Origin of the sequence: Pseudomonas putida (assembly GCF_028682635.1) — a bacterium.
GTDB lineage: Bacteria > Pseudomonadota > Gammaproteobacteria > Pseudomonadales > Pseudomonadaceae > Aquipseudomonas > Aquipseudomonas putida_AE.
Window position 1 is genome coordinate 1 of sequence record NZ_JANHLK010000018.1, and the last position, 114,615, is coordinate 114,615.

The 114,615-nt window shown below is 59.6% G+C and carries 103 protein-coding genes and 8 pseudogenes (1 of these 111 only partly in view); 38 read left to right on the forward strand and 73 right to left on the reverse strand.

All coding sequences use genetic code 11. The features are described from left to right. Positions 1–70 precede the first annotated feature (70 nt). On the forward strand, positions 71–1,519 hold the full coding sequence (locus tag NPS56_RS20830) for an MFS transporter (RefSeq protein WP_274076362.1): 1,449 nt from the start codon (positions 71–73) through the stop codon (positions 1,517–1,519). Between the two features lie 6 nt (positions 1,520–1,525). Here the strand turns inward: NPS56_RS20830 and NPS56_RS20835 are convergent, their stop codons facing one another. The 3 genes from NPS56_RS20835 to NPS56_RS20845 form a co-directional block, all read right to left on the reverse strand. Then, complete coding sequence (locus NPS56_RS20835) at positions 1,526–2,452, reverse strand: transporter (RefSeq protein WP_274076363.1); 927 nt, start codon at positions 2,450–2,452, stop codon at positions 1,526–1,528. A 130-nt stretch (positions 2,453–2,582) separates the two neighbouring features. Beyond that, positions 2,583–3,935 carry a glucarate dehydratase gene (gene gudD, locus NPS56_RS20840; protein ID WP_274076364.1) on the reverse strand — a complete coding sequence of 451 codons (1,353 nt, stop codon included), beginning with the start codon at positions 3,933–3,935 and terminating at the stop codon, positions 2,583–2,585. A 42-nt stretch (positions 3,936–3,977) separates the two neighbouring features. Further along, entirely contained in the window at positions 3,978–5,345 is a 1,368-nt protein-coding gene (locus tag NPS56_RS20845; protein WP_274076365.1) for an MFS transporter, read from the reverse strand. Between the two features lie 399 nt (positions 5,346–5,744). Between NPS56_RS20845 and NPS56_RS20850 the strand changes: the two genes are divergently transcribed. After that, positions 5,745–6,455, forward strand: coding sequence for a FadR/GntR family transcriptional regulator (locus tag NPS56_RS20850; protein WP_274076466.1), 711 nt, complete (start codon positions 5,745–5,747; stop codon positions 6,453–6,455). Positions 6,456–6,629: 174 nt separating this feature from the next. On the opposite strand, the gene NPS56_RS20855 is transcribed toward NPS56_RS20850, so the two are convergent. From NPS56_RS20855 to NPS56_RS20865, 3 genes are all read right to left on the reverse strand, one after another. Then, on the reverse strand, positions 6,630–7,925 hold the full coding sequence (locus tag NPS56_RS20855) for an OprD family porin (protein WP_274076366.1): 1,296 nt from the start codon (positions 7,923–7,925) through the stop codon (positions 6,630–6,632). Between the two features lie 129 nt (positions 7,926–8,054). After that, positions 8,055–8,510, reverse strand: a complete 456-nt coding sequence (locus tag NPS56_RS20860; protein WP_274076367.1) for a type II 3-dehydroquinate dehydratase — start codon at positions 8,508–8,510, stop codon at positions 8,055–8,057. Positions 8,511–8,525: 15 nt separating this feature from the next. After that, positions 8,526–9,881 carry an MFS transporter gene (locus NPS56_RS20865; protein ID WP_274076368.1) on the reverse strand — a complete coding sequence of 452 codons (1,356 nt, stop codon included), beginning with the start codon at positions 9,879–9,881 and terminating at the stop codon, positions 8,526–8,528. A 158-nt stretch (positions 9,882–10,039) separates the two neighbouring features. On the opposite strand from NPS56_RS20865, the gene NPS56_RS20870 reads away from it, so the two are divergent. Further along, on the forward strand, positions 10,040–10,924 hold the full coding sequence (locus NPS56_RS20870) for a LysR family transcriptional regulator (RefSeq protein WP_274076369.1): 885 nt from the start codon (positions 10,040–10,042) through the stop codon (positions 10,922–10,924). 36 nt (positions 10,925–10,960) lie between these two features. Here the strand turns inward: NPS56_RS20870 and pcaG are convergent, their stop codons facing one another. The 3 genes from pcaG to pcaQ all read right to left on the reverse strand — a co-directional run bounded on the left by pcaG (position 10,961) and on the right by pcaQ (position 13,346). Then, positions 10,961–11,563: a protocatechuate 3,4-dioxygenase subunit alpha gene (gene pcaG / locus NPS56_RS20875; protein WP_274076370.1), complete on the reverse strand. Its 603-nt coding sequence runs from the start codon at positions 11,561–11,563 to the stop codon at positions 10,961–10,963. Positions 11,564–11,575: 12 nt separating this feature from the next. Beyond that, positions 11,576–12,295, reverse strand: a complete 720-nt coding sequence (gene pcaH, locus NPS56_RS20880) for a protocatechuate 3,4-dioxygenase subunit beta (protein ID WP_274076371.1) — start codon at positions 12,293–12,295, stop codon at positions 11,576–11,578. Between the two features lie 121 nt (positions 12,296–12,416). Then, positions 12,417–13,346: a pca operon transcription factor PcaQ gene (gene pcaQ / locus NPS56_RS20885; protein WP_274076372.1), complete on the reverse strand. Its 930-nt coding sequence runs from the start codon at positions 13,344–13,346 to the stop codon at positions 12,417–12,419. Positions 13,347–13,546: 200 nt separating this feature from the next. Between pcaQ and NPS56_RS20890 the strand changes: the two genes are divergently transcribed. Beyond that, the gene (locus NPS56_RS20890) at positions 13,547–14,449 is read left to right on the forward strand and encodes a universal stress protein (RefSeq protein ID WP_274076373.1); all 903 of its coding nucleotides are present in this window, start codon (positions 13,547–13,549) and stop codon (positions 14,447–14,449) included. 85 nt (positions 14,450–14,534) lie between these two features. Here NPS56_RS20890 and NPS56_RS20895 read toward each other — a convergent pair. The 5 genes and pseudogenes from NPS56_RS20895 to NPS56_RS20915 form a co-directional block, all read right to left on the reverse strand. Then, a pseudogene (locus tag NPS56_RS20895) lies at positions 14,535–14,630 on the reverse strand (adenosine-specific kinase); the annotation flags it as partial. 92 nt (positions 14,631–14,722) lie between these two features. Continuing rightward, a complete protein-coding gene (locus tag NPS56_RS20900; protein WP_274076374.1) occupies positions 14,723–16,507 on the reverse strand; it encodes an amidase in 1,785 nt (594 codons plus the stop codon). A gap of 174 nt (positions 16,508–16,681) precedes the next feature. After that, entirely contained in the window at positions 16,682–18,145 is a 1,464-nt protein-coding gene (locus tag NPS56_RS20905) for an N-acyl-D-amino-acid deacylase family protein (RefSeq protein ID WP_274076375.1), read from the reverse strand. Then, positions 18,138–19,376, reverse strand: coding sequence for an MFS transporter (locus NPS56_RS20910; RefSeq protein WP_274076376.1), 1,239 nt, complete (start codon positions 19,374–19,376; stop codon positions 18,138–18,140). The genes NPS56_RS20905 and NPS56_RS20910 overlap by 8 nt, the downstream gene beginning before the upstream one ends. A gap of 93 nt (positions 19,377–19,469) precedes the next feature. Continuing rightward, complete coding sequence (locus NPS56_RS20915) at positions 19,470–20,684, reverse strand: D-amino acid dehydrogenase (RefSeq protein ID WP_274076377.1); 1,215 nt, start codon at positions 20,682–20,684, stop codon at positions 19,470–19,472. A 104-nt stretch (positions 20,685–20,788) separates the two neighbouring features. Between NPS56_RS20915 and NPS56_RS20920 the strand changes: the two genes are divergently transcribed. Then, positions 20,789–21,697 carry a LysR family transcriptional regulator gene (locus tag NPS56_RS20920; RefSeq protein WP_274076378.1) on the forward strand — a complete coding sequence of 303 codons (909 nt, stop codon included), beginning with the start codon at positions 20,789–20,791 and terminating at the stop codon, positions 21,695–21,697. On the opposite strand, the gene NPS56_RS20925 is transcribed toward NPS56_RS20920, so the two are convergent. The 4 genes from NPS56_RS20925 to NPS56_RS20940 are packed head-to-tail and all read right to left on the reverse strand — an operon-like array spanning position 21,683 to position 25,288. After that, positions 21,683–23,050 carry an amidase gene (locus tag NPS56_RS20925; protein WP_274076379.1) on the reverse strand — a complete coding sequence of 456 codons (1,368 nt, stop codon included), beginning with the start codon at positions 23,048–23,050 and terminating at the stop codon, positions 21,683–21,685. The two genes, NPS56_RS20920 and NPS56_RS20925, sit on opposite strands and share 15 nt — an antisense overlap. Before the next feature lie 3 nt (positions 23,051–23,053). After that, positions 23,054–24,046, reverse strand: a complete 993-nt coding sequence (locus NPS56_RS20930) for an alpha/beta hydrolase (protein WP_274076380.1) — start codon at positions 24,044–24,046, stop codon at positions 23,054–23,056. Further along, positions 24,043–24,387, reverse strand: coding sequence for a RidA family protein (locus NPS56_RS20935; RefSeq protein ID WP_274076381.1), 345 nt, complete (start codon positions 24,385–24,387; stop codon positions 24,043–24,045). Before NPS56_RS20935 ends, NPS56_RS20930 begins: the two co-directional genes overlap by 4 nt. Positions 24,388–24,409: 22 nt before the next feature. Beyond that, positions 24,410–25,288 carry an MBL fold metallo-hydrolase gene (locus NPS56_RS20940; RefSeq protein ID WP_274076382.1) on the reverse strand — a complete coding sequence of 293 codons (879 nt, stop codon included), beginning with the start codon at positions 25,286–25,288 and terminating at the stop codon, positions 24,410–24,412. A gap of 68 nt (positions 25,289–25,356) precedes the next feature. Between NPS56_RS20940 and NPS56_RS20945 the strand changes: the two genes are divergently transcribed. Next, complete coding sequence (locus NPS56_RS20945; RefSeq protein ID WP_274076383.1) at positions 25,357–25,926, forward strand: TetR/AcrR family transcriptional regulator; 570 nt, start codon at positions 25,357–25,359, stop codon at positions 25,924–25,926. Between the two features lie 9 nt (positions 25,927–25,935). Here the strand turns inward: NPS56_RS20945 and NPS56_RS20950 are convergent, their stop codons facing one another. The 6 genes from NPS56_RS20950 to NPS56_RS20975 all read right to left on the reverse strand — a co-directional run bounded on the left by NPS56_RS20950 (position 25,936) and on the right by NPS56_RS20975 (position 32,849). Then, positions 25,936–27,315 (reverse strand): OprD family porin, encoded by a 1,380-nt coding sequence (locus tag NPS56_RS20950; protein WP_274076384.1) that lies wholly within the window; start codon positions 27,313–27,315, stop codon positions 25,936–25,938. A gap of 138 nt (positions 27,316–27,453) precedes the next feature. Then, positions 27,454–27,804, reverse strand: coding sequence for a RidA family protein (locus NPS56_RS20955; RefSeq protein WP_274076385.1), 351 nt, complete (start codon positions 27,802–27,804; stop codon positions 27,454–27,456). A gap of 38 nt (positions 27,805–27,842) precedes the next feature. Further along, the gene (locus NPS56_RS20960; RefSeq protein WP_274076386.1) at positions 27,843–29,177 is read right to left on the reverse strand and encodes an MFS transporter; all 1,335 of its coding nucleotides are present in this window, start codon (positions 29,175–29,177) and stop codon (positions 27,843–27,845) included. A gap of 34 nt (positions 29,178–29,211) precedes the next feature. Continuing rightward, the gene (locus NPS56_RS20965; protein ID WP_274076387.1) at positions 29,212–30,219 is read right to left on the reverse strand and encodes a succinylglutamate desuccinylase/aspartoacylase family protein; all 1,008 of its coding nucleotides are present in this window, start codon (positions 30,217–30,219) and stop codon (positions 29,212–29,214) included. A gap of 150 nt (positions 30,220–30,369) precedes the next feature. Further along, positions 30,370–31,260: a LysR family transcriptional regulator gene (locus NPS56_RS20970; protein ID WP_274076388.1), complete on the reverse strand. Its 891-nt coding sequence runs from the start codon at positions 31,258–31,260 to the stop codon at positions 30,370–30,372. 251 nt (positions 31,261–31,511) lie between these two features. Beyond that, a complete protein-coding gene (locus NPS56_RS20975; protein ID WP_274076389.1) occupies positions 31,512–32,849 on the reverse strand; it encodes an MFS transporter in 1,338 nt (445 codons plus the stop codon). Between the two features lie 245 nt (positions 32,850–33,094). Here NPS56_RS20975 and NPS56_RS20980 point away from each other — a divergent pair, with 245 nt between their 5' ends. Continuing rightward, positions 33,095–34,153 (forward strand): aromatic ring-hydroxylating oxygenase subunit alpha, encoded by a 1,059-nt coding sequence (locus NPS56_RS20980; RefSeq protein WP_274076390.1) that lies wholly within the window; start codon positions 33,095–33,097, stop codon positions 34,151–34,153. A 74-nt stretch (positions 34,154–34,227) separates the two neighbouring features. After that, the gene (locus NPS56_RS20985) at positions 34,228–35,178 is read left to right on the forward strand and encodes a PDR/VanB family oxidoreductase (RefSeq protein WP_274076391.1); all 951 of its coding nucleotides are present in this window, start codon (positions 34,228–34,230) and stop codon (positions 35,176–35,178) included. Positions 35,179–35,187: 9 nt separating this feature from the next. Here NPS56_RS20985 and NPS56_RS20990 read toward each other — a convergent pair whose 3' ends face one another. The 3 genes from NPS56_RS20990 to NPS56_RS21000 all read right to left on the reverse strand — a co-directional run bounded on the left by NPS56_RS20990 (position 35,188) and on the right by NPS56_RS21000 (position 38,637). Next, a complete protein-coding gene (locus NPS56_RS20990; RefSeq protein WP_274076467.1) occupies positions 35,188–35,901 on the reverse strand; it encodes a GntR family transcriptional regulator in 714 nt (237 codons plus the stop codon). A gap of 84 nt (positions 35,902–35,985) precedes the next feature. Continuing rightward, positions 35,986–37,176, reverse strand: coding sequence for an OprD family porin (locus NPS56_RS20995; protein ID WP_274076468.1), 1,191 nt, complete (start codon positions 37,174–37,176; stop codon positions 35,986–35,988). A gap of 126 nt (positions 37,177–37,302) precedes the next feature. Continuing rightward, complete coding sequence (locus NPS56_RS21000) at positions 37,303–38,637, reverse strand: MFS transporter (protein WP_274076392.1); 1,335 nt, start codon at positions 38,635–38,637, stop codon at positions 37,303–37,305. Between the two features lie 358 nt (positions 38,638–38,995). Here NPS56_RS21000 and NPS56_RS21005 point away from each other — a divergent pair. Next, a pseudogene (locus NPS56_RS21005) lies at positions 38,996–39,160 on the forward strand (MFS transporter); the annotation flags it as partial. Between the two features lie 22 nt (positions 39,161–39,182). Here the strand turns inward: NPS56_RS21005 and NPS56_RS21010 are convergent. Genes NPS56_RS21010 through NPS56_RS21020 form a run of 3 tightly spaced genes read right to left on the reverse strand, consistent with a single transcriptional unit; the run spans position 39,183 to position 40,226 of the window. Next, positions 39,183–39,365, reverse strand: a complete 183-nt coding sequence (locus tag NPS56_RS21010; protein ID WP_274076393.1) for a DUF1289 domain-containing protein — start codon at positions 39,363–39,365, stop codon at positions 39,183–39,185. A 2-nt stretch (positions 39,366–39,367) separates the two neighbouring features. Further along, complete coding sequence (locus NPS56_RS21015) at positions 39,368–39,739, reverse strand: hypothetical protein (protein WP_274076394.1); 372 nt, start codon at positions 39,737–39,739, stop codon at positions 39,368–39,370. 40 nt (positions 39,740–39,779) lie between these two features. Next, entirely contained in the window at positions 39,780–40,226 is a 447-nt protein-coding gene (locus NPS56_RS21020) for an NUDIX hydrolase (protein WP_274076395.1), read from the reverse strand. Positions 40,227–40,380: 154 nt separating this feature from the next. On the opposite strand from NPS56_RS21020, the gene NPS56_RS21025 reads away from it, so the two are divergent. Further along, positions 40,381–40,833: a bleomycin resistance protein gene (locus NPS56_RS21025; RefSeq protein ID WP_274076396.1), complete on the forward strand. Its 453-nt coding sequence runs from the start codon at positions 40,381–40,383 to the stop codon at positions 40,831–40,833. Between the two features lie 56 nt (positions 40,834–40,889). Here NPS56_RS21025 and NPS56_RS21030 read toward each other — a convergent pair whose 3' ends face one another. Then, positions 40,890–41,600, reverse strand: a complete 711-nt coding sequence (locus NPS56_RS21030; RefSeq protein ID WP_274076397.1) for an ArsR/SmtB family transcription factor — start codon at positions 41,598–41,600, stop codon at positions 40,890–40,892. A gap of 73 nt (positions 41,601–41,673) precedes the next feature. Between NPS56_RS21030 and NPS56_RS21035 the strand changes: the two genes are divergently transcribed. From NPS56_RS21035 to NPS56_RS21045, 3 genes are all read left to right on the forward strand, one after another. After that, positions 41,674–42,834: a cytochrome P450 gene (locus NPS56_RS21035; protein ID WP_274076398.1), complete on the forward strand. Its 1,161-nt coding sequence runs from the start codon at positions 41,674–41,676 to the stop codon at positions 42,832–42,834. Continuing rightward, positions 42,831–43,184, forward strand: a complete 354-nt coding sequence (locus tag NPS56_RS21040; RefSeq protein WP_274076399.1) for an antibiotic biosynthesis monooxygenase family protein — start codon at positions 42,831–42,833, stop codon at positions 43,182–43,184. The genes NPS56_RS21035 and NPS56_RS21040 overlap by 4 nt, the downstream gene beginning before the upstream one ends. A gap of 458 nt (positions 43,185–43,642) precedes the next feature. After that, on the forward strand, positions 43,643–45,562 hold the full coding sequence (locus tag NPS56_RS21045) for a tyrosine-protein phosphatase (protein ID WP_274076400.1): 1,920 nt from the start codon (positions 43,643–43,645) through the stop codon (positions 45,560–45,562). Positions 45,563–45,608: 46 nt separating this feature from the next. Here NPS56_RS21045 and NPS56_RS21050 read toward each other — a convergent pair whose 3' ends face one another. After that, positions 45,609–46,550, reverse strand: a complete 942-nt coding sequence (locus NPS56_RS21050) for a helix-turn-helix transcriptional regulator (RefSeq protein ID WP_406591142.1) — start codon at positions 46,548–46,550, stop codon at positions 45,609–45,611. A 258-nt stretch (positions 46,551–46,808) separates the two neighbouring features. On the opposite strand from NPS56_RS21050, the gene NPS56_RS21055 reads away from it, so the two are divergent. Next, positions 46,809–48,023 (forward strand): aldose 1-epimerase family protein, encoded by a 1,215-nt coding sequence (locus NPS56_RS21055; RefSeq protein WP_274076401.1) that lies wholly within the window; start codon positions 46,809–46,811, stop codon positions 48,021–48,023. A gap of 4 nt (positions 48,024–48,027) precedes the next feature. Here NPS56_RS21055 and NPS56_RS21060 read toward each other — a convergent pair. Beyond that, a pseudogene (locus NPS56_RS21060) lies at positions 48,028–48,138 on the reverse strand (hypothetical protein); the annotation flags it as partial. 252 nt (positions 48,139–48,390) lie between these two features. Between NPS56_RS21060 and NPS56_RS21065 the strand changes: the two are divergent. The 7 genes from NPS56_RS21065 to hydA all read left to right on the forward strand — a co-directional run bounded on the left by NPS56_RS21065 (position 48,391) and on the right by hydA (position 55,247). After that, a complete protein-coding gene (locus NPS56_RS21065) occupies positions 48,391–49,167 on the forward strand; it encodes a transporter substrate-binding domain-containing protein (RefSeq protein ID WP_274076402.1) in 777 nt (258 codons plus the stop codon). 64 nt (positions 49,168–49,231) lie between these two features. Continuing rightward, positions 49,232–49,909, forward strand: a complete 678-nt coding sequence (locus NPS56_RS21070) for an amino acid ABC transporter permease (RefSeq protein ID WP_027923846.1) — start codon at positions 49,232–49,234, stop codon at positions 49,907–49,909. Next, positions 49,906–50,640, forward strand: coding sequence for an amino acid ABC transporter ATP-binding protein (locus tag NPS56_RS21075; RefSeq protein WP_274076403.1), 735 nt, complete (start codon positions 49,906–49,908; stop codon positions 50,638–50,640). The genes NPS56_RS21070 and NPS56_RS21075 overlap by 4 nt, the downstream gene beginning before the upstream one ends. A gap of 20 nt (positions 50,641–50,660) precedes the next feature. Then, a complete protein-coding gene (locus NPS56_RS21080; RefSeq protein ID WP_274076404.1) occupies positions 50,661–51,896 on the forward strand; it encodes a cysteine desulfurase-like protein in 1,236 nt (411 codons plus the stop codon). Between the two features lie 36 nt (positions 51,897–51,932). After that, positions 51,933–52,802 carry a MurR/RpiR family transcriptional regulator gene (locus NPS56_RS21085; protein ID WP_274076405.1) on the forward strand — a complete coding sequence of 290 codons (870 nt, stop codon included), beginning with the start codon at positions 51,933–51,935 and terminating at the stop codon, positions 52,800–52,802. A gap of 54 nt (positions 52,803–52,856) precedes the next feature. Then, complete coding sequence (locus tag NPS56_RS21090; protein WP_274076406.1) at positions 52,857–53,753, forward strand: allantoinase PuuE; 897 nt, start codon at positions 52,857–52,859, stop codon at positions 53,751–53,753. A gap of 57 nt (positions 53,754–53,810) precedes the next feature. Then, entirely contained in the window at positions 53,811–55,247 is a 1,437-nt protein-coding gene (hydA, locus tag NPS56_RS21095) for a dihydropyrimidinase (RefSeq protein ID WP_274076407.1), read from the forward strand. 50 nt (positions 55,248–55,297) lie between these two features. Here hydA and NPS56_RS21100 read toward each other — a convergent pair whose 3' ends face one another. The 4 genes and pseudogenes from NPS56_RS21100 to NPS56_RS21110 all read right to left on the reverse strand — a co-directional run bounded on the left by NPS56_RS21100 (position 55,298) and on the right by NPS56_RS21110 (position 57,311). Then, on the reverse strand, positions 55,298–55,675 hold the full coding sequence (locus NPS56_RS21100; RefSeq protein WP_274076408.1) for a c-type cytochrome: 378 nt from the start codon (positions 55,673–55,675) through the stop codon (positions 55,298–55,300). 181 nt (positions 55,676–55,856) lie between these two features. After that, positions 55,857–55,964 (reverse strand): annotated as a pseudogene (locus tag NPS56_RS31375) (DUF6632 domain-containing protein); the annotation flags it as partial. Between the two features lie 63 nt (positions 55,965–56,027). Then, on the reverse strand, positions 56,028–56,414 hold the full coding sequence (locus tag NPS56_RS21105) for a cupin domain-containing protein (RefSeq protein WP_274076409.1): 387 nt from the start codon (positions 56,412–56,414) through the stop codon (positions 56,028–56,030). A 72-nt stretch (positions 56,415–56,486) separates the two neighbouring features. Beyond that, complete coding sequence (locus NPS56_RS21110; RefSeq protein ID WP_274076410.1) at positions 56,487–57,311, reverse strand: AraC family transcriptional regulator; 825 nt, start codon at positions 57,309–57,311, stop codon at positions 56,487–56,489. Positions 57,312–57,569: 258 nt separating this feature from the next. Between NPS56_RS21110 and NPS56_RS21115 the strand changes: the two genes are divergently transcribed. After that, positions 57,570–59,075 carry a sensor domain-containing diguanylate cyclase gene (locus NPS56_RS21115; protein ID WP_274076411.1) on the forward strand — a complete coding sequence of 502 codons (1,506 nt, stop codon included), beginning with the start codon at positions 57,570–57,572 and terminating at the stop codon, positions 59,073–59,075. A gap of 364 nt (positions 59,076–59,439) precedes the next feature. Here NPS56_RS21115 and NPS56_RS21120 read toward each other — a convergent pair whose 3' ends face one another. The 3 genes and pseudogenes from NPS56_RS21120 to NPS56_RS21130 form a co-directional block, all read right to left on the reverse strand. Continuing rightward, complete coding sequence (locus NPS56_RS21120; RefSeq protein WP_425313642.1) at positions 59,440–61,560, reverse strand: TonB-dependent siderophore receptor; 2,121 nt, start codon at positions 61,558–61,560, stop codon at positions 59,440–59,442. 500 nt (positions 61,561–62,060) lie between these two features. Beyond that, positions 62,061–62,462 (reverse strand): DUF4440 domain-containing protein, encoded by a 402-nt coding sequence (locus tag NPS56_RS21125; RefSeq protein ID WP_274076413.1) that lies wholly within the window; start codon positions 62,460–62,462, stop codon positions 62,061–62,063. Continuing rightward, positions 62,443–63,811: pseudogene (locus NPS56_RS21130) on the reverse strand (MFS transporter). Before NPS56_RS21130 ends, NPS56_RS21125 begins: the two are co-directional and overlap by 20 nt. 106 nt (positions 63,812–63,917) lie before the next feature. Here NPS56_RS21130 and NPS56_RS21135 point away from each other — a divergent pair. Beyond that, positions 63,918–64,805, forward strand: a complete 888-nt coding sequence (locus tag NPS56_RS21135) for a LysR family transcriptional regulator (RefSeq protein ID WP_274076415.1) — start codon at positions 63,918–63,920, stop codon at positions 64,803–64,805. 561 nt (positions 64,806–65,366) lie between these two features. On the opposite strand, the gene NPS56_RS21140 is transcribed toward NPS56_RS21135, so the two are convergent. The 24 genes from NPS56_RS21140 to NPS56_RS21255 form a co-directional block, all read right to left on the reverse strand. Next, the gene (locus NPS56_RS21140; protein WP_274076416.1) at positions 65,367–66,596 is read right to left on the reverse strand and encodes a hypothetical protein; all 1,230 of its coding nucleotides are present in this window, start codon (positions 66,594–66,596) and stop codon (positions 65,367–65,369) included. A gap of 390 nt (positions 66,597–66,986) precedes the next feature. After that, positions 66,987–67,946 (reverse strand): PDR/VanB family oxidoreductase, encoded by a 960-nt coding sequence (locus NPS56_RS21145; protein WP_274076417.1) that lies wholly within the window; start codon positions 67,944–67,946, stop codon positions 66,987–66,989. A 68-nt stretch (positions 67,947–68,014) separates the two neighbouring features. After that, on the reverse strand, positions 68,015–69,049 hold the full coding sequence (locus NPS56_RS21150) for an aromatic ring-hydroxylating dioxygenase subunit alpha (protein ID WP_323607705.1): 1,035 nt from the start codon (positions 69,047–69,049) through the stop codon (positions 68,015–68,017). Positions 69,050–69,070: 21 nt separating this feature from the next. Continuing rightward, entirely contained in the window at positions 69,071–69,298 is a 228-nt protein-coding gene (locus tag NPS56_RS21155; protein WP_274076418.1) for a recombinase-like helix-turn-helix domain-containing protein, read from the reverse strand. Between the two features lie 101 nt (positions 69,299–69,399). After that, entirely contained in the window at positions 69,400–70,542 is a 1,143-nt protein-coding gene (locus NPS56_RS21160; RefSeq protein WP_274076419.1) for an FAD-dependent monooxygenase, read from the reverse strand. Between the two features lie 13 nt (positions 70,543–70,555). After that, complete coding sequence (locus NPS56_RS21165; protein ID WP_274076420.1) at positions 70,556–71,521, reverse strand: VOC family protein; 966 nt, start codon at positions 71,519–71,521, stop codon at positions 70,556–70,558. After that, complete coding sequence (locus NPS56_RS21170; protein ID WP_274076421.1) at positions 71,518–73,014, reverse strand: aldehyde dehydrogenase; 1,497 nt, start codon at positions 73,012–73,014, stop codon at positions 71,518–71,520. The genes NPS56_RS21165 and NPS56_RS21170 overlap by 4 nt, the downstream gene beginning before the upstream one ends. Before the next feature lie 110 nt (positions 73,015–73,124). Next, the gene (locus NPS56_RS21175) at positions 73,125–73,928 is read right to left on the reverse strand and encodes an aspartate dehydrogenase (protein WP_274076422.1); all 804 of its coding nucleotides are present in this window, start codon (positions 73,926–73,928) and stop codon (positions 73,125–73,127) included. Between the two features lie 10 nt (positions 73,929–73,938). Then, positions 73,939–75,621, reverse strand: coding sequence for a thiamine pyrophosphate-binding protein (locus tag NPS56_RS21180; RefSeq protein WP_274076423.1), 1,683 nt, complete (start codon positions 75,619–75,621; stop codon positions 73,939–73,941). Beyond that, the gene (locus NPS56_RS21185; RefSeq protein WP_274076424.1) at positions 75,614–76,411 is read right to left on the reverse strand and encodes an SDR family oxidoreductase; all 798 of its coding nucleotides are present in this window, start codon (positions 76,409–76,411) and stop codon (positions 75,614–75,616) included. The genes NPS56_RS21180 and NPS56_RS21185 overlap by 8 nt, the downstream gene beginning before the upstream one ends. Before the next feature lies 1 nt (position 76,412). Beyond that, a complete protein-coding gene (locus tag NPS56_RS21190) occupies positions 76,413–77,249 on the reverse strand; it encodes an IclR family transcriptional regulator (protein ID WP_008054905.1) in 837 nt (278 codons plus the stop codon). After that, on the reverse strand, positions 77,246–78,130 hold the full coding sequence (locus NPS56_RS21195) for an alpha/beta fold hydrolase (RefSeq protein ID WP_274076425.1): 885 nt from the start codon (positions 78,128–78,130) through the stop codon (positions 77,246–77,248). The genes NPS56_RS21190 and NPS56_RS21195 overlap by 4 nt, the downstream gene beginning before the upstream one ends. Positions 78,131–78,134: 4 nt before the next feature. After that, on the reverse strand, positions 78,135–78,674 hold the full coding sequence (locus NPS56_RS21200) for a cupin domain-containing protein (RefSeq protein ID WP_274076426.1): 540 nt from the start codon (positions 78,672–78,674) through the stop codon (positions 78,135–78,137). An 18-nt stretch (positions 78,675–78,692) separates the two neighbouring features. Then, positions 78,693–79,460 carry an SDR family oxidoreductase gene (locus tag NPS56_RS21205; RefSeq protein ID WP_274076427.1) on the reverse strand — a complete coding sequence of 256 codons (768 nt, stop codon included), beginning with the start codon at positions 79,458–79,460 and terminating at the stop codon, positions 78,693–78,695. Beyond that, positions 79,457–80,233, reverse strand: a complete 777-nt coding sequence (locus NPS56_RS21210) for an ABC transporter permease (protein ID WP_274076428.1) — start codon at positions 80,231–80,233, stop codon at positions 79,457–79,459. Before NPS56_RS21210 ends, NPS56_RS21205 begins: the two co-directional genes overlap by 4 nt. A 28-nt stretch (positions 80,234–80,261) precedes the next feature. Next, complete coding sequence (locus NPS56_RS21215; RefSeq protein WP_274076429.1) at positions 80,262–81,263, reverse strand: ABC transporter substrate-binding protein; 1,002 nt, start codon at positions 81,261–81,263, stop codon at positions 80,262–80,264. Between the two features lie 36 nt (positions 81,264–81,299). Next, positions 81,300–82,136 (reverse strand): ABC transporter ATP-binding protein, encoded by an 837-nt coding sequence (locus tag NPS56_RS21220; protein ID WP_274076471.1) that lies wholly within the window; start codon positions 82,134–82,136, stop codon positions 81,300–81,302. A gap of 360 nt (positions 82,137–82,496) precedes the next feature. Then, entirely contained in the window at positions 82,497–84,653 is a 2,157-nt protein-coding gene (locus NPS56_RS21225) for an amylo-alpha-1,6-glucosidase (protein WP_274076430.1), read from the reverse strand. A 27-nt stretch (positions 84,654–84,680) separates the two neighbouring features. Next, positions 84,681–85,709 carry a glycosyltransferase family 4 protein gene (locus NPS56_RS21230; RefSeq protein ID WP_274076431.1) on the reverse strand — a complete coding sequence of 343 codons (1,029 nt, stop codon included), beginning with the start codon at positions 85,707–85,709 and terminating at the stop codon, positions 84,681–84,683. A 117-nt stretch (positions 85,710–85,826) separates the two neighbouring features. Further along, positions 85,827–86,198, reverse strand: coding sequence for a hypothetical protein (locus NPS56_RS21235; RefSeq protein ID WP_274076432.1), 372 nt, complete (start codon positions 86,196–86,198; stop codon positions 85,827–85,829). Positions 86,199–86,430: 232 nt separating this feature from the next. Next, positions 86,431–87,453 carry a transketolase family protein gene (locus tag NPS56_RS21240; protein WP_274076433.1) on the reverse strand — a complete coding sequence of 341 codons (1,023 nt, stop codon included), beginning with the start codon at positions 87,451–87,453 and terminating at the stop codon, positions 86,431–86,433. Further along, complete coding sequence (locus NPS56_RS21245; protein WP_274076434.1) at positions 87,450–88,298, reverse strand: transketolase; 849 nt, start codon at positions 88,296–88,298, stop codon at positions 87,450–87,452. The genes NPS56_RS21240 and NPS56_RS21245 overlap by 4 nt, the downstream gene beginning before the upstream one ends. Positions 88,299–88,316: 18 nt before the next feature. Further along, entirely contained in the window at positions 88,317–89,615 is a 1,299-nt protein-coding gene (locus NPS56_RS21250; RefSeq protein WP_274076435.1) for an MFS transporter, read from the reverse strand. Between the two features lie 98 nt (positions 89,616–89,713). Beyond that, positions 89,714–90,463, reverse strand: coding sequence for an SDR family NAD(P)-dependent oxidoreductase (locus tag NPS56_RS21255; RefSeq protein ID WP_274076436.1), 750 nt, complete (start codon positions 90,461–90,463; stop codon positions 89,714–89,716). Between the two features lie 198 nt (positions 90,464–90,661). Between NPS56_RS21255 and NPS56_RS21260 the strand changes: the two genes are divergently transcribed. Continuing rightward, positions 90,662–91,576, forward strand: a complete 915-nt coding sequence (locus NPS56_RS21260; protein WP_274076437.1) for a LysR substrate-binding domain-containing protein — start codon at positions 90,662–90,664, stop codon at positions 91,574–91,576. A 185-nt stretch (positions 91,577–91,761) separates the two neighbouring features. Here NPS56_RS21260 and NPS56_RS21265 read toward each other — a convergent pair whose 3' ends face one another. Both NPS56_RS21265 and NPS56_RS21270 read right to left on the reverse strand, forming a co-directional pair. After that, entirely contained in the window at positions 91,762–92,310 is a 549-nt protein-coding gene (locus NPS56_RS21265) for a cytochrome b (RefSeq protein WP_274076438.1), read from the reverse strand. A gap of 214 nt (positions 92,311–92,524) precedes the next feature. Next, positions 92,525–93,604, reverse strand: a complete 1,080-nt coding sequence (locus NPS56_RS21270) for an SDR family oxidoreductase (protein WP_274076439.1) — start codon at positions 93,602–93,604, stop codon at positions 92,525–92,527. A gap of 74 nt (positions 93,605–93,678) precedes the next feature. On the opposite strand from NPS56_RS21270, the gene NPS56_RS21275 reads away from it, so the two are divergent. After that, positions 93,679–94,068: a MerR family transcriptional regulator gene (locus tag NPS56_RS21275; RefSeq protein WP_274076440.1), complete on the forward strand. Its 390-nt coding sequence runs from the start codon at positions 93,679–93,681 to the stop codon at positions 94,066–94,068. A 381-nt stretch (positions 94,069–94,449) separates the two neighbouring features. Here NPS56_RS21275 and NPS56_RS21280 read toward each other — a convergent pair whose 3' ends face one another. Continuing rightward, positions 94,450–95,331 (reverse strand): LysR family transcriptional regulator, encoded by an 882-nt coding sequence (locus NPS56_RS21280; RefSeq protein ID WP_274076441.1) that lies wholly within the window; start codon positions 95,329–95,331, stop codon positions 94,450–94,452. 109 nt (positions 95,332–95,440) lie between these two features. On the opposite strand from NPS56_RS21280, the gene NPS56_RS21285 reads away from it, so the two are divergent. Continuing rightward, on the forward strand, positions 95,441–96,442 hold the full coding sequence (locus tag NPS56_RS21285) for a zinc-dependent alcohol dehydrogenase family protein (RefSeq protein ID WP_274076442.1): 1,002 nt from the start codon (positions 95,441–95,443) through the stop codon (positions 96,440–96,442). A gap of 202 nt (positions 96,443–96,644) precedes the next feature. Here NPS56_RS21285 and NPS56_RS21290 read toward each other — a convergent pair. After that, a pseudogene (locus NPS56_RS21290) lies at positions 96,645–98,074 on the reverse strand (IS1182 family transposase). Positions 98,075–98,533: 459 nt separating this feature from the next. Between NPS56_RS21290 and NPS56_RS21295 the strand changes: the two are divergent. The 11 genes and pseudogenes from NPS56_RS21295 (at position 98,534) to NPS56_RS21345 (ending at position 108,860) form a co-directional block, all read left to right on the forward strand. Beyond that, the gene (locus tag NPS56_RS21295; protein WP_274076443.1) at positions 98,534–99,823 is read left to right on the forward strand and encodes an LssY C-terminal domain-containing protein; all 1,290 of its coding nucleotides are present in this window, start codon (positions 98,534–98,536) and stop codon (positions 99,821–99,823) included. A gap of 68 nt (positions 99,824–99,891) precedes the next feature. Then, on the forward strand, positions 99,892–101,088 hold the full coding sequence (locus tag NPS56_RS21300) for an LssY C-terminal domain-containing protein (protein WP_274076444.1): 1,197 nt from the start codon (positions 99,892–99,894) through the stop codon (positions 101,086–101,088). Next, positions 101,075–102,238, forward strand: a complete 1,164-nt coding sequence (locus NPS56_RS21305; RefSeq protein WP_274076445.1) for a hypothetical protein — start codon at positions 101,075–101,077, stop codon at positions 102,236–102,238. Before NPS56_RS21300 ends, NPS56_RS21305 begins: the two co-directional genes overlap by 14 nt. Positions 102,239–102,411: 173 nt before the next feature. Beyond that, positions 102,412–103,878 carry a DUF6861 domain-containing protein gene (locus NPS56_RS21310; protein ID WP_274076446.1) on the forward strand — a complete coding sequence of 489 codons (1,467 nt, stop codon included), beginning with the start codon at positions 102,412–102,414 and terminating at the stop codon, positions 103,876–103,878. An 8-nt stretch (positions 103,879–103,886) separates the two neighbouring features. Continuing rightward, the gene (locus tag NPS56_RS21315) at positions 103,887–104,201 is read left to right on the forward strand and encodes a hypothetical protein (RefSeq protein ID WP_274076447.1); all 315 of its coding nucleotides are present in this window, start codon (positions 103,887–103,889) and stop codon (positions 104,199–104,201) included. A gap of 234 nt (positions 104,202–104,435) precedes the next feature. Next, on the forward strand, positions 104,436–105,251 hold the full coding sequence (locus tag NPS56_RS21320) for an AraC family transcriptional regulator (RefSeq protein ID WP_274076448.1): 816 nt from the start codon (positions 104,436–104,438) through the stop codon (positions 105,249–105,251). Between the two features lie 112 nt (positions 105,252–105,363). Next, on the forward strand, positions 105,364–106,434 hold the full coding sequence (locus NPS56_RS21325; RefSeq protein WP_274076449.1) for a threonine aldolase family protein: 1,071 nt from the start codon (positions 105,364–105,366) through the stop codon (positions 106,432–106,434). 303 nt (positions 106,435–106,737) lie between these two features. Next, a complete protein-coding gene (locus NPS56_RS21330) occupies positions 106,738–107,622 on the forward strand; it encodes a manganese catalase family protein (RefSeq protein ID WP_274076450.1) in 885 nt (294 codons plus the stop codon). A gap of 87 nt (positions 107,623–107,709) precedes the next feature. After that, a pseudogene (locus NPS56_RS21335) lies at positions 107,710–107,942 on the forward strand (ZIP family metal transporter); the annotation flags it as partial. 50 nt (positions 107,943–107,992) lie between these two features. Beyond that, positions 107,993–108,424 (forward strand): DNA methylase, encoded by a 432-nt coding sequence (locus NPS56_RS21340; protein WP_274076451.1) that lies wholly within the window; start codon positions 107,993–107,995, stop codon positions 108,422–108,424. A 202-nt stretch (positions 108,425–108,626) separates the two neighbouring features. Further along, the gene (locus tag NPS56_RS21345; RefSeq protein ID WP_274076452.1) at positions 108,627–108,860 is read left to right on the forward strand and encodes a hypothetical protein; all 234 of its coding nucleotides are present in this window, start codon (positions 108,627–108,629) and stop codon (positions 108,858–108,860) included. Positions 108,861–109,254: 394 nt separating this feature from the next. On the opposite strand, the gene NPS56_RS21350 is transcribed toward NPS56_RS21345, so the two are convergent. From NPS56_RS21350 to NPS56_RS21370, 5 genes and pseudogenes are all read right to left on the reverse strand, one after another. Beyond that, positions 109,255–109,995, reverse strand: coding sequence for a Mut7-C RNAse domain-containing protein (locus tag NPS56_RS21350; RefSeq protein WP_274076453.1), 741 nt, complete (start codon positions 109,993–109,995; stop codon positions 109,255–109,257). 48 nt (positions 109,996–110,043) lie between these two features. After that, positions 110,044–111,720, reverse strand: a complete 1,677-nt coding sequence (gene phaC, locus NPS56_RS21355; RefSeq protein WP_274076454.1) for a class II poly(R)-hydroxyalkanoic acid synthase — start codon at positions 111,718–111,720, stop codon at positions 110,044–110,046. Positions 111,721–111,881: 161 nt separating this feature from the next. Further along, positions 111,882–112,106: pseudogene (locus NPS56_RS21360) on the reverse strand (FAD-dependent oxidoreductase); the annotation flags it as partial. Between the two features lie 118 nt (positions 112,107–112,224). Beyond that, complete coding sequence (locus NPS56_RS21365) at positions 112,225–112,680, reverse strand: GNAT family N-acetyltransferase (RefSeq protein ID WP_274076455.1); 456 nt, start codon at positions 112,678–112,680, stop codon at positions 112,225–112,227. A gap of 275 nt (positions 112,681–112,955) precedes the next feature. Beyond that, entirely contained in the window at positions 112,956–113,849 is an 894-nt protein-coding gene (locus tag NPS56_RS21370) for a LysR family transcriptional regulator (RefSeq protein ID WP_274076456.1), read from the reverse strand. A gap of 94 nt (positions 113,850–113,943) precedes the next feature. Here NPS56_RS21370 and NPS56_RS21375 point away from each other — a divergent pair, with 94 nt between their 5' ends. After that, positions 113,944–114,615: the 5' portion of an MFS transporter gene (locus NPS56_RS21375; RefSeq protein ID WP_274076457.1), read on the forward strand. Its footprint extends 495 nt past the window's final position; only the first 672 of its 1,167 coding nucleotides appear in the window; its start codon is at positions 113,944–113,946; its stop codon lies beyond the right edge, outside the window.

Here is a 114,615-nt window from a genome sequence, read left to right on the forward strand (position 1 = left end):
GAATGTTGAACTCCCGATCCTGGGGCTGACTCCTAATTCACAACACACTGCACATGACCCAGTTGTGGCGATGACCCACCAACAAGCCGGCGCGATATTCCAAACCGATCTTCCAGCCCGCCTGGACCGCTTGCCGTGGGGCCGCTTTCACACCCTGCTGGTGGTCGCGCTGGGCATCACCTGGTTGCTCGACGGCCTGGAAGTGACCCTGGCCGGCTCGGTGTCCGGCGCGCTGAAAAACAGCCCCGACCTGCGCATGAGCAACTTCGATATTGGCCTGGCCGGTGGCATCTATATCGCCGGCGCCGTGGTCGGTGCCTTGCTGTTCGGCTGGCTGACCGATCGCCTCGGGCGGCGCAAGCTGTTCTTCATGACGTTATGGCTGTATGTCGGCGCCACGGCGGCCACGGCGTTTTCCTTCAATCTGGAAAGCTTCCTGCTGTTGCGCTTCCTCACCGGCATGGGGATTGGCGGCGAATACACGGCAATCAATTCGACCATCCAGGAATTCACCCCGGCACGCTATCGCGGCTGGGTCGACCTGATCATCAACGGCACCTTCTGGTTAGGCGCAGCCCTGGGCGCCGGCGGGGCCATTGTCCTGCTCGACCCGCAGGTGGTCGGCGGCGACCTGGGCTGGCGCCTGTGCTTCGGCATCGGTGCCGCGCTGGGCCTGGTGATCCTGGTGATGCGCCTGTGGCTGCCGGAAAGCCCGCGCTGGCTGCTGATCCATGGTCGGCACGATGAGGCGCGACAGATCGTCGAAGGCATCGAAGCGCGTCTGCGCGAAGAAGGCCATGAACTGCCGGCCGTGACCGCTCAACCCCTGCGCCTGCACGCGCGGGACCATACGCCGCTGGCGGAGATCTTCCATACCCTGTTCGTCAGCTTCAGGCGCAGGGCGCTGGTGGGGATGACCCTGATGGCTGCGCAGGCGTTCTTCTACAACGCGATCTTCTTCACCTATGCGCTGGTGCTGACCGATTTTTACCAGGTGCCCGCCGAGCAGGTTGGTTGGTACGTATTGCCCCTGGCACTGGGCAATTTCTGCGGGCCGCTGCTGTTGGGGCGACTGTTCGACGTGATCGGCCGACGGGTGATGATCAGCTTCACCTACGCGACGTCCGGGATCCTGCTGGCGCTCAGTGGTTATGCCTTCGAGCAGGGCTGGCTGGATGTCACCCAGCAAGCCGCGGCATGGATGGTGATCTTCTTTTTCGCCTCGGCAGCGGCCAGTTCGGCCTACCTGACCGTGGCAGAAACCTTCCCCCTGGAAATCCGCGCCTTGGCCATCGCTGTGTTCTACGCGTTTGGCACTGGCCTGGGCGGCATCATCGGGCCGATGCTGTTTGGCCAACTGATCCAGACCCAGCAACGCGGCAGTCTGTTGATCGGTTATCTGATCGGCGCGGCGTTGATGTGTGTGGCGGCGCTGGTGCAAGGGGTTTGGGGCGTGGCGGCGGAGCGGCGGGCGTTGGAGCAGGTGGCCCGGCCGTTGTCCCAGGCTGCGGACCCATGAACAGATTCAAAGCCCACCGCCGAAGCGATACTGCCAGATCATGCCAACAGCATCGAATTCGCTGCCGGTGCGGGTATATCCGCCATTACTGGCATTGAGCTTGATCGAATGGTTGCGGTTCAACGGCAGCGTGAGGGTGCACCCGTAGCGGGAGTTTTCCTGATAATCGTGGTTACTGACCCCATCAACCGAGCTTTTACCACCTTCGAACCAGGTCGCATCCAGCGAAGCCCAGACACCGTTGTCAAATGCATAGATAAGATGCCCCTGTACCTGGTAAATCGGGTCCTGGGACAGTACGCGGTCGCCGAGTAATTGGTCATTGTCGGTGAAAAACGTGCCCGCGCCCGACAGTTCCAGGGTCACTTGCCCCACACGCTTGGAAACCCCGAGTTCAGGCTTGAACGACCAGCGATTGTTGCCCAGGTTAATCAGCCTGCTGTCGTCGTATTGGCCCAGTGGCGCCGTGACCGCCAGGCTGGCGCCGATGATCACATCCTGCTGGTAGCTGGGGAACTCGGCCAGGGACATCGCCGGGGCGCCATACAGGTTGACCGAGAAGCGAAACCTGGGGTCGATCAACCCGGTGACATCACGCTTCCTGGGCTCGCCGGCAAGCAGCGCAGAGCCGGTCAATTTCGCCTCGGGCACGACGACATCGAACTTCCCCGAACGACCCCAGACGTCCAGGGACCGGGCAAAGGCGAACACGACCGTCTCGATCTTGAGCTTGGCATCTTCGAGCGGAATCGAGGGATTGGCCGTCACGTTGCCATGCAGATCGCTGTAGCCGAGGAGCAAAAAATTGATACCGACCGGCGTATTGGCATAGGACCTGGGCTCGAGATCCTCTGCCACTGCACCGGTGGCGAGCATGACGAGCGAAGCGGATGCGAACCGAATCAACCTGACGACGCAGAGAGTGTGTTTCATCCACATTCGCTCGCTTGCTGTGAGGACCTCCGGGGTTCTATGAGTTGTAGCGCATCTGCATTTGTTTGGCACTGAGCAAGCGGTTAATGATGCGATGCGGGGAAGGGGCACTGTTGGTGCCCCTCGTGAATCAGCGCACCAGGCAAGGCTGCTTGTTGTTGAAGCTCCACCCAGGCATCAGGAACTGCATGGCGACGCTGTCGTCCCGGGCGCCGAGGCCCATGCCTTTGTAGAGTTCGTGCGCCTTGGCCACGGCGTCCATGTCGATGTCCACGCCCAGGCCATGCCGGGTCGGAACCTTGACGTAGCCACCTTCGATTTTCAGCGGCTCCCGGGTCAGGCGCTGGCCGTCCTGCCAGATCCAGTGCGTGTCGATCGCGGTGATCTCTCCCGGTGCGGCGGCGGCAACTTGAGTGAACATGGCCAGGGAGATATCGAAGTGGTTGTTGGAATGAGAACCCCAGGTCAGACCCCAGTCGTGACACATCTGGGCGACACGGACCGAGCCCTGCATCGTCCAGAAATGCGGATCGGCAAGCGGGATATCGACCGATTGCAGTTGAATGGCATGGCCCATTTCGCGCCAGTCGGTGGCGATCATGTTGGTGGCGGTCTTCAGGCCCGTGGCACGGCGGAATTCGGCCATGACCTCGCGGCCCGAGTAGCCGTTTTCCGCACCGCACGGGTCTTCGGCATAGGCGAGGACGTGGTGCTGGTCCCGGCACAGGCGGATGGCTTCCTTGAGCGACCAGGCGCCATTGGGGTCCAGGGTGATGCGGGCGTCAGGAAAACGTTCGGCCAGCGCGGTGACCGCTTCGATTTCTTCATCGCCGCGCAGCACACCGCCCTTGAGCTTGAAGTCGTTGAAGCCGTATCGGGCCTTTGCGGCTTCGGCAAGGCGCACGACCGCTTCGGCGGTCAGGGCTTTCTCATGGCGTAGCCGGAACCACTCGTCTTCAGCGTCGGACTCGTTGCGGTAGGCCAGGTCCGTGACAGTGCGGTCGCCGATGTAGAACAGGTAGCCGAGCATTTTCACTGCATCGCGTTGCTGCCCTTCGCCCAGCAATGCAGCCACCGGAACCTCGAGGAACTGACCCAGCAGGTCGAGCAGCGCGGCTTCCATCGCGGTCACCGCATGAATGGTGATGCGCAGGTCGAAGGTCTGCAGGCCGCGACCCGCCGCATCACGGGAAGCAAAGGTGCTGCGCATCTGATTGAGGATGCGTTGGTACTGGCCGATGGGCTGGCCGATCACCAGGCTGCGAGCGTCTTCCAGGGTTTCGCGGATGCGTTCGCCGCCCGGTACTTCGCCCACGCCAGTGTGACCGGCACTGTCCTTGAGAATGACAATGTTGCGGGTGAAGAACGGCCCGTGGGCACCGCTCAGGTTGAGCAACATGCTGTCGTGGCCCGCGACGGGTACGACCTGAAAACTGGTGACGACAGGGGACTGGGTGGTGTTGGCAGTCTGTTCAGCGTTCATGGCAAATTCCTGCGTAATAAGGTCGGTCAGCGATCAATGGGTTCAGTGAGCTTTGCTCAGGGTCGCACCCGTTGCAGCGGCGTTTGGCGGCGTCAGCAGGGACGATGCTTTCGGCGAAGTCCTGGCGAAGAACACCAGGATCGCGGCGAGTACCGAAGTGCCGGCCAGCCCATAGAGGCCGCCCTGGATCGATCCGGTTGTCTGTTCCAGGAAACCGAAGGTCGTGGGGGCGACGAAACCACCCAGGTTGCCAATCGAGTTGATCAGCGCGATGACGGCGGCGGCGATGCGGGCATCCAGGTAGCCCTGGGGGATTGGCCAGAACAGCGAAGACGCTGACTTGAAGCCGATGGCCGCGAAACAGATGGCAACGAAAGCGAAGATCGGCCCGCCGGTGGTGGACAGGAACATGCCAGCCGCTGCAATCAGCAGGGCAGTGGCGACCCAGGCTTGCTGGAACTTGAACTTGCTCGACAGGGCGGCAAACGAGTACATGGCGATGATCGAGATCAACCAGGGAATCGAGTTGAAAAACCCGACCTGCACATCGCTCAGGTCGCCCATCTTCTTGATGATGCTGGGCAGCCAGAAGGTCGCTGCGTAGATCGTCAATTGAATGCAGAAGTACAAGGCGCAAAACAGCAGGATCTGACGATCCTTGAGGAGCTTGCCAATGGTCGGTTTCACGGTGGTCAGCGCTTCACGCTCGCGTTGCTCCTGATCGATGGCACCGACCAGTGCGTCTTGCTCTTCACGGGTCATCCACTTGGCATCATGAGGTTTGGAGTCAAGCCAGAACCAGACGAAAAAGCCCAGGAATACCGAGGCCAGGCCTTCGATGGCGAACATCCATTGCCAGCCGTGAAAACCGAAACCTTCGATCTGCAGCAGGGCACCTGACAGCGGACCTGAAATCAGCGAGGCAACGGCCGAGCCACTGAGGAAGATGGCGATGGCCTTGCCGCGCTCGACGCCTGGCAACCAGCGGGTGAAGTAATAGATCACGCCAGGGAAGAAGCCTGCTTCGGCGACGCCCAGCAGAAAACGCAGGATGTAGAAGTGGGTTTCGTTCTGGATGAAGGCCATCAGCGTGGCCACGATGCCCCAGGTGAACATGATGCGGGTCAGCCAGATACGGGCACCGACTTTTTGCAGCAGCATGTTGGAAGGTACTTCGAACAGCGCATAGCCAATGAAGAACAGGCCTGCCCCCAGGCCGTAGGCGGCAGCGCCTATACCGAGGTCATGTTCCATGTGGGTGCGCACGAAACCGATATTGACCCGGTCGATGTAGTTGAGGATGAACATGATCACGAACAGCGGGAGTACATGCCTCTTCACTTTGCTCACGGCGCGCGCGAGAACCGAATCACTTTCTGGAACCACAGATGCATTGCTTGAATTGTTCACAATTCAAATCTCCCACTGATTATTTTTATGCGGGTTTGAGCGTCACACCGGCGGCTTGTTGGGATCTTTGATGCGCCTCGTGTTGATAGACATCATACAAGTGGTTTTTCCAGTTCGCAATGCGAGGGTCTGCGTTTTTGTCGTCGTGCTGCGCGATGAGAAATAGATTAGTGTGAATTTCGCCCAGTATTATCTGGTGTTTATGCCCCTGAATTGAAGTTGTGCGGTGAGGTTTTTCACATCGGTAAGAGGAGAGGCTATCACTCGGTTTTCGATTGATTAGGTGTGTTGTCATACAAGCTAGGGCCGTGTTGGCCCAACGAAGTACGTGCACAGTTCGCCAGGGAGTCACGGGTGGGTGTTAAGCTCTCAAGAGCGAAATTCTGTGGACTCAAATCTATGCAAATTGAAAGCGGAACCCCTGTCCGTAGACGATCCGCCAACCTGGCCCAGGGTGTGGTCGAAGCACTGACCCAGCGTATTTTGCTCGGACAATTGAAACCGGGCGAAAAGCTGCCCTCCGAATCCACCATCGTTCTCGAGCATGGCGTAAGCCGCACCGTTGTCCGGGAGGCGATCTCCAAGCTGCAAGCTTCGGGGTTGGTCGAGACACGACACGGCATCGGCACGTTTGTGCTGGAGCAGCAATCGCAGCCAGGGCTACGCCTGCATGTGGATACGGTCGCCAGTGTCAGGAGCATGCTGGAGCTGAGGCTGGGCCTGGAAGTGCAGGCTGTTGCGCTGGCGGCTGTTCGTCGAACTGACGATCAGCTCGCTCGCATGCGCCAGGCCTTGACTGATTACCAGGCTTCGCTGGCTAACAACGACAGTTGCGTCGAGGAGGACAAGCGCTTTCACCAGATCATTGCCGAAGCCACCGGCAATACTTTTTTCACGGAAATCATGCAGCACCTGGGCAACGCCATGATTCCTCGTAACCAGGTGAAGGTCGACGAGCGTGGAAGCGCTGACTTTTCACAATTGGGGCATCTGGCGAGTCTGGAGCACGAAGCGATTTTCAACGCGATCAAGCGCCAGGATCCCGATGCAGCTCGGGCTGCGATGGTGCTGCACTTGACCAATAGTCGGGATCGGTTTTCGGGAAACTGAAAAATTGTTGCGCCAGATGGCGAAATTCAGCACGGCGTTCAGGCCCGTGCCAGCGGCTGAATGACGGCTTCCCGGCAAAAGGTGGGATTCTGACCGCAAAGGTGAAATGGGATCAGACAGCTGCGTGCGGTCCATAGCGTTTCGGATGCACGCAGCTTGCTCAACTCGACAGCACTACAGCAACGAAATCGGGTAGCTGATAAACAGTCGGTTTTCGTCAAACTCATTGGTGCTGAACGTTTTGCGAATGCTGGAGTTTCGCCATTTCACGGTCAGGTTTTTCAAGGCGCCCGACTGCACGACGTAAGCCAGTTCCGATTCCCGGCCCCATTCCTTGCCATCGGTAATAGCGCCCGAGTGCACGTTGTCGCCACTCAAGTAACGATTCATCAGGGTCAGGCCAGGGACGCCGACCGTGACGAAGTTGAAATCGTGACGGACCTGCCAGGAGCGCTCCTGGGCGTTATCGAAACTGGAGTTGTAGCTGTCGTTGGCCAAGGTACCGCCGCTGGCACCGTTGACCCGCATCCACGCGGTATCGCCGGTGAGCTTTTGCAGGCCGACGTAAAACGTATTGCCGCCCAGTTTTGCCGAGAACAGGCCGAAGGCGGTCTTGTTGTCCATGTCGCCAGCCAGATGGGCACCGTCTTCCTTGCCGGTGAAAAAGCCCATGTTGGCGCCGAGCGTCCAGTCGCCCACGGGTTGGCTGTGGCTCAGGCTGAAGTACTGTTGCTGATAGATGTCCTTGAGTTCGTCGTACCAGAGCCCAACGGTCGTGCGCTTGTCGTTGAAGGTGTATTCACCGCCACCGAAGTTGAATCGATCGGAGGTGAACGCCGCTTTGCCGTTCATGGACATGTCTTCCATGCTCGCATCATTGCGCGGGCTGTTCTGTCTGATCTGACCGCCATACAACGTCAGCCCGCCGATTTCCTGGGAGGTGACCTGCGCGCCACGAAAGGTCTGCGGCAACGAACGACCATCATCGGAACGCAGGATCGGCAGGGTGCTGACCCATTCGCCGACTTTTACCACCGTTTTTGAAACCTTGGCCTTGGCGGCAACCCCCAGCCGTCCGAAGTTGTCAGCGGGGCGCCCATCATCATGAACCGGCAAAAGCTGAGTGCCGGCGGTGCCTTTGCCGCCGTCGAGCTTCTGCGAATAAAGCCCCAGCACATCAACGCCGAACCCTACCGGCCCAGGGGTGTAGCCGGAGCGTGCATCGAGGATAAAGTTTTGCGTCCATTCCTCCGCCTTGTTCTGCGGTGCGGCACTGTTCGGGAAGGCGGGATTGACGAAGTTGCGATTGATGTAGGCATTGCGCAGATTGAGCGTGGCAGTCGAGCCTTCGATGAATCCGCTGTTTTCATCGGCGTGAGCGACAGTCGCCGAGCCGGCACTGAGTGCCAGGGCCAGGCCGATCAAAGAGTAAGGTGCGGGCACGTTGCGGCTGAAACGGGTGTGGCGCATGGGGGATGTCTCGCGGTGAATTATTATTTTTTTCAGGGTTTTTTGCAGTTGGCGACTGAATTTCAGGCGCAAGCGGCCCTGGCAACAATCTGCCAAGGGACCGCCGTGTGAGCGTCTGGCGAAGGGGTGTCAGTGGTTGGCAACCTGACGACGCAGCAAGTCGTCAATGGCCCGGATGGCGAGGGGATATCCATCGGCGCCCATGCCGCAGATCACCGCATTGACCACACCCGACATGATCGAGTGGCGATGCAGTTCGTCCCGTGCATGGATGTTCGACAGGTGCAGCTCAATCAGTGGTGCGTCGAGCAACTTCAGCGCATCCAGGACCGGAATCGAGTGAAACGAAAGGCCGGCCGGGTTGATGATCACGGCAGCGCCTTGCTCGAAGGCCTCTTGAATCCAGTCGACCATTACGCCTTCGTGGTTGGTCTGGCGAAAGTCGATGACCAGATCAAGCTCTTCGGCCAGCCTCTTACTTCGTTGGCGGATTTGTTCGAGTGTGGTGTGGCCGTAGATGTGCGGCTCACGACGACCCAGCAGGTTGAGGTTTGGGCCGTTGAGGATGAAGACGGTGCGGTTCATGGTCGTCCTGCTGCGTTATTTGGAAAGAATGGCGGTAGCGCGAGTGTCGATCTCGTCGTCTTTGGCGACAGCGTTCAGGTCGATGCCGCGGGTTTCCGGGCCGATGACGATCATGGCCAGCGAGATCAGGTTAATCACCGCACACAGCGTCACCAGAGGCCATGGCGAGTTGTTCGACTGGCTCATCAGATAGACCGCGATCATTGGCATAGGGCCGCCGATCACCAGGTTGGCGCCGGTGTAGGCCAGAGCCGAGCCGGAGTAGCGCACCTGGGTCGGGAAGGCTTCGGCGAAGGCCACCGGCTGGATGCCGCTCTGGAACTGGGTGAAGCCCAGGAACAGCCCCATGATTGCCATGATGGCGGGAACGTTCAGTGTGTTGAGGATCGGGAAGTACACGAACAGGATCAGCAAGGTCATGCACGAACCAAATGCCAACGCCTTTTTACGGCCCCAGCGATCGGACAGATAACCACCGGCCAGCGCACCGAAAATCGCACACATGTTAGCCACCATCAGCGACATGAAGCCTGTCGACTGGCTGAAGCCCAGGTGCTTGGTCAGGTAGCTGAGGGAGAAAATCACGATCAGGTAGAACAGTGCAGCGGGCGAGCAGAAGAAAAACATCAGGCGCAGGATGGTTTTGTAATGGCTGCCCAGTGCGGATTTGAGCGGGCTCTTTTCCTGTTTGACCGGGGTCTTTTTCAACGCGACGAAGGCCGGGGTTTCATCGACTTTCAGGCGGATGAAGATCGCGACCACCACCAGTACGAAGCTCATGAGGAAGGGGATTCGCCAGCCAAAGCTTTCGAACTGCTCGCTTGAAAGCGTCGCCGCCAGGCCCATCAACACGCCGTTGGCCAATATCTGACTGAGCGGTGAGCACAGGCCGAGCATGCCGGAATAGCGGCCGCGGCGATCGGGGGTGGCGTGTTCCAGCGCCATCAGTTGCGCACCGGTGGACTCCCCACCCAGCGCGAAGCCCTGGATAATCCGCAGCAACACCAGCAGGATCGGCGCCCAGATGCCAACCTGACCGTAGGTGGGCAACAGGCCCATCAATACCGACGCCAGGCCCATCATGCTCACGGTGGCCAACATCAGGTTGCGCCGGCCCAGTTTGTCACCGAGGTAGCCGCAGGTAATGGCGCCCAATGGCCGAGCGGCCAGGCCGACACCGAAGGTTGCCAGCGACGCGAGCAGGCCGGCTGTCGGCTCCATGGCCGGGAAAAACAGCTTGGGCAGGATCGTCGCCGACACCGCGCCGTATAGCGTGAAGTCAAACCATTCCAGGGCGGTGCCGATCGTTGCGGCGGTCACCGCTTTGCGAGGCATGCGCGAATCATGAGTCTCTTGATGGGGTGTGCTCATAAAGGTGCTCGTCATTGTTTTTATGGTGTCGGGATACCCATACGATTTCGATGCGGCTGCAAGGAATCGTCGAAGTGAGTAGACGTTAGCGCATCCCGCTTGCAAAATAATTATCGAAATCACGATAAATAGATAAGTCAGCCTTATGGGTAGCGATTATGGAACTGCGTCACCTGAAAGCCTTTGTGATCGCCGCCGACCTGCAGCACTTCAGCCGCGCGGCTGAACAACTGGGTATCGCGCAACCGGCCCTGAGCCAATTGATGCGCACGCTTGAGGCGGAGTTGGGGTTGGCATTGTTCCGGCGGGAAAACCGCGGCGTGGCGTTGACCGCTGCCGGCGAGGCGTTCCTGCCCCATGCCCGGCAGTCCATCGAGGCCAGCGAGCTGGCAATTGCCGCCGCCCGGCGTGCCCGGCGCGGTGAAGTCGGCGAAATCAATATCGGTTATCACTCGGCCCTGTTCGAGGCCAATTTGCCGCAATTGCTGCGCCATTACTTCAGCACGTTTCCCGAAGTCAAAGTGTCCCTGGTGGACGCCGGTATTCGCGCGCAGTTCGACATGTTGCTCGACCACAAGCTTGACCTGGCCTTTGCCAGGGTGTTCAAGGATCACCTGCCGGACCGGCTGCGCACCCATCACTTCAGCCAATCCAGGCTCGTCCTGCTGATCCCGGACAACCATGAACTGGCGGACAGTTTTACCGGTGAACTGGCGACACTGCGGCATGAGAAGTTCGTGTTCTTGCAGGACAGCGCCGGCATTGGCCTGACCTCCCACACGCTCCAGGCCTGCCGGCAAAACCAGCTGCACCCCGAGAACATCATGCATGTGCCATCGCTGATGAGCATTCCCGGGCTGGTGGCCGCGGGTATCGGCCTGAGCATCGTGCCCGAAACGATGACCCGGCTGACCATGCCCGGCATACGGATCGTGCCCCTGGCGCAACCGGAAATGGTCAGTGAACTGTCGCTGATTTCACGGATTGATGAACGATCGAGCGCGGTTTTGCATTTTATCGAAGAGGCCCATGGGTGGGGGTGACCTTTCCCATGGGGCGGTGTTCACTGTCATGCGTCGTCAGAAGTCGAAGAACACGGTTTCCGCTTCGCCTTGGACATGGATATCGAAGCGGTACGCCAGCTGGCCATCGACCGTGCAGCGCCGGGCGATCAGGGATTCGCGCCGATGGGGTTGTTCGATCAGGTTCAGCACGGGATCCACGGCATTCGCCTCGGGTTCGTCGTCGAAGTACAGTCGGGTCTGCAAGTGAATGTTGATGCCCCGGGCAAACAGCGCCACGTTGACATGCGCAGCCATGGCCACGCCCGAGGCGTTTTTCACCACGCCAGGCTTCACGGTCTTGATCGTCCATTCACCGACATCGGTCGTTGCGGTGCGGCCAAAACAATTGAAGGGTTTTTCCAGGTCGAAAGCGCTGTCGTAGACGCCTTCGTGATTGGCCTGCCAGCACTCCAGGAAGGCGTCGCGAATCAGGTGGCCATTGCCGTCATACACGTGGCCCAGCAATAAAATGTGCTCACCTGGCGCGCCGGGTCTGGCCATTTCATTCCAGATTTCCTGCTCACGCGGCGCGTTGCCGGCAGCTTCCAGCGCCAGGCCGATATGGACATAGGGGCCGGCGGTTTGCGACGGGGTTTCAGGCAGCAGTTGAACGGGCATGTGCAGGCCTCCTCAGCAGTTTTCGAAGTGGGTCTTGCGCTGACCGCGCAGGACGATATCAAAACGATAAGCCAGGCAATCCATGGGATTGGCCATGCCCATGTCCAGCCGGGCGATCAGACTCTGCACCGCGTCCTGATTGGCGATCGACTTGACGATCGGGCACATGGGGATCAGCGGATCACCTTCGAAATACAGCTGGGTAATCAGGCGCGTGGCAATCGACGGGCCACTGATGGAGACATGGATATGCGCAGGGCGCCAGTCGTTGGGGCCGTTGCGCCATGGGTAGGGGCCGGGTTTGACGGTGCGGAAGCTGTAGTTGCCATCGCGGTCGGTCAACGCTCGGCCAACGCCGCCGAAGTTCGGGTCAAGCGGGGCCAGGTAGCTGTCTTTCTTGTGCCGGTAACGACCACCGGCATTGGCCTGCCACATCTCTACCAGGGTGTGGGGAATCGGCTTGCCGTACTGATCGCAAACCCGGCCCGCCAGGATGATGCGTTCGCCGATGGGCAGGCCGCCATGATTGAAATTCAACAGCAGATCGTTATCGTGCCGGCCCATTTGCAGATGGGAAAAATCCGGGCCGCTGGTTTCGGATAAGGATTGCGGGATGCTCACCAGTGCCTGGCGGGGAGAGCGCAGGATCGAAGTCTTGTAGTCAGGCGTCAGGGCCTTGGGATGCCAATTACGGTCACGAATGACGAAGCGGCTGTCGTGCGCATCAGACATGTCGTTTTTTCCTGTTGTTATGGGTGGACAGAAGCCGGTACTGCGTTGGCAGCGTTCCCAGTTTCCGCTTGTACAACCCATCGCAAAATTGAAAAAATCGACCTTATGCATATCCAGATGGTTATGGATATTTGCCCTCACGATAGTCCTGCCCGACCTCGCGCAGTGCCTCCACACACCACTGCGCCGCTGGCGCCAGTGCCAATGCGGGATTGGTGCAGAACCCCACGGAACCACCAGGCTCACGCATCCCCAGGTCCAGCTCCACCAGCTCGCCTTGCCTCAAGTCCTGCCTGACAGCGTCCAAAGGCGCGACCCAGATGGCCTGGCTGCTTTGTACGTAGCGCCGACTCAGGGCCACCGACAGGGTTTCCAGGCGTTGGCGTGATGGGGTTATCCCGTGTTGCACAAACAGGCTGTCGGCGAATTTGCGGATCGTCGTTCCCGCCGACGGCAGTACCAACGGATAGTCCTCGAGATTTTTCTGCCCCGGCAGATCGGTGAGCACCGGATGGCCGCTACGCACCACCAAGGTCATGGATTCGCTGTAGAGGTGCTCGAACGCCAGCCCGAGAATCAGTGGGCTATCGGTCATCCTGCCCACTACAAGGTCCAGCTCACCGACACGCAACCGCGACAGCAGGTAGGCACTTGGGCCGGTCACGACACTGACCACCAACGCCGGGTGGCGCTCGTGCAGACGGCACACCACTTCAGGCACCAACAGGCTTTCGACGGTGGACAGCACACCAAGCTGCACGCTGATGGGCTCATGCACACCAGAGCGCAAACTGTTGACCCCGTCACGCAACGATTGCACGCTCGGCCCTGCGTAGCGCAAAAAGGCCACACCGGCCTCGGTCAACGTCGAGCCCTTTTTACCCCGTTCAAACAGCGTGGCATCCAACAGGTTTTCAAGCTCCTTCAGGGTCTTGGAAAGCGCCGGCTGGCTGATTGCCAACTTGTCGCAGGCACGCGCCAGGCTGCCCTGGCGCGCCACCTCGAGAAAACACAGCAGATGACGGAATTTGATACGGGTATCGATGTTCAATCGGTTCTCTGCCTTTGTGGTTTGGCCTCTATTATTGTTGGATTAGCAGCGTTTGTGTGGGTTGTCACCCGACCCATTACGCAATTCAGGCGTATATTGGTGGTGTCGACCCAGACATTCGAGACGATAGTCAATCGTCGGTGGTGTGACACGCGATCGCGCAGGGGGGCCAGATTTCCCGGAGCGTTTGGAGGTGTTACGTGAGCCAGTATCAACGACTCTTACTGATAGCCGGTCCAGCCATGCGCCACACCCCGGCGTTGGAGCGAGCTGTCGCCATTGCCGAAGCCACAGGCGCGGCCCTGCATATCACGGTGTTTATCGAAGACTCCAACCTCCTGGGCTTGAGGAGCGCGGGTGCACGTTTTCGTGAAGCCTGCCAGCAAGAGAACGAAATATGGTTGAAGGATGAGGCCGATCTATTCCGCGAGCGCGGGGTCAAGGTGAGTACCGAAGTGCTTGTTACGCGAACCGCGCTGCAAGAAATACTTCTGCACGTGGCAGAAATGCAGCCGGATCTGCTTATCAAGGACGTGCAGCACGAGTCAGCGCTCAAGCGCGTTTTCATTACGCCTCTGGATTGGCACCTGTTGCGTGAATGTCCGGTGGCTGTGCATCTGGTCAGCGAAGTCAGGTGTCCACTTCCGCGGGTGGTAGTGGCGGCGGTCGATCCATCACAACCCGAGACTCAGATCACTGGCATCAACGAACGCATCATCCAGGCGGCAAACGGATTGGCGATGCAATGCAGTGCGCAACTGCATCTTTTGCATGCCTACGATCCATCGTCGACCCATATATCCGACGCAGGCGCCGGTGCCGTGACGATGCCCGGTTTCAGCAGCGAAGTGCGCAAGTCACTGCAAAAGAAATTTATCGCATTGGCCGACCACTACGGTGTGCCCACTGAGCGGCAACACTTCGTTGAAGGTCCACCAGGCAAGGCGCTGGCCGACTTTGCAGCGCATCACCGGGCCGATGTGATCGTCATGGGAAATGCCCACCGCAAGGGGCTGGGTAAATGGGTGGGCAGTACGACGGAGCATGTGCTGTATCAAGTGCCCTGTAACATTTTCGCCGTTACCGGGTCTGCGGATGAGTGAATGGATTCGCTATGAAATGACTCGCAAAGAGCGCCTCAGCGACTGGGGCGGGATTTTTCGTGGGCTATTCTGCTCGCTGTGCAATTCACAGCTTGTAGCCTATCTGCCGCAACAGGTTCTTGCGCCACAGGATGTCTTCGTCGCCCTCAATGTCAGTGGCACAGAAACCATCCACCACGCCAGGTCACCGTCAAAAAACAAGGACCTCGGTTCCAACCCAAGTCCTTGGTATTCATTTTGCGCGCGAATCACTGAAATCCAGATTCATCTCGACTATTTCTGCGATACCTGCAATTCGCGCACCGCCATTGCCCCCGTCCCAAGGGGTGAGTCCAGGGTATAAAGCTGCACACGCAGGCGTCCTGCCAACAACTCTTCGCGATCACTTGCCTTGAGAGTCAAGCTGTCGCTCGCCTGGGTCATATGCGGTTTGAGCAAGTTCCATATGATCGGCCCCGGCTTTTCGTCGAGGCTGCGCGCAAGCGTTACACCAATGACCTGATCGTGGGGAACGTCGCGGGTATGAGCGGTGTAAGCGAGTTTGCCGGTGAGCTTGTCATAATCGAAGTTCACCACGACAGAGGCACCCCGGCGGGTGAGGGGCGTGGCCCTGAACTTCAACGGCGAAGGGGCCTTTCCCGCTTCCAGCGGCGGGGTGGTGAAGGGCGGGTGACGTGGCTGGGTGTTGCGCTCCCAACCATAGGCCAGGTTCAGCAGTTCGGATTCGGCAAATTCGCTCCCCAGCAACTCCAGTCCCACCGGCACCTGATCGGCTGTCCAGCCCGCTGGCAGCGCGATAGCGGGTAGACCGGTGCTGGCGCTTAGCTGGCAGTTCGTGGCGCCGAACTGCGGTTCTCCGATCAGCGCAGGCTTGCGTTGAATGGTCGGGTAGGCCAGGGCACTCAAGTGCTGGTTACGCAATTGCAGGGTTATCAGGGCCCTTAGTGCCGCGCGTTTCTGCAGAACCTTGTTCAATGCTTCCCGGTCGCTGGCTTTTTCCAGGTCGACAGCGTCGCGAACCCGCAGGCCAGGATCGAGCAACAGATGATCCATGCCCTGGGCAAGTATCTGGCGCAGGCTGTCGACGGGAGCGCCGGGATGCTTGGCGAGATAAGCGGCCAGGTCGTACTTGAATTCGTAGGGGATGATGCTGCTGTCACGCAGCAATTCGTCCAGCTCCGGGATCGAGACTTCAACCACGGTGGCGCCTTGGGTCTTGAGCTGCTCCAGCGCCTTGTCAATGACCTGAACCACCTCCATGTCCTCGGGGGCGTTTCCAAATAGCTCGCGAATCACGCCTATTCTCGCGCCTTTCAAGCTATCGGCCTTGAGTGAGGTGAGATAGGAGGGGGGAATATGCCGATTGGCATCAGCAGTCGAAGGATCGCTGGCATCGCTGCCGACAGTGGCATCGAGCATGACTGCCAGGTCCGCAACACTGCGTGCCATGGGACCTGCTACGTCCTGGGTCGAGGACAGCGGCATCACTCCGCTACGGCTGGCAAGACCTCTGGTAGTGCGCAGTCCCACCAGATTCTGATAGGCCGCTGGAATTCGTATTGAGCCGCAGGTATCGCTGCCCATACCGGCGGCGGCGAAACTGGCGGCCACTGCTACGGCGGTGCCTCCGCTGGAGCCGCCCGGTGCGCGAGTCGGGTCGTAGGCGTTGCGGGTATAACCCGTCAAGGAAGAGACCGTGGTGACGCCGGCAGCCAGCTCGTGCATCGTCGTCTTACCAATGATGACCGCCCCCGCCGCGCGTAATCGCTGCACCTGGTAGGCATCGGCGGTGGGCTTTAGATTGGCGAGTGCGAGGGTGCCGCCAGACGTTGGCATGTCAGTGGTGTCGTAGTTGTCCTTGACCACGACGGGAATGCCGTGGAGCGGGCCGCGCGGCCCTCGCGTACGGCGTTCTTCGTCGAGGCGCTTGGCATCCTGCAGCGCGTTGGGATTGAGACTGACGATGGCATTGAGCGCCGGCCCCTGCTGATCGTATGCCTTGATCCTTGCCAGGTATTGTTCCACCAGTTCGTGCGAGCTGATCGTGCCTGCGCTCATTGCCGCCTGCAACTCGCTGATCGAGGCCTCATATACAGAAGGTGCCGGACTCGCTGATGCCGCCTGGGTATTGGCTGCCAGGCCGAGGCAGGCAATAGCGCAGAGTGAACCCGATATTCGGCGTGGAAGTGAGAGTGCGTTTGTCATGTGAAGTGTTTTCATGAGACTCAGCCCTTACGCCGTGACGTCGCAATTGCGCCGGGTGATCACCTGTCCGGCCCGTGCGCCCTGGTGCCGGCCTTCTCGCCAGGTGACCTGACCGTTGACGATGACGACCTCGATACCTTCGGCAGGTGCGGTGGGGTGGTCATAGTCGGCGACGTCGCGCACGGTCAGCGGGTCGAACACGACGATGTCGGCGTGGTTGCCCACGGCGAGAACGCCGCGTTTGTCGAGTTTGAAATTGCGCGCGGTCAGCCCGGTCATCTTCCAGACCGCGGTTTCCAGCTCAAACAGGCCGAGTTCACGGCTGTAGTGCCCGAGGATCCGGGGGAAGGTGCCCCAAAGGCGCGGGTGTGGCTTCTCGCCCGTCGGGATGCCGTCGGAGCCGATCATGGTTTCATCGAAGGCGAGAATGTTCTGCACATCTTCTTCATCCATGCCGAAGTAGATCGCACTGGCTGGCTGCAGGCGCGCGGCCGCCTCGACCTTGCTGACACCCCACTCGGTGGCGATGTCGTCGAGGTCGCGTCCGGTGTGTTCGGGATGCGGCTCGCTGGAGGCAATCAACACGCGCCCCTGCAAGCGATTCGGGTCGGTATGCAGCATGGTCGAACTGGCGTTGTAGGGGTAGCAGTCCAGGGAAATGCATTGGCACTTCATTGCCTCGCGAATGATCGGCAAGGTGATTGCCGATTTGCCGAAGTTCTGCCGACGTTGCAGCTTGTGGTGGGAGATCACCACCGGGCTGTCCAGTTCTCGACCGATATGAAAACTCTCCTCCAGTGACGCCAGGGTGTTGTCCGCCTCATCGCGCATGTGTGTCACGTAAAGCGCGCCACTGCCGGTTAGCGGTCTGCAAACGTCGATGATTTCCTGGGTCGGGGCGTGCGCTGCCGGAGGGTAATAGGTCCCGGTGGAAATGCCGATTGCGCCCGCTGCCAGGGCCTCGTCGAGCAGCGCCTGCATGGCGCCGATCTCTGTAAGGTCCGCGGCGCGTTCAAGCGAGTCCATGGTCATGACGCGCAAAGTGGAATGCCCGACCATGGCCGCGACGTTGACCGCCGAGGGAGACTGTCGCAGCGCGTCGAGATAGCCCTTGAAAGTGGAAAAGCGAGTGCTGTCGGTGTCATCCAGCAGGTTGAGCGGCGAGGGCAGGTCACTGTCCTGGCGCAATGGCGCAATGCTGATGCCGCAGTTGCCGGTGACCACGGTGGTGACCCCCTGGGACACCTTGAAGGTCATGTCGGGTTGGGACAGCACAGCCTGGTCATCATGGGTGTGGGAGTCGATGAAGCCCGGTGCGACCACCTTGCCCGTGGCATCGATACGCTGGTTGGCCTGGCAGGCCGACAGGTCACCGAGGGCGCTGATACGCCCATCGATAATGCCCAGGTCTGCGCGGTAGCGAGGTGCTTTGCTACCGTCGATGAGCGTGCCGCCTTCAATGATGAGGTCGAACGGATGATCGTTACGCATGTGCTTGTCCTGCTTGTTGTTGGAGGATGGGTGCGGGATTGCGCCAGGTCAGGGCGATGACAAAGGCCGCCATGGCGGCGGCGACCAGGAACCAGAACGCCGCCATGTAGGAACCGTCGAAGGCTACGATCAGGCTGCCCATGATGATTGGGGCGACGGAGCCGGCCATCTGTCCGCCGAAATTCATCAGCCCGGTGGCGCTGCCAATCAGGTGCGAGGAAAAGCGTTTGAGCGGAACGGAAAATACCGTGGCATAGATGAAGTTGAACGACAGCAGGCAGAGGGTCCAGTACACCACCAGCAACGTGATCGAGGTGGTGCTGATCATCAGTGAGAGGAAGATGGCGCAGCACAACGAGCCGCCCATCATGAAGTGCCGCTCACGGTCTTGGCCGACCTTGTCGAGCAACCAGCCCACCGCGTTGGTGCCCAGGAACGCGATCAAGTAGGGAATCGCGGAAGCCAGGCCGATATGCAGCAGGTCGATCTGGTACTGCTTCATGAGGTAGGACGGCATCCAGGAGATCATGCCGATGTAGAGAATGCTGGTGCAGAACCAGATCGCCGTGAGCTTGAGTGCCGCCGGGTTGCGTATCAGTTCGCGCAACGGGTTGCCCGTCTGGACGCCTTTGGCTTTCTGTTGCTGGGCGATGCCGCCCCTGAGTGCCAGCCACAGGACCACTGACACCAGCAAACCCACGCCCGCCAGTAACTGGAATGCTTCACGCCAGCCCCAATAGACGACGACCAGCGCCACCAGCCCTGAGCCGACCGCATTGCCCAGAAACACCGTGGAAATCAGAAAGGACTTGGCCCGAGCGCGCTCCTGCTTGGGGAACACCTCGGCCACGGTCACCGAACTTGCCGGTGAAAAGCAGCCCTCGCCCATACCGAAGAGAAAGCGGATCAACAGCAGCGACGCGAAGGACCACGCCACGCTGGTCAGGCCGGTGAACACCGACCATGCGATCACGCAGCCCACCACCACGAGGCGTGAACCATAGCGGTCCGACATCCAGCCACCCACCAGTTGCATGAGTGCGTAACTGACATAAAACGCACTCAGCACCATGCCCGCTTGCCGCGCATCCAGTGCGAATTCCTGGCCGATGGGAATGATCGCCGTGCTCATCACGATCCGGTCGGCATAGCCGACTGCCCACGCCAGGAACAGGGCGCTGAGGCAAATCAGTTTCTGCGTTTTGCTGCTTGTTTCACTGAGACTCTTCATACGTTTTCGCTCTACCTGGATGTTGTTTTAATAGGCAGTGAAGGTTGAAACGCTTGCTCTACAGCTGTTGTTTTTTGGAAGGAAGGTGCTGCATCACACCTGGGTGTCTTCGCGGCCGGCGATCATCTCGCTCAAGCGCTGGGCGCTGGCACAGGCAAGGGTGAAGCCCAAAGCGCCGTGGCCCAGGTTCAGCCATAAATTGCGGTACGGCGTGGCGCCCACCATGGGCACCCCGCTGGGTGTTGCCGGGCGCATGCCGGCCCATTCCAGTGCTTGCGGGTAATCGCCGCCGCGGGGAAAGAGTGCTGAAGCGGCCTGGCGAATGCTGTCGATTCGTCGGCGGTCGATGCAGGGATCGAAACCGACGATGTCGACCATGGCGGCGACGCGCAGCTGCTGGCCGAGCCGTGCGTAAACGACTTTGCGGTCATAGTCGGTGACGCTCACCTCGGGCGCTTGATGCTCAGGCAGAATGGGGACGCTCAGGCTGTATCCCTTCAGCGGATAAACCGGAATCCGCATGCCTGGCAGCGCCAGTGCCGCGCTGCGATAACCGGCGCTCAATACCAGCTGTTGCACCGGCAGCACCTGATCGCCCAGTTCCACCGCCTGCACCTTGCCCCCGACCTCGCGGATGCGCGTAACCGCCTGGCCGAGGATAAAGTTGCACAGCCCTGATGCCCGCAACCGCTCTGCCAGCAACAGGCAGAACTGATGGCAATCGCCGACTTCTTCATCCGGGGTAAAAATGCCGCCCACAAACGGCGCGTTTGCCAGTGTCGGCTCGAGATCGAACAGTGCGTTTGGTTCCAGAACCTGCTGGCTCTGAGGTTCGCAAAGCCGCGTGCGGGCATGTTTAAAACTGCTCCGGGAGCGGTACGTCACCAGCTTGCCGTTGCGTCGCCAAGCGAACTCCCCCAGCGCATCCTCTTCGCGCCAGGTGTTCAGCACCTGCTGGCTTTGCAGCGCCAGGCGGTAAAGCTGTTCTGCGTTGCGACGGTTGACCGAACCCCGGCAGGCGCCGAGGAAAGCCATCATCCAGCGCCACTGGCGCAGATCTAGGCGCGGGCGCAGCTTGAGCGGTGAGTCACCTTGCAGCATCCAGCCCAGGGCCTGCAGCGGCACACCGCTATCGGCCAATGGCGCCACGTAGCGATAGGACAGTTGCCCGCCGTTGGCAAAGCTGGCCTGGCGGGCGAGGTCCGGTTGCGCATCGATCAGGTCGACCTGCAGTCCTTGACGCACCAGGGCGTAAGCCGTCGTCAGGCCAATCACGCCACCACCGATGATGCACACACGCTGAGTCATGACCCGTTCCTTTTCTGCAAGCAGGCTTCACAGTAATGGGCATGACAGCGGGCCGATAATGAATAAAGATAGGCCGGGTATAGATAAAGGTTATGGGTTAAAACATGCGACTCAGACATATCGAGGTGTTCCAGGCGATTCGCCAGGCGGGGTCCATCAGCGGGGCGGCGCAACTGCTGCATATCAGCCAGCCAGCGGTGACCAAAACCCTGCAGCACGCCGAATCGCAGCTGGGCTTCGCTTTGTTTTTGCGGGTCAAGGGCAAGCTTCTGGTGACGCCCGAAGCGCTGGAGCTGGAGCGCGAAGTGAACAAGGTGACGGCCAGTGTCGACGGTGTGCGGCGGCTGGCCCAGAACCTGCGCCACCAACCGGGACAGACCTTGCGCATCGGGGCCACACCGGCGCTGGCGTTTTCGTTGTTGCCGACCTTGATAGGCGAATGGACCCGGCGCTACCCCGGCACCTCGTGCGAGCTGGCCAGCCTGCACAGCCAGGAGCTGGTGCAGAACCTGTTCATGCGTGAAATCGATATCGGCCTGACACTGCGCTACCCCGATCATCCGGGCCTGAATGTGCAGCCCCTGGCCCAGAGCTTCCTGGTGGCATTGGCGCCACGGGACTATTGGACGCCGCAGCAGCAAACATTGCCGTTGCCGGTCGAGGAACTCAGTGATGCTCCGCTGATTGGGTTGTCCCATGCCGATCCCCTGTTTGCCCAGTTGGGTCTGTACCTGAACACCATCGACCCGCCACCGCGGACGGCCATTCGCGTGCAGACCTACTCGTTGGCGAGCGCGCTGGTGGCGTCCGGTACGGGGCTGGCGGTCGTAGACCCGTTCACCGCCCTCAGCGCGCCGACCGAGCGCACGGCGATACGCACCCTGACGCCTTCATGGCCAGTGACGCTGTTCGCCATGACCCGGGCCAATGAACCGCACCCTCATATCCTCGACAGCCTGATCGCGCTGTTGGGTGAACAGGCCCGTCACCTTCTGGCGTCAATCCGCCAGTGAGGCGCGATCTTGCTGGTTGAGCAAGCGCTCCACCCGACGGGCATGGTGCAACAAGGCCTGATCATCGTTATTGCGGCCGGCCAGCATGAAACCAGTCGGCGCATGGCCGGGGCGGTGCATGGGGAGGGAAATCGAGCTTCCGTCGAACAGGTTGACCACCCCGGGATTGCGCAGCATCAGGCGATTGAACCGGGTATATGCCGGTTCATCTGCCAAGGCGCTGATGGCTGGCGCCACGATCGGGGTCGTGGGCATTGCCAGCAGGTCGAAGCCGGTCAGTGACTGGGCGATGTCGGCAATAAACTGGCGGCGCAGACGGTGCAGTTCCTGGTATTGCCCTGGTGTGATGTGGCGGCCCAAATCAATGCGCGATCGCACGCGTGGGTCGTATCGAGACAGCTCCAATCCTTGACGTTGGGCGTGCCAGTGCCAGGACTCATACGCGCTGAAGCTGCCATTGGCATGCAATGCCGGCACGCTATCCAGGGCGGCGAGCGCTCCTCGCTCGATGTGCACGCCGTTGGCCTGCAAGCGCATCAGCGCCCGTTCGAAGTCGTCCGCGACGGCTTGATCAGTGTCCAGTGAGGCCAGAGATTGCGGCACGAACAAACGCAGCGGACGCGTTTCATCGGTTGACCGCGGTTCGATCGTCCGGCCAGACATGATCGAATAAAGAATCTCGCAACAGTCGACACTCATCGCCAACGGGCCGACGCTGTCCAGGGTCGTGGACAACGGCAGGACGCCCTGCCTGCTGATATGCGCGGCGCTGGGCTTGTAGCCCACCACGCCACACAGCGCTGCAGGGATACGGCAGGAGCCGCCCGTGTCGGTACCGATCGCCGCCGCAGCCATGCGGTCGCTGACGGCGACCGCTGCCCCTGAAGATGAGCCCCCCGGGATCAGGCCGATCTCCCGCTTGAACGGGTTGGCCGCCGTGCCGTGATGAGGGTTGAGCCCCACCCCTGAATAAGCGAATTCGCTCATGTGGGTTTGCCCCAGCACAATGAACCCGGCGGCTTTCAAGCGAGTAATCAGCGGCGCATCGGCTTTGGCGGGTGGGGCGTCGTTCAACACCACCGAGCCTGCCCGTGTGGGGTGGCCGAGCAGGTCCATGTTGTCCTTCACGCAAATCGCAATGCCGGCATAGGGTGATGGGCACAGGCCCTGTCGGCGCAGTGCGTCCTGGTGACTGGCCTCGGCCAGCGCGGCCTCGGCCTGCACCCGTCGAAAGACCCTGGAACCTTCGCCCTGAGGGTTTGCGATACGCGCCAGGTATTGCTCCACGAGCGTTCGACTGGTTGTCTGGCCGTTGGCCAGTTGTTGCGCCAGGCTCTTCAGCGTCTGTCGCATGGATCAGCCCTCATGAGGTCCGAATCCATGATCGATGCCGGCGTGGAACGCGGCGTCCAGCGCACAGGCGATTTCCCCGATCAACACGGTGGTTTCAGGGATCAAGCGACCCATGGTGATAAAGCCATGGATCTGACCCGGGAAATGCCGCTCGATGACCCTTATACCCGCCTCACGCAAGCGCTCACCATAGGCGCGCCCCTCGTCTTCCAGTGGATCGCAGCCGCAAGTGACCAGGTAGGTCGGTGCCAGGCTACTCAAGTCTGCCGCCAGCAACGGTGATGCGCGCCAGTCCAGTCGATCCGCCTCGGTGCGTAGATACTGGGCTTGGGTCCAGGCCAACGTAGCAGCGGTGAGCGGAGGTTCCAGCGCCAATTGTTGCTGCGAGGCATGGTGGCCGTGAAAGTCGGTGGCGGGATAAATCAGCGCCTGCAGCGCCAGGGGTGGATGGTCGGCATCCCTGGCCATCAAAGCGACGACGGCCGCCAGGTTACCCCCGGCGCTGTCTCCGCCAACCGCCAGCCTGCTTGCATCAATGCCCAGGTGCGGGGCTTGTGCACGGACAAAATTCAAGGCCGCGAAGGCGTCGTCAGCCGCGGCGGGAAACTTGTGTTCCGGCGCCAGTCGGTAGTCCACGGCAATCACGATGCAGCGGGCCAGCAGGGCGAGCTGGCGGCAGACCACGTCATGGGTTTCCAGGTCACCGACGACCCATCCTCCCGAATGAAAGAACAGCAGCGCCGGCAGGGCGCTGCCGGCTTGTGCCTCTATGCCGCGATAGAGCCTGAGTGGGATGTCGCCCTCTGGCCCGGGTGCTACGAGATCCTCAACCGCGGCGATCTCCGGTGCTTGCGCAGCCAGCGCCAGGCGGCTGTTGCGAAACGCCGCTCGGGCCTGTTCCGCGCTTGGCTCGCCAGTGATAGCAGGTGCCTGGCGCATCAATGCCACCACCCGCGCTGCGCCAGGATCCAGCTGTCTGCGCGTAACGCTACTCATGTCCGCACCTGAGCGATAGCTTCGATTTCGACCCGTGCGTTGTCGGCTGCCAGGCCTGCGATCACCGTTGAACGAGTGGGTTTGTGCGCGCCGAATGCCTGGGCGTAGGCTTCGTTGAACGCTGCGAAGTCTTCGCTGCGGGTGATGAATACCGTGGTCTTGACGATGTCTTCGAGACCCAGGCCATGGGGTTCCAGAATGCCTTTCAGGCGTGCAATAACGGTCAAGGTTTGCGCGGTAATATCACCTTCGATCACACCTTGTTGATTAAATGCCAGTTGCCCGGACGTGAACACCAGATGAGGGGTTTGCAGAGTCGGGGAGAGGTGCGGGGTCGTCATGGGAGTGTCCTTGGGTCGGGAATTATTCGAAGTGCCAGGCAAAGCCATTGCCCAGACGTTGCACGCGGCCGGCCGAGGTGCCGGCGAAGTGCGAGCTGAAATACAAGGCGTCGTGGTCGGCGAGATAGTGCAGCAGCCACTGGCGTGAGCGATTCGCCGCGTCAGGCAGGTCACAGAAGCACGATGCCCAGAGCGGTTGTGCCACCTGTATGGGGTGGTGCATGACATCACCGCCGAACATGGCCGTTTCACCGCCCGAATGCAGGCTGATGGACATGTGGCCGACGCTGTGGCCCTGGGTCGGGTGGAAGTGAAAATCATCGAGAAACGGCCCGCCGTCGACGCCGATCATCACCGCCTGACCGGCGTTGACGACCGGTAGCACGCTGTCGACGAAGGCGGCATAACCGATGCTTTGGCGACCGGCGTCGCTGAGAAAGTGTTCGTACTCCGCTTGCGGAAACACATATTTGGCATTGGGGAAGGTCGGCACCCACTGGCCGTCGACCAGTCGGGTGTTCCAGCCGATATGGTCGATATGCAGGTGCGTCAGTAATACGAAATCGACCTCTTCGGGCGCTACACCTGCGGCCGCCAGGCGCTCCAGCCAGGGCTCGTCGAGCTGGTGAAATATAGGCAGTTCCGGACGCGACTTGGCGTTGCCCACTCCGGTGTCGACCAGCACCGTATACTGCGGCGTCTTGATCACCCAGGTATGCACGCTGATGATGAGCTTCTGGCCTGCGGCATCGAGATTGTCGGGCACCAACCAGGGCCGGTGTGTTTCTACGGTCTCGTTGTTCCAGAGTGGAAGGAGGGCATTGGGCGAGAAGTCGTCGAACAGTTTTTCGGAAACCCGTGTGATGCTCGTCGTTCCCAGTGTGTAGTAGCGGTCAGTCATGTTAGAGTCTCGATGATACTGGTCGGTATCATATTGATACCGATCGGTATCATCGTCAAGAGGAACCTATGCCAACAGATCTTCCCAAGTTGCCGCCACGCGAGCGAATCCTGGCCGCCGCGGATGAGCTTTTTTATCGCGACGGTATCCGCGGTGTCGGTGTTGAAGCCATTGCTGCGCATGCAGGCACCACCAAAATGGGCATTTATCGACACTTTGCGAACAAGGATGCGTTGGTCGCGGAGTGGCTACGGCTTGAGTCGCAGGCCTACTCGGATGTGCTGGACCGCCTCAAGGCGCAGTACCCAGAGGACCCCAAGGCGCAATTGCTGGGGTGGGCGCAGTTCATTGCCAGCCGATTGGCGGTCGAGGCAGACCGCGGTTGCTGTTTCGCCAATTCGGTGGCTGAGCTGCCGGACCGGGCTCACCCGGCCTGGTCGGTGATCGAGGCGCATTCCCGTGACCTGAGCGAGCGCTTGATTGACCTGTGTACGCAGGCCGGGCTGGCTGAGCCCGAGAACGTCGCCAACGAAATCATCTTTGTTCTCGATGGTGCTCAGCTGGCGGCCCAGAGCCGCGGTGATGCGCAAAAAGTCGGTGAGCGCCTGGTAAGTATCGTCAGGCGCCTGGTGCAATAGGTGTTCCTTCTATAGCGATATCGAGTAGCTCAGGATCAAGCGGTTCTGATCCACGCCGCTGACGACTTCGCTGCGATAGGCGGCGTTCTTCCAGGTCACGCCCAACCCCTTCAACGGCCCGCTCTGGGTGACATAGCTCAGGGCGAAGTCGCGCTCCCACTCACTCAGCTCGCCATTGGCGGACTGCACATCGGTTCCTTTCAAATATGCCAGGCTTGCCGTCAGCCCTGGCACGCCAATACTGACGAAGTCATAGTCATACTGCGCCAGCCAGGTCCGTTCGCCGGCGCGGCTGAAGTTGGCCAGTTGGCGGTCGGTGATCAGGTAGGTCAGTGCACCGCTGGAGCCTGGGTGTACGTCGCCCTGGTTGATGAACGGGAAGTTACTGTTGCCCTCGACCGCCTGGTAACCCAGGCCCAGTGAATGCCCGCCGAGGCTGTAGGTGAAAAGCGCGCTCCAGGTCCGGTTGTCCACTTCACCGCGCGTCAGCGCCGCGCCTGCAGAGTTTTCTCCGTAATAACCGGCGGCCAGGTAACCCTCGTCACGGCCTTGGGCACTGGCATTCTTGCCATCGGCATCGCTGTACCAGTAACGCAAATCGGACTTGAGACTGCCTGAGCCCAGAATCAACTTGTGAGTCAGGCCCAGGAAGTGCTGCTGGTAGAAGTCTTCGAGGTTGCCAAAGTAATACTGGGCCAGCAGGTCTTTGCTCAATTGATAGTCAAGACCTGCGAAGTTGAAGGCTTGAGTGTCCGCATTTTTCTGCGCGCCGCCCATGCTCAGTGCGGTCTTGTCGCTGGACGCCCGGCCTTTGGCGCGGTTCAACTGGCCCGCGGTCAGCGACAGGTTGTCGAACTCTTTCGAGGTGACCTGAGCGCCCTCGAAGGTTTGAGGCAGTAACCGGCCATCGTTGTACATCACCACGGGCAGCCGTGGCTGCAAGGTGCCCAGCCGCGCCTCGGTCTTCGAAACACGCAGCTTGGCGGTCAGGCCAAGACTGCTGAACTGGTCCACGGCGGCGTTATCGCTGTCCACCGGAAACATATTGCCCTGGCCTGCGCGGGCACTCGGGTTGCGAGTCACGCTGCTGGCATTGTCGCCGGCCCGTCCACCGCCATCCAGGCGCACACCCAGCAACGCGAGGGCATCGATACCAAACCCGACGGTACCGGTCGTGAATCCGGACTGCAGGTTCAGGTTAAAGCCCTGGCCCCATTCTTCCTGGCGCGGGGCTGAACCACTGCCGCGGTTGTCGCTGTTGTAGTAGAGGTTGCGCAGGGACAGTCTGGCCTGGGCGTCTTCGACAAAACCTTCGGCATGTGCCTGGGCTACTGCCCCGAGGCTCAACGCGATGGCGCAACTGGTCAGGGGCCGTGGGGGTATGTTCATGGTTGGATGCTCCCGTATTGTTATTGGCTCGGCCACGGTCCAACCGCCGGGCGCATGCCGGCGGTCAACCGTGACTGGATTCAAGGGCAGTCAAAAAGGCTTCAAGTGCAGGGCTGTCGTTAGGTGAGGCTCAAGCCTTCAGATCGCCAGGGCGGCGATGACCTGAATCTCGACCCGGTAGGCCGGGTTGGGAAAGCTGGCTTGCACACAGGCTCGGGCCGGTGGCTCGAAACCTTCCACCCAGGTGTCCCAGACGCAGTTCATGGCGGCAAAATCCTCTACGTCCGCCAGCCAGATCTGTACTGACAACAGCTGTTGCCGAGCCGAGCCGACAGCCTCGAGCAATGCATCGATCTTGCCGAGAATGTCGCGAGTCTGGGCTTCGATGCCTTCCTTGAGTTGTGAGGTTTGCCCCGAGAGATAGACAGTGTTCTGGTGCACCACGGCTTGGGTCAGGCGCGCGCCGATGCCCACTCGTTGAATGTTCATGCTTGGGATTTCCGTTTGTTGCGACAGTGAAAGGAACGTCAGGCCTGGGCCCGGCGGGCGGCCACGAAGTAGAGCAGGGTGCTGAGTAGGGCGGCCGTCACACCGACACCGCTGAGGGCGATCCCCAGGCTGTTTTCGACACCGGGCATGGACTGCGTGAGATAGCCCACGGCGAAGGGGCCGATGCCTCCACCGACGATATTGGTCAGGAACACCAACAGTGCGATGGACCGGCCGCGCATTCGATTGGGGATGGCGACCTGCACCGGGATCGGCGCCAGCGCCATGACGATACTTGCCGAGAAGGCGCAGAGTGCGTAGGCGGCAATGTTCCAGCCAAACGTGGGGAGCAAGGGGGCGAACAGCGCCAGGGGGATCAGCGCGCAGGAGGCGAGGGCAGACGTCTTGAGGGCTTTGGGCACCGTTTGCTGGTCACTCATCCGGCTGCCCAGATAACGCGCGAACATCACACCGCAAATCCCGCCGAGCATGTACAAGGGCCCTGCGAGTTTGCCCACTTGACTGGCTTCCATCGCATACTTGCGAATCAGCAGGGTGGCGAACCAGGCCGTGTGGGAATAGAACAGCGTGATCAGGCTCATGTAGGCCAGGAAATACGGCGTACAAAAGCGATTGCGCACAAACAGCTCCTTGAGTACGGCCTTCATCGGCGGCGCCTGTTCGGCCACCTCGCCGCTCGCCAGGGCCATGGATTCGGTACGCGCCGGCTCGCGCACGCTGAACGCCACCAGGAACGCCAGCGGCAGGCCCGCAAGGCCCACGGTCAGAAAGATGAACTGCCAGGGATGCAAGGCGATGCCCAGCACATCCACAAGACCCTCGGTATGGGACAGCCAGCCCAACAGCAAGCCACCGCCTGCCAAGGCCACGCCGCTGCCGATATAGGGGCCGAGCATGAAGATGCTGGTGGGGCGCGAGACTTTGCGCGGCGAGTACAGGTCGGCGAAAATCGACAGCACCGCCGGGCTCAAGCCCGCTTCGGCAATCGCGGTACCGGCGCGCCAGAACAGCAGTTCGCTGAAACTGTCTGCGGTCGCGCACAGGGCCGTGCACAGGGCCCAGATGGCCACGCAAACGGCGATCAGTCGAACTCGATGTGTGCGATCAACCAGTCGGGCCACCACGACACCGGCGGTGGCGTAGCACAACGTGAAGGCGAAGCCCTGCAACAGGCCGATCTGGGTATCGCTCAAGGCCAGCGTGGCTTTGATCGGCTGCACCAGGATGCTGACGATCTGCCGGTCGATATAGGAAAACACGAAACACAGGAAGAACAGGCCGACGGTGTAGCCATTGCGCAGGGCGCTGGCTGAACGTGCGTTGTCGACGTCGAGCGTTTGGGTAATGGACATGGTCATGCTCCAGGCTCAAGGACAGTCGGCAGGCTCAGTGCCATTGCGACGGGGCGGCGAGGACGGCAATGCAATCGCCGTGTTCGACCTTGGCGAAAGTGCGTGTGCACACCACCTGGCCCGCCTTGGTGAAGTGCAACTGCAGCGGTGCTTCCCAGGGTGCGTGAGGGTCGAACAGGCGCCCGGCCAATTGACCGCTCTGCACCTGCTCGCCCAGTTTAAAGCAAGGCTCGAACACCCCGGCGCGGGTGGCGAACAGGTAATGCTCAGGGCCTTCGACCTTGATCAGGCGTGTGGGCGAAGGCGCTGGCGCAGGTTCATCGATTACGCCGAGACTGCGCAGTACCCGCTGCAAGCCGTCCTCGACAATTCGCAGCCCCTCGGGATCGCAACTGCCGCCACCGCCGAATTCACCGCACAAAAACAGCTTGCCCTGGCGCTCGGCGGCTGCACCGTAAGTCCGGTCTTCGCCCAGCAGGTTCATGATCATTATGGTGGGCGCGGCAAACGCGTTCACCAGGCGCAGGTATTGATCATGCTGGGCGGGATCTTGCGGCAAGGCCGCGAGCAGTGTCGGGTAATGCTGGAACGACGCGCCCCCTGCGTGCAAGTCGAGGATCACATCGGCGCGGGGGAAGAGTTCGGTATCGACGTAGTGGGCGATCATTTCCGTGATGCTGCCATTGCGCTGGCCGGGAAACATCCGGTTCAGGTTGCCATTGTCGATGGGCGAGGTGCGCGAGGCGTTGAGAAAGGCCGGAAAATTCAGCCCCGGCACCACGATCAGTCGACCCTGGATCTGCATCGTCGGCAAGCGCTGCAGCAGTTTCATCAGGGCTACCGGCCCTTCGTATTCATCGCCATGGTTGCCACCGGTCAACAGCACCGTGGGGCCGGTGCCCTGCTTGAGTACGGCAATGGGAATAAGGATGCGGCCATAGGCTGAGCGGTCATGGGAGTAAGGGACTTTCAGGCTGCCGGTTTGAAAGCCCTCCTGCTCGAAGTCGATATCGGTGCTGATCAGTGATCGAGGAATGTTCATGAGTGGGCTCACCTGCTTTTTATTCTGGGCGGTTTGGGCGCTGTCGGCGCGCCTTCGGGACCATCATTGCGCAAGTGTCGATGTAGCGATAATGCCGATGGCTTGCACGACCGATGCTTTTGAGGCATCGCTCTGCAGGTCAGTCGATGGCTAGGGTTGCTTGATCATCTGCTGCAATTTTTCCAGGAAGTGCTGCAGCAGCGGGTTCTGATTGCTGGCCTGCCACGCAAACGACAAGGGCATCGAGATGGAAAAATTCTTCAACCGGATAAACCGCACCAGAGCAGGCGGCCGACCGGCGTTAGCCGAATTGACGATAGCTGCGCCCACGCCGGAAGACACCAACGCCAGGATCGCCGATTCGGTCTGTTCCTGCTGAACGATGCGCAGGCTTACGCCCGCCTGGTGGCAGGCACTGAGCAGGCAATCGTGGTAAGCGGGGTAGACGTGACGGGGAAAGGTCACGAAGGGCAGGTGTGCGACCTGTTTGAGCTCGAGGATGTCACCAGGAAGTTGCCAACTGCTGGGGACCGCCAGCATCACATCGTGATTGACCAGCGTCAGTACCTGGCAAGGTGTCATCAGTGGGGCAAAGGCATAGATAAAGCCGCCGTCCAGCGTGCCCTGTTCGATGGCTTGCAACTGCAGCGGGCTATTGATCGGCATCAGCTCGATGCTGGCTTCGGGCAGTTCGTCCTGGAACGCGCGCAAGGCGCTTGGCATGAAACCATCCCAGCCAGCATTTTCGACAAAACCCAGGCGCAAATGCCCCAGCCTGCCGCCCGCCACGCGCTTGGCGCTCAGCACGGCGTTGTCCAGGTCGTCGAGGATTTTTTGCACCGAGGCGTGAAAGTACTCACCCGCCTTGGTCAGTTTCAACCCCTTGGGCAAGCGTTCGAAAAGGCTGAAACCCAGCTCTTGCTCAAGGTCCAGCAGCTGTCTGGAAATGGCGGGCTGAGTGATGAAGATGCGATCGGCTGCCAGGCGAATGCTCTTGTATTCGGCAGCTGCCATGAAGTAACGCAGGTGGCGCAGTTCCATAACGGCTCTCACAGACACGGACGTTCGAGCCTGCGACTTTGCACGTGGATCGAGATGGCGTCGAGTGGCCCGCGGCAGGTTCAAGCAGCAAAGAGGGAAATTTGCGGGTAGCAACGTGACCGTTACACCATCCATTCCACGCATTTCCCCCTCCGTTCGGTCTCACGCAGATCGCATTGCAAAGCGGTCAAACCGTGCTGCTCGGTGAAAGCAGGACAATGCCGAACTCACCGTTTCGTCTGGTTGGTGTTTCAGGCCGCAGCTCTCACACCTGCGCCTTTGCCCTCTACCGGAATGTCATGCAGGGAAATCCGTGATGTCTCAGGCAATGCCAGTCCGCCCGCCAGCGCCAGCAAGGCAATCGCGATCAGGTAGAACGCCGGCGACAGGTTGCTGCCGGTGGTGCTGATCAGCCACGTGGCCACCAACGGCGCGGTGCCGCCGAAAATCGTGTAGGCCATGTTGTAGGTGATTGCCGAGGCGGTGTAGCGAGTGCGGGTCGGGAAGGTTTCCGAAAGCAGGGCTGCGGTGACCACGCCACACAACACCGCGCCGACCGCCAGCAGCATCACGCCGGCGACGGATGCTGCGAATGAGCCGGAGCTGGCCATCAGGAACGCCGGGTACACGGCCACGATCAGCAGCGCGCACGCGGTCATCACCGTCATTCGCCGCCCGACCCGGTCCGAATACAGCCCGGCCAGCGGGCAGATCGCTGCGGCGAACAGCAAGGCGATCAGTGACACCAGCAAGGCTGTTGCGCGACTCAGGCCACCCGCGACCTGCAGGTAGGTCGCGAAGTAGGTGGTGAACATGTAGAACGACAGCGCTGTGAGCGACACGAAGGCGCCCAGGCAACAGATGGCCGCGCCATGGTTGCGCAAGGTTTCCTTGAGTGGGGAGTGGGCGACGGCGTGTTCCTCGGTCACCGCCTGGAAGGCCGGTGTCTCATCGAGCTTCCAGCGCAGGTACAAACCCACCAGGCCCAGCGGCGCGGCAATCAGGAACGGCAGGCGCCAGCCCCAGCTGCCCATCGCTTCGGCGGATAAAGACGCCTCGAGTGCGTAGGCCACCACGGCTGCCGCGGCGAAGGCGGAGAACGTCGATACCGGGATGAAGCTGCCGTACCAGGCGCGTTTATCGCTCGGTGCATGTTCCATCAGGTAGGCACAGGCACCGGCGTATTCACCGCCGGCGGAGAAGCCCTGGGCGCAACGGATCAGCGACAGAAGAATCGGCGCCGTGACCCCGATCGCGGCATAAGTGGGCAGCAGGCCGATCAAGGTCGTCGCACCGGCCATCAGCAGAATCGTCATCGCCAGGGTGCGCTTGCGGCCGATCCGGTCGCCCAGCATGCCGAAGAAAATCCCGCCGAGGGGTCGAAACGCAAACGCCACGGCAAACACCGCAAAGGTCTTGAGCAGCGCGGCGCTGGCATCGCCGCTGGGGAAAAACTGCTGGGCGATGGTCGTGGCCAGGAAGCCGTAGACGGCGAAATCGAACCACTCGACGAAATTGCCGATGCCGGCCGCCACGATCACTCTTCTCAGGGTGTTCGGGCTGACTTGTTCCGTAGTTGTGCTCGTCATGCTTGACCTCGACAGTTCGTCAGTAAGCTAACGATTATCGAGGCAGGCGCTGCAGCGGTTGGCTTCAAAAGTGTCATCCACGTAGTCAGGACCGACTTCGCCGACATCAAGTGTGCGAAAGGTTGAAATCACTGTTTTGGCTTTAATGGATCCATTAATAGTCAAGAATCAGCAAAAAGCTTGACGCATGTCAGGATTATCCGCTCAAATGGATCCATAAAAACAAGCCTGTCCGGAGAATCCCTATGTATCCGAAAAACACCTGGTATGTCGCCTGCACCCCTGAAGAGATCGCTTCCAAGCCCCTGGGGCGGCAGATATGCGGTGAGAAAATCGTTTTCTATCGTGGGCAGGAAGGGCGGGTGGCCGCCGTCGAGGATTTTTGCCCACACCGCGGCGCCCCCCTTTCGCTGGGGTATGTCGAGAACGGCAACCTGGTCTGTGGCTACCACGGGCTGGTCATGGGCTGTGATGGTAAGACCGTCGAAATGCCGGGGCAGCGCGTACGGGGTTTTCCGTGCAACAAGACTTACGCCGTTGAAGAGCGATACGGTTTCATCTGGGTCTGGCCGGGTGAGCAGGACAAGGCTGACCCTGCGCTGATCCATCATCTGGAATGGGCGGTCAGCGATGAATGGGCCTACGGCGGCGGGCTGTTCCACATCAATTGCGACTATCGACTGATGATCGATAACCTGATGGACCTCACCCACGAAACCTACGTGCACGCCTCGAGCATCGGCCAGAAAGAGATCGATGAAGTGGCGCCGGTCACCACCGTCGAGGGTGACGAGGTGGTTACCGCCCGGCACATGGAAAACATCATGGCGCCGCCGTTCTGGCGCATGGCCCTGCGGGGCAACAACCTGGCCGACGATGTGCCGGTGGACCGCTGGCAGATCTGCCGCTTCAGTCCACCCAGCCACGTGTTGATCGAGGTGGGCGTGGCTCACGCCGGTAAAGGCGGTTACGACGCCGAGCCGCAACACAAGGCCGCGAGCATCGTGGTCGATTTCATTACCCCGGAAACCGAGACGTCGATCTGGTACTTCTGGGGCATGGCGCGCAATTTCAATCCGCACGACGAAGAACTGACCGCGACCATCCGCGAGGGCCAGGGCAAGATCTTCAGCGAAGACCTCGACATGCTCGAACAGCAGCAGAAGAACCTGCTGGCCAATCCCGAGCGCAACCTGCTCAAGCTCAATATCGATGCCGGTGGCGTGCAGTCCCGTCGCGTGCTGGAGCGAATCATCGCCCGCGAGCGCGCGCCGGCAGTCGAGCTGATTGCCACGGCCAACTAGCTCGAGCGCTACGCCAGTCCACTCCCATTGATCCTGTTCACGGCCACTGCGGTGGCCGGACTTGAAGGTGCGCCATGATTGAAGTCGTCGTGACATCCCGCAACAACGAAGCCCTGGATATCTGCAGCTACGAGTTGGCCTGTGCACAAGGCGGGCAATTGCCTGGTTTCAGTGCCGGGGCCCATATCGACGTGCACTTGCCCGGCGGGCTGATCCGCCAGTACTCGCTGTGCAATCACCCGCAAGAGCGCCATCGCTACCTGATCGGCGTGCTCAAGGACACCGCCTCGCGCGGCGGTTCCCAGAGCCTGCACGAGCAGATCAACAGCGGTGACCGCCTGTTCATCAGCGAGCCTCGCAACCTGTTCCCGCTGGTGGCCGAGGGGCAGCGCAGCCTGTTATTCGCCGGTGGCATCGGCATCACCCCGATCCTGTGCATGGCCGAGCAACTGGCCCACAGCGGCGCCGATTTCGAGCTGCATTACTGTGCGCGCTCCAGCGAACGTGCGGCGTTTGTCGAGCGACTCAAAGGCGCCTCCTTTGCCGATCGCGTGCACCTGCATTTCGACGAAGAGGCCGATTCGCGCCTGGATGCCGCCAAGGTCCTGGCCAATCCGCGGCCTGACCTGCACCTGTATGTCTGCGGGCCTTCAGGGTTCATGCAGCATGTGCTCGACAGCGCCAAGGCCCAGGGCTGGAGCGACGAGCAGTTGCACCGTGAATACTTCGCCGCGGCGCCGGTGGATACCAGTGCCGATGGGGCGTTCCAGGTCAAGCTGGCCAACAGCGGGCAGGTGTTCGACATTCCGGCCGACAAGACGGTGGTCCAGGTGCTGGAAAGTCACGGTGTCGAGATTGCGCTTTCCTGTGAGCAGGGCATCTGCGGCACCTGCCTGACGCGTGTGCTGGATGGGGTGCCGGAGCACCGTGACCTGTTCCTCACTGAAGAAGAGCAAGCAGCCAATGATCAGTTCACGCCTTGCTGTTCGAGGTCCAAGTCCAAGCTGTTGGTGCTGGACCTCTGATCCCGCCGATCACTCGCCGCGGGCGATCACTTTCATCCGGTCGCTGTTGCTGATCGCCCCGAAGACCTCGGCGTAACGCAGTGTCGCATTGGCGTGTTCGCGCATGATGGCTTCTGCGCGTGCGCCCTGGCGGCTGACCAGCGCGTCGAACACCGAGTGGTGTTGCATGTGGGCGAAGTTGAAGCGCCGGTATTCGCGCGCCAGGTCCTGGCGATCGATCGCCAGCGCCGACACAGAAGCGAAGGGGCGATGGTCGTTGCGCGCCAGGGCTTCGGCAATCGCCGGGTTGGCGCTGCTGTCGACGATCACCTGGTGAAAGCGCATGTTGAGGTCATGGAACGCCTCGAGGTCTTCTTCCGTCACGTAGCCCTTGTCGAACAGCGCATCGCCTTGCACCAGGCATTCGCGCAGCGCCGCCTGTGCTTCTTCACTCAAGCCGCGTTCGGCGCTCTGTCGCGCCGCCAGACCTTCCAGTACCCCACGCACCTCCACGGCGCCGGCGATATCGTCGGCACTCACCGAACGCACCTGATAACCCCGGCCACCATGGCGCACCAGCAAGCCTTCCTGTTCCAGGGTCAGGAACGCCATGCGCACCGGCATGCGCGAGACGCCGAAGCGTTCCGCCGTCGGGATCTCCATCAGCCGTTCGCCGGCCGCCAGCTCGCCTGAGGCAATCATTTTGCGCAGTGCGACCAGCACCATTTGACCCGGTTTGCTCATGCAGGCGACTTCCAGAAGTTGGTTCGCCATAGTAACGCAAGGAGGGGAGAGATACAGGGGCGACGAGCGCCCCTGGCGGGAGGATCAGAGGGAGAGGGGGTAACTGACGATGACGCGGGTCTGATCGAAGTCGCTGTTGAAGCTGCGCCGGTTGGTGGCGTTGTTGACCCGCACGCTGAGGTTTTTCAGCGGGCCGCTTTGCAGGGTGTAGCTGACCTCGGTGTCGCGCTCCCATTCCTTGCCATTGCTGCCGGCCTTGGTGGTGGCGTTGTCGCCGTGACCGTAGCGGGTCATCAGCAGCAGGCCGGGGAGGCCGACGGCGACGAAGTTGTAATCATAACGCGCTTGCCAGGAACGCTCGTCGGCGTTGCTGAAGTTGCCGTTGAACATGTCGTTGCCCAAGGTGCGCCCGCTGCTGCCATACACGGACATCCAGCCGGTATCGCCGCTGACCTTCTGCAGCCCCAGGTACAGGGTATGGCCACCCAGGTTGGCCGAGAACAGCCCGTAGGCGGTATGGCTTTGCACATTGCCGATCAGGGCGCTGCCGTCATCCTTGTCGATGAAGTAGCCCAGGTTCGCACCGAGGGTCCAGTCACCGACTTTCTGTTTATGCAGCAGGTTCAGATAGCTTTGCTGATAGATGTCTTCGAGCTGCGAATACCAGGCGCCGATCTGGGTCTGTTGTTCGTTGAAGCGGTATTCGGCGCCCGCATAGTTGAAGGCGTCCGACATGACGGTGGGCGCAGCCCAGGCCGAGAGGTCTTGCATGTTCGAGGAGTTGCGCAGGCTCACCGAGGTGTATTGACCGCCCTGCAGGCTCAGGCCGGGAAGCTCCCGGGACACCAGCATGGCGCCCTGGAAGGTCTGCGGCAGCAGGCGTCCGTCGTCGTAGCGCAGCAGGGGAATGTCCGGCATGAGCTCGCCAAGCATCAGCTCGGTGTCGGAAATACGCATTTTTGCCGCCAGGCCCGCGCGCCCGTAGTCGTCGGCGGCGCGACCATCGTCGTGCACCGGCAGCAGCTCCGAACCACTGCGTTGCGGGCCGCTGTCGAGCTTGACGCCCAGCATCGCGATACCGTCGAGGCCAAAGCCGACAACCCCCGGGGTATAACCGGAACTGAACTTGAGGATCGCGCCCTGGGCCCATTCTTCGATCTTGCTCTTGTTGGCGCCGGGATCGTTAAAGTCGCGATTGAAATAGTAGTTTCGCAGCGTCAGGCTGGTCTTGGAATCTTCGAAAAAACCGCTGCTTTCAGCGTGCGCCGAAGGCATCAGGGCAAGCGCTATTGCACCGCCGAGCAGGGCCCGGGGAGGGAGAGGGAAGCAAGTCATTATTGTTGTTTTCCTGGAGGATGGAGTCAGTAGCGAGGGCAGGGCCTCGCTACTGCTTTGTAATGGTCAGGCCTGGCTGGGTTGGGCGGCCGGTTGCGCCGGTGCCTTGGGCCGCAGTTGCAGCAACACGGCAGCGGCAATCACGAAGACCACGGCAAACACCCCATACAGGTGCAGTGGCTGCCAACCGCTGTCCAGGAGCAGGCCGGCGACGGTGGGCGACAGGATCGCGCCGATGCGCCCGATACCGATGCCCCAACCGACCCCCGTGGTGCGCACGGAAGCGTCGTAGACAATCGGCGACAGCGCGTACAAGCCCGCCACGCAACCGTTGGCGAACAGTCCGATCAGCAGGCCCAGGCCCAGTGCCATGGATACCGATGAAGCGGAGCCGACAAACAGCACCAGCAGGCCCGCGGTAATCAGCATGAACAGCGACAGCACCCGGGTCAGCCGCCAGCGCGAGGCCAGGCCGCCGATCAACGCGGCGCCGAAGATACCGCCGACGCTCAGCAGCACGCCGCCGCTGATGCCTTGCTGTGCCGACAGCCCTGCCGAGACCAGCAGCTTCGGCGTCCAGCTCATCACGAAGTAGAAGCCGAACATCACCAGGAAGAACAACAGCCAGATCAATAGGGTGGTGCGCCGTGAATCCGGCGAGAGCAACTGCGCCAGGCGGCCACGGCCTGAAGTCGGTGCCGAGAGGGCCACGGGCAGTTCGCGCAATGCGGGCTGGCCGAGGCGGGCGGCCAGGCGATTGATGCGGACCAGGGCATTTGCGGGGCGACGGGCGATCAGGAAGTCCAGGGATTCAGGCAAATACAGCAGCACCAAAGGAATCACCGCCAGGGTCACGGCGCCCCCGAAGATGAACACCGAACGCCAGCCAAAGTGCGTCAGCAACCACACCGACAACAGCCCGCCCAGGGTGGCACCCAAGGCATAACCGGTGGATTGCAGGCTCACCGCCAGCCCGCGCCAGCGCTTGTTGGCATATTCGCTGGCAATCACGTTGCTGCTGGCCAGGATTCCGCCGATCCCCAGCCCGGTCAACCCGCGCAGCAGCGCCAGTTGCAGCGGCGTCTGGCTGAGGGCCGACAACAGCATGCCGGCACCGGAAAGCAGCAGGCAAAACAGGATCAATGGCCGACGTCCATAACGATCCGCCCACGGCGCAATGAACAGCGAGCCTGCCGCCATGCCGAACAATCCGGCACTCAGCAGCAAACCGATCTGCGCGCCATTCAAGCCCCATTCGGCAGACACCGAGGAAGCCGTGAAGGCCATCACCAGCACGTCGAAGCCATCGATCATGTTCAGGACAATGCAGATGCCCACGGCCAGCCACTGGAAGCGCGCCATCGGGCGCTCATCTACCACGCTCTTCAAGTCGACACTCATGGCTGCCCCTCGAGACGAGGCTGGCTAAAGGTAAAGCGAGAAAGGCACACGAAGCTGGGTGCAAGCCGAAGCCCGAACCCGATTGAGAAGTCATTCATCCCGACACCCTTGTTATTTTTATGAGCGGGCAGGCGCTGTACCTGACACCGTGCAGTGCCAGTCAATCAATTTATGGATCCATTGAAAAGTGTGATTTTTTGGGGTTTTCACTTTTTTACTTTATTTATTCGATTAAATCCTTTTAAAACAAATAGTTAACCGTTTTCATAAACCGTTCGATTATCGGTCGATATTAATATTTCGTAGTAAGGGATCCAATGCGGATGGATGTGAATCAGATCGCACGCGCCAGGATGGCTTGTGCGCGACCAATCTGGGCGTCGCGCTCGGATTGTTCCTGATGGCCAGCGCCACTTCATTGCCGGTATTTTTACTGGCGTGGTCAGTCATCGGAATCGGCATGGCGCTTGGTTTGTATGAAGCTTTATTCGCCTGTCCGGGGGCACTGCACGCGGAGCGCGCAGTGATTCGAAAGCAATGACCGTTCACCCACGTGCCTTCTTCAGCCCTTTCAAACGCACTTTCGCCCTTTGCACAGCGGCCATTTTTTCCGGCCGCTTCATGCGTTTCCACTGCCTGATGTCATCCTTGCTGCGCCCGCAGCTTACACACAGATCGCCGCTCAACTGGCAAATCGATATGCAGGGATTTTCGATTTCCTTGGCCATCGTCAATGACCCCTGGACGCGCCGAATTGCGCCAGGCGCTTGTTCGAATCCCCACCATGGGTGCGTTGGCACTCCTCCTCGGAGTCGAAGCGGACAGTGTGATCTGATGGCTTGAGATCAATGTCTGCCTCCTTCAGTGCGATGGCCGTCAGCTCAAGAATCCGCACTTTCGCGCTCGCCTCGGCAAGTTTCTTGTCGGCCAGCGTTTCAAACACCCAGGTCACCCTCAGCGTTCGCGCAAGGTCGCTCAAGTCGGCCGTATGGGTGAGCCAGGTAAAGCCTTTGATTTCAGCTTTTGCTGTTTCGCAGGCGTCGGTCAGCGTCGCTATCAAGCGGCGCTCGATCCGTGCCAGTTCACGTTTGCCCATGGGCATGGCGGCTCCTTTGTGGAAAAAAGTCTCGTTGCAAAGAGGCCTACTCAAGTAGCGACAGCGACTTGAGCAGATCCTGAAGGCCCTCAGGTACCAGAGGGGAGGCGAGGCTGAAATCCGTGCTGTCGCACCATCTGGCGATGAACGATGCCCCGTCGCTTTCGTGTCCTGTCAGTTCTTTTGCTTCGTAGATGCGTTCGTCATCGAATGTCGCGTCATAGACCTGAACGATTTCGTGCCCCGGCTTACCGGCATAGGTGAAGAGGCTTTCCAGTGTACCCAGCAGACGCACGCCATGAACCGACAAGCCCAGCTCTTCCTGCACTTCCCTGACAATGGCATCGGCACTTCTTTCGCCAAACTCGATACCGCCACCGATGGGGCGGTAAAGGGTTCGTTGGTTTTCGTTGTCGTGGAACTGGTTGACCAGGATCTTGCCGTGATGATGAAAGATACAGAGGGCGAGAGGGCGGATGCGATGTTCGGACAACGGTGGAACTCCTTTGGGGTGTTGGACAAGTCCGTTTTGAAGGGGTGGTGATCCATGTAAGGAACCCGAGCATCAATCATGGTACAACCGGTCCTGGCAGAGAACGACAACGTTGTGCTGCCCGAGGTGTTCTACAACGACAAGGAGTCCCTTCATGAAGATGAATGCATTGGTTCCAGAGATGATTGTCTCTGACTTGCAACGCAGCCTGGCGTTTTACTGTCACGTACTTGGCTTTCAGGTTGAATACGAAAGACCCGAACACAAGTTCGCTTTCCTGTCTTTTCAGGGCAGTCAATTGATGCTCGAAGAGGATGACTTGCAGGCGTCGCCATGGCGGGTTGGTCCTCTGGAATCACCCTATGGCCGAGGGATGAATCTTTCGATCCGCTGCGCGGATGCCAACGCTTTGGCCAAGGCCATCGAAGGCGCCGGCATTGCACTGCGCAGACCCATTGAAGAGTGCTGGTACCGCGATAACGAGCGCGAGCATGGAGAGCTCAATTTCCTGGTGCTGGATCCGGATGGCTACCTGTTGCGATTCAATCAAAGCCTTGGTGTCAGGGCTGTCGACACTGGTCCCTTGCCCAACCGCAACCCCCTGTAGGAGCAAGCTTGCTCGCGATGGAGTCAGGGACAACGCATGAATCCAGCAAACATGCGTTATTCCTGGTTCTCAACGGTGATCCCAAATCGGCCAGACAGCTCCTTTCGCCCTTTGGGCGTCAATGCAAGTGCCCGGCTATCAAGGTCCTGGATAACCCACTTGCGGTTTAGAGCTGTCTGTAGCAAAGCCGCTCCCAGTGCTCCACCCAGATGAGGGCGCCGCATGCTCCAGTCCAGACACGAGCAAGCGAAACGACGTCGCTGTACCCTTGCTTTCGCGATTTCCATACCAAGCCCAACCATTGCTGCTTCGCCGCAGTCAGTCAGCTGATACACAGGGTCACCCGCGTCAGACACCATCAACCAACCTGACTCGATGAAATGATCATGCAGATTAACCGCCAAGGTTCCGGCCATGTGGTCATAACACGTACGCGCAAACTGCAATCGGTTAGGGGCGGTAGAAACAAACCTGGCGTTCGCGGATTGGCTAACCACCATGAGGGCTTCAAGCGCTTGCGCCACTTGTTTGTCCGCCAGACTGTAGTAGCGATGCCGTCCCTGCGTGTGCAGCTTGAGCAACCCGTCCTCCTTGAGTCTTGCCAAATGCGCGCTCGCGGTGGAGGTACTTACGTCTGCGATAACGGCCATTTCGGTACTGGTTCGCGCGTGACCATCCATCAGCGAGCAAAGCATTTTCGTCCTCGCAGGTTCCGCAATAGCGCCGGCGATCCGGGAAAGGGCAAGCTCATTGCCTTGGCAATCCATATTTCGTTCCTGAGCGAATCGTCAGCGTGAAGGGTGTCCGATAGTAACTGTTCTTTGTTAACAGGGCTCCAAAATGACGCCATTAGAAGCAGCCACCCATGACGATCCTTATGGTTACTACTCGCATCTCAGGCAACAGAAGGAACTGTTCTTCGATGCAGATCTTGGTTTATGGATTGCGAGTGGGGCCACAGCGGTCGAGGCCATTCTGGGGAATCCCGATTGTCGAGTGCGTCCACTCCACGAGCCAATTCCTCCTGCCATTGCACAGGGCGCCGCCGGACTTGTTTTCGGTCGGTTGATGCGCATGAACGAAGGGGCACGACACCGGTGTCCCAGGATGGCATTTGAGCCCGCCCTGGCCTCTATCGAGATGGAAGGCATCGCCGACATTGTGTCACGTGTGGTCGCGACACTTGATAAGTCGCTCGAAACTACGGACGAGTTGATGTTCACGTTGCCGGTTTGCGTCATTGCCTCCTTGATAGGTCTGCCATCCTCGCGCATGCAAGATGTCGCGAAGCTGACACGGGATTTTGTCGCCTGCCTATCGCCGTTAAGCGATGAAACGCAACTCGATAAGGCCCATTCCGGAGCCATTCTACTTGGCCAGGTTTTCAGCGCGCTGCTGAATGACCCTGAAAGTGATAGCGCTTTATTGACTCGAATTCGCAACGAAAGCAAAGCTGCTGAATGGGAAGATCCAGAAGCGTTGATTGCTAACCTGATCGGCTTGATGTCACAGACCTGTGAAGCCACAGCAGGCCTGATTGGCAATACCCTCGTAGCGCTCCATCGTCATCCTGGCCTGATTGAAGACGGGCAACCGACGCCGATGCTCGTCGCAGAACTGGTGGCCGAGGTAGCGCGCTACGACTCGCCAGTGCAAAACACCCGGCGATTCGTTGCGAAGCGATGCACGATTGGCGATAGCGTCCTGGAAGCGGGGGATACCGTTCTAGTGCTACTCGCTTCAGCCAATCGAGATCCCTGCCTGAACCCCGACCCCGATAGCTTCCTGCTCAAGCGAAGTAAAAGACGAACCTTCAGTTTCGGTTCAGGACGACATGAATGCCCAGGTCAGCAACTGGCGTTGGCGATCGCCTCTGAAGCGATATTGCTGTGGTTGCAACGCCAGTCTTTCCCCTCTGCGCGATCGTATCGGTGGAGTTATTTGCCGTCCCTTAATGGGCGCATTCCTAAATTCCATCCCACTCAGGAAACTCAGCAATGATCGCCGTTATCTTTGAAGCCTGGCCACGCGAAGAGCAATACCAGCGCTACCTTGACCTGGCTGCTGAACTGAAACCTTTGCTGGCAGAGTTGGATGGCTTCATTTGCGTGGAGCGTTTCCAAAGCCTGAGTGAGCCAGGAAAGGTGCTGTCGCTGTCATTCTGGCGTGACGAAGAAGCTATCCAACGGTGGCGCGGTCTTGAACTGCATCGTGCGGCCCAATTGGCAGGCCGTAAGCAGGTTTTCAACGATTATCATCTGCGCATTGCCCATGTCGTACGAGACTACAGTCTTGACGATCGTGCTCAAGCGCCGAGTGATAGTAGGCAAGCTCATGAGAGGACTGCATGATCGCGGTTTTCATGGGGCTGGTTGTTCGTTTGGCAGTTTTCTGCGGAAAGTAAATCGGCCGGTTGAATCTGCGCACCATGAAAGCCGTTGACCCATAATCTCAATGCTTCGTTGTCTTGCTCGAATCAAACCCTTGGGTGGCATCGATTATTTCGCCGCAAGCCTGGCTCAAGCTGTCGTTGGCTGAGGCCGGGCGATTTGGTAGTTTCCCCATTCATCACCCATAAGGCATCAGGATGACGCTCATATTAAGGCAAGCCTGCGTTACCGACATTCCGTCGATATACCGGGGCGAGCAGGATTCATAGCTGCCTACGGCTGGCGATAACCCCTCGGACAAAAAACGAACCCGGCGGACCAATCACGCACCGATTTTCGTCCGAGCGCAATCTGTCATATTCGGTATTACTTCGTTGCAGATAGTAGCCAGCCCATCGCTTGATCAATGAGGCTGAACTGTGTTTCCACGTCTTCTGTGTTCGCTGTCCGTTTTGACTCTGTCCATCGCCACCGCCCAAGCCGCCGAGACTAACGTCCTCGAGACTCCCCACCTGCGCAGCCTTGACAACTTCCGTGATCTCGCGGGGGTTACCACCGCCTATTCCACGGCCCGGGATGGCACGATGCGTAGCGGGGTGTTCTATCGTTCCAACGCGCTGACCCCGTCTGCCGCGGATCTGGCTACGCTGAATTCCTTGGGCATCAAGGCCGTCTACGACCTGCGCACCCCCAGTGAGATTGCCGGCACACCCGACACGATGCTCACCGGGGCGAGCTACGAAAACATCGACATCATCGGCAGCACCACATCCGGTTCGAACATCACCACGGTCTCGTTCAAGAGTGCAGCCGATGCCATCGCGATGATGGAGCAGACCAACCGGGCGTTTGTCAGTGACGCCGGGATGCGCAGCCAGTTCACCAGGCTGTTCAATGAACTGGCCAGTGTCGACGGTGCCGCGTTGTTCCATTGCACCGCCGGCAAGGACCGAACCGGTTGGACCGCCGCCGTGTTGCTGAGCATTGCCGGGGTCGACAGTGCCACCATCATGAGTAATTACCTGGCCACCAACGACTACACCGCCGCGCGCGTAGCGGCGACCCTGGCGAGTATGCCGCCGGCGATGGCGGCCATTTATGCGCCGCTGCTCGGCGTCGAGTCCAGCTACTTGCAAGCCGGCCTGGACGAGGTGACCGCGCAGTACGGCAGCATGGACAACTACCTCAAGCAAGGCCTGGGTCTGTCCCAGGAGACGATCTATGTGCTGCGCGGCAAGATGGTCTACTTCAACAGTCTGCCCGGCCAGGCGGGTCTGCTTGGTAACGCCGCCGCCGGCGCGCAGCTTTTGCAACAGCTGCAGAACAGCAGCCTTTCGGGCACTTACAGCGACTACAACTACTATCTGCAGTCGGCCATCGATGCGGGCGACCTGGCGGGCGTCCAGTCCACGGTCGGCGGTCAGGTGCACGCCGACGCGGCGAGTTACCTGCTGCGTCAGGGCGCGATGATCGAACAGGCGGCTGCGCCGTTTGCCAGTGGCACGGACCTCAAGGTCGGCCAGTACCGCTTGTGGTCCACCGCATTGGCGGGCTACCTGGGCACCGATGGTTCGTCCCAAGCCTCCAGCAGCAACGAGCACAGCCAAGGCATGATGGTCGGCCTGACCCAGCGCTTCTCCGAACAACTGAGCGCCCATGCCGGCTTCGGCTACAGCAAGGGCAACGTCGGCGGCGCGGGTGGCGAGGCGGATACCGACTTCAACTTTTTCAGCATGGGCGCACGCTTCGCGCCGGACGGTCTGGAACGCGGGTTGTTCGTCGACGCCGACGCCAGCGCCGGCTACATCGACTACGACAGCAAGCGCGACCTCGGCGGCGGCCTCGGCACCGCCAAGGGCGAAAGCCATGGCAATCTCACTGGAGCAACCCTGGCATTGGGCTACCGTGTGCCGGTCAGCGGCGTGACGCTCGAACCGAGCCTCGGCGTGCGCGTCAGCCATCTGAACTTGTCGGGTTTCCAGGAGAAAGGCAGTGAGCTGGCCCTCGACGTCGACAGCATTGACGAAACTCGCCGCAGTGCCGTGGCCAACCTCAACGCTGCATTCGCCCCGATCGGCATGGGCGCCTGGCAACTGGTGCCGGGTGTCCAGGTGGGCTATGAGCATGTGCTCGGCGATCATCAGGTCGACAGCGAAGGGCACTTGCTGGGCCTGGATATCGAACAGCGCGCCGCGTTCGATAACCGCGACCAGTTCACCGCAGGGGTCAACCTCATGGCCAATCTCGGCGCGCTGAGCCTGGGTGCCGAAGTGGGTGCGAGCGGTGGCGGGGACAGCCACGGCTTCAGGGGCGGGCTCAAGGCCAGTTATCTGTTTTAAGGAAACACTTGGGGGGTCGGGCCGCTATCGATTGGCGGCCGGAGCCTTAGTGCCGCGCTCGCGTGCGCAGTCCTGATTTCAGTTCTGCGGGGCTGATGCCATAGGCGCTCTGGAAATACTGGCAAAACCTGCCGACATTGCTGAAGCCCAATCGCAGCGCCACTTCAGTCACGGAAGGCGAATCGCGTTGGGCGAGCGCTTCGTGGGCGCGCTGCAAACGCACCTGCCGCTGGTACGCCACAATCGAGCTCCCCACGAATCGCCGGAAACCTTCCTGCAGTGCTCGCTGGCTGACATGGGTCAATCGGGCCAGATCCGTTCCGCTGAGCAGATGCTCGGGGTGCGCCTGAATGTGCTCAACCGCCAGCTTCACATGCCGTGGCGCGATCAACGGAGCAGGCTGCCTCAGGGCTTGGGTGAAATTATGCGGCCAGGATTCCAGCACCGCGTCCAACAACATCTCTCGCAGCCGCGATGGCATCAATGTTCCGGTGTTGATCAGCACATCGAACTCGGCGCCGGTGGCCAGATCGATCAATGCCTTGAGGCCCTGGAAAATCGAGACCTTCAAATCAACCACAGGCTCGAACACCAACCGTTCAACAATTGGCTTGCCCAATAGCGTCGACAGTCGTTCTGTGAGCATCGCACGCTTTATCGACATCCCGTGCTGCGCATGATTGTCGATAAAACGCATCGAACGAATATCTGATTTGTCGATTGCCAGCCCGACCTGTGAATCACCGATCGACTCGCAGAGGTGATTGAAGATGATTTTGCCGGCGGTAGGAATGACGAAGGTGATTTCGTCCTGGGGATCGGGAAAGACCACCGAGAAGTCGCCACGGTAATGCATGCGGCGAAAGCTGACACCCTCGTGCCGGCCGTAGACGCCGCCGATGATGATGTTCGAGGGCAAGGGCGGGGTATCGGAATAGCGATTACCGAACATTTTCGCGAACAGCGCGCCGAAGTCATCGCTGCACATGTCGTTGGACCTGAGGATGATTTGCTGGCGGGACGGAGTTGAGGACACCTTGGCTGGCACCTTGTAGTGAGGCTTTATGTCGGAGTGAAGTGCGCGAGAGCAGGGAGGGTAGCGTGCAGGGGTGACAGGTTTGTGACGGCCCGGTGCCCAGGGCAGACCTGAAAAACGCGCTGTTCCGACTTTATGCCGCTTTTTAAGCTTGCTGAAACGTTTCTTCAAGTCTATAAAAATGCCACAACTCCAAGAAAGGCTGCTGCCATGACCCCGCTCAAACTCCTTGTTGCCCTCAGCGCACTGTCCGCTGCCTCCCACGCCATGGCCTGGGACTACGTTCTGCTCGACACTGACAAAGCCGCCCAAAACTGGCAGATCACCAGCCAGCAACTCGGCGTAAAAACCGACAAACCCTTCAGCGTCACCCTGCGCACCTTGCATGGCGGGCGGCAGGAGGGCGTCAGCATCGTCGACATCGATAACGGCACGATGAAACTCTCGGTAGTGCCGACTCGCGGTATGAACGTCTTGCAGGCCTCGGTAGGCGATGTGAGGATGGGCTGGGATTCGCCGGTCAAGGAAGTGGTCAATCCGTCCTTCATCGAACTCAATGGCCGCGGTGGTCTGGGCTGGTTGGAAGGTTTCAATGAGCTCGTCACCCGTTGCGGATACGAATGGGTCGGCCACCCCGGCGTCGACAACGGCGAACTGCTGACCCTGCACGGTCGGGCCGCCAATATTCCTGCGAACAAAGTCACCCTGCACATCGATGAAAAACCACCGTACGCCATCACCCTGCGCGGCGAACTCAAGGAGCAGGCGTTCAAAAAGGTCGACTTCTCCGTCGCGACCGAACTGGTCACCGAACCCGGCAGCGTAGTGTTCGCCCTCAACGACACCCTGACCAACAACGGTGACTATCCGAAGGAATACCAGGCGCTGTATCACAGTAACTTCAGCACCCCGTTCCTGGAGCAGGGCGCTCGTTTCGCCGCGCCGGTGAAACAGGTGTCGCCGTTCAACGACAAGGCCAAGGGTGATCTGCCCGACTGGCAAACCTACCGCGCACCGACCAAGGACTACGACGAAACGGTTTACAACGTGGTGCCGTATGCCGATGCCAAGGGCGATACGTTGACCGTGTTGCATGACAAGGCCGGCAGCCTGGGCGTATCGGTCGGCTTCAATACTCAGACACTGCCGGTGTTTTCCCTGTGGAAAAACACCGATACCCAAGGCCAGGGCTATGTCACGGGGCTGGAGCCGGGGACAAGTTTTTCCTACAACCGCCGTTATCAGCGGCCACTGAACCTGGTACCCACAATCGGGCCGAAGGAACACAAGCAGTTCCGCATCAGCTACAGCTTGTTGGCGGATAAGGCGGCTGTGGATAAGGCCTTGAAGCAGGTGAGCGATATTCAGGGTGGGCGGGAGACTGAGGTGCGGCAGACGCCGTTGGTTGATCTGACCAAGGGGTAGGCATTGTCGGCCGACATTGCAGCCCCTCGGCCAAATGTTCGCGTCTGATCCCGTCGGCTTGTTCAAGGTCCGCCAGTGTACTCGCGACCTTGAGCAGTCGATCGGCTGCTCGCCAGCAGACGCTCATAAAGTCGAAACCCGTGAAGAGGCCTCCATCGAGGCATTCTCACACCACAGCTTTGGCGTCAGCCTTGATAGCTGATTCCCTTTGGACGTGGCGCTCAAGGCAAACTGAAAATGGTAGCGGAGCAAAAAATTCACTGACATACGGTGTTGAACTAAATAATTCATTGATTTACTCTCGATCCCACGTTGTACGAGATCAACCGCTGTTAGCACCTAAAAAAACAAACAATCGGGAGCAAACATGAAAGCGAAAGTGATGTTGGGATTGTTCATGACCGCCGCAGTTTCACTGCCAGCCTGGGCCGCGGACTGGACCGTAGGTGCTAACGTTGGCAACGTGCCCTGGGAGTTTCAGGATTCCAAAGGTGAGTTCGTCGGCTTCGAAGTCGATGTTGTAAAAGAGGTGGCCAAGCGCGCCGGAAAAAGCGTCGAGTTCGTCAATATTCCCTTCAACGGCCTGTTCAGTGCCGTGCAATCCAAACGTGTTGAAATCGCCATCTCTTCAATCACTATTACCCCTAAACGTTTGGAGTCGGTAGCCTTTGCGCAGCCTTACTTCGACAGCGACCAGTCGCTCACCGCACTGACCACTTCCAAGGTCAAGAGCCTGGCCGACATGAACGACAAGGTGGTGGGTGTCGACACTGGCTCTACCGGTGACATGTGGATCGGCCAACACAAGGACGAGTACAAGTTCGCCGATGTCTCGCGCTATGAAGGGCTATCGCCGGCCATGCTCGATCTGGCTTCCGGACGAATCGATGGCTACCTCAGCGACATCCCGGCGGTGCTCTACTACATCAAGGACAAACCGCAATATTCCATCGTGGCGCGTATTCCCACGGGTGAACGCTACTCGCTGATGCACGCCAAAGGTTGGGCGATGAGCGATCAGGTCAACGACATCATCAGCAAGATGAAAGAAGACGGCACCCTGGGGAAAATCCACAAACAGTGGTTCGGCGCCGATGCCAATCAAGACTCGAGCACCATGAAAGTGACCGCCGTCCTCAAGTAAGCCCTGCTGATGATGCATGTAAGTGGCGACGCCTGTTCGCCACTTGTATTGACCGAGGTATCCCATGGATCTTTTGCAGACATTCTTCAACTGGAACGTGCTCGTCGATTCGCTCCCGCTGATGATGCGCGGTTTGGGCGTGACCATTTTGCTTGGGGTGGTGAGCATTGCCCTGGGTCTGGTGGGCGGGCTATTGCTGGCATTGCTGCGGTTGTACTCCTACGCACCTGTTCGAGCGCTTGCACGTATCTACATCGATATCATGCGCTCCATTCCACTGCTGGTTTTACTGGTACTCATCTACTACGCGCTGCCTTTTGTCGGCATTCGTCTGTCGTCTTTTGCGGCCGCTGCCAGTGCGCTCTCGCTTGTCTCATGCGCCTACAGCGCGGAGATTTTTCGTTCGGGCATCGAGGCCATTCCCCGTGGCCAATTCGAAGCATCGGCCTCTCAAGGCATGAGTTTCTTCAACACCATGCGCGACGTGGTTTTGCCGCAGGCTATCCGCATCGTGATGCCGCCCATGACCAGCAATTGCATCAACGTGATGAAAGACACGGCGCTCGCCTCAGTCGTAGCGATGCCTGACTTGCTGAAGCAGGCGACCCAGGCGCAGGCACTGGCAGCTAACCCGACACCGCTGGTTGGGGCAGCCTTGCTGTACCTCTTGCTGCTGCTGCCGCTGGTGCAGATGGTCAGCTGGGTTGAGCGTCGTAACGCCTCTGGAGGAAAAACCGCATGAGCACGTTGATCGACATCGAAAAGCTCGACAAGTACTACGGCAATTTCAAAGCGTTGAGCGATATCAACCTGCAGGTTGAAGAAGGTGAAGTGGTGGTCATTCTTGGCCCGTCCGGCTCGGGTAAATCGACCTTGATCCGTTGCATCAACCTGCTTGAGAACTACCAGCAAGGCCATATCCGCGTGGCCGGCGAGCGTGTTGAAAACGGTCCGCGACTGGCCGCCATCCGCAGCGAAGTGGGTATGGTGTTTCAGAGCTTCAACCTCTATCCACACCTCACAGTTCTCGACAACGTATCACTGGCGCCGATCCGTGTTCGCGGGCTGAGCCGGCGTGATGCGCACGCCAGGGCCAAGGAGCTATTGGTGAAGGTCGGCATGGGCGATCACGCACATAAATACCCGAGCCAATTGTCTGGCGGCCAACAGCAGCGTGTTGCCATTGCGCGCACCATGGCCATGGAACCTCGCGCAATCCTGTTCGACGAACCGACTTCGGCACTGGACCCGGAAATGGTCGGCGAAGTACTCGATGTCATGCAGAACCTTGCTCGCTCCGGCGTCACGATGGTCGTGGTGACTCACGAAATGGGCTTTGCCCGACGGGTCGCCGACCGGGTGATCTTCATGGAAAGTGGCCGCATTGTTGAGCAGAACATCCCTGAACCGTTTTTTACCGCACCTAAGGAACCTCGTACAAAAGCGTTCCTTCAGGCCATCCTGCACCACTGAATCCGGCTGGAGAAAGTAGAGTGAATCCTCTCGATATCGATTATGTTCGCAAGCAGTTTCCAGGTCTGGCCGATGGTTATGCCTACATGGATAACGCCGGTGGTTCGATGGTACTGAACACGGTGGCCGAGCGGGTCTGTGATTACCTGCTGAACAACAGTGTGCAACTGGGTGCTTCCTACCAACCTTCCGTTGCCGCTGGCGAGCGAGTGATGCAGGCGCGCCACTCGGTCATGCAGTTGATCAACGCCGAGCACCCCGAAGAAGTGATCATGGGCGGCTCGACCACCCACTTGTTGCAAATACTGTGTCGCGCCATTGCCCCGTCAATCGTCCCAGGTGATGAAATCATCGTCACCAATTGCGATCATGAGGCCAACATCGGTCCATGGGTCAAACTGTGCGAAAGCCGTGGTGCGACCTTGCGCGTGTGGAAGGTCAATCTCGACAGTTGTGAGCTGGAGCTGGATGACCTGCAGGTCTTGCTCAATGACAAAACCCGTTATGTGGCCATGACCCACACCTCGAATATTCTCGGTTCGATCAATCCCGTCGCCGAGGTTGCGCGGCGTGTCCATGCCGTGGGCGCCAAGTTGTGCGTGGACGCCGTCGCTTATGCGCCACATCGTTTGGTGGATGTGCAGGCGAGCGGCGCCGACTTCTACGTCTATAGCTTCTATAAAACATTCGGCCCGCACTTTGCCGTGCTCTGGGGTCGTCGCTATCTGTTGCTGGAATTGCCGAGCCTTAACCACTTCTTTATCGGTCAGGAGGTGGTCCCTTACAAATTGCAGCCAGGCAACGTCAACTACGAGTTGTCATTCGGTTGCATTGGCATTACCGACTATTTGCTCGACATCAGCACCCGGCTTGGAGCGCAAGGCAGCGAGCGCAAGTGCATGCAGGCTGCGTTCGATGCCTTCGAGGTGCAGGAGGATTTGCTCGCCGAGCGTCTGCTGGCATTCTTGCGCCAGCGCGAGGGCGTTCGGATCATTGGTAAAGCGAATACCCACAATCGAGTACCAACGATCAGTTTCGTGGTCGAGGGCGTTCAGTCAGAGGCTGTTGTGCGTAGCGTCGATGAGCACCGCATTGGCATTCGTTTTGGTGACTTCTATGCGCGGCGACTTATCGAAGCCCTTGGGCTAGGCCAGTTTGGCGGGGTAGTGCGGGTGTCGTTGGCGCATTACAACACGCTGGAAGAAGTCGACCGCCTCATCACTGCGCTGGATCAAGCAATCACCGCGTTGCGTTGACAGGCGCACACACTTCCAATTTTACGAGCCTTCACTATGGCCTTACCTGAAACCCTTGCAGAGCTGCGTGACTGTATAGCGGCCCAGCACGAACAACTGACCGGTCGTCTGCGCGATGCTGCCCGATTCCTGATCGACAACCCGCATGAGATCGCACTCAACACGGTGGCCGAACTGGGTAAGCGCTCGAGCATCGCGCCTTCCGCTTATATTCGGCTGGCCCAGGCCCTTGGCTTTGCAGGTTTCAAGGATTTGCAGCGGCTGTTCCGTGCACCGCTGCAACAGGCAGCCGACACTCACAGCGAGCGTATTCGGCACTACGGCGGTGAGACGTTGCTGGAGGACCCGAGTGACGTCGGCGGGATTCTGCGTGAGTTCAGCCAGGCCAATATCGTTTCCCTGGAACACCTGGCCGAAGGCGGCGAGCAGGCCAATATCGAAGCCGCCATCGCCCACCTGCAAGTCGCGCGCACTACGTTCGTCATCGGCATGCGTCGTGCCTTTCCGGTGGCGGCGTATCTGAGCTACGCATTGAGTCGTGTCGGCCGGCGAGCCGTGCACATCAGCGGTGCTGGCGGCACGTTGCCGGAGCAGGTCAGCGCCATTGCCGATGATGATTTGTTGATAGCCGTCAGCTTTCCGCCGTACGCCAAGGACACCGTCGAGGCTTGTCGTCAGGCGCGGGAAGCAGGCGTGACGCTGGTGGCGATCACTGACAGCGTTCTGAGCCCTATCGGGCAAATGGCCGATACGGTGATTGAGGTCAACGACGCCGAATTACTGGGCTTTCGCTCGCTCACCGCTTCGTTCTGTATCGCTCAAACACTGGCCATGGGACTGGCCTTCAGCGAGTGGCAATCGGACAGCACCTTCAACCATGACCGGCTGAAAGATATCGACTGCTAAGTCGCGACTTTCGCCACGCACTTATAAAACCCGTCACTTCAGGAGAATATCCCGATGGTTTCACCTGCACGCGATTTAGTGGGTTACGGTAGACAACGCCCACAAGGCACCTGGCCGAATGGCGCACGTTTGGCCATCAGTCTGGTGATCAACTACGAAGAAGGCTCCGAACGCTCGCTCGCCATGGGCGACCCGGACCAGGAATCCATGACCGAATGGGGCAGCTATTCAATACCCGACGGCACACGCAATCTGGCGATGGAATCGATGTACGAGTACGGTTCCCGCGTCGGGATCTGGCGAATCCTGGATATTCTCGACCAGCAATCGGTTCGCGCGACTTTTCATGCCTGCGCAGTGGCCTTTGAGCAAAACCCTGATGTTGCACGCGCTGCAGTTGCAGGTGGTCATGAAATTTGCAGTCACGGCTATCGCTGGGAGGAAGTGTTTCGCCTGACTGAAGAGCAAGAGCGTGAACACATGCGCCTGGCCATCGAATCATTCGAACGCACCTGCGGCAAGCGTCCCGTTGGCTGGTATTGCCGCTATGGCGCCAGCGTCAATACCCGTCGGCTGGTCGCTGAAGAGGGCGGTTTTCTCTACGACTCCGATGCCTACAACGACGATGTTCCCTACTTTGTCGAGGTCGAGGGCAAGCGTCACCTCGTGGTGCCTTATACCGCTGACGTGAACGATTTCCGCTACTGGAATTCTCCGGGGTTGTCGCAGGCATCGGACTTTTTCGAATACATGAAAGAAAGCTTTGAGGTCCTTTACGAGGAGTCGGCTGAAGGGCCACGCATGATGTCGATCGGGCTGCATCCACGCATGGTGGGCCGTCCCGGGCGGGTCAGGGCGATCAAGCAATTCATCGAGTATGCCCGGCAACACGGCGGTGTCTGGTTTGCTACACGCGAAGAAATCGCCCGTGCGTGGCTTGAACGAACCTGATTGAAGACACGCGCCGCCTGACCGGCTGGGGCCGGTTACTTCTGCAAGAGGCCTGATATGCAACCTTTTGATACGGTGATTCGCAACGCCCGCGTGGTAACCGCCTCAGACACGTTCACCAGCGATATCGGTATTCGTGATGGGCGCATCGTCTCCCTTGGCCTGGACCTGCCGCAAGGTCTCCAGGAAATCGACGCGGCAGGCCGGCATGTCACCCCCGGTGGCATCGACAGCCATGTGCACCTCGACCAGCCGACTGGCGACGGCTCGGTGATGGCCGATGACTTCTTCAGCGGCACGGTCTCGGCGGCCTGCGGCGGCACCACCACCGTCATCCCGTTCGCCTGCCAGCAGAAGGGCGAAAGCCTGCGCTCTGCCGTCGATGACTACCATCGCCGGGCGGGTAACAAGCCGGTGATCGATTATGCCTTCCACCTGATCGTCACCGACCCCACCCCGCAGGTGCTGCGTGAAGAACTGCCGGCCCTGATTGCGGAAGGCTATACATCGTTCAAGATCTACATGACCTACGATGCGCTGAAGCTGGGCGACCGGGAGATTCTCGAGACGTTGTCGGTCGCGCGCCGTGAGGGCGCCATGGTAATGCTCCACGCCGAGAACAGCGATTGCATCGCCTGGCTTACCGAGCGACTACTGGCGGCCGGGCTGACTGCGCCGCGCTACCACAGCGCGTCGCGGCCGATGCTGGTGGAGCGCGAAGCGACCCATCGTGCCATCGCCCTTGCCGAGCTGGTGGACGTGCCGATCCTGATCGTGCACGTGTCGGGTCGCGAGGCCGTGGAGCAGATTCGCTGGGCCCAGAGCCAGGGGTTGAAGGTGTACGCCGAAACCTGCCCGCAGTACCTGTTCCTGACCGCCTACTCTCTGGGGTGTGACGACAGCTTCGAAGGAGCCAAGTGCATCTGCAGCCCGCCGCCGCGCGATGCGGCAAATCAGCAGGTGATCTGGGATGGCCTGGAGAACGGCTCGTTCGAGATTTTCTCGTCAGACCACGCACCCTTTCGCTTCGATGGCCCGAATGGCAAGAAGGCCCACGGAGAAGAGGTGTCGTTCGACCAGATCGCCAACGGCATTCCCGGTGTCGAAACCCGCATGGCGCTGCTCTGGTCCGAAGGCGTGCGCACTGGGCGCATCACCGCGCAAAGCTTTGTCGCGCTGACCTCCACCAATGCCGCCAGGATGTATGGGTTGTATCCGCGCAAGGGCAGCATCGCCATTGGTGCCGATGCCGACCTGGTGATCTGGAACGAAGGTGAGTCGGTGCACCTGTGCAATGAAATGCTGCACCACAACGTCGATTACACGCCTTACGCCGGCATGACGCTGAGCGCCTGGCCGGCCATGACCCTGTCTCGCGGTGAGGTGGTCTGGGACGGCGCGCCGCGCGGTGAGGCGGGTCGCGGCCGGTTTCTGCCGTGCGAGCGCCCGGCGCCCGCGCAACTGCGCCGACGCAAGACTGAGTTGCAATGGTGAGTGCGATCGCGCAGGTGGCCAGCCGAAGCAGTGGCGCGGCACTTTAAAGATCATCGTTTTTGTGAAATCACATCGCCCATGTATTGATTCAAATCGCGCAGATCCTTCACGCTCCATGCATGCGGCGATAGCTTTACACCATTCTCGCGCAAGGTTCTTGGAATCAAGTCGCCATTTGGGCGAAGTATTATCGAAGAGACAATCACGCCCGGATAATCATTCAATCGTTTCTTGAAAGCGGAGGATGTCAGATCAGGCGTAGGCGGATTGCTTTTATTGGCCAGCGGGCCTGTTGCCTTGATATCTGTTCCGTGGCACATGCTGCATCGCTGTAGATAGAGATTTTTTCCATTGGCATTCTCCGCGAAGGCCAGTGAAGTTTGCGTCAGCGATAAAATTCCCAGCGAAGCGATGAATACTATTTTCATTGTTTTTATCTTCCTTGATGGGTTCAGCGTCGATTGGACGCGATTTGGTGCGCGGGAAAGATATCAGCCGTCGCGTCGGCACCCAAGCGCACTGATCGACCCTTGGCCGGGGTCGATCAGGGGAGTTTCTCAGAAACTCCAAGTGAGCATACCCGGGATGAAAGTCATTTCATGCCTGCTCTCAGGCCCCATTGTGTGTCCCGGGCCGAGCGGCCAATGGCGAGCGGGGCGTCAAGATGGCCAAGGCAACCGCTACGATGAAGAGCGCCGGCACGTCACCTGCCAGGTGCTGGCATCGTAAAGTGCGATGCCAGGTATCTGGATTTATCGTTTGTCTTGTGAACACGAATAATCAAATCCAGACGTCGTTCAAAGCCGTCCGCTCACCCCCTTCGTGACCGGTATTCAGAACCCCTCGCGGCTCGATCATCATGATTTTCGCTTCTCCGTGCGCTGCTGTCCTGTGCTCCACGCCACGTGGCACGACATACAATTCGCCCGGGTGTACATGAATGCAGCCCTGCGGTAGATCGATGCGCAAAATGCCTTCGAGCACCAGGAATGCTTCATCCGTCTGTGGGTGCGAGTGCCAGACGAATTCACCTTCGATTCGCACGACCTTGAATTGGTAGTCGTTCATTTCTGCGACGACCCTTGGGCTCCACTGTTGCTCGATCAGCGAAGCCTTTTGGGCCAGGTTCACAGGGTGTGATGCGCGTTGCTGAGTGAAGTCGGACATGACGGATCCTCTGTAGTTGAAGCCGTCAGCCTATCGAACCAAAAGCATGCAGTTCTTGTACGATCCTGCAAGTCAGCGGGTGGAACGCAAGCGTTCAAGCCAGCGCAAAGGCGACACGCCGTAGCTGCGAGTGAAGTGCCGGGTCATGTGGCTCTGATCGTGAAAGCCTGCGGCCAGGGCGGCATCGACCAGGGTGAAGCCATCGAGGATCAGCCGACGAAAACTGTCCAGGCGCCGAAGCGTGACAAAACGGTAGGGACTGGTGCCGTACAGTGCCCGGAAGTCCCGTGACAGACTCCACTGTTCGCGTCCACTGGCCTGTTCCAGCATCTCCAGTGTAATGCCCTGGTGAAGGTGCTCCATGATGAACGCCCTCGCGCGCTCGGCCGAGCGGTAATCGAGACGTTTGCGGCCGCGTGGCTTGCCACCGACCGCACGCAACGCCATCGCCAGGTCGTATAAGGCGTCCTGCTCCTCAAGAATTTCCAGAGGATGATCCAGGGCCTGCACGAAGGCTTCACTGGCGCGGTACAGACGCAGGTCGCATGACAGTCCGCCAGCAATGAAGGGCAACGGCTCACCGCCGAGAACGTTTTGAATAAGCGCCGGATCGATGTAGGCCATGCGGTAGCGAAAACCCGCATCAGTGCCCGCCATGCCGTCATGGACTTCGTCAGGGTGCAGCACAAGTGTGTTGCCCGGCACGCCGTGGCACAGCGCACCCTTGTAGTGAAAACTCTGCACGCCAGCGAGGGTGCGGCCGATCGAGTAGGTATCGTGGCGATGTGGGTCGTAGCCATGGCTGCCGAACCACGCTTCGATGCGCTCCACGCTGCCAGGTTGAGCGCTACGTATGACCCAATCCGAGGTGGCTGGCCGACCTGCTTTTCCGTTCATGATCAGACTTTTCCGCTGGTGCGTCATCTTGAAGGGTATACGGCATCTAACTTGCGGAACTATACCGCTGCCTCAGTTCAATGGTCCTTTGAGCGTTCGTTACGGGTCGAAATCAGCTTCGTTGAGCAGTGCCTCATAATCACTTGCTGCAGCGTTTCACCTCTACTTGTATCCTTGTTCAAGGACGAATGGCTGCCGCTATCGGCTTGGCCCAATAGTCGCTGGAACGGAAAAGCGGACTTTCCATAAGGTAGTAACGTGAAGCGTGATACCCATCTTGTTGTGCTTTTGCTGTTGGTTATCGGTTGCTCCCTGGCGTCACTGACTGTCTGGAAGGTAGTGGCCTCTCGAGATAAAGCACTGGAGGAAGTGGATGTCCATGGCTTGAACCTGACCCAGGCACTTGCGACTTACTCCGAAGGCATTGTCCGGCAAAGTTCGCTGCTGTTGCTCGGGCTTGTCGAACGCCTGGAAACCGAAGGTAGCGGCCCTGCGCAGATTGAGCGGCTCAGTGCATTGGTCGACCGCCAGGTGCCGCTGATGCCACAGCTCAGTGGTATCACTGTCTACGATGATCAGGGACGCTGGTTGATGTCTTCCAACCGGCCGATTCCAGCCGGGGCGAACAGCACTGATCGTGCCTATTTCATTCATCACCGCGACGATCCCTCCCGCGAGATCTTTATCGGTCCGCCCATCCAGAGCCGTACCAATCACGAATGGGTGATCACCGTCAGCCGTCGTTTCAATGGTCCTCGCGGCGAATTTGCCGGCGTAGTGGCGGTGACCTTGGGGGTGGAAAACTTCCTGCGCCTGTTTGGCAAGATCGACGTCGGGCAGGAGGGCGCTATCGGCTTGTCCTACACCGACGGTACGCTGCTGGTTCGTTATCCTTTTCGCGAACAGGACATGGGGCGCAACTTTTCCAGGTCGCCCATCTTCGCCAAGTACCTCGTCGATCGATCAGTCGGCACCGCGTCGTTTACCTCCAGCCTGGACGGCGTGGAGCGGCTTTACGCCTTTCGCAAGAGTGATCAGCTGCCGCTGGTCACGACCGTGGCACTCGGCAAGCACGAAGTCCTCGCCGCGTGGCGAACGGAGGCATTGCTGTCCGCGGTGGTGGTGACGGGGCTGCTGGGACTGACCGGTCTCATCGGTTGGTTCCTGATCCTGGATATCCGTCGGCGTACCCGGGCCGAGGATCAGTTGCGCGGGGCCCAGCAGCAGTTGCTCTCATCTAATCGGCAACTTGAGCTGATTGCGATGAAGGATGCCCTTACCGGTCTGGCCAATCGGCGCTGCTTCGATGAGAGCCTTGCCATGGAAGCCCGGCGAGCACAGCGTGAGGGGACGACGCTGGCATTGCTCATGATTGATATCGACTACTTCAAGCGCTTCAACGACTCGCTCGGGCATGTGGCTGGAGACGCCTGCCTGCAGACGGTTGCCAGGATTTTCGAGGCGTGCGTAAGGCGACCGTCCGATCTGGTGGCACGTTATGGCGGAGAGGAGATCGGCATCATCATGCCTGACACCGACAGTGACGGTGCCGCGGCGGTGGCGCAACTTATCCTCGACCGTTTGCAGCATGAGGATATAACGCACCACTCCAGCCCGTTCGGACGGCTGACGGTGAGCATCGGGATTGCTGCAGCCACGGGGTCCCAGCTGGACCCTCTGCAAGGCTTGATCGAGGTGGCAGACCAGGCGCTGTATAACGCCAAGGCGCTGGGGCGTAACCGGTTTGTGAGGGGGGGAGGGTGACAGGTTAAGCGGGCGTCAGGCCGTTGCTCCCGTAGGAGCTGCCGTAGGCTGCGATCTTTTGATCTGGCTTTTAAAAGATCGCAGCCTCGTTGCACTTGGCAGCTCAGGTTTTGCGGGTGTATGTCGGGTTTGCGGCGCGACACACATCTGTAGGAGCCGGCTTGCTGGCGATGCGAGGGTGAAGCTGCTGCCGTCTTCGCTGGCAAGCCAGCTCCTACAGGTTTTGCGGGTGTATGTCGGGTTTGCGGCGCGACACACATCTGTAGGAGCCGGCTTGCTGGCGATGCGAGGGTGAAGCTGCTGCCGCCATCGCTGCGATACGGCGACCGACAAGCCAGCTCGAATCAAAGCTGGTATTGGCAAATCAGAAGCTGTATTTGGCCGTCAGCATGTAGTTTCTCGGATTGCCGTAGGTATCGGTGGAGCCCCAGGTCACGTCGTAGCCAATGGCCGAGTAATACGTGCGGTCAAAGATGTTGTTGGCATTGAGTTGCAGGTCAAGGTGCTTGTTGACCTCATAACCGGCCATCAGGTCAGTCACCGCATAGCTGCCTTGTTCAATGCGATAGCTGCCGTCGGTGAGCGCCACATCGTTGTACATGCGGCTCTGCCAGTAGAGGTTGCCACCGACTCGAAGCTTCTCGAGCGGGCCTTGCAGGCGGTAGACGGTCGAGAGTTTGAACAGATTCTCAGGTTGGTCCGGAGTGAAGCGCTGGTTGTTGTTCGCCGGATCCGAATCCTTCTTGTAGCGGGCACGGGTATAGGTGTAGCCGGCGCCCACTTGCCAGTTCGGGGACAGGGCACCCTGCAATTCCAGATCAAGCCCTTGGCTGCGTACCAGGCCGGAGGATTCATAACAGGTCATTTCCGGGCAGCCCGCCTGATTGTCGGCGACGCTGGCGCGGTTCTTCTGATCAATCTGGAACACGGCCAGGCTGGCGTTCAGGGCACCGTCGAAGTACTCGCCCTTGATGCCGAGTTCGTAGTTTTCACCCACGATAGGGTCAAGCACCTTGCCGGAAATGTCCTTTGAGGTCTGCGGGGTGAAGATGTCGGTATAACTGGCGTAGACCGAGTAGTTGTCATTGAGTCGATAGATCAGGCCCGCGTAGCGCGTGACGTTGCGGGTGACTTTGTAGTCGCCTTCGCCCGTCCGGTTGTCATAGTCATACCAGTCCAGTCGCCCCCCGAGGATCAAGGTCAGCGGGTCGGCAAGGCTCAGCCGCGTGGTCAGGTAGACGCCGTCCTGGCTGGTGACTTCGTGGCTGTCGCCGCTGTGCACGAAATCCGGTTTAGGCGCGCCAATGGGCCACGACAGCGCATAGGGACTGTATTCGCGGGTTTGCAGATTGACTTCGCGTCTGCTCGCACCCACCACCAGTTCATGGGTACGACCGAAGGCTTCGAAGGGGCCGCTGGCGAACCCGTCGAACGCCGTCTGGTCTTCCTCGGGTTTCGACTGGTAGGCCGTGGTCGCGAGCGAGCCCGAGTAGCGCGACAGATACGTGCCGGAGAACACGGCATCCTGCCAGGATTTGGTGGCCGCCAGGTTCAGGCCCCAGCCATTGTCGAAGCGATGCTTGACCTCACCGTACAGGGTGTTGATTTCCTGTTTCTTGTTTTCCCAATCGGTGCCCGGGTAGGTGGAGCGTGGCAAATCCAGATGGTGGCCGTCAGTACCGATAGGAAGGCCGCCCCAGAAGAAGTTGGTCTGGTCTTCCTGACGGGAAAAGCTCAGGGTCGCGGTGGTGTCTTCGCTCAGGTCGGCCTCACCGATCGCATAGAACAAACCGTGATTGGATTCTTCCTTGTCGCGAAAACTGTTCGCATCCTGATAGGTGCCTACCACGCGACCACGCAGAGTGCCGTTTTCGTTCAGCGGGCCGGAAGCGTCAATCTGTCCACGATAGTCATCCCAACTGCCAGCCGCACCGGTCAAGGTTACTTGCGGGGTCGCGGTCGGGCGTTTGCGCACCATGTTGATGGCCGCCGATGGATTGCCGCTGCCGGTGACCAGGCCTGTCGCGCCACGAATGATCTCGACGCGGTCGAACATCGCCAGGTTTGGCTGCACACCGACGTTCCATCCGGTGTACGAACTGGGCAGGCCGTCGTACATGATGTTGTCGATGTCGAAACCGCGCGAACTGTAGGTCTGTCGGCCAGGGCCACTCGACTGATTGAGGAACAGCCCCGGAGTTGCCTTGACGACATCGTTGACGCTGGTCATCGCCTGATCGTCCATGCGCTGGCGTGTGATCACTGTCACTGCCTGTGGGGTTTCTCGCATGGACAGCGGCAGTTTGGTGGCGGTCGACATTTCACCCGTGGTGTACGAGCCCGTGCCCTCGGTGGTTTGACCCAACTGGTCAGCATTGACGTTCACTGCGCCAAGCGTCAAGACATGCTGATCGCTGGATGGCTCATCGGATGCTGCAGTGGTGGTTGCTTCTTGTGCGACTACAAAAGGCGAGGCGCTTGCCAGGGCGACGGCAACGGCGAGAGGGCGGGGCCAAAAAAGTTGCACGCAGAATTCTCCTTACAAAAGGGATTGCAGTTCGTTGAGCAGGAAGTGGGATTTCAGCAGCGGCGGGTGAGCCGTTTTGCGCTACAAGGCGGAGGTGGGGCTTGCACAAAAGCTGATGAGATTACTTGTGATAATCATTCTCAATAGTGTGCCAGATTGGATCCTGGGAAAAAAGCCCTGTTTACCAATTGGTTAACGAAATTTTCACATTCGCAGGGTTTGTCGCAGGGGGACGACGAGGTCCAAGACGTTATCTACAGGGGAGTGCGTCCTCATCTGTAGGAACTGCCGGAGGCTGCGATCTTTTGATCTGGCTTTTTAAAAGATCGCAGCCTCGTTGCACTCGACAGCTCCTACAGGAGGCAATGCGTATTCACCGGTAGACGGGAAAGTACGCGAGGGGAAAGAGGACCGGGAAAGCGGGAAAGAGGGGGAAAGGGCACGGATTTATTTTCCCGCTAGCCTAGCGGCGTTTCATGCAGGTAGATCCATTGGGCGTTGTGGTGATGCATGCCAATGATCGCCACCGAAACCCGTGAGCTTTCGTGCTGGCCGAGGCGATGGGTTTCCTTGTAGCGAATCGCCACGCTGTTGCCTTCCTGCCAGACCGTCTGCAGCTCGCTGATGACGATCTCCAGGCCTGGCTTGGCGCCAACTGCACCTTTGAACATCTGCTCGACCGTCGCCCGGCTGACAATGTCGGCCGAGGTGGTGACCATGGTGAAGTGCTCGGCAAAGGCCGATATCAGTGGTTCCAGCGTGGCCTGGCCCTTACCTTTTGCGTCGGTGAACAGGGTGTGGATCAGCTCGTGCACGTGATGAATGCTGTGGTGCGCCTGTTCAACTATTTTGTTGTGCATGACAGTCCTTTTTTAATGTTCAGCTGACTCAGTTGAAAGAGTGGGCACAGGCCCAGCAGCGCGGCGACGGCAAAGGTCATATGGTAGGCCTGGGTGGTATCGAAATGCTTCGAGAGCAGGTTGAAAACCATCAGGAAGAAGGCAGCGCCGATGCTGAATGACATCTGTCGGTTGATGTTCCAGATGACACTGGCCTTGTGGGTGTCATAGCCCTCGAAGTCCATCAGCGACGTGGTTTGTGCTGTGTTGGCACCGATGCCGCCGCCGATCCCCATCAAGCTGTAGGCGATGACGATCACCAGAGAGTCTGCGGAATCGTTCACCAGTAACAGGGTGGCAATGCCGGCACTGTGCAAGAGCATGCCGAGGGCAAACAGCCGCTTGGCGCCCATCCGGTTATAGACCCGGCCACAGATCAGCATCGCGATGAATGCGCCGAAGGCGTAGAGGATCATGAACATCCCTGTCAGTCGGGCGCTGAAGTGCAGGGTGTTTTGCAGGAAGAAGATGCTCATAAGGTTGACCCCCGTGAACACACCGGGAATCGCGTAATAGATAAAGATGGAGGTGCTGAGTTTTTTGCTTTTGAGCAGGCTCAGTTCAATGATCGGATTTTTGCAGTTGCGGTAGTGCAACCCGTACAGCACGACGAACGTAAAGCCTGCCATGACGAAGAGGGCGGCCAACCATGCCGCAGCGTCACCGCCGTACAACGACAAGCCCATCAGCAGGCTGCCGAGCGCCGCGCTGACCAGTAGCAAGCCCTTGATGTCGGGTCTGGGCAAAGTCGTTGGTCGCGCTTCGTTGATCCAGAACCATGACAGCCATGCTGCGATCAGTGAGAACGGGATATTGCTGTAGAACACCCAGCGCCAGGAGCTACTGTCGACGATGATGCCGCCGATGGTCGGTGAAATGGCAGGCGCAATCAGGGCAACGGCCATGACCAACGTGGATATTTTCGCCCGCTGCTCGCCCTTGAACAGGTTGAACGTCAGTGCCTGTCCGACAGGAATCAACAGGCCGCCGCCAAACCCCTGGACGAAGCGCCAGATCACCAGCTCGTTGAAACTGTTGGCCAGCCCACACATCCACACGGAGGCGGTAAACACGATCATCGAGACGGTGAGGATTTCCCTACTGCCACAACGACCGGCCAACCAGGTGCTGACCGGAATGATCAGTGTCAGCCCCAGAATATAAGCATTAGCCACCCAGGCAACGTCTGAAGTACCGACGTGCAGCGCTGCCGATATACTCGGTAATGCGACCGCTGACATAAAGATGTTAGTGCAGTCTATAAAAAAGCCGATCAGAAATATCAGTGCAACTTTGTAGCGGTAGGTCATGTTGTTTCCCCTTTGCCGCAAAGCATAGGGTCGGTGGACTTGAACTGTCGATGCGATTATCCTTGAAGCAATGTTTGACGGGATTTGACAGTGAGCCCATATTTCCATGCACACTCATCTTAATCGGGTCCAGACATTCCTGGCCGTGGTCGATTTTGGTTCTTACACCAAGGCCGCCAATTACCTGAACATCAGCAAGGCCATGGCCAGCCTGCACGTCAAGGCGCTGGAGGACGTGCTGTCAGCGACCTTGCTAATTAGAAATACCCGAAATATATCCCTCACGGAAATCGGTCAGGACTTTTATGAAGAATTCAAAGGCATTGTCGCAGACATCGATAATGCCTTCGATAACGTATTGAAAGGGCATGATCGGGTGTCCGGCAAGTTGCGCTTCAGTTCCACCAGTGAATACGGCGAGGCCTATATTCTTCCGTTGATACCGCAGTTTATAGAGCGCTACCCGGAAATAAAAATCTGCTATAATTTCAACTCGTCACTCAATGATCTGGTGGCGGAAAAGTTGGACCTGGTCATCCGTCTGGGCAATTTGGCGGACTCGGCTTTCAAGAGTCGTAAACTGGCCGATTATGAAGTTGTAATGGTGGCTACCGAGGCGTTTCTTGCCCGTCACCCGGTGCAGAATCCTCAGGACCTGAACTCGGTGCCGTGGATCGCCAACAGCAACCTGCAGGCACCGACCCAGTGGACACTGCGCCATCCGCACCTGGGGACTGTCGAGATCAACGGGGTTAATCAGTTTGAATCCAACTCTTCCACGGCCATCCGCTCCATGACCTTGTCGTCCCTGGGTGTCTCGGTGCTGCCCGCTTGGGTGGTCAAGGATGACATCGCCAGCAAGCGGCTGATCCGTTTGCTGCCCGACTATTCGTTGCCCTCGCAGTCAGTCAACGTGGTATTCCCCAATAGCCCGCATTTGCCCCATAAATCGAGGGCGTTCATTGATTTCCTGTTGCTGCATCTGTCGCAGTAAAGCACCCGATAAAAGCCGCTGAATCGAGAGATTCAGCGGCTTTCGTTTACCCGATACCCGCTTGCTGCGGGCGGCGTTCCGACGATGGCGCGTGTGAAATCGCCATCGCCGGCAAGCCGGGCTCCTACAGGTTTTGCGTCAACCCAAATCCCGTGCACACGCCCCGATCCGTAGGAGCCGGCTTGCTGGCGATGGCGCCCGTGAAATCGCCATCGCCGGCAAGCCGGACTCCTACAGGTTTTGGTCAACCCAAATTTCGAGCACGCACGCCGATCCGTAGGAGCCGGCTTGCTGCGGGCGGCGTTCCGACGATGGCGCCCGTGAAATCGCCATCGCCGGCAAGCCGGGCTCCTACAGGTTTTGTGTCAACCCAAATCCCGTGCACACGCCCCGATCCGTAGGAGCCGGCTTGCTGCGGGCGGCGTTCCGACGATGGCGCCCGTGAAATCGCCATCGCCGGCAAGCCGGGCTCCTACAGGTTTTGCGTCAACCCGAATTCCGAACGACGCGCCTCGATCCGTAGGAACCGCAGGTTGCGATCTTTGATCTGGCTTTTAAGTTTCAAAAGTAATATCCAATATTGACGTTCGTCCGGTAGTACCACTCATTACTGCCCACCGAACTGGTATTGGTAAACCCCGTGCCATTCTCTGCGCCGCCATAGGGGTTGGCGTTTTTCGCCCAGGTGAAATCGACCCACGCCATGATCGGCATCGCCAGGAACTGTGCGCCCACGGTGTACATTTGCGAGTCGTCCCAGCCGCTCTCGTCTTTCATCATGCGGCTGTAGTCGTTGTACAGTTTGATCTTCTTCAAGGGCCCCAGTTTCGGCGTCGGGATGTCGTAGGCGACGTTCAGCGAAGCGATGGTGGCCTTGGCGGCAATCAGGTAGGCCGGCGTCAGGCCGTTGCTGCCCATCAGTATTGAATTGTCGCTGACGCCTGCCGGGTTTTTCGGGTCGTATTCGTAGCGAATGCCCTGGCTGCTGACGGTCCACTGGCCGGCGTTGATGATGGCGTGGATGCCGCCGGCCCAGTAGTCGCCGTCGTCCCTGGTGGTGGCGTTGTAGAGCTGGGCGGTGGCCAGCGATGCGCCGAGTTCGGTCTTCCAGCCATCGTTGACAAAGGTTCGCGCTACGCGGGCGTTGAGCTGGTTGTGTTTCTCGTTGTCCTGGCGCGACTGGGTGAAGGGGATGGCATTGTCCTTTAAGTCGGCATAGCGCCCGACTTCCGGCGAGTAGCGGATGTCGGACGGCAACATGCGCGGGAAGTAGCCTAGTTGCAGGTCCCAGTCCTTGTCCTTGTAGCTGTACTTCAAACCGGTGCCGGCGCTGACGCCGTACCCCATGAAGAAGGGCAGGTGATAGCTCCAGCCGAATTGCGGGTAGGGTTCCAGCCCGAACGGTTTGAACGGCGCGCCCACCTGCAGATTGGAGTTGGCGTTCAGGCGATAGCCGACGAAGCCGCGATCGATGGAGCGTTTGCCGTCGTCCTGGAACCAGTAGCCGACATCGCTGTAGAGGTTCTTGTAAGTCGCTTGCACATCGATGCGGAAGGTGTCGAACAGAAACCGCCCGTTGTTTTCGGTGGTGTCCCAATGCTCGTCGCGGTAGTTGGTGCGCAAGGCGCCGCCGATGTCCAGGCTGCTCTGGCCGTCATCGCTGCGCCAGGCGATATGCGGAAACGGCTTCTTGCCGGTGGTCGACGACTCGGGGGCGGCAGGGCCGGGTTCGCCGGCGAAGCTGACGCAGCTGCTGATGATCAGTCCCAGGCCTATAACGTACTTCTTCATGCTGACTCCCCTGCGAAGTTGAGCACTGCAAAGTGACCGGCAACACTTTCCCGCTCGCCTTAAAGTGGCAATAAAGGGAAGGCTCATGTGTTGCTGTTATGCAGTGTGTTTTTTTGTTTGGGCTGTTTCGTAGGTAATACGGTGTCTGACCTATGAACCTGTCAGGGATAGAGCAGAAACCATGCCAGTACCGGCCTGGATCGTTGCTTAGTAAAAAATCCAGGTAAAACAATTGTTTATATGGGAAACGCGTTTTTATGTATTGCCTGCGAAACAGCGCGTTCAGGGGGTAACCAAACTGCACGTTAGTTGTGCGGCGATTACTTTCCGCGCATTAAAAAGGCCGGCTAAAAAGCCGGCCTGTTCAAGGGATGAAATAACGCAAAGTGACTACAGGTCGAGTACCAGTCGCCGGCTCTTGCACCCCGAAACACAGACCATCATGGATTTGTTCGCGGCACGTTCGGCTTTGGTCAGCACGCCGTCACGGTGATCGACATCACCTTCCAGGACCCGTGTTTCACACGAACCGCACACCCCCTCGCGACAGCTGTGCTCGATGTCACAACCGGCCTCGAGCAGCACGTCGAGCAAGCTCAGACCCGGCTCGATGGACAACGTCTTGCCGGACTTTTTCAGCTCGACGCTGTAGCTGCTCTGCGCGTCTTCGGACGGCGGCAGTTCGGCCGCGGCAAAACGCTCGATGTGCGCATGGGGATAGCCGAGGCCTTCGCAGGTGCTTTCGAAGGCATCGAGCATCGGCGTCGGACCGCAGCAGTAAAAATGCGTGTCGTCGGGCTGGCCAGCCAGGTAGGCGCTGAGGTCTGGCGGCATGCCTTTTTCGTCGTTGAAGTGGTAGACCACCTTGGCGCTCAGGCCGCTGAGTTCTTCCACCAGTGCGGCTTCCTGGCGCGAACGGGCGCAGTAGATCAGCTCGGCGGATTTTCCCAGGGCCAGCAGCTGGCGGAACATGCAGTAGATCGGCGTGATACCGATACCACCGGCCACCAGCACGCTGTGCCTGGCGCTCAGGTCGAGCTGGAAGTTGTTGCGCGGCGACGAGATCGGCAGTTGCATGCCGACCCGCAATTGCCCGTGCACATATTCCGAACCGCCACGGCTGTTGCGATCACGCAGTATGCCGACCACGTAGCGGCCACGGTCGCTCGGCGAGTTGAGCAACGAGTAGCTGCGCACCAGGCCGTTGGGCAGGTGCAAGTCGATATGCGAGCCGGCTTCGAACGGGGCGAACACGGTGTCGCCGTAGGGCCGCAACTCGACGCTGATGATGCCTTCGGCTTCGTAGCGCAAGGTGTGCACGAGCGCGGTGTTAGGGGAGGAATGGGACATCGGTCACCTCTTTTCGACAGTTCGCAAATCGACACACACGCCGGCCAGAACACAATGCACGATCAGGTTCATGGCAACTGCTTCGCGTCGATCAGCTCAAGCTGAGCCTTGGCAGCGTTTTTCAGGTAGCGACGCAGGCGCACCACACCGAGGTCATGCTGGTAGAGGTTCTCCCGCTGGTTGGCGTCCGGTTCCATGAATTCGAGCAGCACCCGATCCTGTTCCAGCACCGCCCAGTGGCGGGCTTCCAGACGGTTCTTGTAGAGGAAGCGCCAGGTGTCGCGCTGCCAGCCGGTCAGTGGCCGGCAACGCCAGTGGAACACCGCCGACAAGGAGGTGCTGCTCGGCGTGTAGCTGCCGATGATGGTGAAGTTGCCGCCCGGGCCGCCGGTTTTCGGGTAAGGGATTTCCAGGCGCAGCCAGTGGCAGCTGTCGTCCATGAATTCGGTCCAGTCGAAGTTCACCCCGCGCTGGCCTTCTTTCTCGAAGAAGAAACCCTTGTCGGTGTCACGGGTGACGAATTTGGCGGTGGCTTCGCCTTCGCTCATGGAGTGCGACATCTTGTGCAGGTAAGTGCCGTGCATCGGGTCCATGACGTTGTCGATGACATAGCGGTAGTCGCCTTGCCACTCGGCGTAGCACAGGAAGCTGCTCCACTCCGGGGAGCTCAGTTGCTCGGGCAGCACCAGTTCCGGCGGATTTTCAACGTGCGGTTCGACGGCGTTGTAGAGAAAGATTGCGCCGGCGGCTTCACGGGTGTGGAACATGCGGGTCGGGCGGCTGCCTTCGAGTTTGCAACCGGGGCTGCCGGGGACCTTGGTGACGGTGCCATCGCAGCGCACTTCGACGCCGTGGTAAGGGCACTGCAGGCGGTCGCCCAGCACCGGTCCCTGGGACAACGGCGCGCCGCGATGCGGGCAGTGGTCTTCGAGGGCATGCACGCTGCCGTCATTGTCGCGCCACAGGGCGATCTTGTAGCCCAGTCGACGGATCGACACCGGCTTCTCGCCCAGTTGGTCAGACGGCAGGACGGGGAACCAGAGGTTCTTCAAGCCGTTTGCCAGGAGGTGTTCTACAGGATCGACGGTTGTGTTCATGTTCATTTTTTATTTACCTCCGGCGGGTCATTCGCCCAGCCGAGCCATCAGGGTTTTATAGGCGTCTGGTGTCCACTCACCGGTGGTCAGCGGGCAGGGCGGCCCAGCCAGGTTCAGGTGCGCGAGCAGCTCGGGCAACTCGGTCACGCCGTTGCCGAAGGCGCGTTCGATGGAATCGCCGAGCAGATCCTCGAACTGGGTATTGGGGCGTTTACGGGCCTGATGCGGCTCCAGGCAGGGTTCGGTATTGCGCATCTCAAGGACCTCCATTGCGTACCCGTTCGCGGATCATTTCGCGCACGGGAATAAAGTCATACGAGGGCATCGGCAAGTTTTCACCGAGGCCCGTGTCACGTTCAGGCCGCGTTCGGTGTCGGCACTGTCCAGGCGTCATAGCCGTAAACCCAATCGGCGTTGCCACCGTCTTTGAGCCATTGATTGCCACGCGAGCCGATCTGGATCTGGCTGGTGCGTTGCAGTCTCGCCTGCTGGTAAGCCTGCAGAGCATCAGCAATCCGAGCCTTACTGTTCAGCCCCTGCAGATGGCGCGCGAGCACCACTGCATCTTCGATTGCCTGGCCGGCACCTTGAGCCATGAACGGCATCATCGGATGGCAAGCGTCGCCCAGCAGGGTCATCGAACCTTTGGACCAGAACGGCAACGGATCGCGTTCATACAGCGCGGTCTTTAGCACGTCGCTGCAGGCATCGAGCAAGGCACGGGCATCCGGATGGAAGTCCCGATAGTGGCTACGCAATTCATCGGCATCCCCGGCGCTGGTCCAGGACTCTTCATGCCAGCTGTCCTGTGCGGTGGTGGCGAAGATGAAAATGTCCCGGCCTTGATTCAGCGGAAAGGTCACGATCTGGCTTTGCGGGGTCGGCCCCCACCATTTGGTGAACGCCTGAATGTTGGGCACATGCGCGACGCTGTCGGCCGGCACAACGGCGCGGTAGGCGACCACTCCGGTAAAACGTGGTTGCTCATCACCGAACAGCGCATTGCGCACCACCGAATGAATGCCGTCAGCGCCGATCAACAGATCGGTGAGGTGGCGGCTGCCATCCTTGAAGTGCAATTCGATACCGTCGGCGGTTTGCAACACGCGCTCGGCGCGCTTGGCAAACTGCACTTGTTCTTGCGGGAAGACATTGGCCAGTGCGGCCAACAGGTCGGCGCGGTGGATGGTCAGTTGCGGCGCGCCGTATTTCTGTTCGGCGGCATCGGACATTTCCAGGCGCGAGGTTTCCACGCCGCTGTCCCACATCCGGCTGATCCGGTGAGTGGGACGAGCAGCGGGAATACGCACTGCTGGACCGACACCCAACCCATCCAGGGCATGCACGGCGTTAGGTGTCAGGTTGATGTCGGCTCCGACCCGCAAAAAGGCTTTGGACTGTTCGAACACGGTGACGTTATGGCCGACACGGTGCAGGGCAATGGCGGCGGTCAGTCCACCGATCCCGGCGCCGGCAATGGCGATATTCAGCGAAGACATGTACGACTCCTGCTCAGGACTTGGGTTTATCGGTGAGGAACTTGCCCTTCGGTGCCTCGACGTTTTGCTGGCGGCGGGTATTGCCGTCGATGCCGCCGGCAATCGCCCATTCGGCGAAGACGGTCGGCCCGGGTTCGAAGGTGCGTGGCTGCCATTCGCCGGTCAGTTGGTCTTCGTCGGCGTAGTACTCGACCAGCGCGCCGGCCGGGTTCTTGAAGTACCAGAAGAACGCCGACGACACCGGGTGTCGCCCCGGGCCGATTTCCGTGGCCCAGCCGCTGCGGGAAATGTGCATGCCGCCACCGAACACTTCGTGCACATCGCGCACGGTGAAGGCGACGTGGTTGAGGCCGGCGCGCGGAGCAGGCAGTTGCAGCATGAACAGGTCGTGGTGACCGCCTTCTTCAGCGGTGCGCAGGAACGCGCCGCGATCTGGATAACGGTCCGAGGCCTGGAAGCCGAAGCGTTCGTGATAGAAGGCTTCGCAGGCGTTGACGTCCTTGACGAAAAACACCACATGCCCGACTTCGATCGGCGTGGCGCGATCGTAGATCGGTGCGGCCTTGTTGATCCGGCCCTTGGTTTGCCAGGTGTTGTGGCCGCTGCACTCGATGTCCAGTTCGCGCTTGCGAGTCACTTGCAGACGGATCGCCAGGCCATTGGGGTCGGTGCAGCCGATACGACCGTTGGCTTCGATGAAGCCCGGGTCGTTGGCGATGCGTTCGCTGTAGAGCTTGAGGTCGGCGTCGCTTTCGACGCCCCAGACCACTTCGCGTACGGTCGAACCGGGTTCGATGGCCGGCGGCAGGCCAGCCTTGTTGATATCGGCGAGCACCACACGGCAGCCGTTGAGGGTTTCGAAGATCACCTCGTCAGCTTGCTCGCTGACTTTGCTCAGGCCCCAGTCACTGAAGAACCGTGCGCTGGTCTCCAGGTCTTCGACACCGTAGGTGACTTCATCAATGCCTAAAACGCTCATAACCCCACCTCACGTTGCACACCGGCCCAGGCCAGTGGCTGTTCATTCATGCCCCAATAAAGGCTTTTCTGTTCCATGTACTGCAGGATGCCCAGGCGTCCTTTTTCACGGCCCAGGCCGCTGTCGCGCCAGCCGCCGAACGGGGTGGAAATCGAGAACTGCTTGTAGGTGTTGATCCACACCGTACCGGCCTGGATTTTTCGACCCAGGGCCCAGGCGCGCTTGTAGTCGCGGGTCCAGATACCGGCGGCGAGGGCGTACAGGCTGTTGTTGGCCTGCTCGAGCAATTGCGCTTCGTCGTCGAACGGCATGGCCACCAGCACCGGGCCGAAGATTTCTTCCTGGCACACCTGCTGGCTGTTGTTCAGACCTTCGAGGATGGTCGGCGGATAGTAGTAACCCTGATCAAAAACACCGCCGCTCGGACGCTGGCCTCCGAGCAGCAGGCGTCCGCCTTCAGCCAGCCCGAGTGCCACATAACGTTCCACAGATTCACGGTGAGCGGCGCTGATCAGCGGGCCCATTTGCGTGCGCTCGTCCGCCGGATCACCGACCCGCAGCTCGGCCGCCGCCGCCACCAGCCGCGCCATGAACGGCTCGTACAGCGCGCGGGCGACGAACAGCCGCGAGCCGGCGATGCAGGCTTCGCCCGAAGAACTGAAGATGCCGTACAACACACCGGCCACCGCGTGGTCGAGGTCGGCGTCTTCCAGGACGATGGTCGGCGATTTGCCGCCCAGTTCCAGGGACACTGGCATCATCTTGTCGGCGGCGATGTGGGCAATGTGCTTGCCGGTCCTGGTGCCGCCGGTGAACGATACGCGCTTGACCAGCGGGTGACGGGTCAGGGCATCGCCGAGCAGCGAACCCTTGCCCGGCAACACGCTGAGCAGGCCTTTGGGCAACCCGGCGTCTTCGCAGATGCGCGCCAGCTGCAAGGCCATCAGCGGAGTGATTTCCGCCGGCTTGATCACCACCGCGTTGCCGGCCGCCAGCGCCGGGGCGACTTTCTGCGCTTCGCTGGCAATCGGTGAGTTCCACGGCGTGATCGCGGCGATCACGCCCATCGGATCAAAGACGCTCATGCTGACGAAGTCACCCCGGGACGGCGTGATGGTTTCCTCGAGGGTCTCACAGGCCGCAGCGAAGAACTGGAAAGTGCCGGCGGCACTGGCTATCAGGGCACGGGTTTCGTTGATCGGCTTGCCGTTGTCCTGGCGTTGCAACTGCGCCAGTTCTTCGCTGCGCTCACGGATCAGCTCGGCGATGCGATAGAGCACGCTGGCGCGTTCATGGGGTTTGCGCTGCGCCCAGCCGCTGTGCAGAAACGCCTGGTGGGCGCCTTGCACGGCGTCTTCCACGTCTTCGACACTGGCGGCGTTGAGCCAGGCCACGGCTTCGCCGGTGGCCGGGTAGCAGGTGGCGTAACGCTCACCGCGCCCCAGTCGCCACTGGCCGGCAATGCAGATCGGTAAAGTCTGTTCGAGAGTCATCGGATTACCTCAGCTTTAAGCTGCAAGCTGCGAGCTGCAAGAAGAAGCAAAGGCAACGCAGTACGCCTTTACTAGCAGCTTGAAGCTTGCAGCTTGAAGCTGTTCCTCATTCATATCGAAATCGCGTGGGCGTGGTTGCCCAAGGCGCGGACGACGCTGTAGACGGTCAACGCCGAAGTCTTCGGGTTGGCCAGCAGCGGTTTGCCACGCAAGCTCAGTTCGAACCCGCCAAAGGCGCCACGGGCTTCGAAGTGATGCACGTTCTCCTCGCTGAGCGGGTCGGCGATCAGGGTCACATGGGTGCGATCCAGGCCGAGCCCGGCCAGCGACAAGGTCGCGGCGACGTTGGCGTTTTTCGGGTAGAGGCGGGCCGCTTCGCGGGCGCTGCCCTGGAAAATCACCGTGGCTTCGGTGAGGCTGTCCAGGTCGAATGCCTGCTCCGCCGGGGTGTTTTTCCAGGCGCGCGCCGGTTTGCGTCCGGTGTAGTCGACCGAGTCCAGGCCGCCGACCTTGGCCGCCGACAAGGCGTCGATGCCGCCGATGGCGCCGGGCAGCAATTCGATGCGGGTCTGACCACGTTCGGCCGCCGCTTCCAGGCGCTCCACCAGGCCCACTTCGGACAGCGCGCCGACCGAGACGATCAGGCAGGCAATGCCCCGCTCCAGGGCCGGCAACACGTGTTCTTCGATGGCCTTGTGGCCGGCGCACTCGACCAGCAAGTCGGGGCGCGCGTCGGCCGGCAAGGCCGTGAGCACCTGCGGCGGTTGTTTGAAACTGGCCAGCCGCTGGCGTACCAGCTCTTCGGAACCGGCCGAGGCGATGACGTAGTCGACGCACAACTGCGGGTCTTTCTCCAGCAGTTCGAGTACGCCAACGCCAATGGCGCCGCAGCCGATCATAGTGATATGCAACATGGCGAAGTCCTCAGGCCGTGGCTTTCTGCGCTTTGGTTTCGCTGTTGGGCGGACCGGCGAACTGGGTGGCAAAACTGCCGACGCTGAGCATGTCCACTTCCAGCAGGAACGGGCCGGGTTGCGCCAGCGCACCGTCGACGACCTTGCCGAAATCCTTGAGGTCGGTGACCAGGCCATGGCGCAGGTTCAGCGATTCGGCCAGCTTGGAATAATCCGGGGTGTGCAGGTCGACGTAGCAATGGCGACTGCCGTACACCGCGTCCTGGATGTTGCGGATCACCCCGTAGCGCTGGTCGTTCATCAGCAGGATCACCACGTTGGCGTTCTCTTGCACCAGCGTCGCCAGCTCGCCGAGGTTGAGGATGAAACCGCCGTCACCGGCCAGGGCGAACACCTTGCGCTCAGGCGCGGTTTCCGCTGCCGCCACGGCCGCGCCGATGCCCATCGACAGACCCTGGCCAATGCCGCCACCCAATGCATGCACGCCAGCGCGTGGGTGGTACAACGTCAGCAGGCGGTTGCCCCAGATGCTGTTGGACAGCGTGACGTCGCGCACCCAGGAGAAGTTGCGTCCGGTGAGCGCTTGCAGCTGTTCGACCATGGCCGAGTACGGGCCGAGGTCGGCGATCAGTTGCGTGCGGGATTTTTCACGCACTTGCTTGAGCTCGGCGAGGAAGGTCGGGTCGATCTGCAGGCGACCTTCCAGGCGATCGGCCAGGCCTTCGAGCGCCAGCGCCGAATCACCGCAGATGAACAGCTCGCTGTTGTAGCTGCGCCCTTCGATGGCCGGGTTGGCGTCGATGCGCAGGGTATTGCGTGGCAGCTTCAGCGCGTACTTGAACGTCTCGTTGCTGCGCAGGCGTGAACCAGCGATCAGCAGGGCGTCGCAGCTTTGCAGGAACTGCTCGACCAGTTTGTTTTGCGAGAAGGCACCGAGGCAGCGTTCGTCATCTTCATTGACCACACCGCGACCCTGGGTCGAGGTGATCACGCCGACGCCCATGTCCAGCAGGCGCTTGACCTGCGGGCCGGCATGCCGCGCGCCGCCGCCGAGCCACAACAGCGGGCGGGTGGCCGTGGCCAGGCGCTCGGCCACCAGGTCCAGCGCTTCCGGTGCAGGCACGGCCACCGGAATCGGCAACGGCGACAGGTCGGTGGGCATCGGGATGAAGGTCGACTGGATGTCGATCGGGATTTCCACGCTCACCGGGCCGGTCGGCGCGGTCAGGGCGGTCTGCACGGCCAGCTTCATGGTGCTGAGTGCGGTTTCGACGCTGCGCACGCGGAACGCCGCCTTGGACACCGCCTTGAGCATGGTCAGCTGATCGCGGGCTTCGTGGATGTAGGCGAAGTCCTGGTCCAGGTACGGCGTTTCGATCTGCCCGGTGATGTGCAACAGCGGCGTGCCGGCGGTCAGCGCTTCGACCATCGCCCCCGCCGCGTTACCCGCCGCAGTGCCGGTGGACGTCAGGCACACACCCAGGCCACCGGTGGTGCGGGCGTAGGCGTCGGCCATGTTGGTCGCGCCGGCTTCACCGCGGGCCATGACGAAGCGGATGTTGCCGCGCACGGCGAACGCATCGAGGATCGGCATGTTGTGGATCGAGATCACACCGAACGCGGCCTTGACCTCGCATTGCTCGAGAAACGCGGTGATGGCAGCGCCAACGGTGACAGTATTTTCATTACGCATGGCGGGACAGGCCTCCAGAAACATCGATATGGCTGCCTGTGGTGTAAGCCGACAGAGGCGAGGCCAGGAACAGGATTGCGCGGGCCGCTTCGATCGGCAGGCCCAGGCGCCCCAGGGGAATATGTTTGCGTTGTGCCAGCTGGGCGGTCCATTGGCCCCAGTCCAGCTCCCGTTCTTCGCGGGCTTCGAAACGCCGGCGCCATTGCCCGGACTCGACCAGGCCAATGAGGATGCCGTTGACCCGAATGCCATCGACGGCAAATTCGGTGGCCATCGAGCGCACCAGGTTCATCACCCCGGCGCGCGCGGCCGAGGTGGCGACCATGTGCGGTTCCGGCTGGCTGGCCAGCAGCGAGTTGACACAGACGATGGCGGCGTTGGCCTGACCTTGCAGCTGAGCCTTGAAGGCGCGGACCGGGTTGATCACCGAGAAGAATTTCAGATTCAGTTCTTCGGTCCAGGCGCTGTCGGTGGTGTCGGCGAAGGTCGACACGCGACCTTGGCCGGCGTTGTTGATCAGCACGCTGGCGGGTCCCAGGGCAGCAAGGCTGGCGGCGGCGAAGTCGTTGACCGAGTCGGCGTCCAGGACGTTGCAGACCTGGGCGAGCAAGCGCGCCAGGGGAAAACGTTCACGCAACTGGTCTTCGGCGCTGCGCAGGCGATCTTCGTCGCGACCGCAGAAGGCCACGGCCGCACCGGCCTCGAGCAGCAGCTCGACACAGGCCAGGCCGATGCCCGATGAGCCGCCGGTGACGATCGCGGTGCTGTCCTGCAGTTGATAGAGACTCATTTCAATCCCTCATCAGGGCCGTTACGCGGTTGTGGCCGTCGTGGCCGGTCGCGCTGTTGTAATCGAGCAACCGCGACAGTTCGTCGGCGCTGCGCCGTACCTGCAGGAGCAATTCGTTAAAGTTGACGTGGGCGATCTGCGTAGTCGGAATCGTCACGCCCAGCGCCGCGACGATCTGCCCGGATTGATCGCGCACCGGCGCGGCCACCGAGGAAATCGCCGACTCGAAGAAGCCTTCGCCGCTGACAAATCCGCGTTGGCGGTCGGCCTGGACCATGTCGAACAGCTCCATCACGGTCTTTGGCGTGCACGGCGAAAACTGTTCCAGATGATCTTCCGGGTAGAGTTCGCGCAACTCGGCCAGCGACAGGTCTTCGAGCAGGATGCGCCCGAGCACGGTGGCGTGGGCGGGCAGTCGCGTGCCGACGTTCACCGCGCTGGAGAACACTGACGGCGGCGAGACTTTGGCCACGTAGACGATCGAGCGGCCGTCGCGCACCACCAGGTTGCTCGGGTAGTTGAGGCGGTCGCACAGGCGGGCCAGCAGCGGCTGGCCGAGCTCGGTCAGTTCCAGTGAGGCAAGGTATTCGAAGCCCAGGCGCAGCACCGACATGCCGAGGCGGTATTCGTTGCCGCTGCGGGTGACGAAGCCCATGGTTTCCAGCGTCGTCAGCAGGCGAAAGATGGTCGAGCGCGGCAGCGACAGACGCCGGGCCAGTTCCGGCGCGGTCAGCGTGCGGTTGCGCCGGCTGAATTCGCACAGCAGCAGCAGGCCGCGCTCCAGGCCCGGCACGATGTATTTGTCCTGAGCGTCCTTCAGCAGATCTGAATCGTTCATAGCGATGCACCTGTCAGGGATTCTTCGATGGCGCAGGCCAGGCGGCCCGCCACCACACTAGGTTGTTCGATGGGACTGGCGTGTCCGGCATCGTTGATAAGCTCGAAAGTGCCGCCCAGGGCCTTGGCCAGGGTCTCGCAGCTTTCGGGAACGGTGATGCCGTCGGCGTCGCCGCAATGCACTTCGCAAGGCATGGTCAGCGGTGCATGGCGCAGCAGGTCGTCGCCGCACAGCAGCTCGATGGCCTGGCGATAACCCTCGGGATTGAGTCGCGCCATGTTCCACCGCACCCAGGCCTGTGCCTGAGGGCTGGCAGCGGGGGAGAGCATGTGGGCACTGCGTTGCTCGGCCATCTGTTCAATGCCCAGCTGTTCCAGGGCCTGCAGGCGTTTGTCGCGCACTTGCTGGCGCTGCACGGCGCGCGCTGGATGCCCGTAGCCCTGGGCCGGGCTGATCAACACCAGGCGGCTGATACGCTGTTGCTGCACGCCGCTGGCGAAAGCGACGGCGGTAATCGCCCCGAGGGAGTGCCCCACCAGCACGCAGCGCTGGATGCCCAGGGCGTCGAGCATCTGCAGCAGCCGTTCGGCATAATCCGACGCATCCGGAGCCAGGGCTCGCAGCGGCGTCGAATCGCCGTAGCCCGGCGCGTCCCAGGCAATCACCCGGGCGTTGCGGCCCAGTTCCTGCGCCACCGCCAACCACGACGCCGAGCCCGAGCCGATCCCGTGCAACAACACAATGGCCGGCCCGCTTCCGCATTCGCGAAAGGCCTGGCGAGCACCGGCGAGCTCAAGCAGGCGCTGCGGGAAGTGCAGGGCCAGCTGCGCCTGGAGATCGGCGGTGAGCGACGGAGCGTGATGATCGATGGCGTGCGACATGGGCTTATCCGCGCTTGATCGAGGCCAGGGGGTGTTCTGGCGGGTAGGTCGGGGTCAGCGGTTTTTTCGCGCCGAGCATCACGCACATCAACGCGTCTTCATCGCCGATGTTGATCTCTTCGCGGTACACGCCGGGCGGCACGGAAATCACGTCGCGGTCGGTGAGGATGGTTTCGAATCGCTCGCCGTCCTTCTCGATCACCACCTTGAGTTTGCCGCGCAGCACGAAAAACACTTCTTCGACGTCGGTGTGCAGGTGCGGCGGGCCTTCGTGACCGGCCGGAATCACCATGGTCGAAAACGTGAAGTTCTCCGACGGGATGGTGTTCATGTCCGAGGTCACGCCGGTGCCACCGGTGCCGATGTAGCGCATTTGTGCGCGGCGGAATTTCGGGTCGTAGTCGGCCTGGAACTTCAGGGCGTTCCAGTCGTACTTGCGGGTCTCATAACGGGCGATGCGGGTGTTCATCCAGCTTTCCAGATCGCTGCCGGCGGGTTGTTCCCAGCTTTTCGGGGTTTGTTGCTGTGCTGATAAATCGGTCATGGCTGTCTCCAGATCAAGTCAAGGCATGACGAACCCGCCGTTGACCGGCAGGGTTTGTCCAGTGATGAAACGGGCGAGGTCGGACAGCGCGAACAGCACGGCGCCGCTGACGTCCTCGGGAAGTTGTGGGCGTTGAATCGCCCGTTGATCGTTGTACAAACGGTGGCGCGCCTCGGGCACATAGGCCGTGGCTTCGACCAGCACCAGGCCGGGTGCGATGGCGTTGACCGTGATGTTGTCGGTCCCCAGTTCACGGGCCAGGCTGCGGGTCATGGCGATGATTGCGCCCTTGCTCGCGACATACGCCAGCAGGTTCGGCGCGCCCCACAGCGGGGTGTCGGACGCCAGGTTGACGATGGCGCCCTGGCCGCTGGCGCGCAGGGCCGGCAGGCACGCCTTGGTCATCAACCAGGTGCCGCGCACGTTGACTTGCATCACCTGGTCCCAGGTGTCCAGGGTCAGCTCTTCGCAGGTCTTGCCACCGGAATTGGTGATCGAGGCGTTGTTCACCAGTCCGTCCAACCCTCCGAGCAAACGGGTAGTTTCGGCGATGCAGGCATCGATCGAATCCGGCTGCGCCAGGTCGACCGTGACGCCATGCACGTCCAGGCCTTCGGCGACCAGTTCGGCGGCCGATTGCTGCACGCGTTCGGCGAGGATGTCGGCGATCACCACCTGGGCACCGGCGCGGCCGATGGCCTGGGCAAAGGCGTAACCCAGTCCGCGGGCGCCACCGGTGACCAGTACGCGACGGCCTTCGAGCAAGCGATTGAAGGTGGTCATCATTGGGTACTCAACATGGCTTTGGGCATGTAGTGCAGGACGCGTTTTTCGCTCCAGACCACCGCGCCGTAGGCGAGCACACCGATCAGCGTGAGCATGACGATGGCGACGAACACGCCCGCGGTATTGCCTTGGCCTTCGGCATCGACCAGCAGGAAGCCCAGGCCCTGGTTACCGCCGACCAGTTCACCGACGGTGACGCCGATGACGGCCAGGGTCGAAGCAATGCGCAGGCCGGAGAACAGCGCGGCCATGGCCGAGGGGAACTCCACCAGGCGGAAGATCTGCCAGCGGCTGGCGTTCATGGTCCGCACCAGGTTGATCATGTCCGGGTCCACGGTGCGGATGGCCGACAGCACGTTGATCATCACCGGGAAGAACACGATCAGGATGGCGATCAGGATCTTCGGGTAGATGGTGTAGCCCAGCCACATGACGAACAGCGGGGCGAAGGCGACTTTCGGGGCGATCTGCAGCGCCAGGATGTACGGCGACAGCATGGCCTCGGCGGCGGGCGAGAGGCCCAGCGACACGCCGATCACCACACCGAGCAGGGCACCCAGGCCAAAACCGACGATGATTTCGAAGGCGGTGATCAGGGTGTGTTGCCAAAGGCCGCCGCTGTGCCACATCACCAGGCCTTCCTGGGCCACGCGGCTCAGCTGCGGCATGACGAATTCGGGCATGCCGAGCAATCCCGGGCCCCACTGCCAGAGCACCAGGAACAGGATCAGCAGGGCGACGCTGCCGAGCATGGAATTACTGAGGTTTTTCATCGTGTCGTTACCTTGTCGTCACTGGCCGTCATTGCGCGGCTGTTTGGGTGTCGATGAACTGGTTGGTGTACAGGTCGTCGAGCTTGGGCTCCTGGGTGACGATGCCTTCGCTGACATAGAACTGGCGGACCGCTTCGAGTCGCGCCGGATCGATACGACCCAATACGGTCTGGTTGGCGTAGACATGCTCGACGTAGAGCTTGAAGATCTTCTCCAGCGAGTCTTCCTTGCCGGCATAGGCGGGTACTGCCTTGGCAAAGGTCACGGCGGCAGCCCGTGGGTCGGCAATGATGTCGCGCATGCCCTGCAGGGTTGCCTGGACCGCGCCGCGAACGATATCGGGGTGATTCTTGATCGCGTCGTCGGAGGCGAGGATCGACTGGGCCATGCTTTCGAAAATCTGCGATTGCGGTATCAGCTTGATCTTCAACCCGGCTTCTTCGGCGTTGACCACCCAGTCCGGCACACCGGCCATCGCCTCGGCTTTGTTGGCCGAGAACAATTGCCAGACACCGGCCGGGCCGGCGGCCTGGATGTTCACATCGTTCTTGCTCAGGCCAGCTTTGCGCAGGGAGGCGAGCAGGGCGTAGTAGGTGGTGTCCGAGTAGGACATCACCGTCATGGTCTTGCCCTTGAGGTCGCTGATGGAGTTGATGTTTTGCTCGGCATTGGTGGCGATCATGGTCACGCCGCCGGCACCCAGCACCGCGACCGCGCGCACCGGAATCCCGTTGGCCCGCACCACGATCGGGGTATCACCCAGGGCACCGCCGAGCATGGCGTTACCGGCGCCGATCTGTTTTGCCACGTCCACGCCACCCTTGGCGGCGATGAACTTCATGTTCAGGTTCTGGGCGGCGTAGTAACCCTTCTGCTGCGCGATGATCCACGGAGCGAAGGCCGGCAGGTTCGGTGGCGCCGGCAACAGGTAAGTCACGTCGGTCGACTGCGCCTGGGCGGCGAAGGCCATGCCCAGGCCGAGCGTGATGGCGGTGACCTGGCTGAAGCGTTGAAACAGAGACTTGAACATGCGTACTCCTAATCGGTTGCGTGCCTGCAGGCGTGATCAATGCAGTTCGGTGTGTTCGCTGACTTGCAGCAACTCCATCAGGCGACCCACCAGCGGGCCGATCTCCGGCAGCTTGCGGCGCTCCAGCGGGTTGTCGCGAAACGGCAGGTCGATGGTGATTTCTTCGATGATGGTGCCGGGGCGGGCGCTCATGACCAGCAGCCGGTCAGACATGGCGATGCCTTCGATCAGGTCATGGGTAATGAACAGCGCGGTTTTCTTTTCATCGAACAGCATCCGCGCCATGTCCTGTTGCAGGATCATCTTGGTCTGCGCATCCAGCGCCGAGAATGGCTCGTCGAGGAACAGCACCTGCGGGTCGACGGCCAGGGTGCGGGCCAGGGCAGCGCGCTGGCGCATGCCGCCCGACAGCTGGAACGGGTAGTGGTCGGCAAAGCCTTGCAGGTGGCAACGATCGAGCAGATCTTCAGCCACGGCCTGACGCTTGGCGGCCGCCACACCTTGAATTTCCAGGCCCAGTTCGACGTTGCGGCGAATGCTGCGCCACGGCATCAACAGGTCTTTTTGCAGCATGAAGGCGACCTGGCGGACCGGGCCGGTGACCGCTTCACCGCCGACGAACACTTCGCCTTCGGAAGGGCGGTAGAGGCCGGAACCCATATTGAGGATGGTGCTCTTGCCGCAACCGGAAGGGCCGATGATCGACACCACTTCACCACGGCGGATCTTGAAATTGACCCCGCGAATGGCGAACGGCGCTTCGGGTTTTCCCTTGGCCGGGAAACATTTGCCGACATTGCGGAATTCAATCTCGGTGGGCTCCAGATCTTCCTTGGGAGCGGGTTTGTTCCATTGCGGGGCGACGGCGTACATCTCTTTCACAGCCATTGGGAAGGGTCTCTGGTCTGTTTTATAGGTGATACGGCGTTTAGTGCATGAACAATGCCAGAGATTGGCAAGGTCCTTATTTTGTTTAAAAAGCGTTTTAAATTAATGAGTTAGCTATTAATCTGAAAATTATCGACGTTTCATATATGAAACGTGGTTTCTTGTATGGCACGAAATTGCACATCGATCGTGCGAGGCTCGGGGATTTGCGAGGAGGTGGTGCTTTTTCAGGTAACGCTGAGGGTGGGTAAATGAGGAATTTGTTTTAAATGCGAAACGGACACAGGCCACTGTCGCCCTGCATCGCGCTGGGCTCTGCAAGGCGGATCGAAGTGGTGTGGCGTTTTAGAGTTTGACATCCAGGCGAATCAAATCCGGCCCTTGCTGCCGTTCGATATACGCAGCCACGCCGTCACCGATTCTCTGGAAACAAAGGTCGACGCAGTGCTCATTGAATCTCAGCTTGCGCACTTCCAGGCGATCGATGCCAATGGGAAGATGGGGGTGTCGAATGACCACACGGCGAGCTGCAGCATCAATGGTAATCCCCAGGCAGGCGTGCAGGAGCATGAACACTGAGCCAGCTGCCCAGGCCTGAGGTAAACAGGCCACCGGGTAAGCGACGGGTGTCTCACCGGGGGCGCGCTTGAATCCGCAAAACAGCTCCGGTAATCGCATGCCGAAGAAGGCAGCCGCTTCGAACATTCCGCTCAGCAATCGGACAGCGCCAGTGTGTTCGCCGTATCGACTGATACCTGCTGCACACAGGGCGACATCGTGAGGCCAGACCGATCCATTGTGATAAGACATGGGGTTGAAGCGGATGGCCCCCGTTTCCAGCGTCCTGACGCCCCAGCCATTGTAGAAGGCGTTAGTGAGAAGTTGCTGTGCAACGGCCTTGCCTCGCTCAGCCGAAGGTAAGCCGGTAAACAGCAGATGACCCACGTTTGAGGCCCTCACTTCGCAACGCTCGCCGTTTCCGTCAAGGGCGAGTGCATAAAATTGCCGATCCTTCATCCAGAAGCAGCGTTCAACCGCCTCACGTAATTTGTTTGCACAGGTTTGCCAGTGTTCCGCTGCCTGGTTATCGCCTCGGCGCCTGGCCAATGTGCTCATGCTCAAATAAGCGCGCCAAGCGTAGCCCTGCACTTCCACCAACGCGATAGGCCCTTCAGGCGAGCGACCATCCTGGTGGAAAATGGAATCGTGGCTGTCTTTCCAGCCCTGATTGGCCAAACCGGTGAGTTCCCCTCGCTGGTAAGTGATAAAACCTTCGGCATTCCTTGATGCATTGTTTTCCATCCATGACGTTGCCAGTTCAAGTGCCGGCCATAGCACCTCGATGAGCGCCAGATCTTCGGTGCGTCGTACATAGGCGCCGGCCAACATCAGGAACAAGGGCGTTGTATCGACGCCTCCGTAATAGCGAGCAAAGGGTAATTCGTTGAGTCTCGACATTTCCCCCTGCCGCGTCTCATGCATGATCTTTCCCGGTTCGGCATCACGGAATGTCGAGGTTTCGGTGGCTTGATGCGCGGCCAGGTAGGCGAGTACTCCGCGCGCCAGTGAGGGGTTAAGCCACAGGGATTGATAGGCCGTGATGATGGCGTCACGTCCGAATGGCGTGGAGTACCAGGGAACGCCGGCATACGGATAGGGGCCAGTCGGAAGGTCTGCCGTCAGTAAGGCCAGGTCGGCACGGGATTTATTGAGCCAGGCCTGGAACAAGCGGCCTGAAGCTAAGATGCGCGCGCCTCGTTGTTCTTTGTTACGCATTGCACGGCAAGCCAGAGCGGCAGCGGATCGATAGCGCTGACGCCCCGGCTGCATGATGCTTGAACCGACCTCAATATAAAGCTCATGGCTTTTATGCGGGCCTATTTCAATTTGAAAGCTGGCATTGTCGCCGTTGATGTGCGTTGGCTCGGTGCAAAAGCTGATCGCCATGCTGCGCGGCTGTTTGTCCAGGCCCTCGTAGCACACGACGACCCCTTGTCTGGATACCTGCGGCTCGGAGAGTGTGCCGCGCAAAGGCCGGCTTTGACCGCGAACCTCGAACATATCCCGGAAGTCGCCGGCGAAACGCAAATTGATCGGCAACAGACTGGGTTGATCACTGTAATTGAACAGGCTGATGCACTCGAACATGCGTTCCTCCCAAAGGAAACGCTTGCGTCCGATATGGATAACGCCCTGTGGCGTGGTTTCTTCGCCTAACAGGGGCAGGGGATGATTGGTTAAATGAGAGATGAAGTAGACGTTGTCCTGGCTGACTGACGCGGACAGCAGGGATGGACGTTGTCCAGCGACACTCAACTGGTAGACGGAAAGGAGTCGGGTGTCGTGATGGAATAACCCTACGGCACCAGGCTCGATGTCACCGAATGCGTTGGCCACCAGGTAGGTGTTATGGTCGACCAGCACAAACAGGTTTTGAGCGCCTGGCTCATTGACGAGGGGGACTTGTTGCGGGGATTCAGGTGAACCGGATGTGATTGTCATGGGATTGGCCTGAAGGCATCGCGAGTATCAACCTGCGGTCAGTGTTCGATACAGGTCGACATACCGCTGCGCCATTACCTTGGCGGAAAAACGATTGACGAAAACGTCACGTATAGCCTGTCGATCAAGTTCAAGTACCTGACGGGTAGCGACCACAGCCTCTTGTTCGCTATTGATTATGAAGCCGGTGACGCCATGTTCAACCACTTCGGGGACGGAACCACAATTCCAGGCGATAACCGGTGTACCGCAAGCCATTGCCTCTATCATGACTAATCCGAATGGTTCGGGCCAATCAATGGGAAATAACAAGGCTCTGGCGTTTCCCAGGAAGTCGGATTTCTCATGATCTCCTATCTCTCCGATATATTCGATGCCGGGAAGTGTAAGCAAAGGACATATGCGCTGTTCGAAATATTCACGATCAGCGGCATCGACTTTGGCGGCGATCTTTAACGGCAACCCGGCAGCAAGGGCAATGTTGATTGCACGATCGGGGCGTTTTTCAGGAGATATTCTCCCCAGAAACGCCAGATAATCCCCTGAACTTCGATGCAGGCTAAAGCTGGTATGAGACAAACCGTGATAGATCGTGTCGATCCAGTTTGCATCTGGCAGTGGCGTACGCTGATGTCGGGAGATGGATACAAGAGGATAGCGATGCCATCGCGAATAGGCACCCTCAAGATCTTTCATATCCAGCCTGCCATGAAGGGTGGTCAATACCTTGTGCGCAATATCTTCAAAAAAAGGGAAGTGCAGCAAGTCAACGTGAAAATGCAAGACATCGAACTCGCCAGCTCGGTGCTGTACTTCAGAAAGCAAGCTTAAATGACAGGCAAGTTCGGATTTCAGCGGCGTTTGATCCAGTCTCAACGCTTGATCGCGACCCGTCACCAGGACGCCAGCCGTGTGTGACCCATTGGCGGCGAACAAGGTGACTTCGTGTCCCAGTTCTACCAAGGCATCTGTCAGGTGTGCGACGACCCTTTCGGTACCCCCGTACAGCGAGGGTGGGACGGACTCATATAACGGAGCAATTTGCGCTATTTTCATGATGGCCGTCCTGCGGTTGATTCATGACCTTGCGTCACCGTGAAAGTTAGACCTTTATATTGTCGGGTTAAGTTTTACGGCTACGACAAGCGGCACCCTTCATAGGCAAGTTAACGATTATTTGCTGCCATGATAGATCCCCTGATTCACGTCGACTGGAAGACAGCCAGGGTAGCGCTGGATTGTTCTCGTCCGAGCCTCATTCAAAAGCGCGGATTTTCGAGTGCTGCCATCGATGGTGTTTTGCAGCTGCGGTGAGGGAAATTGTTCCTCCAGTAAAGTGATATGTTCCAGCGCCTCTCTAAACAGGTATTTAGCTTTTTCCTGCAGCTGCAAATAAATAAGAAACATTTCGCTGTCGAAATCACTGCGATCAAGGAGATCGAGCGCTGACCGGTTGATGGCGTTCGCTTCCTCGAACAGCTTTCGGTTCTGCTCCATCGCTACGCGGCGGCAAGCAATAATCTGGTCGGCTGAATAGTTCGACATGATGGTTTCCACCTTCAAATCATCCCTGTCATTTAGCGGATCGCCCACATCCTGAAATGGGTGTCGGTTTCGGTTCACTAAAATTCAGACCGTGCGATCGGCAGGGATTATCAAAGAGGTTCTATTTAAAAAATCGATTATTTGCAGGGGCCGATTGCTGCCTGTGGCGACGTCAACACAACATGAGCAAGCCAGGGCGTAATGCCCTGGCAGATAGCAGATGTCCTCGCCGTTACAGCCAGGCTTTGATTTGCGTGCACACGGCTTGAGTGGAGATGCCATAACGATCATGCAGCGTCGGCAAAGCACCGGCATCGAGGAACGCGTCGGGCAAGGCAATCTGCCTGAAGGTGGGCGTCACCCCGTTGCGCAGCAGCACCCCGGCAACGGCTTCGCCCAGTCCCCCAATAATCGAACTGTTTTCTGCGGTGACCACCAGTCGACCTGACTTCCTTGCCTCGGCAAGAATGGTTTGCTCATCCAATGGCTTGATCGTCGGCACGTGCATCACGGCGACATCGATGCCGTCCGCTTGCAGTTCCTTGGCCGCTTCCAGTGCGCGCATGGTCATCAGGCCTGTAGAGATGATCAGCACATCGTTGCCGGTGCGCAGGGTCTTTGCCTTGCCGATCTCGAACTTGTAGCCGTACTCGTCCAGCACCAGCGGTACATTGCCGCGCAGCAAACGCATGTATACCGGCCCCTGATGCGCGGCGATGGCGGGCACGGCCTGCTCGATTTCCAGGGCATCGCAGGGGTCGACGATCATCAGGTTGGGCATGGCGCGGAAGATGGCCAGGTCGTCCGTGGCCTGGTGGCTGGGGCCGTAACCGGTGGTGAGGCCGGGCAGGCCGCAGACGATCTTGACGTTGAGGTTTTCCTCGGCAATCGCCATGCAGATGAAGTCGTAGGCGCGGCGTGAGGCGAACACCGCATAAGTCGTGGCGAAAGGTACGAAGCCTTCGCGGGCCATACCGGCGGCCGCACTCATCAGCAGTTGCTCGGCCATGCCCATCTGATAGAACCGGTCGGGATGGGCCTTGGCGAAGATGTGCAGGTCGGTGTACCTGGACAGGTCGGCGGACAGGCCGACGATGTCCTGACGCTGATCTGCCAGCGCGGCTAATGCATGCCCGAAAGGTGCCGATCTGGTGGCCTGGCCTTCCGAGGCAATGGAGGCGATCATCGCCGAGGTGGTCAGGCGTTTCCTGGTCGGTTCGGCAGTCGAAGTCGGAGTGTTGGCTGCATTGCTCATTGGTTTTTTCCTTCTTCAAGATTGTTCAGTGCCAGATCCCATTCGTGTTCTTCCACGCGGATGAAGTGCGTCTTTTCCCGGGTTTCCAGGAAGGGCACGCCTTTGCCCATTTTGGTGTCGCAGATGATCACCCGCGGCTGAGTGCCGGAATGATTGCGCGCGACATCGAACGCGGTGACCAGCGCCTCCAGGTCATTGCCGTCGACGCGCTGGGTGAACCAGCCAAACGCTTGCCAGCGATCGACGATGGGTTCGAAGGACAGGATTTCACTGGAGTAGCCGTCGGCTTGCTGGTTGTTGACGTCGACGATGGCGATGAGGTTGTCGAGCTTCCAATGCGATGCCGACATCACGGCTTCCCAGGTCGAGCCTTCATTCAGTTCGCCGTCGGACAGCAAGTTGTAAACGAAGGAAGGCGAGCCTTTGCGCTTGAGGCCCAGGCAGGCACCCACCGCGATGCCCAGGCCCTGACCCAGCGAACCACCGGTGATTTCCATGCCTGGCGTGTAGGCGGCCATGCCCGACATAGGCAGGCGGCTGTCGTCTGCGCCGTAGGTTTCCAACTCATCGAGCGGGATTATTTCGGCTTCGATCAAGGCCGCGTACAGCGCAATGGCGTAGTGACCGATTGACAGGTAGAAGCGATCGCGGGCTTCCCAATCAGGGTCTTCGGGCCGATGGTTCAGGGCATGGAAGTAGGACACCGCCAGCAGGTCGGCAGCGCCGAGGGCCTGGCCGACGTAGCCTTGGCCCTGGACCTGGCCCATGCGCAACGCGTGGCGACGAATGTTGTGGGCGCGCTCCGCCAGGGTCTTGGGTGTTACGAATGAAGGATGGGCAGTCATGGTGAATACTCCTGTGAATCAACGATTGACCAAGGCGGCGGGAATGCGCAGCACCAGGGTGGCACCGGCGAGCAGCACGCCAGTAATCAGATACATGCCGATGGCGCTGGAACCGGTCAGTGTGGTTATCCAGCCAATCAGGTAGGGCGAACAGAAACCGGCGAGGTTGGCGAAGCTGTTCACCGCTGCGATGCCGGCGGCAGCGGATACACCACCAAGCAGCGTGGTGGGCAGCATCCAGAACATCGAGGTGGCGGACAGGATTCCGGAAGCGGCCAGGCAAAGACTCAGGATGGAGAGCATCACATTGCCCCCCATCAGGGCTGCCAGGCTCAGGCCGACGGCCCCGGCGATCATCGGCACGATCAGGTGCCAGCGGCGTTCGCGGTGTTTGTCGCCACTGCGTCCGGCATACAGCATGGCGGCAATCGCGCAGAAGTAGGGCAGGCTGGTCAGCAGGCCGATTTTCATCGGGTCGGACACGCCTGCATTACGCACCAGGGTCGGCAACCAAAAGGTGATTGCGTACTGTCCCATCACGACACAGAAGTAGATGGCTGCCAGTAACCACAGGCGACGGTCGCGGATGAATTCGCCAACAGAGGCGTGCGTGACTTTTTTCTGGTCATCCTCGGCCAGCTCGCGGCTGATCAGCGCTTTTTCGTCGTCGTTGAGCCAGCTGGCTTGATGCACGCCATCCTTCAGATAACTCAACACCAGCAGTCCAACCACCACGGTGGGCACGGCTTCGAGCACGAACATCCATTGCCATCCGGCCCAGCCGTGCATACCGGCGAAGTGAGTCATGATCCAGCCGGAGATCGGGCCACCGACCATGCCCGACAGCGGAATGGCGATGAACCACAACACGGTCATGCGCGCACGCCGGTAGGACGGGAACCAGTAGGTCAGGTACAGCAGCAGGCCCGGTGCCAGGCCGGCCTCTGCGATCCCCAGCAGAAAGCGCAACGCATAGAATTGCCAGGCGGTTTCGACGAAGGCGAACAGGGCAGAGACGATGCCCCAGGTGATCATGATGCGCGCGATCCAGACCCGCGCCCCGACCTTGTGCAGGATGATGTTGCTGGGCACTTCGCAGAGGAAGTAGCCGATGAAGAACATGCCCGCGCCCAGCCCGTAGACCGTTTCGCTGAGCGCCAGGTCATTCATCATTTGCAGTTTGGCGAAGCCGACGTTGACGCGATCGAGGTAGGCGCACAGGTAGCACAGCATCAGGAACGGCATCAGGCGCCACGCGGTTTTACGGTAGGCGTTGGAGCGCACGGTCGAAACCGCTTCGAGCGACAGGGTAGTCATTATGGTCTGATCTCTTGTTTTTATTGACCGCCAGGCGATCAAGCCCGGCTGCGTCGTCGATCCAGAACCGCACGGGCTTTGATGCCCGTCAGGTGTTGTCAGTGAATCAGCATGCCGCCGTTCACATCCAGGGTGATGCCGGTCAGGTAGGAGGATAGGTCGCTGGCCAGGAACAGCGCCGCATTGGCCACATCCTGCGCCTCGCCCAGGCGACCCAAGGGGATGCCGTCGATGATCGCGTGGCGGCGTTCGTCCTGCATCAGGCCGCCGGTGATGTCGGTGTGAATCAGGCCGGGGGCGATGGAGTTGACGCGCACCTTGTCCGGCCCCAGTTCCCGAGCCATGGCTTTAGCCAGGCCCAGCACGCCGGCCTTGGCGGCGCTGTAGTGAGGGCCACCGAAAATGCCGCCGCCACGTTGAGCGGAAACCGACGACATGCACACGATGCTGCCGCCAGACTGCTGGCGCATCAGTGGAATCACTGCCTGGGACATGAGCAAGGTACCGCGCAGGCTGACGTCCAGCACCTTGTCGTAATCGCAAGGTCGGATGTCGAGCGTCTTGAGGGGTTGGGTGATGCCGGCGTTGTTGACCAGGATGTCGATGCGGCCGAAGTGCTCGATGATTTTTGCGACAGCCTGCTGCACCTGGGATTCGTCGGCGACGTTGGCGGCCAGGCCCAGATGGCCTTCGCCCAGGGAAGCAGCGGCATCGCGTGCGGCGGCTTCGTCCAGATCGAGGATCACGACACGAGCACCTTGTTGCGCGAAGGTGGTCGCTGTAGCGCGGCCGATGCCACGTGCGGAAGCTGCACCGGTGATGATCGCGACTTTGCCTTGAAGAAGCATGGAAGAGTACCTCTGATTGTTTTTATTGGGTCGATCCACGAAGAACCGATGACTCAGCTTGTGCTCCAGACAAACCCTGAGCAATAACGCGAATGTCACTCGATGCTGAAAAAAATTCAGCACTCGCCAACCAACTCTGCCAATGTTTGAATAGCTGGACGCCCGGCCCAAGCCACTTGCAGCGGAATAACAATAATCATGAGTTCACCTGGCGATGCACCCCCGATCCTTCCACCCCTGAAAGCCATTCAGGCCTTTGAACAGACGGCACGCTTCGGCAACGTCGCCCGCGCCGCCGAACTGCTTGACCTGACGCCCTCGGCGGTCAGTCACCAGTTGGCCAAACTCGAGGCCATGATCGGCCGGCAGCTGTTTCTCAGAACGGCCAGGGGCGTGACCTTGACCCCGGTGGGCGAGCAATACCTCACCGAGGTTTCCGGCATCCTGCACAGCCTCGCCGTGGCCACCGAACGGGCCACCAGCGATGTCAGCCTCGACTGCCTGCGACTGCACTCGTCGCCCAGTTTCGGCCTGTTGTGGCTGATGCCGAGACTGGAGCAATTTCGCCAGAGTCATCCCGATATCCAGCTCAATCTCTCGTGCTCCTACGAATCCCTGCATTTCAGCCGCGACAAGATCGATGTAGATATCCGCCACGGCATGCCCAACTGGCCCAGCTATGAAGTACGGACGATACGCAATGAAAAGATTGCCGTGCTGGCGTCCCCGAAGCTGCTGGAAAAACGCCCCATCCGGGCCGTCGCGGATTTACTGGACTGCAATCTGATCCTTTCGGAGGCCACGCTGATCAAGTGGCCGCAGCTGTTTGCCCAACATGGCCTGTCACGCCCGGAAAAACCCTACACGCTCAGCTTTGACCGCTCCTACATGACGCTGGAGGCAGCCAACCACGGGCTTGGGTTTGCCTTGGAAAGCACGCTGCTGGCGCAGGACTATCTGGCGCGTGGCGCGCTGGTCGAGGTAGCGCCGGATTTGAGTGCGTCAATCACTGCACACCATCTGGTTTTCCCGAGAGCCCATGCAAACTTCCCTCGGGTGAGAAGATTTCTGGAGTGGATGCAGAAGGAGTTGGGGCATGACTTCAATTACTGATCTCGATGTCGTGGTACACCACACCAGCATCTCGGCAGAGTGACTGCCGAGTGTCTGCTTCTGGCCGACTTATGCCTGTCGCCAACGTCAGCTCGCGCGATAGGAAGCAACCGGCCAGAACCAGTCGCTTGAGAGGGGATAAAAATCTGGCCTCTATTCGCTGTGACTCTGTTCCTTGGACTCGCTTACGAATTACGACCAGGCAGCATGCTTTTCAACACCTCATCTTTTTCAACGAAGTGATGCGTGAGCGCCACGAGGGCGTGTCCTCCCACCAAGGCTCCGCATAGCCAAGCAACATAGGTATGAATCGATTTTGCCAAGTCATAAAGCGATTGGTCAGGACCGACCATTGGCGGTAACTGAAAAAGCCCGGCCACGAGGATGGGTTTATCCGCCACAGAGCTCCAATACCAGCCAGAGAGTGGTAGGCCGATTAGCGCCATTGCGTAAAGCATCAAGTGACCAAAGAATGCCCCCCGCTTCATTAACGGGCTCATCGCCGCGGGCAATGCCGGCGCGGGGTGAGTGAGCCTCCATGCGATACGCACGACAATCAAAAACAGCAGCGTACTCGCCATCGCTTTGTGCAGGAATGTCAGCTCATGATGCGCATTGAACTCATCACGCCAGTGAGTGGCCAGAATGCCAATGAACCAGGCACCGATCCAGAGCAACGCCATCCCCCAATGCAGCCACTTCGCGGTACTGGTGTAACTCTCTGCTTTTGCCATCCCGTTAACCCTTTCAGTTCAATCGTGGATGGATTATTGCCTCGATAACCTATCGAAAAAAAATGATAATTACTGCTTATAAAAATCGAATAGCTCGATGCATTCCACTCAGAACCCCCCGGCTGCCAAGCTTTCCCACCTTCAAAAGAGAGGGTACTTATGCTGGATAGCCGAGCAGGATGCTACTCGCCTTCCTTCGCCTCCAAGGGAGAAGTCAGAGGGCTTGGCCCTTGGCTATGAAATATGAGTTCACGAACGTTGCAGTGTGCTGCAAAGACTGACGTATATCCGGTTTGGCTATTCCATGCCTGTTGGAAAATTGCTCGACCGCCGCTGTATCAAAACGAGTGGTCTGGATAAAGTCCAGGGCTTCGGGTTTTGTATTCAAAAACCGCGCGACGGGAGGAATACTCAGAAGCAACTTCAGCAAGCGCAGTGAAATGTAATGCTTGGGAGACTTTAAGCCCAAAGGTTGGGCCACCTGCACCAGGAGTTCTCGCAAGTTGGGCGTTTGCTCATCAAGCGCCAGCAGTTCCTGGCCCACCATGGCAGGATCAAAAGCACAAACCGCCACCAGCTCAACCAGGTAATCCACGGTGACCAGTGGCAGCCAGTGCTTGGCGGTACCGGGCACTGCAGTCAGCTTTCCCTGCACAAGGTTGCGTATCAGCTCCACCAGCGGCTGACCATCAACGATATGCCCCGTGCGGCTGTGGCCACAAACTGTCGCGGGGTGGACAACGGTAATCTCCCCGCCCTTGGCGGACATGACCTCCAGGGTCGCAAAATGCGCTTCCAGCTTGCTCCCCTCGTAACCACCGACATGTCGGTAGACGGCAGGCCAATTCGTCAGCTGCGGATATCGAGGATCAATTCCGATGCGTTGCAGATGTTCATGATTTTTCAGCATGTAGCCGCCGATCATCACTAATCGACTCTTTTGCTCAGCCGCCAACAGCGCCACGCGCTTTGCCCCATCCACATTCACCGCACGAGAATGCTCCACTGAAAGTCCCCATGCGAAGTGGGCCCCCAGGTGGAATATGACTCTGGCGTGCCTTAGCACTTCTCGGTCAGCAAGACTCAGCCCGAGGTTGTCCCGTTCCAGATCGCCAGCTACGGCAAATACCCGGGTTGCGCACCCTCCCAAATTGTCGACTTGCTCGCGCAGGGCGGCCAGTCGCTCAGGGCGACGCATCAACACCCGAACGGTGTGACCTTTGGCACTCAGGTACGCCACCAAATGTTGACCGATAAAGCCGGTCCCCCCCGTGACAAAGCACTCCACGCTCATTTCCCTGCTCCTTGTTGAAGGTGAAAAATCAAGCGTAAACTATCGACCCAACTCTACAGTCAAGCGGTGTTTTCATGAAAATCGGCGAACTCGAGGCCCGCAGCGGCGCCAGCCGCCATACGCTGCGTTACTACGAGCAAATCGGCCTGATCTCACCGCTGCGGCAAACCAACAACTATCGCGTTTACACAGTGCAAACTCTGCAGGATCTGGACTTTATCCAGCGCGCGCAAAGCATGGGGTTTTCCCTGGGGGAAATAGGCGAGATTCTGGATGCGCAGCGGAACAAGCTGATCGATTGTGCTGACGGCGCGAAGCTGATTGAAAAGAAGATGGGAGAAATCAAACAGAAAATCGCCAACCTCCAAAGCATTTATCGGTATCTGGATGAAGAGCGTGCAACCCTCGAAGCCAGTGCTGCCAGGCAACTTGAGCTTCAGCAGCTGAGCAACGCTTCCAACTGAACACTGAGGACTGGTAGGCCGAGCGAATCGGCTAAGGTTTTATCACGCAATTAGTTTGGCGGAGTATTTCTGCCCCTCTGCGCTGAGCAAATAGTCATCGACTTGCTGGTTTATAAAGCGGTGTACGTAAAGCGCGCATAGACGACCTGTTCGATACGCACATGCAAAAGAGTGTCCTCGCGCGCCTGCCCACACTACGCAGGAGTGAAATCGAGCAGTGCTTCTACATAAGTGACAACCGGTTCAATCACGCAAGACGTGATGCCCCGACGCATACGTTGCTCCGGATTTGCGGGACATACGATGTCTGCCTTGGTCGTTTTCTGATCCTGGTGACGGGCAAAAATCGACCAATAGCGGACGGTGCATGACGAGGCGGTTTTACATTAAGTGCTCGCGGAGAAAATCGATGAAGGCCATCGTCCGCGCTGAACGTCGCCGCTCACGACTGAGCACAGCGCTGACAGGCAGTGCGGTGGTCTGATAATCGTCAAGCACGGTACGAACGCTTCCCTGTTCGACGTCAGATGCGAACAGCCATTCTGGAGAAAGGGAAATACCCAAGCCGGAGAGAACCATTTCACGGATGGCCTCGCTGCTATTGCTGGTGACGTTGCCTTTGATGGCTACATCGAGCTCTTGCGCAATGTGCGTGAAATGCCAACTGTCGTAATGCTCCAGCAATGTGAAACCGATGCAGTTGTGGCCTGTCAGCTCATTGGGCTCGCGTGGCAGGCCGTGTCGATCCAGATAGGTGGGTGCGGCATAGACCCGCCGTGTGCTGGTACCCAGTGGCATTGCCACCAATCCCTCGCTCTTCACCGCACCAATCCGGATAGCCAGGTCGATGTTTTCCTTGAGCAGATCTTCGTTTTGATCGCTCAGCCGCAGGTCGATCCGGACATCTGGATGGCGCTGCAGGAAAGTCCCTATGAGCGGTGCTATGCACAACCTCCCATAGCTGACCGGTGCAGCGACTCGCAGAGGGCCGGCAATCTGCTCCTGACCGCTGGTAAAGCTGCGAGTGGCGGTTTCGAGGTGGCCGAGAATTTCCTGGCAGTGGCTGTAGAAGCGTTGCCCTTGGTCGGTCAGGGCCAGGTACCGGGTGCTGCGGGCGAACAATGGCCCGCCCAGATACTGCTCCAGAGCGCGCACCTGCTTGCTCACTGCCGGCTGCCCCATGTTCAGCTCGCGGGCAACTGCAGAAAACGACCCGCGCTCCACGACGCGTACAAAGATGTGCATGCTGTCGAACAAGTCCATCGGCGATTAGACCTCTTTGTGGAATAAGTTATATGCAAATTTAGTTTCTTATCGGAATGATGAACGTGCGGCAATCTGTAAGCGTCCACTTAATCAGAGGTTCCCCATCATGAATCAGTCCATGCTCGCCGCTATCGCCGAGTCCGCTCAGGCCCCTCTGGCTGTCCGCCAAATCGATCGCCCTGTACCCGGTAAGGGGCAGGTGCTGGTCAGGGTTCACGCGGCAGGAGTCAACCCTCTCGATACCAAGATCGCCGCCGGCGCAGGGGCTCACGCCCGCCAGGCGCTGCCCGCAGTGCTGGGCCTGGATCTCGCCGGCACGGTCATCGAGCTGGGCGAGGCGGTTGATGGTTTCACCCTGGGCCAGGAAGTCTTCGGTATGCCCGGCGGGATCGGCGGTGCCCAGGGTACTATGGCCGAATACATTGCCGTGGATGCCCGGCTGATCGCGTCAAAGCCGACCACTCTCGACATGCGTGAGGCGGCTGCATTGCCTTTGGTATTCATTACCGCGTGGGAAGGTTTGGTAGATCGTGCCAATGTCCGTGCCGGTCAGCGTGTGCTGATTCATGGCGGCGCAGGTGGGGTTGGCCAAGTGGCTGTGCAACTGGCCAAGGCTCGCGGTGCCGACGTCTACGCCACCGGTTCGGCGGCGAGCCTGGACTTCATTCGCTCGCTGGGGGCTACGGCCATCGACTATCAGGCACAGAGCGTAGAGGACTATGTCGAGCATTATACGGCTGGTGAAGGTTTCGACATCGTCTACGACACTGTAGGCGGCAGCACGCTGGATGCGTCATTCAAGGCCGTGAAGCCTTATACTGGGCACGTGCTGAGCTGCCTGGGTTGGGGGCAACACAGCCTGGCGCCGTTGTCGTTTAAAGGTGCAACCTACTCGGGTGTATTCACCCTGGCGCCGTTGCTCACCGGCAAAGGACGCGAACACCACGGCGCTATCCTGCGCGAGGCCGCCGCGTTGGCCAATGCCGGTCAACTGACGATCCGCGTGGATCAACAGCACTTTGAGCTGCCAGAAGTCAACGAGGCGTTTCGCCAGGTCGCGGAAGGTCGCGGCAAGGGCAAGACGGTAATCCAGTTGGTGAATGAATAGTCCCAAGTGGTCTAAAGCTCATTCAGTACAAACGGCCAGAAGCGTCCCAGAGTGTGTAAAAACGCTAGATCCCGTTTCGATCTTCAAGGCTGAGTGGCTGTCCGGCTTCGTAGCCTGATCAAGGCACGATGCCCCTTCCTGATGAGCTAAACCGCCCCAGCAACGCACCAGATCATCGGGAGACGTAAAAACAGGCCGGTTTTTAGGCCGTTAGCGCCTTCATCAAGTGATGGGTACCGATGATTTTCATGACCCGTTTCAAGTTGTAGGCGAGCACATTCAAGCTCATCTCCGCGCTCACCCCGGCCAGCTTTCGCGTCAGGAAGTGCATTGCACCCATCCATTGTTTGAGCGTCCCGAAGGGATGCTCAACAGTCCGTTTTCGGACTCGCATCATCTCTGGTGCTTTGCTCAGCCGAAGCTGCATCTCCTCCAATACCTCCTCATGCTCCCAGCGTCGAACTCGTCGTTCCGTGCTCGGTGTGCACTGCACTTTCAACGCGCAGCCCTGGCATTTTGAACTCCAGTAACGATGCAGCTTCAAGCCTTTTTCAACGTAGGAATAGTGCCAAATCAGCGCCTCTCCAGCCGGGCAAATGTATTCGTTTTTTGCCGCGTCATAGACGAAGGCATCGTTATTGAAACGCCCGTCAGCCTTGGCTCCAGAGGTCATCGGCTTGGGCACATAGGCGGTGATGCCTGCATTGTGACAGGTCAGGATTTGTTCGCTTTTGAAGTAACCTCGATCAGCCACCACCGACAACGTATCTGACGCCATCGCCTCGCGGGCCTGCTTGGCCATCGAGTTGAGTTGATCTCGGTCGGAACCGACGTTGGTCACCTTGTGCGCAACGATCAAATGGTGCTGAGTATCGACCGCTGTCTGCACGTTGTAGCCGACGATTCCCGTGCCGCGCGTCATCATGGAGCGGGCGTCTGGATCGGTCAGTGAGACCTGTTTATCCGGCGATTCATTGAGCTGGATTTCGATCGCTTGAAGCTTCTTCATTTGAGTTTTGAGCTTGGCGATTTTCTCTTCCAGCCGCACGGCGCTGGGATCGGAAGCTGTTGGTTCTTGCCGATCGGCAGCATCGAGTGCCGCCAGGTAACGGTTGATACTCGATTCAATTTCTTCCATTCGCCGCTTTAGTTTGGCGCTGGTGAAATTGCGGTCGCGGTTGTTGACTGCTTTGAATTTACTGCCATCGACGGCGACCAGATTTTCTCCAAACAATCCCAACTGCTGACACAGCACAACGAACTGGCGACAGACGCCTCGGATGGCCTTGCTGTTGTCTTTTCGGAAGTTGGCGATGGTCTTGAAGTCCGGCATCAAACGCCCGGTCAACCACATCAGTTCGACATTTCGCTGGGCTTCTCGCTCCAAACGTCGGCTCGACTGGATGCGGTTGAGATAGCCGTAGATGTAGATCTTTAGCAAGATCGCGGGGTGGTAAGCCGGCCGGCCAGTATCGGCTGGAATGACACCTTCAAAACCCAGATTGACCAGGTCGAGTTCGTCGACAAGACGTCGACTACGCGCACCGGATTGGTATCGCTGACGTAGTCGTCGGGGCTCTCGGGAAGTAAGGTGCCTTGGCCTCGATGTTCACCTTGGATAAAGCGCTTCATGGGCGATCCCTGCGATGAAATCCTCAGAAATCATAGCAAGTGTTCGCGAAGGCGTTTTTACACACTCTGGGCCGTTTTCTGCCCGTCTCTCAAGGCGGAAAAACGACCCAGGCTGTGTGAAAACGTCCTAAATACTGTCGGGAGTTTCTTGCATTGGCGCTGGGAGGTCTCAGCGGTGCCCGGCAGCAGCGTGCCGAGAGCGGTGGAGCGGGAAGGGCAACCATCGACGGCGCTGGAGCCATCGGTGACGAATCACCTGCAGAGGCCGAAGCGGCCTGCTATCGATAGTTCGACTATTCTTCTCTTCCATGGCGGCGAAACTCACCCCAAAAAGCCTGCGCAACTCCCGGTGCGGTTCCTGATGAAAAGCTGCGACGTAGAAACCAATGTCCATAGTCGCTACGGATTACGTAGGCAGGCCAGCGAAGATTGGTAAACCCCAGTTGATGAGGTTACGCGATGCATCGCATGGTGAGACACGTTCTCTCAGCAACGGCCATCGCAGCTGCGCTCGCCGGCTGCGCCTCCCAGCCTGCGCCAACGCCGAGCCTTGACTACAAGAGCCGCGCCGTGACGCGCAGCGATGGCGGCTTGCGCGTGTCGACCGCCGTACTGTCGGCCGCAGAAAGCGAGGCGGTCTACGGCGTGCCTCTGGCGAATAGATCGATACAGCCCGTCTGGGTCGAAGTCAACAATCAGGAAGATCGCGCCTACTATCTGCTTTCGCCGGGCCTGGATCCAAATTTCTTCCCCGCATCCGAGGCGGCCGAAGCATTTTTCTCAGGGACCCCTCAGGACGAGCGGACGGCGCTCGACCGGCACTTTCGTCGGCTGGCCTTGCGCAACCCTATCGCACCTGGCACGACAACCTCGGGCTTCGTGTTGACCAATCTCGACGAGGGGTTCAAGTTCGTTAACCTCGATCTGGTGGCAAACGGGCGGTCGAGGCATTTCTCTGTCCTGGCCCTCGTGCCGGGGCTGCGCGCCGATTACCACATCAGCGAAGTGTTCAGGCAGGGCATCGCGCCCGAAGACATTGTGAATTACACGGATGACGCCAGTTTCCAGGCGGCGCTGGAGGCGCTGCCGTGCTGTGTCACCAACGAGGAGGGTTCCAGCAACGGCGATCCGCTGAACCTGGTGGTCGTCGGCGGGCTCGATGATGCCTTCCCTGCATTCGCACGTCGCGGCTGGCGTGGGACCGAGGAGAAGTGGTCGGGGTCGATCATGAAAGTGGTCAATTCGGCGCTTTCCGGCGAGCGCTATCCCTATGCGCCAGTGAGCGATCTCTATCTGTTCGGGCGGGCTCAGGACCTTGCCTTGCAAAAGGCGCGTGACAACGTCCACCAGCGCAATCACCTGAGGCTGTGGCTGAGCCCGATGCAATATCACGGCAAGCAGGTGTGGGTCGGACAGATCAGCCGTGATATCGGCAGCCGGATGACCGTGCATACTGCGACGCTGACGACGCACAAGATCGACCCTGACGTCGACGAAGCGCGCAGCGCGCTGACACAGGATATGGCGTATTCGGTGACCCTGGCCAAATTCGGCTTTGTGAAGGGGGTGGGGGCCGCGCCCCAGAGCGCGCCGCGCGAGAACCTGACGACCGATCCTTACTACACGGATGGGCTGCGCTGTGTCCTGGTATTCGACCCCACGCACACCTCCCTGGGGCAAATCGAATTCTTTCTATCACAGGGCATCTACGAGAAGGGCGGACAACCACCGGGGCGGGTCAAGCCATGAGCCGCTTGCCGTCGGGGGATACTCTGCGATGTGCAATACGCTGCTTGCGCACCCTGGGTTGTGCAGCGATGCTTGCACTCGCCGTTGCTTGTTCGACCTGGCAGGCGCCTGCCGATTTCAGTACCTCCGGATTGCGTGAACGTGCGCAGACGGCCACCCATCACGAGATACGCGTCAGCGCCGCCGTGCTCAGTGCCGAAGACAGGCGGCAAATGCTGGGGGTCGAGTTGGACAGGACGCGTGTGCAGCCCGTGTGGGTCGAAGTCCAGAACCGGTCTGCCGAGCCGCTCTTGTTGCTGCGGCCGGGAACCGATCCCGATTATTTCTCGCCACTGGAAGTCGCCTGGTCCATGCACGGGATATTCGCCCCGGCAGCGAACGCGCGCATCAATGCACACCTGGACCAACTGGGGTTCAAGAATCCCGTCCTGCCAGGCGAAACGAAAGCGGGCTTGCTGTTCATCAACCCGGAGCGCGTTACGCGGCTGCTGAATATCGATCTGCTGCAGAGAAAGACGCTGATTCCGTTTTCCTTCTTCTTGCGCGTGCCGGACGATGCCGGGGAAAAATGGTTTGCCGAAGGCTTGTTCCAGCATCCAGGTTCCGAGATCAAGGACTATGACGATCTGGCCGCGTTGCGTTCCGCGCTGGAGCGCCTTCCCTGCTGCGCCGCTGACGCGAACGGCAGGGCGAACGGCGATCCGCTCAATGCGATTCTCATCGGCGAGTTTGCCGATATCGCCACCGCATTTGTACGTCGCGGCTACCGGCGTGCCGCGCACCCCGCGGATGCGACCGAGCGTGCATTCGGCCGTATGCCCGATGCCGTGGTTCGCAAGCAATCGCAAGGCGGTGCGCCGGCGACTTGGGTGCGTGTGTGGAACACGCCTATGCGCTTCGACGGTCTCTCCGTCTATCTCGCGCAGGTCGCACGACCGACCGGCGGACGCTTTGCACCGCGCGAGGCGCAAGCCCTGGTCTTGCATGAGGACGTCGATGAGGCGAGGAATTTGCTGATCCAGGACATGATGTACTCGGCCGGCCTGGACAAGCTCGGGTTCGTCACCGGCGTCGGTCCCGCGTCCCAGGCACAACCGCGAACGACGTTCAGCGGCGCCCATTACTTCAGCGACGGTCTGCGTGCGGTCATGTTCTTTGCGACGCGACCGCTCAGCCTGTCGCAGGTGCAGATGCTCGATTGGGAACCGTATCTGGACTGGCACCAATCGCCTGCACGCAAGGAGGTCGACGATGCCCGCAAGTAACCTGTTCGGCAGGCCGGATGACTCGGCCGGCCGTGTGTGCGGTGCCTACCCATTGTTGCGCAGCGCTGGCATGGCATGGCTGATGCTCGCTGCCTGCCATGGGCTCACCGCCTGCGCACCCGCGCCGCTGATGGCCTACTCGCCGGATACACCGCCGCTGGTGCTGGTCCCTGCGTCGCAGGCCGGCGTGCAGGACAAGCGGGGGCGCTTTCGCGAGATTTTTTGCTCGATCCTCAATACACGAGGAAGCGAGATTCCCGATAGCCGCCCTTGCGAGGAGGCACTGACACGCGTCGGCAGCGAACCTGCTGGCACTGGCAAGCCCGTCGATCTCGGTCAATCGAAACGCCGTCTGATCGGCGCTATGGTGGCCGGCGTCGGCTACGAATGCTTCGAGCAATGGCTGCAAGCGCCCGGCAGCGTAGCGGTTCATCTGCGTCAATTCGGCTATGACCTGGTGCAGATGAAGGTCGACGCCTTGTCGAGTTCCGCAAAGAACGCTCGGCAAATACGCGACGCAATCATGGCGATGCCAGCCGAAGCCGGACCGCCGCGCCTCGTCCTGATCGGTTATTCGAAGGGCGCGCCCGACATTCTCGAAGCGATGGTGAATTACCCGGAAATCCGCGGCCGCGTGGCGGCAGTGGTCAGCGCAGCCGGCTCGGTCGGCGGCTCGGCGCTGGCCAACGATGCCGAGCAGTACCAGGCGGACCTGTTGCGACACTTTCCCGGTTCGACCTGCGATTCGGGTGACGGTGGCGCGATCGACAGCCTGCGACCCGCAACGCGCAAGAACTGGCTGGCGCAGCACCGGCTGCCGTCCGATCTGAACTACTATTCGCTCGTTACCTTCCCGCAGCCGGATCACATCTCGGCCATACTGAAATCGAGTTACAACAAGCTGGCGCAGATCGATGCCCGTAACGACAGCCAAGTGATTTTCTACGATCAGATAGTGCCGGGCAGCCGCCTGATGGGCTATATCAACGCCGATCATTGGGCACTGGCAGTGCCGATCGCCCGAACCCATTCGACCCTCGGATCACTGTTGGTGACACAGAATGCCTATCCGCGCGAGGCGCTGGCGGAGGCGATGCTGCGCTTCGTTGAAGAGGATCTGGCGGCATCTGAGCATTTGAGCATTAAGTAAATACCAACAATGTCTGTTTGACATCATTGCCCTTTGTAACGGCGATGAGAAAAATAATCCCTGTTTGAAAATGTTATCGAGCATTCGCGGTCATAAATGGCAACCTGCCAGTACCCGGCCGAGCTTTCAACGAGTGTGGCAGCCCCGCCTCCTTTCAAGGACGTCACGAGTAAATGGATCTTTTAACCAACCTGCCCAGCTGGGACGACATCGAACGAAATTTCGACCAGAAATTCAATGCGTTGAATGAGGGCGTCGATGACGGCTTCCAGAGCGCCCACGACGGCTGGAACGGCTTTACCCGCCGCGTCAGCAACGGCGCCACTCAAGCCTACGGGTACGTGGGCGGGCATCGGATCGATAACGTCCGCCACGCGATGGCTCTATCTGTCCCCATCATGCAGATGAACATCAGCCGCAAATGGGCGTCGATCAATATCAACGAAATTCTGCCGGTGTTGCTCAAACTGTTGCAGGAAGTTGTGATGATCGTGGGCGGTAGCGTGACGATCGGTGCCGCTCTGGGTGGAGCGGTCGGCTCCCTTGCCTTTGGTGCTGGCGCCGTGCCTGGCGCAACAATCGGCGCCGGTGTCGGATTGCAGGTCGGTAACTTGATCATGGCAGCGCTGGGATTGTACGCCATCACCGGTTATTTCTCGGCGGGAATAGGGCCCTGCCTATCAACGATATTTGAAGGTCTCTGTACCGCGTGGCAAGCGGAAGACGGCTTGAAAAATCCTGGCCTCGACCCGACTGGCGGTTCAGCGGCGATGATTCAGGAACGCATAGAACGCGCAGCCAGACAGTTGGCCCAAGGGCAAGAGCAATTGGTGTTGCTGTTACTGACGGCGATTGTCACCTATCTCACCCGAGGGCAGATGAAAGCGGGTGTGGTCAACAGCCTGGAAAGTATTGCGACGAGAAGTGCCAAGCTTCGATCCGAGATTTCCAACAAGCCGTTCGCCGTATGGCTCACGAAAAACGAAAAACTACTTTTGGAGCATCCGGAGCTACAGATTAGGGGGGTCACTTCAGTTGAGAAGCTTGCGCGGGAAAATCAAATGCGCGAGTTTTACGCGAAGCAAGATACTGAATTCGTTTCAGTCGAAAACAAACGAAAGTCGGTAAAGACATTTGAGCCAAGGGGCTTAAGTAACCAGGAAATCCATGATTATCTCCAGAGTGCGGACGGGCAAAAATACATCGCTAAACTCGCATTGGCAGACCCTGAGGCATCATCTGCAAGTCTCTTGGAGAGAGCTTTTGGCCAAGTGGCATCAGGCAGTACTGTACCCGTTACCACTGGCATAAGAACGCCGCTTGTGAAGATCGTACCTGTGGGTGAAAAAGGCATTTCCGACTACTCACCATTTTTCACTACAATGGAAGAATTGCAGGCGGCAGCTAAGTCCGATAAAACTCTAGCAGACTCACTCGGTTTGCCGGTCATCAGCGAAAATGCCAGATATTCTATTTTTGAAATTAAGCCACTTGAGCCTACTGAAGTTTTCGTTAGCAAGGTTGCGCCAACGGTAGAATTTGGGGGTAGAATTACGAGAACGGGAGAGGCGGCACAATATTTGGTGCCTAATCGGCAAGAGTGGTCTGCAGCAAAGCTCATTGGCGAAATCGACAATTAGGAATTAGTATGGATATTCAAGCGTTAAAACAGACCGCAATCGAATTGCGAAAACAACTGGAATTGTATAAGGACAAAGAGCCGGCAGCACTGGCTTTGTACGGGCAAATGGAATATTTGATATCCGCAGCTGAGCGTGGTGAGATCAATACCCAAGTTGAAGCAAGGGATATACCAGGCCATCGCATCATGGATGAGTCAAGCCTTCGGAAATATCGGGAACTTTCGGATGCTTATAGCAATTTTTATGTTGAACTTATCGAGGGTCGTGGCTCGGACACGCTTAAAATGATAGAGGAAATCATGAAAAAAGTCAGACCGTAAATTAGCTATTTCTCGGTTAAACTTGCACTGATATTCACCAAAAAAAAAGAATTAATCGGCGATGTGACAACTGCCCTTACTGTTGAGTGGTCAGCAGTACAGCTAATGGGTAACTTTCCGGGCATCCATAAGCAGTGCTTCGCGGCAGTTACTAGCTGACAACCTGTAGATCCATATCTTGCGCAGATCTAGAATGTGTTTGCCTTCCTCGCCGCCGATCCTGGTACGGATTCCATGACTGAGCACGCAAGTTACCACCACGTTAGTGAAGTTCCCGGCCTCGTGCTGGGCTCGGCGCGCCTGACGGATGCCGGTTTCGATCGCCATTACCACCTCGACTTCCACGTTGGCTTCGTGACCGAAGGCATCCAGCGTCATCGATCCAAAGGCGAGTCGTTTCTGCTGGGGCCGGGCAATGTTGCCCTGATGCCGCCGGGCGAAATCCACGACGGTGTGGCCGAAGGCGGCGGCGCCTACACGCTCAAGACATTCCGTTTGTCCCAGGCGCTGGTCGCGAGCCTCGCAGAGGACATCAGTGGTCGGCCCAGTGAGCTGGAGCTGGCCGGCATGTTGCTCGAAAACACCGGGCTTGCCGGCCACCTGCGCGGCTTGCACGAGGCCATGCAGCAGGCCATCGGCCCTGGCGGTCTCGCGGTGCAGGCGCAATGGCTGACCCTTGTCGAGGGTCTATTGCGTCAGTCGCGGGTGATCGTGCCCGAGGCGATTTCTGGAGCGCTCTCGCCCCTGCAATGGTCACGCCTCAGGGACTATTGTTTCAGCCACATCGATCAGCGCATTACCCTGGATGACCTCGCCGGTCTTTGCGGGTTGGGCCGGTTTTCGTTCCTCAAGCAGTTCAAACGGACCATCGGCATGACACCGCACGCATGGCTGCTGCGACTGCGTCTTGAACAAGCCTGTGGCCTGCTGTCGCGCAGCGAACTGCCGATCATCGATGTCGCCCACGCGGTCGGGTTTTACGATCAAAGCCACTTCAACCGTGCGTTTCGACACGCATTCGGCGTCGCGCCTTCACGCTACAGACATTGAGTGTCGGCGTTTCGCTGGCCGTCAATTTTTTACAAGCCTGGGCACTGTCCCTCGCCCTAGGATGCGCAAAACCGGGCGACTCTTCTTCGCCCGTGCAGCCGAGGACAGGTAGATGAACGCTCAATCAAACCAACCGCTCGCATTGAGTTTTGCCAGCGACAACATCGCGGGGGCCTCAAAGGAAGTGGCGCAGGCCATGATCAGGCACAGCACCGGCCAGGCCAGTGCGTACGGCACGGACGAACTCTCCCTAAAGGTCAAGCTCAAGCTCAGCGAGATCTTCGAGCGCGACGTGGAGGTCTTTCTCGTCCCTACCGGCACCGCCGCCAACAGCCTGTGCCTGAGTGCGATGACGCCACCCTGGGGCAACATCTATTGCCATCCCGCCAGCCATATCAACAACGATGAATGCGGCGCCCCGGAGTTCTTTTCCAACGGCGCGAAGCTGATGACCATCGACGGCCCATCGGCCAAGCTGGATGTCACCCGCCTGCGCGAACGGACAGGTGAAAAGGTCGGTGACGTGCACACGACCCAACCTGCCTGCGTCAGCATTACCCAGGCCACTGAAGTCGGTAGCCTCTACAGCCTGGACGAAATCGCCGCCATCGGTGAGGTGTGTAAGGCAAGCGCCCTGGGGTTCCACATGGACGGTTCGCGGTTCGCCAACGCGTTGGTTGCCCTAGGCTGCTCCCCGGCGCAGATGACGTGGAAAGCCGGGGTGGATGCGCTCTCGTTCGGGGCTACCAAGAATGGTGCGCTGGCCGCCGAAGCGATCGTCCTGTTCAACCCCACGCTTGCCACCGAGATGAGCTATCGCCGCAAGCGCTCCGGCCATCTGCTCTCCAAGATGCGTTTTATATCGGCGCAGATCGATGCGTACCTCACCGACGACCTGTGGCTACGTAACGCACGCCAGGCCAACACAGCCGCCCAGCGCCTGGCCCGTGGGCTGGCGGGTCTGCGAGGCGTTGAAGTCATGGCCGGCGCCGAGGCCAACATCCTGTTTTGCAAGCTGGATTCGGCAATCATCGAAGCCCTGCTGAAGGCCGGGTTCGGGTTCTACCATGATCGCTGGGGGCCAAACATCGTGCGCTTTGTCACCTCGTTCGCGACCACTGCCGAGGATGTCGATCATCTGCTGAGTCAGGTCCGGCGAGTGATCGATACGCTGAGCGCGTAAGCGATTGGGTAATGGCATTGATGGCTGAGCATGCGCCGGTGGTTGGTCGGGGTTGATGATGGAGGGGCGATGTAGCTCCACGCGATGTAGATTATATTTACGTCAGGTAAGTTTGGATCTGCGAAGGATCGACCGACGACTGGTGAAATAAATGCTTGAGTGGCAGTACGCCGTGCCGCTCGTCGAATTTGAAAAATCTTTAGAAAATTTTCTCAGGCCCTTCACCTTCAGATGACTGTGGGCGCCGCATTCAGTGAATCACCGAATGAGTATCGGCGCCTTTTTGGCCTGAGGAGATTCGTCATGTTCCTACATAACAAACGACTTCAATACACCGTGCGCGTTGCCCAACCCAATCCTGGTTTGGCGAACCTTTTACTTGAGCAGTTTGGCGGAGCCCAGGGGGAGTTGGCCGCTGCGTCCAGATACTTCACCCAGGCGTTGGCCGAAGAGGATCCAGGCAGAAAGGATCTACTGATGGACATTGCCACCGAAGAACTCAGTCACCTGGAGATCGTCGGTTCAATCATCGTGATGCTCAACAAGGGTGCCAAAGGCCGCCTGGCCGAAGGCGTGGAAGAGGAGGGCGAGCTGTATCGCGCAATCAATGGCGCCGGTAATGACTCGCACATCACCTGTCTGCTGTACGGCGCCGGTGCACCACTGACCAACTCCGCAGGCGTGCCGTGGTCGGCAGCCTACGTCGATACCATCGGTGAGCCCACGGCGGACATGCGTTCCAATATTGCTGCCGAGGCCCGCGCCAAGATCGTTTACGAGCGCTTGATGAACGTCACTGATGATCCGGGTGTGAAAGAGGCCCTGGGGTTTCTGATGACCCGCGAGATCGCGCATCAACTGTCGTTCGAAAAAGCCTTGCACTCGATCCAGCCGAACTTCCCGCAAGGCAAGCTGCCCGGCATGCCCGAGTTCACCAATGTGTACTTCAACCTGTCTCAGGGCGAAGGCAGCACGCGTGGGCCGTGGAACCAGGGTGTCGATTGGGATTATGTAGAAGATCCAAAGCCGGCAGTCGATGGCGGTGATGGCACTGCCAGCGTGGAGTTGAGCGCTGACGAAGACTCGCTGCTGATGGACATGAAAGCCCGCACGATGTCTGACCCCGAAAGCAATCCCATCACGGGTGCAGACCTGGGCTCGGGTGTCCAGGGACGTGATGAAGCCTGATAGATGTCACCGCACGCCGTCATGGCGTGCGGTGTTTCTCATTCAACGATGCGAAACAGGAGGTCTCATGTCCGAACCGTCCTGATTGCCGTTGCATCAGGCCTGATGGAGCCTTTAGGCGCTGTTGTCGGCCTCGGCATTTCAACCAGTTTCGCCTTGGGCTACCCCGTCGCTTTGGGCCTTGCAGCAGGGGGCGATGATCTTTGTTGTCTCCCATGAGGTCATACCCGAGGCACATCGCTGGCCACCAAACGCCCGCGACGTTGGGGCTGATGCTGGGGTTCGGGGTCATGATGTTTCTCGATACGGCATTGGGCTGACCGCCTTACCCGTTCGAACCGGATAAGGCGCCTGAGAGGGGAAGATTTCAATGCACGAGATTATCAGTGCACAGGATTTGAATATTGACCTGCAAAGCGCCAATGAAGAGGGCTTGTTCAAATGGCTGGTCGCCAGTTTTTTAATGGGCAAAAGGATTCAGGCCCGGATTGCCGCGCAAGCGTATCGAGTGATTGTCGATAAGCATAAGCGTGACACACCGGGCAAGCTCGCCCACAGCACCCATCGGGAACTCGTCGCCATGTTGGGCGAGGCGCATTATGTGCGATATGACGAAACTACCTCTGCGCGTCTGTTGGCCTTGGCTCACAAACTCAACAATGAGTACGCAGGGAAGGTGAGTAATATCGTCAGCGCGAGCGCGGATCGCCGGGACTTTGAGAATCGGCTCATTGCCTTTGAAGGTATTGGTCCCAAGACGGTCGAAATTTTCATGCGCGAGGCGTCACGAGTGATCCTGTGAACGCGCAATAGCGCCGAGGGACAGGTCGAGCAGAGCAAGTCGTACAAAAAAAAGCACCGGAGACAACCTCAACATGGCGAACTTTCTTTCGATCTACCAAGTCGATTAGCTATCAGCCTCATGCGCAACAGTAGAGGGTGCGCAAGCCTTGGCTAGTGGCTCGCGATGGATCCAGAACAAATATTAAAAAATGGTGATCGCGATGAATTGTCTTATTTGTGTCGGTGTCGCACAGCGCATTCAATGCGACGGCCCATGGGAAGAAAGAGACTGTCCGGACTGTGGTCGCTACCGTGTTTCAGATGAGCTCATCCTGGCCTTGATTGATCAGGGGCAGATCTTCGACGTCAGCAAGACGAGGGATATGCTCAATAACCGGCGTCTGGAGGATGCTATTCCGACAATTGAAATCCATGAGGCGCTACTGGTGTCTTGATAGGGTCGCGCAAACCATGCCAACGCAAAAAATAACCGTTGAAGGCTTGCAGTTGAATGTTTCAATCCGCGGCCAAGGCTCACCGCTGCTCTTGCTCAACGGCCTGGGTGGTTTGATCCGTACCTTCGATCCCCTGCGCGATGAACTGATGGATTTCAGGACCATTACGCTGGACGTGCCCGGGGTCGGGAAATCGCAAATGCCCCGCTGGCCGATGCGTCTGCCGCGCCATGCCGACCTGATCGCCGGGATGACGGATGTTCCGTCCGCACCAGCGGATGCTGATTCTCACCGGCGAACGCGACCCCCTGGTGCGTCTGTACAACGCGCACATCCTGCGCCGCACTATCCGCCGTGCCGAACTGCATGTCCTGCAGGGGCCCGATGCACGCGGCTATCGTTTCATCAGAGCTGCCAGCAATGCACTCATATCGCGCCAGTGCGACCCCTCCCAGTAAACCCGTTGGCAGGCGTCGCAGTGCAGGAAGTGCGAATGGAGGGCCGCAATGCGTGGCGGCACCCGTGGCCGAGCCCGTTCCGGGCTGAGCTCGTGCAGCGGCAGGTTGCAGTGAAGGCACAGGCTGAAGGGTCGCGCACAACGCGCCAGGTCGAGGCGCTCGAACAATTCACGCAGCTGCAGCGATGGTTTAAGGGCATGCACATAACAGCCGTGGCTGATGATTCGGCGCTTGAGCAGGTCGCGGTCGCGCGTCAGCACGATACGGCCGTGCTGCGCAGCGATCTCGGCGATTTCGCCATCCTCGAAACCATTGTCGTAGAGGGTGTCGAAGCCGCTCATGCGCAGCAGCCGGGCCAGCCCGCCAAGGTGTGCGTCCGCGACGAAACGCAGCACCCGTAAAGGTTGCGCACGCACCTTGAGCAGCGGGCTGATGTCCAGCGCTTCGAACTTGGGATACACCGCCAGCCGGTCGCTGTCGAGGATCACCCGCTCGAAGCCCACCGACTCGCCGTTCAGCAGCACCAGCTCGACCTCGGTGTGCGGTACCCCGAGGGCCTCGATCATGTGCTTGACCGTCGCCCCTCGCGCACACTCGCAGGTAAAGGGTTGCCGCCGCCGTTCGGCGGGCAGGAAATCGTTGAGCTCCTCATAGAAGCGGAAGGTTGCGCTGGTCATGCTCAACAGTATGGCAGGGCTGCAGGCACACAGCCGCTGCCAACCGATTCAGCGCAGGTGCACGTAGGTACCCGGCGCAGCCTCGGCGGCGGCATAGGCCCTGTTGCCGAGTTTGCGCGGAGCCTTTTTGTGATCGCCCGAGCGTGCCTGCAACCAGGCCAGCCAGTGGGGCCACCAGGACCCGGCCTGTTGACTGGCAGTGTCCATCCACTCCTGAGCCTCGACGGGCAGGTTGCTGTTGGTCATGAAGCGCGCCTTGGGGTTGCCCGGCGGGTTGAGGATGCTCTGGATATGCCCGCTGTTGGACACCACGAACTCGCCCTGGCCGCCAAACAGATGCATGGAGCGATAGCAGGCGTCCCACGGGGTGATGTGGTCGCTCATGCCTGCGATGCAGTAGAAATCACTGGTGACCTGGCCGAGGTCTATCGGTGTGCCGCCGACCTCCAGGGCGCCGGCGCGGGCGAACGGGTTGGTCTGGTACATATCGATGAATTCGCCGTGCAGCGTGGCGGGCAGGTTGGTCGTGTCGTTGTTCCAGTAGAGGACATCGAAGGCCGGCGGCTCGTTGCCGAGCAGGTAGTTGTTGATCCAGTAACTCCAGATCAAGTCATTGGGGCGCATCCAGGCGAAGACCTTGGCCAGCTCGCGGCCCTCGAGCACGCCCGCCTGATAGGAACGGCGCTTGGCGGCCGTCAGGGTCTTCTCGTCGGCGAACAGCCCGACCTGGGTGTCGGGGCGTATGTCCAGCATGCTGACCGCCAGGGTAAAGGCATTGATCTTTTTCTCGTCCAGGGCGGCGTAGTGACCCAGCAGCGAGGACAGGGTGCAGCCTCCGGAACAGGCGCCGAAGGTGTTCAGGTCGGCGCTGCCGGTGATCGCAAGCACCGCGTCGATCGCTTCCTTCAGGGCTTCCACGTAGCTGGTCAAACCCCATTCGCGCTGGGCCTTGCCCGGGTTGCGCCAACTGATGGCGAAGGTCTGGATACCGCTGCCGAGCAGAAAACGGATCAGGCTCTTCTCCGGCGTCAGGTCAAACAGGTAGAACTTGTTGATCTGCGGCGGCACCACCAGAAACGGACGCACCTGCACCTGCTCGGTACGGGGCTTGTACTGGATCAACTCCAGCACCTCATTGCGAAACACCACCGCACCTTCGGTGATGCCCAGATTGTGGCCTACCTCGAACGCCGTCTTGTCCACCTGGCTGGGCATGCCGCCGTTTTCGAGCAGGTCCCGGGTCAGCTGCGAGAAGCCATCGAGGATGCTCTTGCCGCCGGTTTCAAAGAAGCGCTTCAGTGCGACCGGGTTGGCCAGGGTGTTGGTCGGCGCCATCGCATCGGTCAGCAGGCCGATGACGAACTGACCACGCTGAGCGTCCTGTTCGCTGAGGCTGCTGGTGCTGATCCAGTCGTTCATCTCCTGGCACCAGGCCAGGTAAGTCTTCATGTAGCGACGGTAGAGCGGGTTGCGCTGCCAGGTCAGCTCGTCGAAGCGCTTGTCTCCCGCCGCGGGCTTGAGCGGCGAGCGGTCGAGCAATACATTTTTCAGCTCGATACCGAATGCAGCCATATGCCGTGCGCTGTGCACGGGTTGCTTCACTACCTGTCGCAGGACCATGCGGGCGGTACCGAGCAGGTCGCGCCCGCGAGGGCCGACCGCCGGATTGAGGTTCAACGTTTGCATTGCGGCTTGCTGGGAGAGTTCTTTATTTTTCTTGTTCATTGTGCTGCTCCGGAAAGGCCCCGAAGACGGGCGCCCGGCAGTTAAAGGGCTGCGAGCAAGCCGTGCATCGTAAAAGGCACGGCTGGCCACGCAGATCTTGAGCAGCAGCTTATAGAGGGGGGAACGGCAAACATTTCATTTGACGACAACACCTTTTCACTTCATGACAATCCATGACCTTTTATCCGCGATTTGCTGAATCGCTCGGGACGACAGGATTCAAGGGCAGGGGATACCTTGTCGTCGACTATTTCCTCGCTGGCAAGTCGGCCCACGATCGCCGCCAGCGTGACGCCAGGATGCATGGCGCAAACGTACACTCCATCGATATCGGGCAGATAGCCGATGATGGGGATGCCATCGACAGGCATTGGCCTGAGTCCAGCCAGGTGATACGCCAGGGACGCGCCCACAATGCCTGCCCCGATGACGACCACTCGCTTGCCTGCGTTAATTTCATGACAGCTTCCGTTCTGTTGGCCTGATTAAAGTACTGGATCCGGGCTAGTGCTCCAATGTCTTCGCCATGATGATGGTGCGCTCTGATTGGTGAAATTCGTCGCGGATTTTCTTGAAGCCAAGCGCAGCGTAAAAACCTTGCGCAGTGATTGAAGAGGGGACACGCAGGAGGCTGACGCCATCTTTTATGGCGATCGATTGAATCATCGCCATCAACTGTCTTCCGATGCCTTTCCCTTGCCAGGTTGGGTCGACAAACACGCTTCGGACGACGTCCTTATCAAGACTGGCTGTTGCAACGATATGACTGTCGGTTGTTGCTACTAGCACCTGACGCCGGGTCAACAAATCAAGGATCGCCGATGGAGAAAAACTTGACTCCACTTGATCGATGATTGCGGATGAATAGTCCAGGGCATTGGACTCGCGAAGGGTGCCAATGATGATCCGACTGATTGCCAGTGCATCTGCATTGGTTGCGTTTCGAATCAGGCAACTCATTCAGGTGGCTCCTTGCGTGTGATCCCTTGATCGTAAAGGGATGTGGCGTTACTGGCGAGTATGAAAGGCGCCTGATGTATTGCGAACGCTGCATCGATTGGACATTGACTCGTTCAGATGACTGCTTTTGGCCGTTTTTTTTGTTTGTTATGGACTCCCGATTGTTCCAGTCAGTCAGACCACCCACTGATAGCGCGCCCAACGATGGGCTGTTCACTATTTGCTTGATGCGTACAGCTTCACGAGCAGCCGGAAGAATCAAGTGACGCCACCGCTTACATCCGGTGATGTTCCAACAAGAAGTCCACGAACAACCGCACCCGAGCCGGCATTGCCGAGCCGCCTACGAACACCGCATGAATCGGCTCCTGGTCGCCGGGGTTCCAGGCTTCCAGCAGCGGTATCAGGTCACCGCGCTGCAGATCCTCGCTCACGCTGAACTCGCCGATACGCGCAATGCCGGCACCTACTCGCGCGAGTTGCGCCAGCGCTTCACCGCTGCTGCATTCGATGTTGCCGCTGACCTTCAGGGAAAACTCTCTTGTGTCACGGATGAACGGCCAGTTGGGTTCGGCACGCCGGAAGTTGAAGCGTAGGCAGTTGTGCCGTAGCAGGTCTTCCGGTTCCTGGGGGATGCCGTGGCGCTGCAGATACTCGGGCGATGCCACCACTACCTGGCCGGTGTTGCCGATCCTGCGCGCGGTCAGCGGGCTGTCGGGCAGATGGCCAAAGCGCACCGCGACGTCGGCCTGGCCGCCGAGAATGTCGACCACTTCGTCGCCGAGGGTGAGGTCGACGACGATGTTCGGGTAGCGGGCGCTGAATGCTGCCACCAAGGGAACGATGGCCAGTCGCCCATGGCCAAGGGCGGCGCTGACCCGCAATCGGCCCCTTGGTACGCCCTGGTCGGCGATGGCTTCTTCAACCTCGGCCATGTCGGCCAGGATACGCCGGGCGCCGCGCAGGAAAGCCTCGCCCTCGGCGGTGAAGGTGATCGCTCGGGTGGTGCGCAACAGCAGGCGCGTGCCAAGACGTTGTTCGGTACGCGCGATGATCCGGCTGACCGCCGAGGGTGTCAGCCCCAATGCACGCGCGGCGGCCGACAGGCTGCCTTCCTGCGCCACGGTGGCGAACACTTCCATTTCACCTGACCTGCCGTTGAAGTCCATTTGTGCCTCTTACGCAAAGGTGATTGCCGAAAATGCTATCTACCGCCTGAAAAGGTTGGATCGTAGCATTGGCGGCATAGATAAGGAGCCTTCCATGCGTATCAATCCACCACTTGTCGCACTCGCCATCGGTGCTTTTGGCATCGGCGTCACCGAGTTCGCCCCCATGGGCATGTTGCCGGGCATCGCTGCGGATCTCGGCGTTTCCATTCCCGCCGCCGGTTTGTTGGTCAGTGCGTACGCCCTGGGCGTACTGCTCGGCGCGCCGCTGATGACCCTGACCACCGGCAGGATTCCCCGGCGCTATCTGCTGATCGGACTCATGGCGATTTTCACCCTGGGTAATCTGATGTCAGCCCTGGCCACCGATTACTACAGCCTCATGGTCGCCAGAGTGGTGACTTCACTGAACCACGGCGCGTTCTTTGGCGTTGGCTCCATCGTCGCCGCCAGCGTCGTCGCTCCGCAGAAACGAGCCGGGGCGGTTGCGGCGATGTTCATGGGCCTTACCCTGGCAACCATCGGCGGTGTGCCGCTGGCCGCCTGGTTTGGCGAACTGTTCGGCTGGCGCACCGCATTCTGGGGTATCACCGGCCTCGGCGTGGTGGCCATGACCGCGTTGTGGTTCGCCCTGCCGAACCTGCCGGCGCCGAAAAGCGTCGGCGTTATGGCCGAAATTCGGGTACTGGGCCGTGGCCCGGTGCTGGGGGCGTTGGCCCTGACCGTTGTCGGCTCGGGTGCAATGTTTACCGTCTTCACCTACATC

Bases quoted from the DNA above. Each gene is read 5' to 3' on its own strand.
- NPS56_RS20830 (WP_274076362.1), top strand. From the start codon at position 71: ATGACCCACCAACAAGCCGGCGCGATATTCCAAACCGATCTTCCAGCC.
- NPS56_RS20835 (WP_274076363.1), bottom strand. From the start codon at position 2,452: ATGAAACACACTCTCTGCGTCGTCAGGTTGATTCGGTTCGCATCCGCT.
- gudD (WP_274076364.1), bottom strand. From the start codon at position 3,935: ATGAACGCTGAACAGACTGCCAACACCACCCAGTCCCCTGTCGTCACC.
- NPS56_RS20850 (WP_274076466.1), top strand. From the start codon at position 5,745: ATGCAAATTGAAAGCGGAACCCCTGTCCGTAGACGATCCGCCAACCTG.
- NPS56_RS20855 (WP_274076366.1), bottom strand. From the start codon at position 7,925: ATGCGCCACACCCGTTTCAGCCGCAACGTGCCCGCACCTTACTCTTTG.
- NPS56_RS20860 (WP_274076367.1), bottom strand. From the start codon at position 8,510: ATGAACCGCACCGTCTTCATCCTCAACGGCCCAAACCTCAACCTGCTG.
- NPS56_RS20865 (WP_274076368.1), bottom strand. From the start codon at position 9,881: ATGAGCACACCCCATCAAGAGACTCATGATTCGCGCATGCCTCGCAAA.
- NPS56_RS20870 (WP_274076369.1), top strand. From the start codon at position 10,040: ATGGAACTGCGTCACCTGAAAGCCTTTGTGATCGCCGCCGACCTGCAG.
- pcaG (WP_274076370.1), bottom strand. From the start codon at position 11,563: ATGCCCGTTCAACTGCTGCCTGAAACCCCGTCGCAAACCGCCGGCCCC.
- pcaH (WP_274076371.1), bottom strand. From the start codon at position 12,295: ATGTCTGATGCGCACGACAGCCGCTTCGTCATTCGTGACCGTAATTGG.
- NPS56_RS20900 (WP_274076374.1), bottom strand. From the start codon at position 16,507: ATGAGCGCAGGCACGATCAGCTCGCACGAACTGGTGGAACAATACCTG.
- NPS56_RS20905 (WP_274076375.1), bottom strand. From the start codon at position 18,145: ATGCGTAACGATCATCCGTTCGACCTCATCATTGAAGGCGGCACGCTC.
- NPS56_RS20910 (WP_274076376.1), bottom strand. From the start codon at position 19,376: ATGAAGAGTCTCAGTGAAACAAGCAGCAAAACGCAGAAACTGATTTGC.
- NPS56_RS20915 (WP_274076377.1), bottom strand. From the start codon at position 20,684: ATGACTCAGCGTGTGTGCATCATCGGTGGTGGCGTGATTGGCCTGACG.
- NPS56_RS20920 (WP_274076378.1), top strand. From the start codon at position 20,789: ATGCGACTCAGACATATCGAGGTGTTCCAGGCGATTCGCCAGGCGGGG.
- NPS56_RS20925 (WP_274076379.1), bottom strand. From the start codon at position 23,050: ATGCGACAGACGCTGAAGAGCCTGGCGCAACAACTGGCCAACGGCCAG.
- NPS56_RS20930 (WP_274076380.1), bottom strand. From the start codon at position 24,046: ATGAGTAGCGTTACGCGCAGACAGCTGGATCCTGGCGCAGCGCGGGTG.
- NPS56_RS20935 (WP_274076381.1), bottom strand. From the start codon at position 24,387: ATGACGACCCCGCACCTCTCCCCGACTCTGCAAACCCCTCATCTGGTG.
- NPS56_RS20940 (WP_274076382.1), bottom strand. From the start codon at position 25,288: ATGACTGACCGCTACTACACACTGGGAACGACGAGCATCACACGGGTT.
- NPS56_RS20945 (WP_274076383.1), top strand. From the start codon at position 25,357: ATGCCAACAGATCTTCCCAAGTTGCCGCCACGCGAGCGAATCCTGGCC.
- NPS56_RS20950 (WP_274076384.1), bottom strand. From the start codon at position 27,315: ATGAACATACCCCCACGGCCCCTGACCAGTTGCGCCATCGCGTTGAGC.
- NPS56_RS20955 (WP_274076385.1), bottom strand. From the start codon at position 27,804: ATGAACATTCAACGAGTGGGCATCGGCGCGCGCCTGACCCAAGCCGTG.
- NPS56_RS20960 (WP_274076386.1), bottom strand. From the start codon at position 29,177: ATGTCCATTACCCAAACGCTCGACGTCGACAACGCACGTTCAGCCAGC.
- NPS56_RS20965 (WP_274076387.1), bottom strand. From the start codon at position 30,219: ATGAACATTCCTCGATCACTGATCAGCACCGATATCGACTTCGAGCAG.
- NPS56_RS20970 (WP_274076388.1), bottom strand. From the start codon at position 31,260: ATGGAACTGCGCCACCTGCGTTACTTCATGGCAGCTGCCGAATACAAG.
- NPS56_RS20975 (WP_274076389.1), bottom strand. From the start codon at position 32,849: ATGACGAGCACAACTACGGAACAAGTCAGCCCGAACACCCTGAGAAGA.
- NPS56_RS20980 (WP_274076390.1), top strand. From the start codon at position 33,095: ATGTATCCGAAAAACACCTGGTATGTCGCCTGCACCCCTGAAGAGATC.
- NPS56_RS20985 (WP_274076391.1), top strand. From the start codon at position 34,228: ATGATTGAAGTCGTCGTGACATCCCGCAACAACGAAGCCCTGGATATC.
- NPS56_RS20990 (WP_274076467.1), bottom strand. From the start codon at position 35,901: ATGAGCAAACCGGGTCAAATGGTGCTGGTCGCACTGCGCAAAATGATT.
- NPS56_RS20995 (WP_274076468.1), bottom strand. From the start codon at position 37,176: ATGCCTTCGGCGCACGCTGAAAGCAGCGGTTTTTTCGAAGATTCCAAG.
- NPS56_RS21000 (WP_274076392.1), bottom strand. From the start codon at position 38,637: ATGAGTGTCGACTTGAAGAGCGTGGTAGATGAGCGCCCGATGGCGCGC.
- NPS56_RS21010 (WP_274076393.1), bottom strand. From the start codon at position 39,365: ATGGCCAAGGAAATCGAAAATCCCTGCATATCGATTTGCCAGTTGAGC.
- NPS56_RS21015 (WP_274076394.1), bottom strand. From the start codon at position 39,739: ATGCCCATGGGCAAACGTGAACTGGCACGGATCGAGCGCCGCTTGATA.
- NPS56_RS21025 (WP_274076396.1), top strand. From the start codon at position 40,381: ATGAAGATGAATGCATTGGTTCCAGAGATGATTGTCTCTGACTTGCAA.
- NPS56_RS21030 (WP_274076397.1), bottom strand. From the start codon at position 41,600: ATGGATTGCCAAGGCAATGAGCTTGCCCTTTCCCGGATCGCCGGCGCT.
- NPS56_RS21035 (WP_274076398.1), top strand. From the start codon at position 41,674: ATGACGCCATTAGAAGCAGCCACCCATGACGATCCTTATGGTTACTAC.
- NPS56_RS21040 (WP_274076399.1), top strand. From the start codon at position 42,831: ATGATCGCCGTTATCTTTGAAGCCTGGCCACGCGAAGAGCAATACCAG.
- NPS56_RS21050 (WP_406591142.1), bottom strand. From the start codon at position 46,550: ATGTGCAGCGATGACTTCGGCGCGCTGTTCGCGAAAATGTTCGGTAAT.
- NPS56_RS21055 (WP_274076401.1), top strand. From the start codon at position 46,809: ATGACCCCGCTCAAACTCCTTGTTGCCCTCAGCGCACTGTCCGCTGCC.
- NPS56_RS21065 (WP_274076402.1), top strand. From the start codon at position 48,391: ATGAAAGCGAAAGTGATGTTGGGATTGTTCATGACCGCCGCAGTTTCA.
- NPS56_RS21070 (WP_027923846.1), top strand. From the start codon at position 49,232: ATGGATCTTTTGCAGACATTCTTCAACTGGAACGTGCTCGTCGATTCG.
- NPS56_RS21075 (WP_274076403.1), top strand. From the start codon at position 49,906: ATGAGCACGTTGATCGACATCGAAAAGCTCGACAAGTACTACGGCAAT.
- NPS56_RS21085 (WP_274076405.1), top strand. From the start codon at position 51,933: ATGGCCTTACCTGAAACCCTTGCAGAGCTGCGTGACTGTATAGCGGCC.
- NPS56_RS21090 (WP_274076406.1), top strand. From the start codon at position 52,857: ATGGTTTCACCTGCACGCGATTTAGTGGGTTACGGTAGACAACGCCCA.
- hydA (WP_274076407.1), top strand. From the start codon at position 53,811: ATGCAACCTTTTGATACGGTGATTCGCAACGCCCGCGTGGTAACCGCC.
- NPS56_RS21100 (WP_274076408.1), bottom strand. From the start codon at position 55,675: ATGAAAATAGTATTCATCGCTTCGCTGGGAATTTTATCGCTGACGCAA.
- NPS56_RS21105 (WP_274076409.1), bottom strand. From the start codon at position 56,414: ATGTCCGACTTCACTCAGCAACGCGCATCACACCCTGTGAACCTGGCC.
- NPS56_RS21110 (WP_274076410.1), bottom strand. From the start codon at position 57,311: ATGAACGGAAAAGCAGGTCGGCCAGCCACCTCGGATTGGGTCATACGT.
- NPS56_RS21125 (WP_274076413.1), bottom strand. From the start codon at position 62,462: ATGCACAACAAAATAGTTGAACAGGCGCACCACAGCATTCATCACGTG.
- NPS56_RS21135 (WP_274076415.1), top strand. From the start codon at position 63,918: ATGCACACTCATCTTAATCGGGTCCAGACATTCCTGGCCGTGGTCGAT.
- NPS56_RS21140 (WP_274076416.1), bottom strand. From the start codon at position 66,596: ATGAAGAAGTACGTTATAGGCCTGGGACTGATCATCAGCAGCTGCGTC.
- NPS56_RS21145 (WP_274076417.1), bottom strand. From the start codon at position 67,946: ATGTCCCATTCCTCCCCTAACACCGCGCTCGTGCACACCTTGCGCTAC.
- NPS56_RS21150 (WP_323607705.1), bottom strand. From the start codon at position 69,049: ATGAACATGAACACAACCGTCGATCCTGTAGAACACCTCCTGGCAAAC.
- NPS56_RS21155 (WP_274076418.1), bottom strand. From the start codon at position 69,298: ATGCGCAATACCGAACCCTGCCTGGAGCCGCATCAGGCCCGTAAACGC.
- NPS56_RS21160 (WP_274076419.1), bottom strand. From the start codon at position 70,542: ATGTCTTCGCTGAATATCGCCATTGCCGGCGCCGGGATCGGTGGACTG.
- NPS56_RS21165 (WP_274076420.1), bottom strand. From the start codon at position 71,521: ATGAGCGTTTTAGGCATTGATGAAGTCACCTACGGTGTCGAAGACCTG.
- NPS56_RS21170 (WP_274076421.1), bottom strand. From the start codon at position 73,014: ATGACTCTCGAACAGACTTTACCGATCTGCATTGCCGGCCAGTGGCGA.
- NPS56_RS21175 (WP_274076422.1), bottom strand. From the start codon at position 73,928: ATGTTGCATATCACTATGATCGGCTGCGGCGCCATTGGCGTTGGCGTA.
- NPS56_RS21180 (WP_274076423.1), bottom strand. From the start codon at position 75,621: ATGCGTAATGAAAATACTGTCACCGTTGGCGCTGCCATCACCGCGTTT.
- NPS56_RS21185 (WP_274076424.1), bottom strand. From the start codon at position 76,411: ATGAGTCTCTATCAACTGCAGGACAGCACCGCGATCGTCACCGGCGGC.
- NPS56_RS21190 (WP_008054905.1), bottom strand. From the start codon at position 77,249: ATGAACGATTCAGATCTGCTGAAGGACGCTCAGGACAAATACATCGTG.
- NPS56_RS21195 (WP_274076425.1), bottom strand. From the start codon at position 78,130: ATGTCGCACGCCATCGATCATCACGCTCCGTCGCTCACCGCCGATCTC.
- NPS56_RS21200 (WP_274076426.1), bottom strand. From the start codon at position 78,674: ATGACCGATTTATCAGCACAGCAACAAACCCCGAAAAGCTGGGAACAA.
- NPS56_RS21205 (WP_274076427.1), bottom strand. From the start codon at position 79,460: ATGATGACCACCTTCAATCGCTTGCTCGAAGGCCGTCGCGTACTGGTC.
- NPS56_RS21210 (WP_274076428.1), bottom strand. From the start codon at position 80,233: ATGAAAAACCTCAGTAATTCCATGCTCGGCAGCGTCGCCCTGCTGATC.
- NPS56_RS21215 (WP_274076429.1), bottom strand. From the start codon at position 81,263: ATGTTCAAGTCTCTGTTTCAACGCTTCAGCCAGGTCACCGCCATCACG.
- NPS56_RS21220 (WP_274076471.1), bottom strand. From the start codon at position 82,136: ATGTACGCCGTCGCCCCGCAATGGAACAAACCCGCTCCCAAGGAAGAT.
- NPS56_RS21225 (WP_274076430.1), bottom strand. From the start codon at position 84,653: ATGACAATCACATCCGGTTCACCTGAATCCCCGCAACAAGTCCCCCTC.
- NPS56_RS21230 (WP_274076431.1), bottom strand. From the start codon at position 85,709: ATGAAAATAGCGCAAATTGCTCCGTTATATGAGTCCGTCCCACCCTCG.
- NPS56_RS21235 (WP_274076432.1), bottom strand. From the start codon at position 86,198: ATGTCGAACTATTCAGCCGACCAGATTATTGCTTGCCGCCGCGTAGCG.
- NPS56_RS21240 (WP_274076433.1), bottom strand. From the start codon at position 87,453: ATGAGCAATGCAGCCAACACTCCGACTTCGACTGCCGAACCGACCAGG.
- NPS56_RS21245 (WP_274076434.1), bottom strand. From the start codon at position 88,298: ATGACTGCCCATCCTTCATTCGTAACACCCAAGACCCTGGCGGAGCGC.
- NPS56_RS21250 (WP_274076435.1), bottom strand. From the start codon at position 89,615: ATGACTACCCTGTCGCTCGAAGCGGTTTCGACCGTGCGCTCCAACGCC.
- NPS56_RS21255 (WP_274076436.1), bottom strand. From the start codon at position 90,463: ATGCTTCTTCAAGGCAAAGTCGCGATCATCACCGGTGCAGCTTCCGCA.
- NPS56_RS21260 (WP_274076437.1), top strand. From the start codon at position 90,662: ATGAGTTCACCTGGCGATGCACCCCCGATCCTTCCACCCCTGAAAGCC.
- NPS56_RS21265 (WP_274076438.1), bottom strand. From the start codon at position 92,310: ATGGCAAAAGCAGAGAGTTACACCAGTACCGCGAAGTGGCTGCATTGG.
- NPS56_RS21270 (WP_274076439.1), bottom strand. From the start codon at position 93,604: ATGAGCGTGGAGTGCTTTGTCACGGGGGGGACCGGCTTTATCGGTCAA.
- NPS56_RS21275 (WP_274076440.1), top strand. From the start codon at position 93,679: ATGAAAATCGGCGAACTCGAGGCCCGCAGCGGCGCCAGCCGCCATACG.
- NPS56_RS21280 (WP_274076441.1), bottom strand. From the start codon at position 95,331: ATGGACTTGTTCGACAGCATGCACATCTTTGTACGCGTCGTGGAGCGC.
- NPS56_RS21285 (WP_274076442.1), top strand. From the start codon at position 95,441: ATGAATCAGTCCATGCTCGCCGCTATCGCCGAGTCCGCTCAGGCCCCT.
- NPS56_RS21295 (WP_274076443.1), top strand. From the start codon at position 98,534: ATGCATCGCATGGTGAGACACGTTCTCTCAGCAACGGCCATCGCAGCT.
- NPS56_RS21300 (WP_274076444.1), top strand. From the start codon at position 99,892: ATGCTTGCACTCGCCGTTGCTTGTTCGACCTGGCAGGCGCCTGCCGAT.
- NPS56_RS21305 (WP_274076445.1), top strand. From the start codon at position 101,075: ATGCCCGCAAGTAACCTGTTCGGCAGGCCGGATGACTCGGCCGGCCGT.
- NPS56_RS21310 (WP_274076446.1), top strand. From the start codon at position 102,412: ATGGATCTTTTAACCAACCTGCCCAGCTGGGACGACATCGAACGAAAT.
- NPS56_RS21315 (WP_274076447.1), top strand. From the start codon at position 103,887: ATGGATATTCAAGCGTTAAAACAGACCGCAATCGAATTGCGAAAACAA.
- NPS56_RS21320 (WP_274076448.1), top strand. From the start codon at position 104,436: ATGACTGAGCACGCAAGTTACCACCACGTTAGTGAAGTTCCCGGCCTC.
- NPS56_RS21325 (WP_274076449.1), top strand. From the start codon at position 105,364: ATGAACGCTCAATCAAACCAACCGCTCGCATTGAGTTTTGCCAGCGAC.
- NPS56_RS21330 (WP_274076450.1), top strand. From the start codon at position 106,738: ATGTTCCTACATAACAAACGACTTCAATACACCGTGCGCGTTGCCCAA.
- NPS56_RS21340 (WP_274076451.1), top strand. From the start codon at position 107,993: ATGCACGAGATTATCAGTGCACAGGATTTGAATATTGACCTGCAAAGC.
- NPS56_RS21345 (WP_274076452.1), top strand. From the start codon at position 108,627: ATGAATTGTCTTATTTGTGTCGGTGTCGCACAGCGCATTCAATGCGAC.
- NPS56_RS21350 (WP_274076453.1), bottom strand. From the start codon at position 109,995: ATGACCAGCGCAACCTTCCGCTTCTATGAGGAGCTCAACGATTTCCTG.
- phaC (WP_274076454.1), bottom strand. From the start codon at position 111,720: ATGAACAAGAAAAATAAAGAACTCTCCCAGCAAGCCGCAATGCAAACG.
- NPS56_RS21365 (WP_274076455.1), bottom strand. From the start codon at position 112,680: ATGAGTTGCCTGATTCGAAACGCAACCAATGCAGATGCACTGGCAATC.
- NPS56_RS21370 (WP_274076456.1), bottom strand. From the start codon at position 113,849: ATGGACTTCAACGGCAGGTCAGGTGAAATGGAAGTGTTCGCCACCGTG.